General features: G+C 72.5%; 93 protein-coding genes and 3 pseudogenes (2 of these 96 cut by a window edge). 45 read left to right on the forward strand and 51 right to left on the reverse strand.

Annotation, left to right across the window (positions count from 1 at the left end):
- Both R2B67_RS00755 and R2B67_RS00760 read left to right on the forward strand, forming a co-directional pair.
- Positions 1–136, forward strand: the 3' portion of a protein-coding gene (locus R2B67_RS00755; protein WP_317815876.1) for a hypothetical protein. 497 nt of this gene lie to the left of the window's left edge; 136 of the gene's 633 nt are visible here — the last part of the coding sequence; its start codon lies beyond the left edge, outside the window; it ends in the stop codon at positions 134–136.
- 114 nt (positions 137–250) lie between these two features.
- The gene (locus tag R2B67_RS00760) at positions 251–475 is read left to right on the forward strand and encodes a hypothetical protein (RefSeq protein WP_018512798.1); all 225 of its coding nucleotides are present in this window, start codon (positions 251–253) and stop codon (positions 473–475) included.
- On the opposite strand, the gene R2B67_RS35945 is transcribed toward R2B67_RS00760, so the two are convergent.
- The 4 genes and pseudogenes from R2B67_RS35945 to R2B67_RS00775 all read right to left on the reverse strand — a co-directional run bounded on the left by R2B67_RS35945 (position 460) and on the right by R2B67_RS00775 (position 4,236).
- On the reverse strand, positions 460–1,392 hold the full coding sequence (locus R2B67_RS35945) for an ATP-binding cassette domain-containing protein (RefSeq protein ID WP_398869561.1): 933 nt from the start codon (positions 1,390–1,392) through the stop codon (positions 460–462). The genes R2B67_RS00760 and R2B67_RS35945 overlap by 16 nt on opposite strands.
- Positions 1,393–1,527: 135 nt before the next feature.
- Positions 1,528–2,295: pseudogene (locus R2B67_RS35950) on the reverse strand (ATP-binding cassette domain-containing protein); the annotation flags it as partial.
- 141 nt (positions 2,296–2,436) lie between these two features.
- Positions 2,437–3,915 (reverse strand): polyprenol phosphomannose-dependent alpha 1,6 mannosyltransferase MptB, encoded by a 1,479-nt coding sequence (gene mptB / locus R2B67_RS00770; RefSeq protein WP_317815879.1) that lies wholly within the window; start codon positions 3,913–3,915, stop codon positions 2,437–2,439.
- Between the two features lie 51 nt (positions 3,916–3,966).
- Positions 3,967–4,236: an MDR/zinc-dependent alcohol dehydrogenase-like family protein gene (locus R2B67_RS00775; protein ID WP_018512801.1), complete on the reverse strand. Its 270-nt coding sequence runs from the start codon at positions 4,234–4,236 to the stop codon at positions 3,967–3,969.
- Positions 4,237–4,378: 142 nt separating this feature from the next.
- Between R2B67_RS00775 and R2B67_RS00780 the strand changes: the two genes are divergently transcribed.
- The 5 genes from R2B67_RS00780 to R2B67_RS00800 all read left to right on the forward strand — a co-directional run bounded on the left by R2B67_RS00780 (position 4,379) and on the right by R2B67_RS00800 (position 10,588).
- Positions 4,379–5,206 carry a PP2C family protein-serine/threonine phosphatase gene (locus tag R2B67_RS00780; RefSeq protein WP_109980759.1) on the forward strand — a complete coding sequence of 276 codons (828 nt, stop codon included), beginning with the start codon at positions 4,379–4,381 and terminating at the stop codon, positions 5,204–5,206.
- A gap of 66 nt (positions 5,207–5,272) precedes the next feature.
- Positions 5,273–6,268, forward strand: a complete 996-nt coding sequence (locus tag R2B67_RS00785) for an MASE1 domain-containing protein (protein WP_317824750.1) — start codon at positions 5,273–5,275, stop codon at positions 6,266–6,268.
- Between the two features lie 288 nt (positions 6,269–6,556).
- Positions 6,557–6,751 (forward strand): antitoxin, encoded by a 195-nt coding sequence (locus R2B67_RS00790; protein ID WP_317815880.1) that lies wholly within the window; start codon positions 6,557–6,559, stop codon positions 6,749–6,751.
- 172 nt (positions 6,752–6,923) lie between these two features.
- Positions 6,924–8,540, forward strand: a complete 1,617-nt coding sequence (locus R2B67_RS00795) for a sigma-70 family RNA polymerase sigma factor (protein WP_317815881.1) — start codon at positions 6,924–6,926, stop codon at positions 8,538–8,540.
- Between the two features lie 308 nt (positions 8,541–8,848).
- Positions 8,849–10,588 (forward strand): FUSC family protein, encoded by a 1,740-nt coding sequence (locus tag R2B67_RS00800; RefSeq protein WP_317824751.1) that lies wholly within the window; start codon positions 8,849–8,851, stop codon positions 10,586–10,588.
- A 118-nt stretch (positions 10,589–10,706) separates the two neighbouring features.
- Here R2B67_RS00800 and R2B67_RS00805 read toward each other — a convergent pair whose 3' ends face one another.
- Positions 10,707–11,048: a hypothetical protein gene (locus tag R2B67_RS00805; RefSeq protein WP_018512807.1), complete on the reverse strand. Its 342-nt coding sequence runs from the start codon at positions 11,046–11,048 to the stop codon at positions 10,707–10,709.
- Between the two features lie 49 nt (positions 11,049–11,097).
- The gene (ctaD, locus tag R2B67_RS00810) at positions 11,098–12,828 is read right to left on the reverse strand and encodes an aa3-type cytochrome oxidase subunit I (RefSeq protein ID WP_317815882.1); all 1,731 of its coding nucleotides are present in this window, start codon (positions 12,826–12,828) and stop codon (positions 11,098–11,100) included.
- A gap of 161 nt (positions 12,829–12,989) precedes the next feature.
- Between ctaD and R2B67_RS00815 the strand changes: the two genes are divergently transcribed.
- Positions 12,990–13,703 (forward strand): NADPH-dependent F420 reductase, encoded by a 714-nt coding sequence (locus tag R2B67_RS00815; RefSeq protein ID WP_317815883.1) that lies wholly within the window; start codon positions 12,990–12,992, stop codon positions 13,701–13,703.
- Between the two features lie 157 nt (positions 13,704–13,860).
- Here R2B67_RS00815 and R2B67_RS00820 read toward each other — a convergent pair whose 3' ends face one another.
- Genes R2B67_RS00820 through R2B67_RS00830 form a run of 3 tightly spaced genes read right to left on the reverse strand, consistent with a single transcriptional unit; the run spans position 13,861 to position 15,493 of the window.
- The gene (locus tag R2B67_RS00820; RefSeq protein WP_018512810.1) at positions 13,861–14,208 is read right to left on the reverse strand and encodes an Asp23/Gls24 family envelope stress response protein; all 348 of its coding nucleotides are present in this window, start codon (positions 14,206–14,208) and stop codon (positions 13,861–13,863) included.
- A complete protein-coding gene (locus R2B67_RS00825; protein WP_317815884.1) occupies positions 14,208–14,915 on the reverse strand; it encodes a hypothetical protein in 708 nt (235 codons plus the stop codon). The genes R2B67_RS00820 and R2B67_RS00825 overlap by 1 nt, the downstream gene beginning before the upstream one ends.
- Positions 14,906–15,493 carry an RNA polymerase sigma factor gene (locus tag R2B67_RS00830; RefSeq protein WP_317815885.1) on the reverse strand — a complete coding sequence of 196 codons (588 nt, stop codon included), beginning with the start codon at positions 15,491–15,493 and terminating at the stop codon, positions 14,906–14,908. The genes R2B67_RS00825 and R2B67_RS00830 overlap by 10 nt, the downstream gene beginning before the upstream one ends.
- Positions 15,494–15,740: 247 nt before the next feature.
- Here R2B67_RS00830 and R2B67_RS00835 point away from each other — a divergent pair, with 247 nt between their 5' ends.
- The 7 genes from R2B67_RS00835 to R2B67_RS00865 all read left to right on the forward strand — a co-directional run bounded on the left by R2B67_RS00835 (position 15,741) and on the right by R2B67_RS00865 (position 19,718).
- On the forward strand, positions 15,741–16,265 hold the full coding sequence (locus tag R2B67_RS00835) for an Asp23/Gls24 family envelope stress response protein (RefSeq protein ID WP_018512813.1): 525 nt from the start codon (positions 15,741–15,743) through the stop codon (positions 16,263–16,265).
- A gap of 4 nt (positions 16,266–16,269) precedes the next feature.
- The gene (locus tag R2B67_RS00840) at positions 16,270–16,497 is read left to right on the forward strand and encodes a hypothetical protein (protein WP_317825057.1); all 228 of its coding nucleotides are present in this window, start codon (positions 16,270–16,272) and stop codon (positions 16,495–16,497) included.
- Positions 16,494–17,543: a DUF6286 domain-containing protein gene (locus tag R2B67_RS00845; RefSeq protein ID WP_317815886.1), complete on the forward strand. Its 1,050-nt coding sequence runs from the start codon at positions 16,494–16,496 to the stop codon at positions 17,541–17,543. The genes R2B67_RS00840 and R2B67_RS00845 overlap by 4 nt, the downstream gene beginning before the upstream one ends.
- Positions 17,544–17,565: 22 nt before the next feature.
- The gene (locus R2B67_RS00850) at positions 17,566–18,159 is read left to right on the forward strand and encodes a hypothetical protein (protein WP_317815887.1); all 594 of its coding nucleotides are present in this window, start codon (positions 17,566–17,568) and stop codon (positions 18,157–18,159) included.
- A gap of 140 nt (positions 18,160–18,299) precedes the next feature.
- Positions 18,300–18,815 (forward strand): SRPBCC family protein, encoded by a 516-nt coding sequence (locus tag R2B67_RS00855; RefSeq protein WP_317815888.1) that lies wholly within the window; start codon positions 18,300–18,302, stop codon positions 18,813–18,815.
- Between the two features lie 113 nt (positions 18,816–18,928).
- Entirely contained in the window at positions 18,929–19,417 is a 489-nt protein-coding gene (locus R2B67_RS00860) for a hypothetical protein (RefSeq protein WP_317815889.1), read from the forward strand.
- A gap of 73 nt (positions 19,418–19,490) precedes the next feature.
- Complete coding sequence (locus tag R2B67_RS00865) at positions 19,491–19,718, forward strand: hypothetical protein (RefSeq protein WP_015606445.1); 228 nt, start codon at positions 19,491–19,493, stop codon at positions 19,716–19,718.
- A 42-nt stretch (positions 19,719–19,760) separates the two neighbouring features.
- Here the strand turns inward: R2B67_RS00865 and R2B67_RS00870 are convergent, their stop codons facing one another.
- Positions 19,761–20,861 carry an enoyl-CoA hydratase/isomerase family protein gene (locus R2B67_RS00870; protein WP_317815890.1) on the reverse strand — a complete coding sequence of 367 codons (1,101 nt, stop codon included), beginning with the start codon at positions 20,859–20,861 and terminating at the stop codon, positions 19,761–19,763.
- Between the two features lie 277 nt (positions 20,862–21,138).
- Between R2B67_RS00870 and R2B67_RS00875 the strand changes: the two genes are divergently transcribed.
- A complete protein-coding gene (locus R2B67_RS00875) occupies positions 21,139–23,292 on the forward strand; it encodes a SpoIIE family protein phosphatase (RefSeq protein WP_317815891.1) in 2,154 nt (717 codons plus the stop codon).
- Between the two features lie 126 nt (positions 23,293–23,418).
- Here R2B67_RS00875 and R2B67_RS00880 read toward each other — a convergent pair whose 3' ends face one another.
- From R2B67_RS00880 to R2B67_RS00890, 3 genes are all read right to left on the reverse strand, one after another.
- Complete coding sequence (locus R2B67_RS00880) at positions 23,419–23,907, reverse strand: GNAT family N-acetyltransferase (RefSeq protein ID WP_018512821.1); 489 nt, start codon at positions 23,905–23,907, stop codon at positions 23,419–23,421.
- 40 nt (positions 23,908–23,947) lie between these two features.
- On the reverse strand, positions 23,948–25,033 hold the full coding sequence (locus tag R2B67_RS00885; protein WP_317815892.1) for a DUF6397 family protein: 1,086 nt from the start codon (positions 25,031–25,033) through the stop codon (positions 23,948–23,950).
- 140 nt (positions 25,034–25,173) lie between these two features.
- Positions 25,174–25,587: a roadblock/LC7 domain-containing protein gene (locus tag R2B67_RS00890; RefSeq protein ID WP_317815893.1), complete on the reverse strand. Its 414-nt coding sequence runs from the start codon at positions 25,585–25,587 to the stop codon at positions 25,174–25,176.
- 141 nt (positions 25,588–25,728) lie between these two features.
- Between R2B67_RS00890 and R2B67_RS00895 the strand changes: the two genes are divergently transcribed.
- Positions 25,729–26,157: a PPOX class F420-dependent oxidoreductase gene (locus R2B67_RS00895; protein ID WP_026241632.1), complete on the forward strand. Its 429-nt coding sequence runs from the start codon at positions 25,729–25,731 to the stop codon at positions 26,155–26,157.
- A gap of 25 nt (positions 26,158–26,182) precedes the next feature.
- Here the strand turns inward: R2B67_RS00895 and R2B67_RS00900 are convergent, their stop codons facing one another.
- A complete protein-coding gene (locus tag R2B67_RS00900) occupies positions 26,183–26,803 on the reverse strand; it encodes a GTP-binding protein (protein ID WP_317815894.1) in 621 nt (206 codons plus the stop codon).
- Between the two features lie 257 nt (positions 26,804–27,060).
- Between R2B67_RS00900 and R2B67_RS00905 the strand changes: the two genes are divergently transcribed.
- From R2B67_RS00905 to R2B67_RS00925, 5 genes are all read left to right on the forward strand, one after another.
- Positions 27,061–27,426: an ArsR/SmtB family transcription factor gene (locus R2B67_RS00905; RefSeq protein WP_018512826.1), complete on the forward strand. Its 366-nt coding sequence runs from the start codon at positions 27,061–27,063 to the stop codon at positions 27,424–27,426.
- On the forward strand, positions 27,419–30,085 hold the full coding sequence (gene mgtA, locus R2B67_RS00910; protein WP_398869563.1) for a magnesium-translocating P-type ATPase: 2,667 nt from the start codon (positions 27,419–27,421) through the stop codon (positions 30,083–30,085). The genes R2B67_RS00905 and mgtA overlap by 8 nt, the downstream gene beginning before the upstream one ends.
- Before the next feature lie 91 nt (positions 30,086–30,176).
- Positions 30,177–30,341 carry a Sec-independent protein translocase subunit TatA gene (gene tatA / locus R2B67_RS00915; protein ID WP_018512828.1) on the forward strand — a complete coding sequence of 55 codons (165 nt, stop codon included), beginning with the start codon at positions 30,177–30,179 and terminating at the stop codon, positions 30,339–30,341.
- Between the two features lie 227 nt (positions 30,342–30,568).
- Complete coding sequence (locus tag R2B67_RS00920; RefSeq protein WP_018512829.1) at positions 30,569–31,144, forward strand: TerD family protein; 576 nt, start codon at positions 30,569–30,571, stop codon at positions 31,142–31,144.
- Positions 31,145–31,185: 41 nt separating this feature from the next.
- Positions 31,186–31,785, forward strand: coding sequence for a class I SAM-dependent methyltransferase (locus tag R2B67_RS00925; protein WP_317815896.1), 600 nt, complete (start codon positions 31,186–31,188; stop codon positions 31,783–31,785).
- On the opposite strand, the pseudogene R2B67_RS00930 reads toward R2B67_RS00925, so the two are convergent.
- Positions 31,776–32,644, reverse strand: a pseudogene (locus R2B67_RS00930) (alpha/beta fold hydrolase). The gene R2B67_RS00925 and the pseudogene R2B67_RS00930 overlap by 10 nt on opposite strands.
- A 132-nt stretch (positions 32,645–32,776) precedes the next feature.
- On the opposite strand from R2B67_RS00930, the gene R2B67_RS00935 reads away from it, so the two are divergent.
- Positions 32,777–33,307 (forward strand): PadR family transcriptional regulator, encoded by a 531-nt coding sequence (locus tag R2B67_RS00935; protein WP_317815897.1) that lies wholly within the window; start codon positions 32,777–32,779, stop codon positions 33,305–33,307.
- Here the strand turns inward: R2B67_RS00935 and R2B67_RS00940 are convergent.
- On the reverse strand, positions 33,287–34,195 hold the full coding sequence (locus R2B67_RS00940; RefSeq protein WP_317815898.1) for an oxygenase MpaB family protein: 909 nt from the start codon (positions 34,193–34,195) through the stop codon (positions 33,287–33,289). The genes R2B67_RS00935 and R2B67_RS00940 overlap by 21 nt on opposite strands.
- Positions 34,196–34,437: 242 nt before the next feature.
- Here R2B67_RS00940 and R2B67_RS00945 point away from each other — a divergent pair, with 242 nt between their 5' ends.
- Entirely contained in the window at positions 34,438–35,301 is an 864-nt protein-coding gene (locus R2B67_RS00945) for a hypothetical protein (protein ID WP_317815899.1), read from the forward strand.
- Positions 35,302–35,367: 66 nt separating this feature from the next.
- Here R2B67_RS00945 and R2B67_RS00950 read toward each other — a convergent pair whose 3' ends face one another.
- On the reverse strand, positions 35,368–35,550 hold the full coding sequence (locus R2B67_RS00950) for a tail-anchor membrane protein (RefSeq protein ID WP_018512835.1): 183 nt from the start codon (positions 35,548–35,550) through the stop codon (positions 35,368–35,370).
- Between the two features lie 125 nt (positions 35,551–35,675).
- Positions 35,676–36,737, reverse strand: coding sequence for a fatty acid desaturase family protein (locus R2B67_RS00955; protein ID WP_317815900.1), 1,062 nt, complete (start codon positions 36,735–36,737; stop codon positions 35,676–35,678).
- Positions 36,738–36,995: 258 nt separating this feature from the next.
- Here R2B67_RS00955 and R2B67_RS00960 point away from each other — a divergent pair, with 258 nt between their 5' ends.
- From R2B67_RS00960 to R2B67_RS00985, 6 genes and pseudogenes are all read left to right on the forward strand, one after another.
- Positions 36,996–39,935, forward strand: coding sequence for an SCO1167/SCO6262 family helicase (locus R2B67_RS00960; RefSeq protein ID WP_317815901.1), 2,940 nt, complete (start codon positions 36,996–36,998; stop codon positions 39,933–39,935).
- A complete protein-coding gene (locus R2B67_RS00965; RefSeq protein WP_317815902.1) occupies positions 39,932–41,248 on the forward strand; it encodes an SWIM zinc finger family protein in 1,317 nt (438 codons plus the stop codon). The genes R2B67_RS00960 and R2B67_RS00965 overlap by 4 nt, the downstream gene beginning before the upstream one ends.
- 151 nt (positions 41,249–41,399) lie before the next feature.
- Positions 41,400–41,981 (forward strand): N-acetylmuramoyl-L-alanine amidase, encoded by a 582-nt coding sequence (locus R2B67_RS00970; protein ID WP_317815903.1) that lies wholly within the window; start codon positions 41,400–41,402, stop codon positions 41,979–41,981.
- 93 nt (positions 41,982–42,074) lie between these two features.
- A complete protein-coding gene (locus R2B67_RS00975; protein WP_317815904.1) occupies positions 42,075–43,331 on the forward strand; it encodes a GAF domain-containing protein in 1,257 nt (418 codons plus the stop codon).
- A 198-nt stretch (positions 43,332–43,529) separates the two neighbouring features.
- A complete protein-coding gene (gene exaC, locus R2B67_RS00980) occupies positions 43,530–45,053 on the forward strand; it encodes an acetaldehyde dehydrogenase ExaC (protein WP_018512841.1) in 1,524 nt (507 codons plus the stop codon).
- 4 nt (positions 45,054–45,057) lie between these two features.
- A pseudogene (locus R2B67_RS00985) lies at positions 45,058–45,192 on the forward strand (transposase); the annotation flags it as partial.
- Between the two features lie 648 nt (positions 45,193–45,840).
- On the opposite strand, the gene R2B67_RS00990 reads toward R2B67_RS00985, so the two are convergent.
- Positions 45,841–45,963: a hypothetical protein gene (locus R2B67_RS00990; RefSeq protein ID WP_317815905.1), complete on the reverse strand. Its 123-nt coding sequence runs from the start codon at positions 45,961–45,963 to the stop codon at positions 45,841–45,843.
- A gap of 75 nt (positions 45,964–46,038) precedes the next feature.
- Positions 46,039–46,188, reverse strand: a complete 150-nt coding sequence (locus R2B67_RS00995; RefSeq protein ID WP_317815906.1) for a hypothetical protein — start codon at positions 46,186–46,188, stop codon at positions 46,039–46,041.
- A 294-nt stretch (positions 46,189–46,482) separates the two neighbouring features.
- Here R2B67_RS00995 and R2B67_RS01000 point away from each other — a divergent pair, with 294 nt between their 5' ends.
- The 3 genes from R2B67_RS01000 (at position 46,483) to R2B67_RS01010 (ending at position 51,310) form a co-directional block, all read left to right on the forward strand.
- Complete coding sequence (locus R2B67_RS01000; protein ID WP_317815907.1) at positions 46,483–48,132, forward strand: SpoIIE family protein phosphatase; 1,650 nt, start codon at positions 46,483–46,485, stop codon at positions 48,130–48,132.
- Between the two features lie 89 nt (positions 48,133–48,221).
- Positions 48,222–49,031, forward strand: a complete 810-nt coding sequence (locus R2B67_RS01005) for an SAM-dependent methyltransferase (protein ID WP_317815908.1) — start codon at positions 48,222–48,224, stop codon at positions 49,029–49,031.
- A gap of 416 nt (positions 49,032–49,447) precedes the next feature.
- Positions 49,448–51,310, forward strand: coding sequence for a SpoIIE family protein phosphatase (locus R2B67_RS01010; RefSeq protein WP_317815909.1), 1,863 nt, complete (start codon positions 49,448–49,450; stop codon positions 51,308–51,310).
- A 223-nt stretch (positions 51,311–51,533) separates the two neighbouring features.
- Here the strand turns inward: R2B67_RS01010 and R2B67_RS01015 are convergent, their stop codons facing one another.
- Positions 51,534–52,022, reverse strand: a complete 489-nt coding sequence (locus R2B67_RS01015) for a MarR family winged helix-turn-helix transcriptional regulator (RefSeq protein WP_317815910.1) — start codon at positions 52,020–52,022, stop codon at positions 51,534–51,536.
- A 142-nt stretch (positions 52,023–52,164) separates the two neighbouring features.
- Between R2B67_RS01015 and R2B67_RS01020 the strand changes: the two genes are divergently transcribed.
- Positions 52,165–52,590 carry a Rid family hydrolase gene (locus tag R2B67_RS01020; RefSeq protein ID WP_237329238.1) on the forward strand — a complete coding sequence of 142 codons (426 nt, stop codon included), beginning with the start codon at positions 52,165–52,167 and terminating at the stop codon, positions 52,588–52,590.
- 500 nt (positions 52,591–53,090) lie between these two features.
- On the opposite strand, the gene R2B67_RS01025 is transcribed toward R2B67_RS01020, so the two are convergent.
- Positions 53,091–53,297, reverse strand: a complete 207-nt coding sequence (locus R2B67_RS01025; protein ID WP_078533158.1) for a hypothetical protein — start codon at positions 53,295–53,297, stop codon at positions 53,091–53,093.
- Positions 53,298–53,747: 450 nt separating this feature from the next.
- Complete coding sequence (locus R2B67_RS01030; protein ID WP_237329236.1) at positions 53,748–54,044, reverse strand: hypothetical protein; 297 nt, start codon at positions 54,042–54,044, stop codon at positions 53,748–53,750.
- Between the two features lie 411 nt (positions 54,045–54,455).
- On the opposite strand from R2B67_RS01030, the gene R2B67_RS01035 reads away from it, so the two are divergent.
- Together R2B67_RS01035 and R2B67_RS01040 are read left to right on the forward strand one after the other, a co-directional pair.
- Positions 54,456–56,126 (forward strand): FG-GAP-like repeat-containing protein, encoded by a 1,671-nt coding sequence (locus R2B67_RS01035; protein WP_317815911.1) that lies wholly within the window; start codon positions 54,456–54,458, stop codon positions 56,124–56,126.
- A 134-nt stretch (positions 56,127–56,260) separates the two neighbouring features.
- Positions 56,261–57,001, forward strand: a complete 741-nt coding sequence (locus R2B67_RS01040; protein ID WP_317815912.1) for a hypothetical protein — start codon at positions 56,261–56,263, stop codon at positions 56,999–57,001.
- Between the two features lie 115 nt (positions 57,002–57,116).
- Here the strand turns inward: R2B67_RS01040 and R2B67_RS01045 are convergent, their stop codons facing one another.
- The 8 genes from R2B67_RS01045 to R2B67_RS01080 all read right to left on the reverse strand — a co-directional run bounded on the left by R2B67_RS01045 (position 57,117) and on the right by R2B67_RS01080 (position 67,635).
- Positions 57,117–58,439, reverse strand: coding sequence for a hypothetical protein (locus R2B67_RS01045; RefSeq protein ID WP_317815913.1), 1,323 nt, complete (start codon positions 58,437–58,439; stop codon positions 57,117–57,119).
- Between the two features lie 201 nt (positions 58,440–58,640).
- Positions 58,641–59,531 carry a S1 family peptidase gene (locus R2B67_RS01050; RefSeq protein ID WP_317815917.1) on the reverse strand — a complete coding sequence of 297 codons (891 nt, stop codon included), beginning with the start codon at positions 59,529–59,531 and terminating at the stop codon, positions 58,641–58,643.
- A gap of 358 nt (positions 59,532–59,889) precedes the next feature.
- On the reverse strand, positions 59,890–61,092 hold the full coding sequence (locus R2B67_RS01055) for a 5'-methylthioadenosine/S-adenosylhomocysteine nucleosidase family protein (protein ID WP_317815918.1): 1,203 nt from the start codon (positions 61,090–61,092) through the stop codon (positions 59,890–59,892).
- On the reverse strand, positions 61,089–61,673 hold the full coding sequence (locus R2B67_RS01060; protein WP_317815919.1) for a hypothetical protein: 585 nt from the start codon (positions 61,671–61,673) through the stop codon (positions 61,089–61,091). The genes R2B67_RS01055 and R2B67_RS01060 overlap by 4 nt, the downstream gene beginning before the upstream one ends.
- Positions 61,670–63,637 (reverse strand): dynamin family protein, encoded by a 1,968-nt coding sequence (locus R2B67_RS01065; RefSeq protein WP_317815920.1) that lies wholly within the window; start codon positions 63,635–63,637, stop codon positions 61,670–61,672. Before R2B67_RS01065 ends, R2B67_RS01060 begins: the two co-directional genes overlap by 4 nt.
- A 7-nt stretch (positions 63,638–63,644) precedes the next feature.
- Positions 63,645–64,247 carry a hypothetical protein gene (locus R2B67_RS01070; RefSeq protein ID WP_317815921.1) on the reverse strand — a complete coding sequence of 201 codons (603 nt, stop codon included), beginning with the start codon at positions 64,245–64,247 and terminating at the stop codon, positions 63,645–63,647.
- On the reverse strand, positions 64,244–65,560 hold the full coding sequence (locus R2B67_RS01075) for a GTPase (RefSeq protein ID WP_317815922.1): 1,317 nt from the start codon (positions 65,558–65,560) through the stop codon (positions 64,244–64,246). Before R2B67_RS01075 ends, R2B67_RS01070 begins: the two co-directional genes overlap by 4 nt.
- Complete coding sequence (locus tag R2B67_RS01080) at positions 65,557–67,635, reverse strand: Hsp70 family protein (RefSeq protein WP_317815923.1); 2,079 nt, start codon at positions 67,633–67,635, stop codon at positions 65,557–65,559. The genes R2B67_RS01075 and R2B67_RS01080 overlap by 4 nt, the downstream gene beginning before the upstream one ends.
- Positions 67,636–67,770: 135 nt before the next feature.
- Here R2B67_RS01080 and R2B67_RS01085 point away from each other — a divergent pair, with 135 nt between their 5' ends.
- From R2B67_RS01085 to R2B67_RS01095, 3 genes are all read left to right on the forward strand, one after another.
- Positions 67,771–68,490 (forward strand): NUDIX hydrolase, encoded by a 720-nt coding sequence (locus tag R2B67_RS01085; RefSeq protein ID WP_317815925.1) that lies wholly within the window; start codon positions 67,771–67,773, stop codon positions 68,488–68,490.
- 136 nt (positions 68,491–68,626) lie between these two features.
- Positions 68,627–69,355, forward strand: coding sequence for a VOC family protein (locus tag R2B67_RS01090; protein ID WP_317815926.1), 729 nt, complete (start codon positions 68,627–68,629; stop codon positions 69,353–69,355).
- A gap of 70 nt (positions 69,356–69,425) precedes the next feature.
- Positions 69,426–70,043, forward strand: a complete 618-nt coding sequence (locus tag R2B67_RS01095; RefSeq protein WP_317815927.1) for a TetR/AcrR family transcriptional regulator — start codon at positions 69,426–69,428, stop codon at positions 70,041–70,043.
- 54 nt (positions 70,044–70,097) lie between these two features.
- Here R2B67_RS01095 and R2B67_RS01100 read toward each other — a convergent pair whose 3' ends face one another.
- A complete protein-coding gene (locus tag R2B67_RS01100; protein WP_317815928.1) occupies positions 70,098–71,159 on the reverse strand; it encodes an SMP-30/gluconolactonase/LRE family protein in 1,062 nt (353 codons plus the stop codon).
- Between the two features lie 188 nt (positions 71,160–71,347).
- On the opposite strand from R2B67_RS01100, the gene R2B67_RS01105 reads away from it, so the two are divergent.
- Positions 71,348–73,195 (forward strand): flavin-containing monooxygenase, encoded by a 1,848-nt coding sequence (locus R2B67_RS01105; RefSeq protein WP_317815929.1) that lies wholly within the window; start codon positions 71,348–71,350, stop codon positions 73,193–73,195.
- On the opposite strand, the gene R2B67_RS01110 is transcribed toward R2B67_RS01105, so the two are convergent.
- Positions 73,180–74,154, reverse strand: a complete 975-nt coding sequence (locus tag R2B67_RS01110; RefSeq protein WP_317815930.1) for a helix-turn-helix domain-containing protein — start codon at positions 74,152–74,154, stop codon at positions 73,180–73,182. The genes R2B67_RS01105 and R2B67_RS01110 overlap by 16 nt on opposite strands.
- Positions 74,155–74,473: 319 nt before the next feature.
- Here R2B67_RS01110 and R2B67_RS01115 point away from each other — a divergent pair, with 319 nt between their 5' ends.
- Positions 74,474–74,890, forward strand: a complete 417-nt coding sequence (locus R2B67_RS01115) for a hypothetical protein (RefSeq protein ID WP_317815931.1) — start codon at positions 74,474–74,476, stop codon at positions 74,888–74,890.
- A gap of 15 nt (positions 74,891–74,905) precedes the next feature.
- On the opposite strand, the gene R2B67_RS01120 is transcribed toward R2B67_RS01115, so the two are convergent.
- From R2B67_RS01120 to R2B67_RS01145, 6 genes are all read right to left on the reverse strand, one after another.
- Positions 74,906–75,586, reverse strand: coding sequence for a DUF5701 family protein (locus tag R2B67_RS01120; RefSeq protein ID WP_317815932.1), 681 nt, complete (start codon positions 75,584–75,586; stop codon positions 74,906–74,908).
- Between the two features lie 165 nt (positions 75,587–75,751).
- Entirely contained in the window at positions 75,752–76,642 is an 891-nt protein-coding gene (locus tag R2B67_RS01125; protein WP_317815933.1) for an LLM class F420-dependent oxidoreductase, read from the reverse strand.
- A 120-nt stretch (positions 76,643–76,762) separates the two neighbouring features.
- On the reverse strand, positions 76,763–77,569 hold the full coding sequence (locus tag R2B67_RS01130; RefSeq protein ID WP_317815934.1) for a TauD/TfdA dioxygenase family protein: 807 nt from the start codon (positions 77,567–77,569) through the stop codon (positions 76,763–76,765).
- A gap of 248 nt (positions 77,570–77,817) precedes the next feature.
- A complete protein-coding gene (locus tag R2B67_RS01135) occupies positions 77,818–79,938 on the reverse strand; it encodes a glycoside hydrolase family 6 protein (RefSeq protein WP_317815935.1) in 2,121 nt (706 codons plus the stop codon).
- Between the two features lie 298 nt (positions 79,939–80,236).
- Positions 80,237–81,697 (reverse strand): WGR domain-containing protein, encoded by a 1,461-nt coding sequence (locus tag R2B67_RS01140; protein WP_317815936.1) that lies wholly within the window; start codon positions 81,695–81,697, stop codon positions 80,237–80,239.
- A gap of 152 nt (positions 81,698–81,849) precedes the next feature.
- Entirely contained in the window at positions 81,850–82,005 is a 156-nt protein-coding gene (locus R2B67_RS01145) for a DUF6131 family protein (protein WP_015613097.1), read from the reverse strand.
- A 148-nt stretch (positions 82,006–82,153) separates the two neighbouring features.
- Between R2B67_RS01145 and R2B67_RS01150 the strand changes: the two genes are divergently transcribed.
- A complete protein-coding gene (locus R2B67_RS01150; protein WP_317815938.1) occupies positions 82,154–82,597 on the forward strand; it encodes an SRPBCC family protein in 444 nt (147 codons plus the stop codon).
- Between the two features lie 107 nt (positions 82,598–82,704).
- Here the strand turns inward: R2B67_RS01150 and R2B67_RS01155 are convergent, their stop codons facing one another.
- Together R2B67_RS01155 and R2B67_RS01160 are read right to left on the reverse strand one after the other, a co-directional pair.
- Complete coding sequence (locus R2B67_RS01155; protein ID WP_317815939.1) at positions 82,705–84,357, reverse strand: FAD-dependent oxidoreductase; 1,653 nt, start codon at positions 84,355–84,357, stop codon at positions 82,705–82,707.
- Positions 84,358–84,412: 55 nt separating this feature from the next.
- A complete protein-coding gene (locus R2B67_RS01160) occupies positions 84,413–85,327 on the reverse strand; it encodes an AurF N-oxygenase family protein (RefSeq protein ID WP_317815940.1) in 915 nt (304 codons plus the stop codon).
- Between the two features lie 271 nt (positions 85,328–85,598).
- Here R2B67_RS01160 and R2B67_RS01165 point away from each other — a divergent pair, with 271 nt between their 5' ends.
- Together R2B67_RS01165 and R2B67_RS01170 are read left to right on the forward strand one after the other, a co-directional pair.
- The gene (locus R2B67_RS01165) at positions 85,599–85,802 is read left to right on the forward strand and encodes a hypothetical protein (protein ID WP_317815941.1); all 204 of its coding nucleotides are present in this window, start codon (positions 85,599–85,601) and stop codon (positions 85,800–85,802) included.
- A 117-nt stretch (positions 85,803–85,919) separates the two neighbouring features.
- Complete coding sequence (locus tag R2B67_RS01170) at positions 85,920–86,561, forward strand: ScbR family autoregulator-binding transcription factor (RefSeq protein WP_317824752.1); 642 nt, start codon at positions 85,920–85,922, stop codon at positions 86,559–86,561.
- 102 nt (positions 86,562–86,663) lie between these two features.
- Here the strand turns inward: R2B67_RS01170 and R2B67_RS01175 are convergent, their stop codons facing one another.
- From R2B67_RS01175 to R2B67_RS01205, 8 genes are all read right to left on the reverse strand, one after another.
- Positions 86,664–87,815 (reverse strand): AI-2E family transporter, encoded by a 1,152-nt coding sequence (locus tag R2B67_RS01175; RefSeq protein WP_317815942.1) that lies wholly within the window; start codon positions 87,813–87,815, stop codon positions 86,664–86,666.
- A gap of 143 nt (positions 87,816–87,958) precedes the next feature.
- Positions 87,959–88,036 (reverse strand): 50S ribosomal protein bL37, encoded by a 78-nt coding sequence (locus R2B67_RS35955; RefSeq protein ID WP_370454205.1) that lies wholly within the window; start codon positions 88,034–88,036, stop codon positions 87,959–87,961.
- 140 nt (positions 88,037–88,176) lie between these two features.
- Complete coding sequence (locus R2B67_RS01180) at positions 88,177–88,602, reverse strand: DUF4190 domain-containing protein (RefSeq protein WP_030565478.1); 426 nt, start codon at positions 88,600–88,602, stop codon at positions 88,177–88,179.
- A gap of 91 nt (positions 88,603–88,693) precedes the next feature.
- The gene (locus R2B67_RS01185) at positions 88,694–89,242 is read right to left on the reverse strand and encodes a nitrobindin family protein (RefSeq protein WP_317815944.1); all 549 of its coding nucleotides are present in this window, start codon (positions 89,240–89,242) and stop codon (positions 88,694–88,696) included.
- Between the two features lie 275 nt (positions 89,243–89,517).
- Entirely contained in the window at positions 89,518–91,233 is a 1,716-nt protein-coding gene (locus R2B67_RS01190) for an ABC transporter ATP-binding protein (RefSeq protein ID WP_317815945.1), read from the reverse strand.
- Positions 91,226–92,956 (reverse strand): ABC transporter ATP-binding protein, encoded by a 1,731-nt coding sequence (locus tag R2B67_RS01195; RefSeq protein WP_317815946.1) that lies wholly within the window; start codon positions 92,954–92,956, stop codon positions 91,226–91,228. Before R2B67_RS01195 ends, R2B67_RS01190 begins: the two co-directional genes overlap by 8 nt.
- Positions 92,953–93,858, reverse strand: a complete 906-nt coding sequence (locus R2B67_RS01200; protein WP_317815947.1) for an alpha/beta fold hydrolase — start codon at positions 93,856–93,858, stop codon at positions 92,953–92,955. Before R2B67_RS01200 ends, R2B67_RS01195 begins: the two co-directional genes overlap by 4 nt.
- 7 nt (positions 93,859–93,865) lie before the next feature.
- Entirely contained in the window at positions 93,866–94,663 is a 798-nt protein-coding gene (locus R2B67_RS01205; protein ID WP_317815948.1) for a siderophore-interacting protein, read from the reverse strand.
- Between the two features lie 139 nt (positions 94,664–94,802).
- Here R2B67_RS01205 and R2B67_RS01210 point away from each other — a divergent pair, with 139 nt between their 5' ends.
- Positions 94,803–95,795, forward strand: coding sequence for an ABC transporter substrate-binding protein (locus R2B67_RS01210; RefSeq protein ID WP_317815949.1), 993 nt, complete (start codon positions 94,803–94,805; stop codon positions 95,793–95,795).
- Between the two features lie 61 nt (positions 95,796–95,856).
- Here R2B67_RS01210 and R2B67_RS01215 read toward each other — a convergent pair whose 3' ends face one another.
- The gene (locus R2B67_RS01215; protein ID WP_317815950.1) at positions 95,857–111,363 is read right to left on the reverse strand and encodes a non-ribosomal peptide synthetase; all 15,507 of its coding nucleotides are present in this window, start codon (positions 111,361–111,363) and stop codon (positions 95,857–95,859) included.
- On the reverse strand, positions 111,360–114,441 hold the 3' end of the coding sequence (locus tag R2B67_RS01220; RefSeq protein ID WP_455679985.1) for a non-ribosomal peptide synthetase. Its footprint extends 12,542 nt past the window's final position; 3,082 of the gene's 15,624 nt are visible here — the last part of the coding sequence; the start codon falls outside the window, past its right edge — the gene reads right to left on this strand; the stop codon is at positions 111,360–111,362. The genes R2B67_RS01215 and R2B67_RS01220 overlap by 4 nt, the downstream gene beginning before the upstream one ends.

Below are 114,441 nucleotides of genomic sequence, written 5' to 3' on the forward strand. Positions count from 1 at the left end.
CGTCCTGGACGGTGTGGACCTGGGCCCGCTCGCCCCGCTCGATCCGCCCGTCGCCTTCGGGTTCGGCTCCGCCCCGCGCACCCCCGCCCTGGTGCGCGTCACCACAACGGTGGAAATCGGGGCCGCCCGGCGGTGAGGGCCTCCCTCCGGGCCCCGGCAGGGCCCGGCCCTCCCCGGCGGGTCCACGGCCCGCTCGCGGAGAGGGCGGGCAGCGGATGCGCGGGGGCAGGGCGCGGCGCAGGGTGGACCCATGGCGAATCCCCCCATCGTCATCCACCGGCCGACCCCCTCGGGCGGCCGCCGGGTGACCGTGCACTACGAAGGCCGGGACGAGATACTCGGGCTGGCCCACAGCGACCACGACGTGATCGTGTTCCTGAGCGAGGCCGGCCTCGAAGAAGCGGACCGGATCCTCGACAACCCGGTCTGGGTGGAATGGCGGGGCGGACGCGCCCACCGCTACGAAGCGGCCTGACGGGAGCCGTCGAAGAGTTCCCGTACCTCCTCGGCGTCGGTCTCCCTCAGCTCGTCGTCCAGCAGGATCCAGCGGGTGATGCCCACGGACTCCAGGAACGGCAGGTCGTGGCTGGCGATGACGAGAGCGCCCTCGTAGGACTCCAGGGCGCTCGTCAGCTGCCGCACGCTGGCCAGGTCGAGGTTGTTCGTCGGCTCGTCCAGCAGGAGCAGCTGCGGGGCGGGGGCGGCGAGCATCGTTGCCGCGAGCGCGGCCCGGAAGCGTTCACCGCCCGAGAGGGTGCCCGCCTGCTGCTCGGCGCGGGCGCCCTTGAAGAGGAACCGGGCGAGCTGGGAGCGGATCTGGTTGTCGGTGGTGCCGGGCGCCGTGCGGGCGACGTTCGCGGCGACGCTCAGGGTGTCGTCGAGGACGTCCAGCCGCTGCGGGAGGAACTTCAGCGGCACCGACGCCACCGCCTCGCCGGAGCTCGGCGCGAGCTCTCCCGTGAGCGTGCGCAGCAGGGTCGTCTTGCCCGCCCCGTTGCGGCCGACCAGGGCGATGCGCTCGGGCCCCTTCACCTGAAGGCTGCCCTCGCGCAGCCGTCCGTAGGTCAGGCTCAGCTCCCGGACGGTCAGGACGGTGCGCCCGGCCGGTACGGCGGTGTGGGGCAGGCTCACCTTGATCTCGGCGTCGCGGCGGACGGCTTCGGCGGCCTCCTCCCGGCGTTCGCGGGCCTCGTCAAGGCGGTCCTCGTGCAGCCCGCGCAGCCGGTCCCCGGACTCCTGGGCGGAGCGCTTGCGCTCCCCGGCGACGATGCGCGGGGCCTTCCGCTGGCCGTCGAGCTTCTTGTCGTGGCGCTGGCGGCGGGCCACCTTGGTGCGGGTCTCCTCCAGCTCGCGCTGCTGGCGCCGTACGTCGGCCTCGGCGGAGCGGAGCATCCGGCCGGCGGCCTCCTGCTGGGTGGCGAGGGCGTCCTGGTAGGCGGACCAGCCGCCTCCGTACCAGTTCACCGCCCCCGATCGCAGCTCGGCGATGCGGTCGACCCGCTCCAGCAGGTCCCGGTCGTGGCTGACGACGATGAGGATGCCGGTGCGCCAGGAGTCGACGGCGTCGTAGAGCCTGCGGCGGGCGAACAGGTCCAGGTTGTTGGTGGGCTCGTCGAGGAGGAGGACGTCGGGTCGCTCGAGCAGGAGGGCGGCCAGGCGCAGCAGGACGGTCTCCCCGCCGGACAGCTGCCCGACGGTGCGGTCCAGTTCCACGGCGCCGAGGCCGAGGGAGCCGAGGGTGGCCAGGGCGCGTTCCTCGACGTCCCAGTCGTCGCCGACCGTCTCGAAGTGTTCCTCCCGTACGTCTCCGGACTCGATGGCGCGCAGGGCGGCCCGCCGCTCGGCGATGCCGAGGGCCCCGTCGACCCGCAGCTCCGTGTCCAGGGTGATGTTCTGCGGCAGGTAGGCGAGGTTTCCGCCCACGGTGACGGATCCCTCCGCGGGGCGCAGCTGCCCGGCGAGCAGGCGCAGCAGGGTCGACTTGCCGGTGCCGTTGGTGCCGACCAGGCCGGTGCGGCCGCGGGGGACGGTGAGGGAGAGCCCGTCGAAGAGGCTGGTGCCGTCGGGCCACCGGAAGGTGAGGTGGGAGACGGCGACGGAGGCGCTGGGCGCGGTGGGATGGCTCATGGTGGCAGCTCGCAGTCGGAAGCGTGGGGAACGGGGGGCTTCGTATGCGAACAGCACGCGGCGACCCGGCTCGGTGGGCCGGAGAGTGGTGGGAGAGAAGTCCTGCGAAGGTGTGGGACGGCTCAGCACCGAGGTCGCATCCACGCGGAAGTCACGGGCGGCAGACATGCCGACAGCGTCGTGACCGGTGTACGGGTCAGGCCGTACCGCGTGATGATCGCGGACCTCAGATGCGCAACGTCCACCTCTATCGGAGACAACAGGACGTGATCAGCGTAGCGGAGGCCCGCGGGGGCGTCGAGGGATTATCTACGCGGTGGCCTGCGGGGCCTCGGTGCTCAGCGGGGCGTCCAGGTCGCCGCCGCGCGGCCCGGGCACGCGTGCGGCTTCCGGGAGGAACGGGGCGCGGCGGATGACGAGGGTGGCGACGAGGGCCGCGATTCCGGCGAGGGCGAATCCGTAGGGCGGGGTGGCCCCGGTGGGGTGGGTCTCGTAGACCAGCGCCGCCGACAGCACGATGAGGACCGCGGGGATGCGGCCGTGCTGCTGGGTGGCGGCCACGACCACGAGCCCCCACAGCAGGTACCACGGTTGCACCATGGGCGAGAGCGCGACCAGTACCAGCAGCCCCAGGCCCAGGGCGTGGACCGGTGGCAGGTGGCCCTTCATGGACCGCCATGCGAGGACGAAGATCAGGACGACCGCCGCCGCCAGGCCGAGGGTCTGCACGGCGGACTTGACCGGTTCGGGGTCGGTGCCCAGGAGCAGGCGGCCCAGCTCGCCCAGGCCCAGGCCGAGGTCGCTGACGACGGAGAGAGCCGTGTGGATGTTGCCGGCGACGCCCTGGGTCCTGAGCCAGCCGAAGCCGGTACCGCTGACCACCGTCGCCGATCCGGCGACGGCACACGCGACGAGGCCGGGCGCGAGGAGTCCCTTGGCCCACCGCCGTAGCTGCGGCCCGGTCGCCGACGCGTGCACCATCACGCCGATGAACAGCAGCGACACGGCCGCCGGGGACTTGACCATCATCGCGAGCCCGACGAGGGCGCTGCCGGCCACCCATCGGCCGCGCAGCGCGAGCGCGAGCCCGGCCAGCATGAGGCCGATCATCAGGCCGTCGTTGTGCATGCCCGCGACGACGTGCATGAGCAGGAGCGGGTTGAGCGCCCCCAGCCACAGGGCGCGGCTCTCGCTGGTGCCGTGCTCCCGGGCCAGCCTGCGCAGGGCCCAGACGACGAGGACGAGTGAGGCCAGCGCGATGAGCCGCATCGCCAGGACCGCGGGGACGATGGTGCCGCCGGTCGTCTTCGCCACGGCGGCGGAGAGCAGGAGGAAGAGCGGGCCGTACGGGGCCGGGGTGTCGCGCCAGTGGTTGCCGACGCTCGCCGCCGCGTCGCCGCCGATTCCGGCGGGATCCAGGCTGGAGGGGCCGACGGTGTAGACGTCGTGGCCTTCGATGACCATGGCGCCCTGGGCGATGTAGCTGTAGACGTCGGCGCTGTAGAGCGGGGGCGTGAGCAGGAACGGCGCGGTCCACCAGGCGAGGGTGGTGAGCGTCTCGCGTACGGAGGGCGCGGTTCTGCCGTACTGCCACCAGGCGACGACGAGCACGGTGAGTCCGGCGTAGGCGAGGACGGCGGCCGCTGTCCGCACGGTGGAGCCGTGGTCGACCCAGAGGCCCCAGGGGTCGTGGGCCGGCAGTTTCCCGGAGAACCAGCCGCCCGCGGCGGTCGCCAGGGCGGCTGCCGCACCCAGCCGACGGTATCCGACAGCGCTCAAAGCCCACATGACCGGAGAACCTATCGGACGCCGTGCGGCCCCCGTCCTCCTCCCCCGCTCCTAGCGGACGTCGCCCCGCCAGTCCCACTGGTGGCCGTCGATCGAGCGGGGCCCGTACTCGGCGCGGCCGCCCGGTCCGTAGGCGCCTATCTCCGTCACCAGTCCGGCCCCCTCACGAAGTGCTGTCTCGCTCCAGCCGGTGACGTCCAGGAGCAGCCCGTCGAGCGGGCCGCCGACCAGCTCCCGGTAGTCGTGGCCCGGCCTGGGGCCGGGGTGCGGATCGTCGTGGTCGGCGCCGTACACCCGTCGCTGCCTCATCAGCTCGTCCATGCAAGGCAGCATCCCACCGGCCACTGACAACGGCCCGGCGTGCGGGGCCATCCGGCCACCGTCGTGCGCCGGTCCCCGGCGGAGTCGCCGCCGCGCGGAGGGCGCCATATGATTCAGGGACTCACGCACCGCGGAGCAGCCCATGAACCGGCGTCGGACTCCCCGCTCGGTAAGCGCCGAGGACCTGCTGACCACGTTGCAGAGCCTCACTGCCCGCGCTCGGCGGGAGGTGGAATTCCACCAGGCCAGAGTGGAACTCGCGCAGGCCCTTCAGCGCGACATGCTTCCGGCGACCCTTCCCGAGCTGCCCGGTCTCCGGTCCGCGGCGCGGTACGCGCCCGCCCGTGACGGCCTGGACATCGGCGGTGACTGGTACGACGGCTTCGCGCTGGCCGACGGTGCCCTGGGGTTCGCCATCGGTGACGTGCAGGGGCACGACGTGGAGGCAGCCGCCTTCATGGGGCAGGTCCGCATCGCGATGCGGGCGATCGCGGGGACGGTCTCCGACCCGGGTGAGGTCATGGGCCGGACCAACGACCTCCTGCTGTCCGTGGACTCCGGTCTCTTCGCGACCTGTACGTTCCTGCGGCTGGACCCGCACACCTGGGAGCTGCACAGTGCGCGGGCCGGGCATGTGGCCAGCGTCTGGGCGACCGTGGACGGGCGGTCGGGCGTCACGGAGGACCCGGGAGGCCTGCCGCTGGGCATCCAGACGGGTGAGAAGTACCCCGTCACCCGGCGGACCCTGGACGCGGACGGCGCGATCGTGCTGCTGACCGACGGTGTGATCGAGGGCCCGTCGCTGCTGATCGAGGACGGCCTCGAACGGGTGCGGCGGCTGGTCGCCGCCCACGCCGGGGAGAGCGCGGACGCGCTGGCCGACGGGGTGCTCGGGGCGGCGGAGCTGACGGGCCACGAGGACGACGCGGCCGTGCTCGTCCTGCGGCACGCCCCGGCCCGGGCGCGCTGACGCCGGGGGTGGCAGGGCGCGTGTCACCGGCTGCCTCCTCCGCGCGGCCGGTGTCTGATGAGTGCTGTGATCCACAGCAAGGAAGCCAGACGTCGGGCCGTTTACGTGGCGCAGATCCTGGGCGTGACCGGCGCCTACTACCTCTCGGGGCGGCTCGGGCTGACACGCCAGGTGGTGGTGGACGGCGCGGTGGTCACCCCGCTCTGGCCGCCCACCGGGATCTCGCTCGCCGCCCTGCTGTACTTCGGCGCCCGGGTCTGGCCGGGCATCGCCCTGGGCGCGTTCTTCACCGTCTCCGCCATCGGTGACGCGTTCACCGTCTCCCGGCTGGGCATCGTGCTGGGCAACACGCTCGCGCCGCTGGCCGCCTACGCGCTGCTGCGCAGGGTGGGATTCCGCAGTGAACTGGCCCGGCTGCGGGACGGGGTCTGCCTGGTCTTCCTCGGCGCGTTCGCCGGGATGCTGATCAGCGCCACGGCCGGCAGCGTGACGCTGATGCTCGACGACAAGGTTCCGCCGGGGCGGTTCTGGCTGGTCTGGTCGTCGTGGTGGGCCGGGGACGCCATGGGGGTCCTCGTGGTCACCCCCGTACTGCTGGTGCTGAGCCGGGCGCGGTGGCCTCGGCTGTCCGACCGGTGGCCGGAGGCGTGCCTGCTCGCGGTCGTCGTGGTGGTGGCGGGGTTCTTCTCCACCCGGAGCTCACTCTCGATGATCTACCTGGTGTTCCCGGTGATCATCTGGGCGGCGCTCCGGTTCCAGCTGCCCGGCAGCGCGCCGTGCGCCCTGGTGGTGTCGGTGCTGGCGATCACCGCGGGCACGGACGGGCTGGGGCCGTTCGCGGGCCATACGCTCATGGAGATCATGGCCAACCTGACCGTGCTCAACGGATGCGTGGCGCTCACGGCGCTGCTGCTCGGGGCGATCGTGGCCGAGCACCAGAACATCCGCCGTGAGACGGAGCACGCGGTGGTGGAGCTGGAGGCGCTGGTGGAACAGCTCGCGCCGCTCCCGGGACGGCCCGCGGCGCGGTACGACGACGATCCGCCGCAGTCCGGTCGGTGACCGCTCGCGCGTACACGCCCGGTCCCGTACGCGCTCAGTAGGGCAGCGGCCGACCGGAAGGGGTCCGCAGGTCGAGCGGGGGCGGCCCGGACGGGGGCGGGGGTCGACGGACAACGATGCGGATGCGGCCCATGGCCACCACCTCCTCCAGGTGACCGGTATCTGCCCAGTCGGCTCGGCTTCACACTTCCCGTCCACCGTGCGGACTCCTCGGGCGCCCGGATGCGGGCCGGGCCGGGTGCGGCGACCCTTGAAGGGTTGGGGGCTCAGAGGCGAGGAGGATCAGGCATGTCCGCGATGGACAAGATCAAGAAGATGCTCAAGGGCCATGAGGACCAGGCGGGCAAGGGCGTCGACAAGGCGGGAGACATGGTCGACGACCGCACCAAGGGCAAGTACAGCGGCCACGTCGACACCGCTCAGGACAAGCTCAGGCAGCAGTTCGGGACGGAGCGCGACCAGGACGGACCGCCGCGCTCCTAACGCCACCGGCCGTGACGGGTCTGTGCCACAGAACGTGTTCTGTGGCACAGACCCGTCACGTGCGGCCGAAGAAATCCGGGGCGATTATCAGATTCTTGTTATTGTCCGGCCCGCACCGCATCTCCCGAGTGTGGGAAGTGACAGCACCGGACCCCGGAAGAGTGAGCACAGCATGGGCAAGGATCACGGGACGGCCTTGATCGCGGCGGCGCGGAACGGCGACCAGGAGGCCAAGGACCGGCTCGTCGCGGCGTATCTGCCGTTGCTGTACAACGTCGTCGGTCGGGCGTTGAACGGGCACGCGGATGTCGACGACGTGGTGCAGGAGACGGTGCTGCGCATGCTGCGCAGCCTGCCGGAGCTCCGCGACCCGGAGAGATTCCGGTCCTGGCTGGTGGCGATCGCCATGAACGAGATACGCCGGCACTGGCGCGAGGGCCAGTCGGGGACGGTCTCCGCCGGCCGGCTGGACGACGCGTTCGACCTGGCCGATCCGCGCGCCGACTTCGTCGAGCTGACCATTCTGCGGCTCGGGCTGACCGGGCAGCGGCGCCAGGTGGCGGAGGCGACGCGGTGGCTGGACGAGGACGACCGCGCGCTGCTGTCGCTGTGGTGGCTGGAGACGGCGGGGCAGCTGTCGCGGGCCGAGGTCGCGGCGGCGCTGGAGCTCTCCGCCCAGCACACGGCCGTACGCGTCCAGCGGATGAAGGCGCAGCTGGAGGCGGCCCGGGTCGTGGTGGGCGCACTGGCGGCCGACCCGCCGTGCGTGCTGCTGGAGGACATCCTGGCCGGCTGGGACGGGGTCCCGTCCGCCCTGTGGCGCAAGCGGCTGGCCCGCCACGCCCGTGAGTGCACCGTCTGCTCGGGCCACGGATCGGGGCTCGTACCGGCGGAGGGGCTGCTGGTCGGTCTCGCGCTGGTCCCGGTGGCCGGGGCCGCGGGAGCGGCGGTGGCGCCGGAGCTGCTGACGACGGCCGCGCACCTCACCGTGGACTCCGCGGCCGGGGCCGGACGGGCCGAGCGCAGGCGCGGTCAGGTACGGCGGCGCCGCCGCAACTCGGCCATCGCCGCCGTGGTCGCCGTCGCGGCGCTGGGGACCGGCGGCGCGGCCGTGCACCTCTACACCGACGGCGAGGAGCGGGACGCGACGACCCTGAGCGCCGGGGTGCCCACCGATGGCGCGACCCTCCCCACGAGCGCCGCCCCCTCCCCCACGAGGACGGCACCGTCGCCGTCGGCCTCGGCGTCGTCCGCCTCGCCCTCGGCCAGTGCCTCGCCGTTGAAGAGCCCTTCGCGCAAGCCGAAGCGCCAGCCCTCGCCGACGAAGAGCACCCGGCCCCCCGCGCCGAGCACGTCCGCCCCGGCCCCGAAGCCCCCGCCGCCGCCCGCCCCCGCGCCCGCACCTCCGGCGTCGGAGGGCGGCCAGGTCCTCCAGATCGTCAACACCGAGCGGGCGAAGGAGGGCTGCGGTCCGGTGACCTCCAACGACCTGCTGGCGACGGCGGCGCAGCGGCACTCCGCCGACATGGCGGCCCAGGACTACTTCTCGCACACCTCGCTGGACGGCCGCGACCCGGGCGACCGGATCACCGCGGCCGGATACCGGTGGAGCACCTACGGCGAGAACATCGCCAAGGGGCAGCGGACCCCGGCCGATGTGATGCGGGCGTGGATGAACAGCCCGGGGCACCGCGCGAACATCCTGAACTGCTCCTTCAAGGAGATGGGCATCGGGAAGGTGGACTCCGGCGGCGGGCCGGTGTGGACGCAGAAGTTCGGCGCACGGTGAGCCCGGCGCGCTGAGCACCGCACGGTGAGCCCTGCGCGCCGAGCACCCTGCGCCGAGCATCGCGCGGTGATCTTTCACCTGGTGGAAATGCGGGCGAAGCACCGCCTCCACCTCGGTGTTCCAGACTGGCAGCAGCGCCCAGGCCGATGGTGTCCGCCGGCGGATCCCCTTCCCCTGCGGACTGGAGCCCGGTCGTGTCACCCGCTTTCCCCCTCGCCGCCCGGCCGTTGCCGCTCTGGCTCGGCCATGTCCTGCGGACCCAGCGCGGGCCTGTCCACGCTGGTGCGGTGGTGCGCGGGGCGCTCGCCATGCTCCCGCTGCTGCTGGCGGTGGCCGCCGACCGGCCGACGGCGGGTGTTCCGGCGGCGCTGGGGGCGATGTTCGCCGGGATCAACGACCGCCCGGGCGGCCGCCGCTCGTCCGTGTCGCGGGTGGGGGTCCCGGCGCTCGCTGGCGCCGCCGGACTGCTGATCGGCTCGCTGCTGCCCGCCGTCGGTCCGCCGGAAGCCGCGATGCTCGTCCTGCCGGTGCTGCTGGGTGTGCTGGGGCTGCTCGCGGGGGCGCTCAGCTCGACGGGCCCGGTCGCCTCGGCGTGCGGTACGCAGTTGCTGGTCGCGGCGGTGATCGGGGCGGGCATGCCGCTGCCGGAGCCCGGCGGGGAGCGGGTGCTGCTGTTCCTGGCGGGGGCGGGGTGGGCGCTGGTGCTGCGGCTGGTGCTGCCGTCGCGGCGCCGGACCTCCGGCGGCCCCTATCGGTACGACGGCGAGCGCGAGGCGGTGGCCTCCGTGTACGGGGCGGTGGCCGGGCTGCTGCGCGCGGCGGGCGGTACCCGGGCTCCGGCCCGCCGGGCGGCGCTCACGGCCGCACTCGACCAGGCGCAGGACGCGCTGTCCGGGCCCCGGCTGCGGCGGTACGCGAGCTCGGCGGCGGAGCGGCGGCTGCACGCCCAGTACGCGGCGGCGCTGCCGCTGGCCGAGGCGGCGACGGCGCTGGCGTGGGCCGGTGAGCCGTTGCCGGACCGGGTCGCGGAGGGGCCGCTGCGGCTGGCGCAGGCGGTGCGTACGGGGAGCGCCTGCGGGCCGCTGCCCGCGCCGGTGCGGTCCGATGCGGGGCTGCGCGCCCTGGACGACGCCCTCCTGGCGGCCGCGGAGGCGTTCGACCACCGGCCCGGACAGTCGCTGCGGACCGTGCGTGGGCGCCCGGGTCTGCTCGCGCTGCTGCGCAGGGCCTTCGGGCCGGCGGGGCGTGAGTACGGGTTCCGGGTGGCGCTGTGCTGCGGGGTCAGTGCGGCGGTGGCGCTCGGCCTGGACCACGAGCACTGGTACTGGATGCCCGCCACGGCGGTGTTCCTGGTGAAGCCGGATCTCGGGCCGCTCGTCTCCCGGGTGCTGAGCCGGGTCGCCGGGACGGTGGTGGGCGCCGCCGTCTTCGCCGGGTTCTTCGCGCTGGTGGCCGGTCCGCTGCCCATGGTCGCGGCCGTCGCGCTGTGCGGGGCGCTGATCCCCGTCGCCACCCGGCACTTCGCGGCCCAGACCGCGGTCGTCACCGTTCTCGTGCTCTCCCTCGTCCTGCTGGCGGGCGAGCCGCAGGCCGCGTGGGGCCGGGTCGTGGAGTCGCTGACGGCCTGCGCGATCGTGCTGCTGGTGGGGCATCTGCCACTGCCCGGGCCTCGGGGCAACCGGGTGCGGGACGCGGTGGACACGGCGGTGGCGGCGGCGCACCGGTATCTGCGCCACGTCCTGGCCCACCCTCAGGACGGTGCGGGGCGCGGGGTGCTGCGCCGCGACGCCTACCGCTCGCTCGCCGTGGCGCGGTCCGCACTGGACCTCTCGGCGGCCGAACTCCCGCCGGTCGCCGGGCGCACGGCCGAGTTCGAGGAGGTGGCCGGTGCTCTGGAGCGTCTGGTGGACACGACGACGGCCTGCGCGGTCCACCTCCACGACCGCGGCGCCACACTGCCCCCGTCGCACGCCGAACGGATCGCGGAGCAGCTGGCCGCTCTCGATGCGGCGCACCGCACGTCCGCGCGTTCCGGGGTACTGGTCTGACGGGTTCCGCCGACCGCCCGCACGGCGGGCGGTCGCACAGCGGGCGCTCACGCGGCGGTCGCTCGCACGGCGGGGACCCGGTGCGGCCGCGGCCGGGCCGCACCGGGTCCCGGCCGGTTCAGCGGAGCAGCAGGGTCAGGGACGTACCGATGCCGGTGACCGCGCCCACCGCCACGACCGAGAGCGCGACACAGCGGGCCCGGAGCCGCTCGTAGCGGGCGGTGTACTCCCCGCGCAGTTCGGCCGCCCGGTCCCGGACGCGGGTGAGCGACTCGCGGGAGACGGCGACCCGGTCGGCGAGGTAGACGCGTTCGACGTCCTCGCGCTGGGCGGTGGTGAGCCAGGGCAGTTCGCCGGTGAACCGGCGCGCCTGTGCTCGCGCCCTCTCGACCTCGGCGTTCCACAGCAGGTAGCCCTCCAGCTGGGCCAGGCCGCGGGCGCTGTCCTTGTCGGGGTTCACACGTCCTCCTCTCGTCGGGCTCTCCGGGGCGGGGCGGGGCGGGCCACGGTCACTCCTGCTTGTCCCCCGGTGCCACGGTGGCGGAGGCGTCGGGCCGGTTGGCGGTCTCGTCGATCGCCCTCAGCGACGGGTGGTGCAGGTCGAACGCCGGGGATTCGGAGCGGATCCGCGGCAGGGTGACGAAGTTGTGGCGCGGCGGCGGGCAGGAGGTCGCCCACTCCAGCGAACGGCCGTAGCCCCACGGGTCGTCCTCCACGATCTGCTTCCCGTACTTGGCGGTCTTCCAGACGTTGTAGAAGAACGGCAGGAGGGAGAGGCCGAGCACGAAGGAGGCAATGGTGGAGATGGTGTTCAGCGCGGTGAAACCGTCGGCGGCGAGATAGTCCGCGTAACGGCGGGGCATTCCCTCGGCACCGAGCCAGTGCTGCACCAAGAATGTGCCGTGGAAGCCGACGAACAGCGTCCAGAACGTGACCTTTCCGAGCTGCTCGTCCAGCATTTTCCCGGTGAACTTCGGCCACCAGAAGTGGAATCCGGCGAACATCGCGAAGACCACGGTGCCGAAGACGACGTAGTGGAAGTGCGCGACGACGAAGTACGAGTCGGAGACGTGGAAGTCCATCGGAGGCGAGGCGAGAATGATGCCGGTCAGACCGCCGAAGAGGAAGGTGACCAGGAATCCGATCGACCAGAGCATCGGCGTTTCGAGGGAGATCGACCCCTTCCACATCGTGCCGATCCAGTTGAAGAATTTCACCCCGGTCGGCACGGCGATGAGGAACGTCATGAAGGAGAAGAACGGCAGCAGGACCGCGCCGGTGACGAACATGTGGTGCGCCCAGACCGTCGCGGAGAGGCCCGCGATGGCGATGGTGGCGGCGACCAGACCGATGTAGCCGAAAACCGGTTTACGGCTGAAGACCGGGAAGATCTCGGTGACGATGCCGAAGAACGGCAACGCGATGATGTAGACCTCGGGATGGCCGAAGAACCAGAAGAGGTGCTGCCACAGCAGCGCTCCCCCGTTGGCCGGGTCGAAGACATGGGCGCCGAACTTGCGGTCCGCCTCCAGGGCCAGCAGGGCGGCGGCCAGGACCGGGAAGGCGAGCAGGACGAGCACACCGGTCAGCAGGACGTTCCAGGTGAAGATCGGCATGCGGAACATCGTCATGCCGGGGGCGCGCATGCAGATGATCGTGGTGATGAAGTTGACCGAGCCGAGGATCGTGCCGAAGCCGGAGAAGGCCAGACCCATGATCCACATGTCGGCGCCGATGCCCGGCGAGCGGACCGCGTCGTTCAGCGGCGCGTAGGCGAACCAGCCGAAGTCGGCGGCCCCTTGCGGCGTGAGGAAGCCGGCCACCGCGATGAGCGAGCCGAAGAGGTACAGCCAGTACGAGAACATGTTCAGCCGCGGGAACGCCACATCGGGCGCGCCGATCTGGAGCGGCATGATCCAGTTGGCGAATCCGACGAACAGCGGTGTCGCGAACATCAGCAGCATGATCGTGCCGTGCATCGTGAACGCCTGATTAAATTGTTCGTTCGAAATCAGCTGGGTTCCGGGCCGCGCCAGTTCGGCGCGCATCACCAGGGCCAGCAGCCCTCCCACGCAGAAGAAGGCGAAGGAGGTGGTGAGATAGAGCGTCCCGATCGTCTTGTGGTCCGTGGTGGTCATCCACTTGATGACGACGTTGCCCGGCTCCTTGAGCCGTACCGGCAGTTCGTCCCCCTCTGCGGCATCGGTCTCCACCGGTTGCGAGATGCCCCTCGTCGTCACTGCGACGCTCCTTCGGTCAACGGCCCGTATGGACTCGGCGACCAGGATGGACCCGCGGTGATCGGTCCGGTGGGACATACCTCCCCGTCCCGCGCGAGCGCCCGGCAAGGACACTCAAATGGCCCACACGGCCCGGAATAGCTCGCCGGGCAGCGGAGTTGGTGAAGCGGCAGAACCACTTCTTCCCACACGGCAGGAATCGGAAGGTCGGATCCATGAAGATCGGCATTATCGGAGCGGGCAACATCGGCGGCAATCTCACCAGGCGGCTGACCGCACTCGGACATGAGGTATCGGTCGCCAACTCCCGTGGCCCCGAGACCCTCAGCGCCCTGGCCGAGGAGACGGGAGCCACTCCGGTGGCCGCCGCCGAGGCAGCGCGGGGCGCCCGTATCGTCGTCGTGACCGTCCCGTTGAAGGCGGTCCCCGACCTGCCCGCGGGATTCCTGGACGGGGCGGCGGAGAACGTCGCGGTCATCGACACCGGGAACTACTACCCGCAGCAGCGCGACGGCCGGATCGCCGCCATCGAGGACGGGCTGACGGAGAGCCGGTGGACCGAGCAGCAGATCGGCCACCCGGTGATCAAGGCGTTCAACGGGACGTACGCGCAGGACATCCTGGACCGGGGCGCTCCACAGGGCAGCCCCGGGCGGCAGGCGCTGCCGGTGGCCGGGGACGACCCGGCGGCCAAGCAGGCCGTCCGCGACCTGATCGACGAGCTCGGCTTCGACACGGTCGACGCCGGCGGCCTGGACGAGTCGTGGCGCCAGCAGCCCGGGACGCCGGTGTACGGCAACCAGGGCGACGCGGACGCCATCGTGAAGGCGCTGGCGGAGGCGTCGCCGGAGCGCACGGCGGAGTGGCGCGCCTGATCGGTGCGGTGGCGGAGACCGGGATCGGTGCCGTGGCGGAGGGCGCGCCTGATCGGTGCCGTGGCGGAGGGCGGGCCGCCCGGGGCGTGAATCCGGGCGGCCCGGCCGCTGTCCTGCCCCGGCACGCGGTCTCTCTCCCCCGCCGGCGGCCCGCCGCTCAGACCACCCCCGTCACCGTCACCCGCACCGAGACCGACGGCTCGTCCCGGACCGCGGCCAGCGTGGCGGTCTGTACGGCCCGGGTGACGTCGAGGGCGCGGTGGCCCCGGTGCAGGACGAGGCGGATGTCGATGTGCCAGGCACCGGTGGCCTCGTCCCGGCTCACCCGCACCCCCTGCGCCCGCGCCCCGGGCCCCGCCGCGAGACGCGGGGCCCGGTCGGCGACCCGCGTCCGCAGCAGGTCGACGACGCCGGGGCGCAGGAAGGCAACGCCGGGGACGTCCTGAGCGGCCCCGGCCGCCGCTTCGGCGAGCCGGTCCCGGAGCCGGGGTGTGTCGGCGGCCATCACGCTGCTCCTCCTGTGCCGTGGCGCCTGTACTCGTCGCCGTCCTCGTCGTCTGCTTCTTGGTCGTCTTCCTCGTCGTCGTCGACGATGTCCACGACCAGGACGTCGGCCGCGCCGAGGCGGATGCCGATGTCCTGGTCGGTGACCTCGGCGATCCGTGCGCGTACGGCGTCGGCCAGATCCGGCAGTGACCGGTCCAGGCTCGCCACGACCTCGACGCGTACGTGGACGGGCCCCGTCGGATCGGCCGGGTCGAGCGGGGCGATCCGGCAGCTCCCGGCCCGTACCCCGGGCAGCGCGTCGACCGCCGCCCGCAGCAGCCGCGCGGCGGCCGCCTCGACGATCCAGTGGTCCTCCTCCGGTTCCCCCAGGGGAAGCGAGCGCCCGGGGCCCAGTTCGAGCCGGACGAGGTCCATCACGCGGGCCGTGACCGCGGCCGCGGCCGCCTCGGGCACTCCGGGCTCCTCGGCGCAGGTACGGCGTACGGCGTCGCCCAGGCCGGTGAGTTCGGCCAGGGCCGCCGAGCAGTGCGGGCAAGCCGTCAGGTGCGGGTCGTCGGCCGTCCGGCCGGCGTCCCACGCGTCCCAGACGTCGCTCAGCAGGCGCCCGCAGGCGAGCCGCTCCTCCTCTTCGTACCGGCTCTCTTCCGGCTGAATCTCCTGCGACCGGCTCTCTTCCGGCCGGTCGGGGTTGGCGCTCATCGCCATGCGCTCATCGCCTCCGTCAGGTAGCGGCGGGCCCGGAAGACCCGGCCGCGGACCGCCTGCAGACTGATTCCGACCGTGTCCGCGATGCTCTCGTACGACAGCCCCTGCATCTCGCGGAGCACCCAGCAGACACGTTGTTCGGGCGACAGGCCCGCCATCGCCGCCGCCAGTGCGTCGGCCGCGGCCCGCGACTCGACGGCGCGGGCGGGGGACGCCTGGTGCTCCGGGGCGGCCTGTTCGGGCACCGAGTCGAGGTCCGCCGCCGGTCTGCGGGACCGGAGCCGGTTGAGGCAGCGGTTGGTGACGATGCGGTGGAGCCATGTGTGGAAGGAGGCGTCCCGGCGGAACTCGGGAAGCTTGCGCCAGGCGCTGACGAACGCGTCCTGAACGGCGTCCTCCGCGTCCGCCCGGTCTCCAAGGAACCGCATCGCGAGTTGCAGCATGGCGGGGCTGTGCCGCCGTACGAGCACCTCGAACGCCTCCTCGTCGCCCTCCCCGGCCCGTACGACCAGCAGCCCCTCGTCGGCCCGGACGCCCTCCGGCGCCCGTTCCGTCATCTGATTCCCGTTGCCGGGCACGGACCAGCCCCTCCCTCAGTCGGTTGCACGACACCCTCTCGGTCTGCTCGCTTCTTCCCGTTGGACACCTGGATCGGGAGAACGTCACGCACGGGTGTGCTGCGGACCGCGCTGCCCGATCTGGGGTCGGCCAGGGATCGGCCAGGGATCGGCGAAAAGTTTCCGGGAACCCGCGTGACGAATCGGCGGACAGCGTGTCCAACGAGATGTCAGGCGATACGAGCCGAGCGATACGCGAGGAGTTTCCATGACCACCACCCAGACAACCGCAGCCGTTCCCGCCACGGGCACGGGACCGGGCGTAGGCGGACCGAAGCAGAGCGGCGCGGCCGGCGGTACGACGACCGTGGGGCGGGGCGCCACCGGCGCGTCCGAGCCCGCGGCGACGCGGGGCCGTACCTCGATCGCGGACACCGTCGTCGTGAAGATCGCGGGGATGGCGGCTCGGGAGATCCCGGGCGTGTACGACATGGGCGGCGGCCTCTCCCGGACGCTCGGCGCGGTGCGCGACCGGGTGCCGGGCGGCCGGCCGAACGTCGGACGGGGCGTCAAGGTCGAGGTGGGCGAGCGTCAGACGGCCATCGACCTGGATCTCGTCGTCGAGTACGGCGTCGCGATCACCGATGTGGCGCGTGACGTGCGCGAGAACGTCATCGCGGCGGTGGAGCGGACGACGGGTCTGGAGGTCGTCGAGGTCAACGTGACCGTCAACGACGTGCACCTGCCCGAGGACGACGACGAGGCCGCCGTCACCGAGACCCGCGTGGCGTGACGGCGTGACACGGAGGGCGGACGGGCCCGGCCCGGCGGAGGGTGTGCCGGGCCGGGGCGTGATCGGGGCGGCGGCGGGCATGGCGCTGGGGTTCGCGGGCTGGTTCGGCGGGTTCGGGGCGTTCCTCGTGGTGGCCGCGCTCGGCGCGCTGGGATGGTTCGCCGGTCACCTCGTGGACCGGGGCGTCGGGTTGCGCGAGTTCCTCGACTCGTTGGCGGGGAGGCGGCCGTGACGGTCCAGGCCGGTGAGCGCGGTACGACGACGGTGGCGCCGCGGGCGGTCCGGCGGATCGCCGAGCGGGCCGCCGCCGAGGCGCTGCCCGACGGCGGGTCGGTGCTCCGGGGTTCGGCCGGGGTGCGCGGGACCTCCGCGCGGATCTCGGTCGGCGTACGGCTGCCCTATCCGGTGCGGGCCGACGAGGCCGCGCGGCGGATCAGGGAGCGGGCGGCGGCCCGGACGGCGGCCCTGACGGGGCTGTCCGTACCTCGCGCCGAGGTACGGGTCGACACGCTGTCGGTGGGCCCTGCGCCGGTGGTTCCGGAGGCCGTGGAGGCGGCTCCGGGCCTGGACGGTGGCCGTCCTGGCCCCCGGATCAGGGCGGAGCGGCGTGTTCCGGCGGCGGTCCTGGCGGCCGTGGGAGCCGTGGTGTGCGGGCTGGTGCTGGCCGATGTGGTCGCGGTCCGGTTCGGCGACGCCCCCGCCGGCTGGCGTACGGCGGTGCTCGACTGGGCGGCGACCCATGGTCCGGCGGACTGCGCGGTACGGATCGGTGGGGCGGCCGCGGCGCTCGCGGGCGCCTGGCTGCTGGGGTGCGCGCTCCTGCCGGGGCTGCGGCGACGGCTGCGGATGGCGGCGCCCGGCCCGGGGGTACGGGCGGCGCTGGACCGCGAGGCGGCGGCCCGGATCCTGCGGGAGCGGGCCCTCGGCGTCCCCGGGGTCGTCCGGGTGCGGGTGACCGTGCGTCGGCGGCGGGCGGCAGTGCGGGCCGGTGTGGGGTACGGCGATCCGGCGGAGGTACGCGCCGAGGCGGTCCGGGTGCTGGACGCGGCCCTGCTGGAACTGGGCCTGGCCCGTCCGCCCGCGCTGCGGGTCCGGGTACGGCGCGAGGCGGGGATGCCGCCACCTGTACCGGAGGAATCGGTGGTGGCGGTGGAACGGCCGGATGCGGCGGGGCGGTCGGATGCGCCGACGGGGTCAGACGTAGTGGGCCGGCCGGACAGGGCCGTGGACGGCACACCGGGTGCTCGGGGCGGTCTTCGGGACGGCGGAGAAGCATGAGTGAAGTGAGGATGTGGCGAGCGTGGCGGTGATCGGGCGTGGCGCGGTGAACCGGGTGCTGCTCGGGACGGTCGGCCTCGCCCTGCTGGGCGGCGGGTCTCTGCTGGCCGTCGGGGACGGTTCGGGGCTGGGCCGGGTGGGGCGCGAGGTACCGGCGTGGTGGTCCGGGCGCGCGGCCGACGGGGTGCTGCTGGACCGCGACGGACTGGCCCGGGTGCGGGAGACCGGCTGGTGGACCCCTGCCGTGATCGCGGGGCTCGTCCTCGTACTGGCGCTGCTCCTCCGGTGGTTCGCCGGGCAGGTGTCGGCGTCCCGGCCCCGGTGGGTCGGCCTGATGGGCGCCGGTCTGACGCTGCGGCGGCGGGCGTGGGAGCGGGCGATGACCGCGCAGGCGGCTGCGGTCGACGGGGTGGCGCACGCCCGGGTGCGCGTAGCGGGCCGCCCGCTGCGGGCGGCGGTGACGCTGGTCGTCGAGCCGGAGGCCCGGCCCGCGGAGGTGGTGCGCCGGGTCGCCGCCGGGGTGGTGGCGGACGCGCGCCGTTGCGCGGGCGTACGCGGCCTGCCGACCGACGTTCGGGTGAGGGTGGCGAACCGGCGGGAGCGGCGCACGCGCTGAACCGTGGCCCGGTTCCCGACCGCGCCCGCCACTCAACACGGCGCCTACTCGCGAGTAAGGTGTGGGCCCGGGATGCGGCGCCACGGTCCGTCCGGTCCCGGGACCCGGCCCGACGACGACCGTGGACAAGGAGTTGCGTCATGCCCCGCACCATGTCCGTGGCGGACAGCATCGTCATCGACGCCCCGCCGGCACACGTGTACGAACAGCTCAGCGACCCGACCGCGATGGGCCGTTGGAGCCCGGAGAACCGCGGGGCGACCGTCAAGGGAGAGCCGCGCGGCGCGTACGTCGGCATGGTCTTCGAGGGCCGCAACAAGCGCGGCGCGGTGAGCTGGACGACCCGGTGCACCGTGACGGCGGCCGATCCGGGCGAGCGTTTCGCCTTCCGGGTCCACGCCATCGGCGTCCGGCGCCCGCGCCTTCCCGGACCCATCGCGACCTGGGAGTACCGCTTCGAAGCGGTGGACGGCGGGACCCGGGTGACCGAGACCTGGACCGACGACCGGCGCTCCTGGCCGGACTTCCTGGCCAACGGTTTCGATCGCGTCGCAACGCGCGGGAAGACCTTCGGGCAGTTCCAGCGCGGCAACATCCGGACGACCCTGGAGCGCCTCAAGGCCGTCGTGGAGGAGGACCTCCGAAAGGCCTCCTGAGCCTGTCGAGCCGCTCGACACCGTCCGGTCCGGGCGACGGGCGATGTCAGTGCCCCGGTGCACACTGGATCACGTACGCGCGGGGTCCGGGCTCAGGGCACGTAGGGGGACGTATGGGCAGCGAGGAGGGCGCCGGCTTCGAGCCCGCGACCGGGGACGGGCCGCTGCCCACCGAGGCCGCCGAGGTGCGCGCCGCCTCGGTGCGGACCGCCTTCGAGGGGCTGCTGCAGATCCGCCGGCTGACCGGTGACGGACGGGCCGGCTCTCCGGAGGCCGCTCCGGCGCCGTGGGAGCTTCACCGGCCGGTACGGGCCGTCGCGTTGGCCCTGGAGAGTTCCGGAGCCACTCCGTCCGCCGTCGACGCGTCGGGGCACCGGGTGTCGGCCGGGTACCGGGTGCGTGCGGGCGAGCAGACCGGGTCGGTGCGGGTCGAGTGGGCCGGGCCGCCGGGCAGCGGCGCCGCGCACCACGAGGAGGAGGCGCTGGCCGAGTGCGCCGAGGTCCTGCGACGGCTCGGCTGGACCGTGCTGCTCTACCGGGGTCCTCGCAGGCGGCGGTATCTGGAGGTTGAGCCACCGGCGGGAGTTGCCGGGGTGCGGTAGCGGCTCGGAGGGGCGTTGTCAGACCCGTGCGAGATGCTTGACGGTCCGACACCTTCGACCAGGAGACGCTGAGATGGACAAAGACGAGCTCGCCGCGGCGCAGGCGTATGTCCGCCTGCTGGAGGCCACCCGGGCCGCGCTCTCGGACCCGGAAGACGCGCCCCTGTACCTGCCGTTGCTCACCTCACCGATGCGGGAGGCCGACCGCGCCCTGCGCGGCGCGGGGCTGACGGGGAACGAGGACCGGCTGTTCGCTCTGGTACGGGAGTTGCAGCCGAGCCTGTCCGGCAGCGACAGGTAACAGGGGAGGCCGGCAGGAGGAACACCGGCTGGGGGCCCGGTCTCAGCTCGTACCGTCGACGGTGGCATGGGCGGTGGGAGCCTCGAGGGCGAGACCGAGCTCCTGCTCATCCGGTCCGAGAGGGGCGAAGAAGCGGGCGACCGCACTGTCGTCGACCTCGGCGAGGGTCGCCGGTTTCCACTGCGGGCTGCCGTCCTTGTCGATGATCCGGGCGCGTACGCCCTCCACGAAGTCCGGTTCCTCACGGATCCGGCCGGAGACGCGGAACTCCTGGTCGAGGACGGCTTCCAGACTGCCGAGCCGGGCGGCCCTCCGTACGGCGGCGAGCGTGACCTTGAGCGCCAGGGGCGACCTTCCCGCGAGTTCCGCCGCCGCGTCGGCCGCCGCGGGGGCGGAGCACGCCCGAAGCCGTCGGACGATCTCCTCGACGGTGTCCGCGGCGTAGCAGGCGTCGATCCAGTCGCGCTGCGCGGCGAGCTCACCGGCAGGCGGCTCCTCGGCGAACTCCTGCACCGTCAGTGCCACCTCGTCGGCGCTCCCCGCCCCGGCCAGTGCCTCGGTGAGCTCCGGCAGCCGCCGCGTGGGTACGTGGTGGTCGGCGAGGCCGCAGAGCAGGGCGTCGGCCGCCCCGACGGAACGCCCGGTGAGCGCCAGGTGGGTGCCCAGCTCGCCCGGGGCTGCGGCCAGCAGGTGGGTGCCGCCGACATCGGGCACGAATCCGATTCCGGTCTCGGGCATCGCCGCGCGGGTGCGCTCCGTGACGATCCGGAGTGAGCCGTGGGCCGAGACCCCGATCCCCCCGCCCATCACGATGCCGTCCATCAGCGCGACGTACGGCTTGGGGAACCGGGCGATGCGGGCGTTCAGACGGTACTCGTCGCGCCAGAAGTCCAACGACGCACGGCCTCCCGCCCGGGTGTCGTCGTGGAGCGCCCGGATGTCACCGCCCGCGCACAGGCCGCGGTCGCCCGCTCCCGCCAGGACGACCGAGGTGACCGCCTCGTCCTGCTCGGCACCGGCGAGCGCCTCGTCGAGGAGCCGCACCATGGTGGGGGTGAGGGCGTTGATGGCGCGGGGCCGGTTGAGGGTGATGTGGAGGGAGCGCCCTCGGGTCTCCAGCAGGACGGGCCGGTCGTCGATCATTTGTGCACTCCGCTCACTGGACACGGTGGAGACCTGGTGGGGCCGTCCGTCGCCGCCGGACGGTCCTCTCCCGCCCATTCTGCGACGCCGTGCGCCGCCCTCCGGACCGGGGGTCGGGCCGGCGGTTCCGACGTGGGGTCCGGGCCTGGGGTCCGGGCCTGGGTGCGGGAGAAAGTTCGGTGGTGCTCCGCTGTGGCACTCCGGTGCGAGCGGCTCGACAATTGAGGCCTACGGGGCGCGTCGCCGCGCGCCCCGCCGGACGACCTCCGGAGCATGCATGACCGACCACGAACGGCGGCAGGACACCGAAGCCGCTCCGCTCCGCCGGATCGACCGGAGGACCAACGGTGAGATCGGGCCGACGGAACGCCTCGCCATGAACCGGACCGGCAGCTTCGACTGGGATCTCGACGCGCGGACCCTGGACATCGACGAGGCGGGGCTCGCGGTCTTCGGCGTGGACCCGGCGACGTACGACTCGCGTCCCGGCGCCCTGGTGGAGCGGCTGGAGCCGGCGGAACGGGCTCGGCTGGACGTCACGATCGACGAGGCCATCACGGGCGGCAGCAACTCCTACAACGTCCACTTCCGGGTTCCGCTGGACGACGGGACGAGCCAGTGGACCCATGTCCAGGCCCGCATCCTGCGGTCGAAGGACGGGAAGGCCCACCGGATCGTGGGGGTGGTCCGCGACGCGACGGCGGAAGTCACCCATTCGGCCTTCGTCCTCGATCTGGAAAAGCGCCGGCAGCGGCAGACCAACATCGTCGAGCGCACGACCAGCGCGATGTCACGCGCGGTGACCGTGGACGATGTGACGGCCGCGCTCACCGGTCCGGGCGGACTGGCGAGGCTGGGGGCGGACGGGCTGGCCCTGGGGCTGGTGGAGAACTCCGCGCTGAACATCGTGGCGCTGAGCGGCGAGTCGCTGGAGGCGCTCGACGGGCTCGGCTCGGGCGACCTGGAGCGCAACCTTCCGCTGGCCGACGCCATCCGCAGCGGGCGGCCCCGGTTCATCACGTCCCTGGCGGCACTGGCCCGGCGCTATCCGGTGCTGGAGCCGCATCTGGGCAGGCTCCGGTTCCGGGCCGCCGCCTATCTGCCCCTGGTCGCCCAGGCGAGGTCGCTCGGCGGGCTCGCCCTGTTCTACCGGGAGCGCACCGTCTTCAACGCCGACGAGCGGATCCTGTGCCTGGGCCTCGCGGCCATCGTGGCGCAGTCGCTCCAGCGGGCGATGCTCTTCGACGAGGAGCGGGAGTTCGCCACCCAGCTCCAGTCCGCGATGCTCCCTCCGCGCATACAGGACATCGAGGGCGGCGAGATCGCGGTGCGGTACCACGCCGCGTGGAGCGGACGGCAGGTCGGCGGCGACTGGTACGACGTGATCGCCCTGCCCAAGAACCGTTACGGGCTCGTCGTCGGTGATGTGCAGGGGCACGACACCCATGCCGCCGCGATCATGGGCCAGTTGCGCATCGCCCTGCGTGCGTACGCCGCCGAGGGGCACCCTCCGGCGACCGTGCTGGCCCGGGCCTCGCGCTTCCTCTCCGAACTGGACACCGACCGCTTCGCGACCTGCACCTACGCGCAGGTCGACCTGGCGACGGGGGCGGCTCGGGTGGTCCGGGCCGGGCACCTCGGGCCGCTGATCCGGCATGCGGACGGGCGGGTCGGCAGTCCGCAGGTGCGCGGTGGTCTGCCGCTGGGCATCTCCACGGAGTTCGAGGACGAGGAGTACCCGGAGACCCGGCTCGATCTGGTGCCCGGGGAGACGTTCGTGCTGTACACGGACGGCCTGGTGGAGGAGCCGGGCGCCGACCTGGACGCGGGGGTGGAAGCACTGCGGAACGAGGTGAGCGCGGGCCCCGCCGGGGCCGAGGCGCTGGCCGACCATCTCTCGGACCGGCTCTGGGAGCGGTGGGGGTCGGGGGACGACGTGGCGCTCCTGGTCCTGCGGCGCAGCCCCGATGTGGGGTCCTCGCACGCGCCCCGGCTGCACCAGTACATCCACCAGGCGGACCCGGAGGGGCTGTCGGACGCCCGGGCGATCGTGCGCCAGGCGCTCGCCGACTGGGACATGGCCGAGTTCGCCGACGACGCCGAACTGGTCACGGGTGAGCTGCTGGTGAACGTTCTGCTGCACACGGAGGGCGGGGCGGTCCTGACCCTGGAGGTGCTGCCCGAGCCGGTGCGGCGGATCCGGCTCTCGGTGCAGGACCGGTCGAGCGCCTGGCCCCGGCGGCGTACCCCGGGCGAGACCTCGACGTCGGGCCGGGGACTGCTCCTGCTCGACGCGGTCGCCACCCGCTGGGGGATCGAACCCCGCGGCGAGGGCAAGGCCGTCTGGTGCGAGATCGGTCCCGCTCCCCCTCCTGCCACCGCCCCTCCCCCGGGTGCGGTGGAGCAGGCCCCGCCCGCCGGGCGGCGATGACGGGCGAGCCCGGCACCTCGCGCGACCCGGCGGCTTCACCGCCTCATGAGACAAGGTGGACATCGGCTTCAGGCCATCGTCCGCCGACGAGGACCGGCCGGTGGCCGAAGCGGCGACCCGGCGGTGTCAGAGGGCCTTGTGCATGATGTGCAGGCCCACATAGCCCTCGGCCGGGTGGTTGAACCCCTCGGGAAGGGTGCCGATCACCTCGAAGCCGAGGGACTCGTACAGCTTGACCGCGCGGGTGTTCGTCTCGACCACCGCGTTGAACTGCATCGCCCGGAAACCCGACGTGCGGGCCCACTCGACCGAGTACGTGCACAGGGCGCGCCCCACTCCCTTGCCGGAGTGGGCGGGGTCGACCATGTACGTGGCACTGGCCACGTGGGAGCCGTTACCCATGTGGTTCCGGTTCATCTTCGCGGTGCCGAGGACCGCTCCGGCCTCGTCGACGGCGACTACCACGCGGTTCGGAGCGGCGACGTACCACCACCCCTGTGCGTCCTCCTTTCCGAGGTCCAGCGGGTAGGTGAGGGTCTCGCCCGCGGCGATGATTTCGTGGAAGAACGGCCAGATGGCGGGCCAGTCCTCGGTGGTTGCTTCCCTGATCAACATGCGGACATGATGCAGGACTCGAACGCCCGTCCGCGAACGGCTATCCGTCGCTCCGCCGGCGCCATCCCAGCCGGGCCAGCAGCCGTTTTCCGCCAGGCTCCCGCAGACCGGAGGGCGTTTCCCCGGCAGGAGGCGACAGGGGCGCCGCCGTCTCCGCGACGGGCTGCGCCTGTGGTGGAGCCACGCGGGAGGTGGGTTCCGGGGCCGGTGTCATCCGGGCCCCGGGGTCGTCACCCGGATGTGGAGCCGGCCGTTCCTCGCGGGCCAGGTCCAGACCGAGCGTCAGGTTGATCCGCCGCCAGAGGATCTCGTCGGGATCGTCCGCCAGCATCAGCTCCCCCATGGTCTCCCTGGCCGCCACGGACCCCGGCCGCCCGAAGACGGGCTCCGGCCTGACCCGGGCGAGATAGGCGCGCTCGTACGGGTCCTCCACCACCTCCGCCAGATGCGCGGAGTCCAGTGCGGACGCCTCGACCGCCGCCCGCGCCCAGGGGTCGACGGTGCGCTTCAGCAGTCGGTCGATGCGCTGACTGCGCCAGTTCCGCGCCCGCCGGTCGCCGCCCGCCTCCAGCATCGTGCGCATCCCGAGGGGCGTACGGTTGGCGAGCAGCTCGGGTTCCCGCACGGCGAACGAGGCGAGCTCGTCCGCGAGGTAGAGCCACACCACCGCGCGGTAGCGGTTCAGGTAGAACGTGACCGGCGAGACGCAGCCCGCCCGGGCCAGCCGGGTGAACCGGGCGGGGGCGATACCGAGCAGCGCGGCACCCTCCGCGGTGCCGACGGTGCGGACGCGCTCGGCCAGCCCGTCGGGAAACCCCGGGTCTTCGCGCAGCCGCGCGATCTCCCGCTCGTGCACCCGCGGCCGCCCGCTACCCGGACCGGCGGTGACGGCGATCAGCCCCAGGTGCACGGCCAGCTCGAATTCGCTGCGCCTGAGCCCCAGTTCCTGCGCCGCACGGCCGGCGGCCACCGTGGCCGGTGTGGCTGGCGTGTCCGCCGTGGCCGGGGTGGCCGTGGCCGCCGATGTGCCGGGCGGGGTGTGCTCGCCCTCGTCCCGGCTTTCGTCGCCGCCCCGGACTTCGTACGCGCTCCCGGTCCGCGCGCGGACCGCTTCCTTGACCGTCATGGCCGTCCTCCCCGTGAGCTCGAATACTCTCCGTGATCACGGTAGCCCGGCGGGGTCACTTCCGGTCCGGCCTGTGGATAACTCTCCTCGGCCGGAGAAAAGGCCAGGTCAGAGCAGGCCGGAAGGGGTCAGAGGGGTTTTCAGAGGGGTTTTACGTCCTCCGGGCCGCTCTGGCGGACGGATACACCGAGGTGCTCACCGACCCGGTTGACGAGCAGGGTCATCTCATAGGCCACCTGCCCGACATCGGCTTCCGCGGCGGTCAGCACACACAGGCAGCTGCCGTCGCCCGCGGCGGTCACGAAGAGCAGCGCCTCGTCGAACTCGACCATGGTCTGGCGGGCCCGCCCCGCCCGGAAGTGCCGCCCCGAACCGCGCGCCAGGCTGTGCAGACCGGACGAGACCGCGGCCAGGTGTTCGGCGTCCTCGCGGGCCAGTCCCGTACTGGCCCCGGTGACCAGGCCGTCGTTCGACAGCACCAAGGCGTGCCGTATGTACCGCACCCTGCTGGTGAGATCGTCAAGGAGCCAGTCAAGTCCCCGGTCAAGCGCCATCTGCTCGTCCTCCCCGTGCCTTCGTTCCCCGTGCCCCCGCTACGCGCGTAAGCCTTGCGCACCGCCTCCGTACGGGCAAGCGCCCCCCGCCTGCCGGGGCGCCGCTTCGCGCCACGCGGGCGGCGGGCCCAGGATGGGTCCATGGCACATCACATGACCGATGAAGAGTGGCGGGCCTTCCTTTCCGAAGGCACCCGCACCGCGAAGGTTTCGACCGTGCGGGCCGACGGCAGTCCGCACATCGCGCCCGTCTGGTTCCTGCTCGACGGCGACTCGCTGGTCTTCAACACCGGCACGAAGAGTGTGAAAGGCCGCAACCTGGAGCGCGACGCACGGGTCTCCCTGTGTGTCGACGACGAACGGCCGCCGTATGCGTTCGCCGTGGTGCAGGGGCATGCGGAGCTGAGCGAGGACCCCGGGGAACTGCTGCGGTGGGCGACACGGATCGCCGAGCGCTACGTGGGACCGGAGGCTGCCGAGGAGTTCGGCCGGCGCAACGGTGTGGCCGGTGAACTGGTGGTGCGTGTGCGGATCGACAAGGTCATCGCCCTGGCCGGCCTGGCCGACTGAACGGCCGCTCGCCGTCGGCGGGCGGTCAGCCGACGGCGTCGAGGAGCCGGGCGGTGTGCACCCGCCCGGCGTACTCGACCGTACGGATCAGGACGTCTTTCCCGGAGTCCCGGTCGCGCGCGTCGCACAGCACGACGGGGGTGCCCCGGTCCAGGTCGAGGGCGTGCGACACGTCGTGCGCGGCGTAGGTGCGCGCCCCGGGGAAGCAGTTGACGGCGACGACGAACGGTATGCGCCGGCGCTCGAAGTAGTCGACGGCCGCGAAGCAGTCCTCCAGACGCCGGGTGTCGGCGAGGACGACCGCCGCCAGCGCACCTTCGGACAGCTCGTCCCAGAGGAACCAGAAGCGGTCCTGCCCCGGTGTGCCGAACAGGTACAGAGACAGACCGGCGTGGATGGTAATACGGCCGAAATCCATCGCTACGGTCGAGGCGGTCTTCCGCGTCACCCCATCGGTGTCGTCCACCCCGCGCCCGGCCGCGCTGAGGGGTTCCTCGGTCCGCAGCGGCCGGATGTCGCTGACTGCGCCGACCAGGGTCGTCTTCCCGGCTCCGAATCCGCCCGCCACCAGGATCTTCAGAGCCATCGCGTCGTCCCCATGGGCGCCGTGCGTACTGTGCGCGTTCCCGACGTGCTCAAAGGACATCGATCACTTCTCCTGCGAGAGATTCTCCTGGGAACGAGCCGCACACCTCCGGCGAAGCCCGGTCCGGTCGTTCGGACATCGCGTCCGATCGTTCGGGCCTCGCCGTCGGGACAGCATGGCAACCGTCTGTACGGTCCGAGAGGGTTGATCGTTCTTGATCGATGCGGACCTCGCCTGCCCACTCCTGCCGCATCTCGTCGCTGTACGGCGCGGCCTCTACACTGGTTTCTTTCGGTCGCGGCAAGGAGAGAGCAAGCGTGTCGACAGGTACCGGCGGCGGTTTCCAGGATCCGCCCGCCGAGGTGCTCGCCGAGGCCGCCGCCGCGTTCGGGCTCCTGGCGACACCGGCGAGGCTGCACATCGTGTGGGCGCTGGCCCAGGGCGAGAGCGATGTGACGGGCCTCGCCGAGCGGGTGGGCGGCACCCTCCCCTCGGTCAGCCAGCACCTGACCAAGCTCAAGCTGGCCGGTCTCGTGCGTTCGCGGCGTGAGGGTCGCCGGCAGGTCTACCTGGTCGACGACCCCGACGTGGTGACGGTCGTACGGCTCATGGTCGGCCAGCTCGCCGAGCGCGCCGGCCACCCGGCCCAGGAGCCCGTCCGCCTGCGTGAACTCGGTGCCTGAGAGCAGCGCAGCCGCGGGATCCGGCCGGGCCGCCCCCGGTACACCGGCCCCGGTGACACCGTTCCCGGCCGTCGGTACGTCCGTGCCGGGGTCCGTGGGAACGTCCCTCCAGATACTGCGCTCGCTGGACAGCGGACCGCGTGGCCTGGTGGAGGCGCATGCCGAGGAGCGGCTCGCCCGGTTCGGCGAGAACGTGCTGCCCGCCTGGCGGCCGGTTCCCTGGCCCCGGCGTTTCGTCCGCAGTCTCCGGGACCCCTTCACCTCCGTACTCCTCTGCCTGGGGCTGGTCTCCGCCGTCGTGTCCGCCTGGGGCACGGCCTGCGTGATCCTGGCCCTGGTCGCGGTCAGCTGCCTGCTGCGCTCGACCGAGGAGCACCGGGCCGACCGTTCGACGGCGGCGCTCAGGGAGCTGGTGGCCACCACGGCGACCGTCGTACGCCGGACCTCGGCGGACGCGCCGTCCCGGGAGCGGGAAGTTCCGGTCGCCGACCTCGTGCCCGGCGATGTGATCCGGCTGGGGCCGGGCGATCTCGTACCGGCGGATGCGCAGGTGCTGCGGGCCGGCGGGCTCACGGTGCACCAGTCGGCCCTGACCGGGGAGTCGGCGCCGGTGGAGAAGCATCCCCTCGACGCACCGGACCCCGCGCTCGCCGGGGCCGGGCCGTTCGCGCAGCCGCAGCTGTGTTTCCAGGGCAGCAGCGTGACGTCCGGCAGCGGTACGGCGGTGATCACGGCCACCGGAGGGGCGACGCGGTTCGCCGCCGCGCACGACGGCCGGGCCCGGCAGCGGGGTGGCAGCGCCTTCGACCGGTCGGTGCAGGGCATCTCCTGGACGCTGATCCGGTTCATGCTGCTGACCCCGCCGCTGGTGCTGATGGCCAACGCGGCGCTGCGGGGCCGGGGACTGGAGACACTGCCGTTCGCCGTCGCCGTGGCGGTGGGGCTCACGCCCGAGATGCTGCCCGTCATCGTCACGACGGCGCTCGCACGGGGTGCGGCCCGCCTCGCCCGTACCAGCGGAGTCATCGTCAAACGGCTGCCCGCCCTGCACGACCTGGGCGCCGTCGACGTGCTGTGCCTGGACAAGACCGGAACGCTGACCGAGGACCGGCCCGTCGTCGAGGCGGCGGTCGACGGTTCGGACCTGCCCGATCCCGGTGTTCTGCGGTGGGCGGCGCTCAGCGCGCTGTGGACGCTCCAGCTGGCGGAGCTGCCGGCGCCGGACGCCCTCGATGAGGCGGTGCTGGACGCCGCGGAAGACGCGGAGCTCCTGGGGGCTTCGGCGTACGAGGGGGTGGCCGCGCTGCCCTTCGATCCGGTGCGACGGGTGGCGACCGCTGTGCTCCGGCGGCCGGGCCGGCTCGGCGTCCACACGCTGGTGACGAAGGGGGCCGTGGAGGCGGTTCTCGAACGGTGCGCGCTGGACGGGGACGAGCGGGAGCGGCTGCTCGCCCTCGCCGCCCGGAAGGCGGAGTCGGGACTGCGCCTGCTGGCCGTGGCCCGTGCCGACCGGCCCGCCCGGCACGGTGCGTACAGCCCGGCGGACGAGCGCGGTCTGACTTTCGTGGGCCTGGTCGCGCTGCGGGACGTGCCCGCGCCGAGCGCAGCCGACGCCCTGGACGTGCTCGCCCGGCGGGGCGTGACCGTGAAAGTGCTGACCGGCGACCACCCGGGTACGGCCGCCCGCGCCTGCGAGGACCTGGGCCTGCGCACGGACGCGGCGGGCGGGTACGGCGAGGTGGTGACGGCCGAGCTGGTGGACACGCTGTCGGACGCCGAGCTGGCGCGGGTCGCGGACCGGGCGACCGTGTTCGCGCGCTGCACCCCTGAGCACAAGGCCCGGATCGTCTCGGCGCTGCGGGCCGCCGGGCACACCACCGGGTTCCTGGGTGACGGCGTCAACGATCTGCCCGCCCTGCATGCGGCCGATGTCGGCATCTGTCCGCGCAACGCGGTCGATGTGGCGCGCGAGGCGGCCGACGTCGTACTGGCGGAGAAGGATCTCACCGCGATCGACCGGGCGGTGCTGGCGGGGCGGCACAGCAGCGGGAACATCGCCACCTATCTGCGCATCACCCTCTCCTCCAACCTGGGCAACGTCATCGCCATGCTGACGGCCGGGCTGATGCTGCCCTTCCTCCCCATGCTCCCGGCGCAGGTGCTGGTGCAGAACCTCTGCTTCGACGCCGCGCAGCTCGCCTTCGCGTTCGACCGCCCGGGCGCGTCCGCCCTGCGTCGGCCCGCGGTCCTGCGCTCACGTGACTTCCTGCGCTTCATCACCGGCTTCGGACTGCTCAATGCCGCCGCCGACCTCGCCACCTTCGGGGTGCTGGCCCTCGCGCTCCACAACGCGGCCGGGACCGACGGCGAGGCGGCCTTCCACGCCGGGTGGTTCACCGAGAACCTGCTGACCCAGGCCCTCGTCATGGTCCTGCTCCGGACCGGTCGCAGCGCCGCCGAACGGCGGGCCGGAGGCCCTCTGCGGGCGGCGGCGGCCGGACTCGCGGCGGTCGGCGTCCTGCTCCCCCTCACCCCGCTGGGCCCCCTGCTGGGGATGAGCGCCCTGCCGCCTCTCTACTACCTGCTGCTCGGCTCGGTGCTGGGCCTGTACGCGGTGGGGCTCACAGCGGCACGGAGGCGTTACGAGCGGCGCCGCTGAGGGGGTGGCCGTCCGGCCTTCGATCGACAGTTGTACAGTTGCGCAATGCGGCAACTGTTGTCGCGCGGACGGAGAGAAGGGCGGGACCAGAATGTTGCGCAACGGCCTGGAGCCCTGGCACCTGTTGATCCTGGCCGTCGTGGTGATCGTGCTCTTCGGCTCGAAGAAGCTGCCCGACACCGCCCGCGCCCTGGGGAAGTCGGTGCGCATCCTCAAGAGCGAGGCGAAGGCCATGAAGGACGACGAAGCCCGCTGACCCCGCCTCGGGGCCCGGGCCCGGCGACCCGGACCGGGTGCTCGGCGGCGGATCGTTTCACGGCCGCCGCCTCATTTCAGGGCTTGCGCAATCCGGGAACCTCGAAGGCCGCGTGGGGCGTTCGTACCAGTAGCGGCCATATGTAGTGACAACGAAGCAGCACGGATCGCAGGATCAAGGGATCGACCGATCAGACGTGCGGACCGACGGAACACTGGAGGACATTCATGGGTGTGAGCCTGGCGAAGGGCGGCAACGTCTCCCTGTCGAAGGAGGCCCCCGGCCTGACGGCCGTGACGGTAGGCCTCGGCTGGGACGTACGGACCACGACCGGGGCCGATCACGACCTGGATGCCAGTGCGCTGCTGTGCTCGGCCGCGGGCAAGGTCCTCTCCGACGCCCACTTCGTCTTCTACAACAACCTCAACAGCCCCGACGGTTCCGTCCGCCACACCGGTGACAACCTGACGGGCGAGGGCGAGGGGGACGACGAGTCGGTCGAGGTCGACCTGGCCTCGGTCCCCGCCGAGATCGCGAAGATCGTGTTCCCGGTCTCCATCCATGACGCCCAGAGCCGGGGCCAGAGCTTCGGCCAGGTGCGGAACGCGTTCATCCGCGTGGTGAACCGGGCCAACGGGGTCGAGCTGGCCCGCTACGACCTCAGCGAGGACGCCTCCACCGAGACCGCGATGGTCTTCGGTGAGCTGTACCGGCATGGCGCGGAGTGGAAGTTCCGCGCCGTCGGCCAGGGGTACGCCTCGGGGCTCGCCGGCATCGCGTCCGACTACGGCGTCAACGTCTGAGCAGCGTTCCGGCCGGGCGCCGACCGCGCGATCATGTCCGCATGACCGATGACCGCACCCACGTCCTGGACTTCTTCACCCCGCGCGCGGCCGACTGGGACAGCCGGTTTCCCGACGACGGCCCGGCCTATGCCGCCGCGGCCGGTCTCCTCGGGCTGCGGCCAGGGGACGCTGTGCTCGACGCGGGCTGCGGTACCGGCCGGGCACTCCCCGCCCTGCGTGCGGTGGTCGGTCCGCGCGGCACCGTGCTGGGCGCCGACCTGACGCCCGCCATGCTGGAAGCGGCCGTGCGGGCGGGGCGAGCGGAGAGCGGCACGCTGCTCCGGGCCGATGTCGCGCGGCTGCCGCTGGGTGACGGGGTGTTGGACGCGGTGTTCGGGGCCGGGCTGATCTCGCATCTGGCCCGCCCCGAGGCCGATACGGCGGAGCTGGCGCGGGTGGTGCGGCCCGGCGGGGTGCTGGCCCTGTTCCACCCGATCGGCCGTGCCGCCCTCGCCGCGCGGCACGGGCGCACCGTCACCGATGACGATCTGCGGGCGGAGCCCAGGCTGCGGGCTCTGCTGGCCGGTTCGGGGTGGCGGCTGGACTCCTACACCGACGAGGACGACCGCTTCCTCGCTCTCGCCGTACGTCAACCCTGACGGACCACGGCAACGGACCCGGGCCCGTTGCCGTACGCAAGCTCCGGCAGCGGTACGGGGCCCAGCGCCCCGCAGCCTCGGACGGTGCCACCCGCGACGGCGGCCGCCAGCACGTCGGGGCGGTCGAACATGACGTTGTGCCCGGCGCCGGGCGCCTGGATCACGCGGACCCCCGAGGCCACCAGCTCGGCGGCGCCGGGCAGTTCGCCGCTCAGCGTCCCCTGGAGAAAGCTCCGCTCGGCCGGTGACTCCATCAGCATCCGCCGGACGGTCGGGGCGGTACCCCGCACCAGTCCGGTGGCCGAGCGGTGCAGGGCCAGGGGGTCCGCCAGGCGCATGGTCGCCGCCCAGGTGGATCCGAACCGCCCCAGAACCTCGGCGAAGCCGCCGCCCCGGACGAACTGCTCCTCCGGGTACGCGGCGATGGAGCTGCTGGCGGCGGCCGGCGGCGGGGCCGGGTCGAGGTTCGCCTCCGTGAGGACCAGGCCCGAGACGAGATCGGGGCGCCGATGGGCGAGGACGACGGACACCGAGCCGCCATGCTGTGGCCGACGACGCGGGCACCGCGGACGCCCGCCGCGTCGAGGGCCGCGGCGAGCGCGTCGGCGTGATCCTCCAGCGCGTAGCCGAAGCCGGTGGGACGGTCGCTGATGCCGTGGCCGGGGAGGTCGACGAAGAGCGAGCGGCGGCCGGACAGCGCCGGGTGGGCCGCCACATGGGCGTGGTGGTCCGCCGACATCGCGCCGAGCCCGTGCACATAGACGGTGGCCGCCCCCTCGCCCCCGCCGTCTCCGCCGCTCCCGGCCGCCTCGGTCCATCTGATCCGGCTGCCCTGCCCGTCGAACTCAGCCTCGTACACCGCGCTCCCCCCCTCTTTCTCGCCCGCTAGCGGCCGCCCTGTGCGGCACCGGCCCGGCTCCACCGTCGAGCCGCGAACATACCTCGACACCGAGGTACTACGTCAACGACGTATCGGCGATAGGATGCGGGCATGCTGGAGCTCGCCATCCTCGGATTCCTCTGTGACACCCCCTTGCACGGCTATGAGCTGCGCAAACGCCTCACGGCACTGATCGGGCACGTACGCCCCGTCCCGGAGAGCACGCTCTATCCGGCGATCAAACGGCTGGAGAAGGCAGGGCTGCTGGCCCGGGAGACGCAACCGGGCGCCACAGCGGCGCCACGGCAGGTACTGACGCTCACGGGGGCGGGCCGGGCGGAGCTGCGCGACCGGCTGGCCTCCGCGGAACGGGCGGACATCACCGACGAGAACCGGTGGTTCGTCCTGCTGGCCTTCCTCCGGCACCTTCCGGAGCCCTCGGCGCAGGCGGAGGTGCTCCGGCGGCGGCTGGTGTTCCTGGAGGAACCGGCGAGCTTCTTCTACGACGGCGACCGGGCGCTGCGCGCCGAGGAGTTGGAGGACCCCTTCCGCAGAGGCGTCCTCCTCATCGCGCGGGCGACCGGCGAAGCGGAACTCCGATGGCTGCGGACCACCCTGCAGTCACTCGGCGGGCAGCTCTGACGGCGGCCGGTGGCCGGGAACCGGGCAGCCACGGACTCCCGGCGTGGGGAACGTGCCGAGCGCGGCGACCTCGTAGCCGTCCGGGTAGCCCTTGATCTCGGGGTTCTGGCGCGCGTAGTGCGGCGTGCGCCGGGGTGGCAGGAGGCGGACGGCGCGGGCCCGCAGCCGCAGGGCACCCCGGGTCAGCCCACGGGCCACGGCGCCCGGGTGCTCGTAACGGAACGCCCGCAGCAGTGAGTCGTCGAGGAGCGCGAGGCTGGCGCCCCGGACCAGCGGGGCGAGCGGCGCCGGGTACCAGGAGCCCATGAGTGCCAGGGTCGCGTCGGAGACCCGGCGGGCTCCCGCGTCCCAGCCGAAGTGCTCGTGCTCGTAGGTGTCGAGGGTGCGCTCGAAGTCCTCGTAGCTCTGCGGGAGGTCCTTGATCCCCATGCGGGCGCCCAGCGTGCGGTAGTAGGCGGCGAAGGCCCGCAGTTCGTGGTCGGAGAGCCGGCGCCAGCCGTAGTCGTCCAGCCAGCGCTTCGGCGTGACGACGAAGGTGCACAGGACGTATCGCATGTCGTCGTTGCTGATGTCGTAGCTGCGGTGCATCTGGTTGATCCGGCGGACGGCCGTGCGCCCCTCCTCGGTGTCGAATCCGTGCTCCACCACGGTGTCGAGGAGCAGGGCGGTGTCGTCGTACCGCTTCTGCGAACGCTCCGTCAGCTCAGCTGTCTCGTCGAGGAGTCGGCCGATGCTGGGCACGGCATAGGTGCGGTAGAGGGCCAGTTCGAGGGCGCGGGTGATGTCCCAGGGGAACTCGTAGGTGACGGTGAGGCGGTAGATCTCCAGGAAGTCCCGCTCCGGGTCGAGTCGCTGAATCTCCTTCAGCCGGTCGTACCGCTGAACCATGCTCTTCCCCTCGTTCGCCTCATTCGTCCGAACCTCCGATGCTACGGGGATCGCCCCGTACATCTCGGCGCTTCCCGACCATGACGCGACTCGGTCGAGGGACCGGCGGATCGGGTTCGGCGGTGTCTGCCGGGGCCTCGACGGCGGGGTTACCGAGTAGTTAAGGTGCGCCGACGGACGACGCGAGGCGGACCCGGGGGCGACGGGTGGCCGAGCGGGGGATCGGGGACGAGGAGGACACTGTGGCCGGTGTGGACGCCGACGACGACGCGCTGCTGGTGCTGACCGCGGTGCTGCTCACGCCTGCCCGGTTCCCGAGCGTGCTGGGCGACGACTACGTGGCGGCGTGCGGCGCGCTCGCCCTCGAACCGTACGAGGAGGGCTACGGTCTCGTGCTCGGGCAGGACGGCGACGGCGCCCGCTGGACCGTGGTCGTCGAGGATGTCTCGCTGGTGGCCGTGGCCATCGCCGCGTGGGACTGCGGCATGGAGTACGACCTCTCCCCCGACGACCGCTCCGTGGTGTGTGCGCTGCCCGGCTGGCCGCTGGCCCTGGCTGTCGCCGCGCCCGGTGTGCCCGCCCCGCACGACCCGGAGACGGGCGGGGTGGGCCCCGCGCCGTTGTCTCCGCCGGACACGGGGTCCTGGGGTCCCGCGCAGCGGCGGCTCGGGGCCGATGAGATCGCGGAGCGGTGGGCGCTGTGGCGGGAGCAGATCGACGATGCGCAGTTCGTCCGGCCGGGCGGCGAGCCGACCGGACAAGCCGGGAACGGTGAGCAGGGGGACGAGGACACCGCCGCCGAGGGGGACGCGGAACCCGGTGGCGCTGTGACCGGTCAGCACCCCGGCGTACGACGGGCCCTGGCGGAGGCCCTCGCCTACACGAAGACTCCGCCACCGCCCGGCCGGATCCGCTCCGGCTTCGCCTCGGCCGACGCACGCACCCTGCGGGTCGACGGCCCGGGGTGGTCGATGGTCGCCAGGACCGACGACATAGCGCTGATCCTGCTGGACGAGGAGCCGGGTGAGGTGCTGCCCGTCGGCCGCGGGCCCGCACTGCCCGGTCTCCTGAAGGCCTTGGACGCGCTGGCTCCGCATCCGGCGTGACCGGGATGCGGAGCCTGGCCTCCGCTGCTGGTGGGTCTCGGACTCGGCTGCCGCGGAATCCCGGGCTCAGCGGCCGATCTGCTTGCGGTTGATCCTGCGGAGCCTGCTTCGCTGGGACGGGTCCAGCAGCAGATAGCCCGCGACGGGGACACCGATCACGACCAGCAGGGCCCACCAGAATCCGAGCAGGGCCCACAGGGCGACCCCGGCCACCACCCCCGCGACAGCGACCTTCGCACCGTTCGACATGGTCCACGCCTCCTTCGCGGCCGGCGCTGCTTCTGTCCTGTCAACGCATCCGTGCGTCCTTACGTTCCCCCGCACGCCCTCCCCCTGTCCTCCGTGACCGCCCGCCCTGTCCCCCGTGGCGCCGGTCATCGCAGCGGCTCACCGACCTCGTGCATATGGGCCAGCGCCTGCCGGTAGGACTCGACGAGTCCGGTCTCCGCGTACGGCATGCCGATGCTCCTGCAGTGCTCCTTGACCAGGGGCTGGGCCAGCCGCAGGTGCGGCCGGGGCATGCTCGGGAACAGATGGTGCTCGATCTGGTAGTTCAGGCCGCCGAGGAACCAGTCGGTGAGGACCGCGCCGCGCACATTGCGTGAGGTCAGGACCTGGCGCTGCAGGTGGCTCCAGCGGTCCCCGTCCGGGTCGGGCATCTCCATGCCCTTGTGGTTCGGGGCGAAGGCCATGCCCAGGTGGAGACCGAACAGGGCGTGCAGCAGCAGGGCGAAGACGAGGGCCTTGCCCGGTGACAGGACGGTCAGCAGCAGGGTCGTGTACAGCGCGAGGTGCGCGGTCATCAGCAGGGCCGACACCGCACGCTCCCGGGCCGGCTGGTGGCGCAGGAACTGGAACCCGTAGATCTTCAGGGCTATGCCCTCCAGCAGCAGCATCGGGAAGAACAGCCGGGCCTGGTTGCGGGTCAGCCAGCGGGCGAATCCTTCGCGTTGCGCCGCCTGCTTCTGGGTCCAGACCAGGGCGCCGACGCCGACATCGGGGTCCTTGTCGACGTGGTTGGGGTTGGCGTGGTGGCGTACGTGCTTGTCGTTCCACCAAGCCTCGTTCATGCCGAGGAGCAGGTTGGCGTGGAACAGGCCGATCAGCCTGCTCGCCTTGCGGTCACCGGATATCTGGGAATGGCCCGCGTCATGGGCGACGAAGGCCGTACGGGTCCACAGCACCGCCAGCGGAAGGGCGAGGAACAGGCTCAACCAGGTGTCGCCCAGCAGAACGAAGGCGGCGATCACCCCGCCCAGGGCCACCAGGTTGGCCGCGATGCTGATCACGTACCGCCCGGTGCGTCGTTCGAGGAGGCCCTGCCCCTTCACAGCACGCAGCAGAGGGGCGAAATCACTGCCGGCAGCCGGGAGGCCGGTTCGTTCCGAACTGCTGTCGCCGGCGGGATCCGCAGCGGTTGCTGTTGCCTGGGACATGAGGTCTCCGGTCTCTCAAACATAAGCGCTGACCTCGTTAAACGTACGGATCGGAGGCTAACGGCAGCCATGGCGCCACCACCCCGATCGTCCTGGGGCAGACCCCCGTGCCCCGTGGTGGTGCCAGCTCCACCACCCGCTCACGAGAGCATCAATGAGTGAGGCAGATCACGGCCGGTAGCCGCACGTCGCGGCATTGAGTGGAGTATCCTCGGCGACCCCGACCCACTAGTCAAATTTGAGGAATCTGACATCGCTGTGCACCGGCACCCCGCGGCAACGCCTTCCGAGATTTCAGAGCTGTCCCGCTGCTCCGCGGTCTTCATCCCCGCGGATCCGTCCCGTACCAGCCTGATGGCCTTCTGGAACCCGGACGGTAGCCCCCCTCCCGACGCGCCCGGGATCCTGTCGGAGCTCACCGTGGCCGAGGCCGACCTCCGGCGCCGTAGCGTGCCCGGCCTGCACCTTCCCGTACGTGAGGCCCTGCCGGTGCTGACCCGGGCGCGGGCCGACGGCCAGGCCTCCCCCGCGACCGCCTTCTGGGGCGCCGCCGCACTGCTCGGCCTGCAGTTCGTCGCCCGCGGCCTCCTGCTGCCGGGCCTGAGCCCCACCGACCAGGACGCCTGGCGGGTCGGGCCGTTGGGCGCCGGGGACCTGGAGCGGATCCGGGAGCTCGCGGCGTCGATGCCGCCCACCGCTCACGCGACCCCGCTGGAGACCGGCGCGACGGTGGACGGGCCGCTGCTGCTGCCCGAACCGGAGCGGCTGCTGCGGGCGTTCCTGGACGCGGTGGCGGACGGGCTGCCCCGGACACCCGCCGCCGGATTCGCCACCGCGGGCCCCGCGTTCGCCGCCCGGGAACCGCAGCATCTGCCCCAAGGGCGGTCCTGGGCCGCTGATGTGGCGGCCGGTCACGACGCGGGGGTACGGCTCTCGCTGCGTATCGAGATCACGGGAACGGCCACACCGGCCTCAGCGTCCTCACTGGCCTCACCGGCCTCCCCCGCTGACGCCCCTCTTGTTGACGACGCGGCGCCTTCCTTCCGTGCCGTCCTGCAGATCCACAGCGTCAGCGACCCTTCCCTGGTCGCCGACGCGGCCGAGGTCTGGGCGGGCGGCACCCGGAGCGCGGCAGCGTTCGGGCCGCGGGCCCGGATGGACGCCCTCCTCGCCCTGCGCCGGGCCGCCCGCGCCTGGCCACCCCTGGCGCCGCTGCTGTCCGCCGCCGTACCGGACGCGGTGGAGCCGGCCGACGAGGAGATCGCCGAACTGCTGGGGCCCGCCTCACGCGCCCTGGCCGCCACGGGCGTGCAGGTGCACTGGCCCAAGGAGCTGGCGAGGAAGCTGACCGCCCGCGCGGTGATCGGCCCGACCGGTGGACAGGACGACAGCGGCGAAGAGGGTGACGGCAGGCGGCGGACCGTCGCGGACACTCCGTCGTTCCTCTCCGCCGACGCCCTGCTCGCGTTCGACTGGCGGTTCGCGCTGGGCGACCGCCAGCTGAGCCGGGCGGAGCTGGACCGGCTCGCGGAGTCCAGCAGACCGATCGTGCGGCTGCGCGACCAATGGGTGCTCATCGACCCGGAGGAGGCGCGCCGGGCCCGGGAGACCCAGGACCGAAAGGTCACCCCCATCGACGCGCTGGGCGCGGCGCTGACCGGCTCCACCGAGGTGGACGGGCGCCGGGTGGAGGTGGCCGCGACGGGCTGGCTGGAGGGGTTGCGCAAGCGGCTGGCCGATCCGGAGTCCGCAGCTCAGCAGACGATCGGGCAGCCCGAAGCGTTGACCGCGACCCTGCGCGACTACCAGCTGCGCGGTCTGAACTGGCTCAACACCATGACCTCGCTCGGGCTCGGCGCCTGCCTCGCCGACGACATGGGTCTGGGCAAAACGATCACGCTCATCGCCCTGCATCTGCACCGCCAGAGCGACCGGGAGGCGGCCGGGCCGACGCTGGTGGTCTGTCCGACGTCGTTGATGGGCAACTGGCAGCGGGAGATCGAGAAGTTCGCCCCGGGCACCCCTGTACGCCGTTTCCACGGCGCGTCGCGCTCCCTGGAAGGGCTGGTGGACGGCGAGTTCGTCCTGACGACGTACGGCACGATGCGTCTGGACGCGCCCCGGCTGGCGGCCGCCTCCTGGGGCATGGTCGTCACCGACGAGGCGCAGCACGTGAAGAACCCGCACTCGGCGACGGCCAAGCAGCTGCGCACCATCGGCGGCCGGTCCCGCGTCGCCCTCACCGGCACTCCGGTGGAGAACAACCTCTCCGAGCTGTGGGCGATCCTGGACTGGACGACGCCCGGGCTGCTGGGCCGGCTCGGAACCTTCCGTACCCGGTACGCCGCCGCCGTCGAGGGCGGCACGGACCCGGCGGCCGCCGAGCGGCTCGCGGCCCTGGTGCGCCCGTTCCTGCTGCGCCGCCGCAAGTCCGACCCGGGGATCGCGCCGGAGCTGCCGCCGAAGACGGAGACCGACCGGGCCGTCTCGCTGACGGCCGAACAGACCGGGCTGTACGAGGCGGTGGTCCGCGAGACCCTCGCCGAGATCGCCGGCGCCGACGGGTTCGAGCGGCGGGGGCTCGTGATGAAGCTGCTGACGGCGCTGAAGCAGATCTGTAATCACCCGGCGCAGTACCTGAAGGAGGACCGGCCGCGGATCGCGGACCGGTCGGGGAAGGTCGAGCTGCTGGACGAACTCCTGGACACGATCCTGGCCGAACAGGGTTCCGTACTGGTGTTCACGCAGTACGTACAGATGGCGCGGCTGCTGGAGGAGCACCTCGCGGAGCGGGGGGTGCGTACGCAGTTCCTGCACGGCGGTACGCCGGTGGCGCGGCGCGAGGAGATGGTGGGCCGCTTCCAGGCGGGCGAGGCCCCGGTGTTCCTGCTGTCCCTCAAGGCGGCGGGGACCGGGCTCAACCTCACCCGGGCCGGCCATGTCGTGCACTTCGACCGCTGGTGGAATCCGGCGGTGGAGGCGCAGGCGACGGACCGGGCGTACCGGATCGGGCAGACGCAGCCCGTCCAGGTGCACCGGCTGATCGCCGAGGGCACGATCGAGGACCGGATCGCGGAGATGCTCGCCCGCAAGCAGGGGCTCGCGGACGCGGTGCTCGGCTCGGGGGAGGCCGCGCTGACCGAACTGACCGATGCGGAACTGGCCGATCTGGTCGAGCTGCGAGGGGGCGCACGATGAGCGAGGACGACGAGTACGGGACGGGCGCGGTGGATTCCGGCGGTGGGGCGGAGCGTACGTTCGCGCCGCTGCCTCCCCCGCCGGGCAGGGGTTTCGCCACGTCCTGGTGGGGCCGCGCCTGGCTCCAGGCGCTGGAGGACACCGCCCTGGACGGTCAGCAGCTCAAGAAGGGGCGCAAGCTGGCCAGGGAGGGCGGCGTGGGGGCGGTCTCCGTACGCCCCGGCCGGATCACGGCCGTCGTACGGGACCGGGACGGCACGGGTCACCGGAGCGATGTGCTGCTCCAGGAGCTCGGCGACGAGGCGTGGGACCGCTTCCTGGACATGGCGGTGGAGCGGGCCGGGCACATCGCGGCGCTGCTCGACCGGGAGATGGAGCCGCATCTGGTGGAGGACGCGGCGGGTGCCGGGGTGGACCTGCTGCCCGGCATCGGTGACCTGGAGCCGGAGTGCACCTGCGGCACCTGGGACCACTGCCCCCACTCGGGCGCCCTGTGCTATCAGGTGGCGCGGCTGCTGGACGAGGACCCGTTCGTCCTCCTGCTGCTGCGGGGGCGCGGGGAGCGGCGGCTGCTGGACGAGCTCCAGGTGCGCAGCGCCGCCCGTGCGGTGCGCGGTGCGGAGGGCGACGGGCCGGAGGAGGCGGCCGGGGAGGGGTACGGCGTCCCGGCCGACGAGGCGTTCGCCGCGGGCTCCATCCTGCCGCCGCTCCCCATGCCGCCGTCGGTGCCCGAGGAGCCGGGGCTGCCGCCGTCGCTGGACACGGAGGCGGGCCCGCCGTCCGGCATCGACCCGGCGGCGCTGGAGGTGCTGGCCGCCGACAGCGCCGTACGGGCCCACCGGATGCTGCTGGAGGCGCTGGCTCCGGGGCACGGACGGCAGCCGGTTCCGGCGGAGCTGACGCCGGAGCAGGACGCGGTGCGGATGGCCGCCGATGCCCGCCCCGAGCCGTGGATCGCGAAGCGGCTGGCCGAGGGGAGCGGCCGGCCGCGGGCCGAGCTGGGGGCGGCGGTGAGCGCCTGGCGCTACGGCGGTGCTGCCGCGCTGGCGGTGCTCGACGAGGAGTGGGACCCGGACCCGGACTCCCTCGCCCGGGCTCGCGCGCGGCTCGCGGCGGCCTGGGAGGAGGGTGAGCGGCCCCAGTGGCGGGCGGCGCGGGCCCGCTGGACGGTGGCGGGCGCCGATGTCCAGCTCCGGTACGACCGCGACGGCCGGTGGTGGCCGTACCGCAAGGAGCGCGGCCGCTGGGTGCCCGCGGGGCCTGCGGACGACGACCCGGCGAGTGCGCTGGCGGGGGCGTCGGCCGGGGACTGAGCTCCGCCGACGGGCGTGGGGAACCGGAGCCCTCTTCCGTACGTCATCAGCGGAAGACGGCTTCGGCCTCCCCCTTTTTCTTTACGCGTCACCCTTACAGCTATCCGTTACGCGTCACCCTTACAGCGCCCCCGGCCCCCATAGGAGTGCGATGCACCGCAGAAGGCTCCTTCAGGGGGCCGCCGTCACCGCGGCGGCCGCGCTCGTTCCGGCGTCGGCACGGGCCGTGTCACCTACGACCGCCGTCGCGGACCACCCGGCGGCTCTCTGGGCACCGGCCCACGGGGCGAACTACACCGTCCCCGCGCGCCCTTCGGAGCGCCGCGTCGACCGTGTCGTCATCCACGTGGCCCAGCAGTTGTTCACCCCGACGATCGGCATCTTCCGCGATCCGGCCAAGCAGGTCTCCGCCCACTACGTGGTGCGCTCCGGTGACGGTCATGTCGCGCAGTGCGTACGGGAGAGCGACATCGCCTGGCACGCGGGCAACTGGGACGTCAACGTCCGCAGCATCGGCATCGAGCACGAGGGATGGGTGGACCGGCCGGAGTTCTTCACCGACGTGATGTACCGGCGCTCGGCCCTGCTCACCGCGGCGATCTGCGAGCGGCACGGCATACCCAAGGACCGGGCGCACATCATCGGCCACCACGAGGTGCCGGGCAGCGACCACACCGACCCCGGCGTGCTCTGGGACTGGGAGCGCTACCTCCGTCTCGTCGCGCGCCCCTGAGCCCGCGCCCCCATCACCCGCCGCAGCCGGGTTGTCGCGGAGGCCGGGGGCGACGACGATGGGGAGGCAGGACGGCCCCGGACGGAGGGCGAGTTGACGGACCCCTGGGTGGCCCTGGCCGCTGACACGGACCCCGGTGAGCGGATGGGCGCGCTGCGCCGCGCGCACGAGGTGTTCACCTCGGCGGGACGGCTGGAACGGCCGGTACGTACGGTGGTCGGCGAGTCGTGGCTCCGCTCGGCCCGGGCCCGTGTAAGCCCGGACGGCGCCCCGGTGGTGGAGTTCGGCGCGGATGAGCTGGGCCCGTACCGTGAGGCGCATCCGCTGGCCCGGGCGATGCCCGTGATCCGTGAACTCATGGGCGCGTACGCGACGGACGGGGAGCATCTGCTGGCCGTCTGCGACGCCCACGGCAGGCTGCTGTGGGTGGAGGGCCACGCGGCGGCCCGCCGCCGGGCGGGGGCGATGAACTTCGTGGAGGGCGCCCGCTGGGCGGAGAGCGTGGCCGGGACCAACGCGCCGGGCACGGCCATCGCGGTCGACCGGCCGGTACAGGTCTTCGCGGCCGAGCACTTCCTGCGCCCGGTGCAGCAGTGGACGTGCGCGGCGGCCCCGCTCCACGACCCGCACACCGGCCGGGTGCTGGGGGCGGTGGACATCACGGGCGGCGACCGGCTGGCGCACCCGCACAGTCTGGCCTTCGTCCAGGCGGTGGCGCGGGCCGCCGAATCGCAACTCGCGCTGCTGGCACCGGCGGTGGCGGACGTCGGTTCGGTGCGGCTGAGCGCGCTGGGCCGGGACGAGGCGCTGCTCGTGGCCGGGGACCGCAGGATCCGGCTCAGCAGACGGCACAGCGAGATCCTCGTCGCCCTGGCCCGCCGCCCGGAGGGGCTGAGCGGGGACGAGCTGCTGATCGAGCTGTACGAGGACGAGTCGGTGCCCCCCGTGACGCTGCGGGCCGAACTCTCCCGGCTCAGAAGGCTGCTGGGCCCGGAGCTGCTGCACTCACGCCCGTACCGGCTCGGCGTGCCGGTGGACGCCGACTTCGACACGGTGGCGCGCAGGCTGGGGTCGGGGGCGGTGGCGGCGGCGCTGGGCGCCTACGCGGGCCCGCTGCTGCCAGGTTCGCGCGCCCCCGCCGTCGTACGGCTGCGCCACCGCATCGCGGACGAGTTGCGGGCGGCGCTGATCGCCCGGGGTGATCCGGGGCTGCTGGCCGACTGGGCGTACAGCCCGTGGGGCGAGGACGACCTGGCGGTGTGGCGGGCGCTGGCGGGGGCGGCCCCGGCGGAGCGGCGGGCGGCGCTGCTCGCGAGGGTGCGGGGGCTGGACGCGGAACAGGGGGGCTGAGGGGCGTTCGGGCATGGGGCAGGTGGCGGCTCCGCGCGGACGCCCCCGTACCGCAGAGGCGTGTCGCGCCGAAGCCCCCGCACCGGCGTCTCCGCGCAAACGCCCCCGTACCGCAACGGCGTTGCAACGTCCGGCCTCCTAGCCTCGCGCCGAGGGCCGTCCAACGGCGGGCGGCACCGGATCCGGGAGGCCACAGAGATGACCCGTTACGCCGCACCAGGCACCGAGGGCGCGATCGTCACGTACGCGTCCCGCTACGACCACTGGATCGGCGGCGCGTACGTCCCGCCGGTCCGGGGCGGGTACTTCGAGAACCCCAGTCCCGTCAACGGCCGCCCCTTCACCGAGATCGCCCGCGGCACCGCCGAGGACGTCGAACTCGCCCTGGACGCGGCGCACTCCGCCGCGCCCGCGTGGGGAGCGACGCCGGCCGGTGACCGGGCGGCCGTCCTGAACCGGATCGCGGACCGTATGGAGGCGCATCTGGAGGAGCTGGCGGTCGCGGAGAGCTGGGAGAACGGAAAGCCGGTGCGCGAGACGCTGGCCGCCGACATCCCGCTGGCCATCGACCACTTCCGCTACTTCGCGGGCGTCCTGCGCGCCCAGGAGGGCTCGCTCAGCGAGCTGGACGAGGACACCGTCGCGTACCACTTCCACGAGCCGCTGGGCGTGGTCGGCCAGATCATCCCGTGGAACTTCCCCATCCTGATGGCCACCTGGAAGCTCGCCCCGGCGCTGGCCGCGGGCAACGCGGTGGTCCTCAAGCCGGCCGAGCAGACTCCGGCCTCCATCCACTTCTGGATGAGCCTGGTGGCCGATCTGCTGCCGCCCGGGATCGTCAACATCGTCAACGGCTTCGGCGAGGAGGCCGGCAAGCCGCTGGCCTCCAGCCCGCGCGTCGCGAAGATCGCGTTCACCGGGGAGACCACGACGGGGCGGCTGATCATGCGGTACGCCTCCGAGAACCTCAAGCCGGTGACGCTGGAGCTGGGCGGCAAGTCGCCGAACATCTTCTTCGACGACGTGTCCCGCAGCGACGACGACTTCCTCGACAAGGCCCTCGAAGGGTTCACCATGTTCGCCCTCAACCAGGGCGAGGTGTGCACGTGTCCCTCGCGCGCCCTGATCCAGCGGGGGCACTACGGCGCCTTCCTGGAGGCCGGGATCGCCCGTACGGAGAAGATCCTGCCGGGCAACCCCCTCGACACCGACACGATGATCGGCGCGCAGGCGTCCGACACCCAGCTCCAGAAGATCCTCTCCTACCTGGAGATCGGCCGGCAGGAGGGCGCGAAGATCCTCACGGGCGGTGAGCGCATCGAGCACGGCGGCGAACTGGCGGGCGGCTACTACGTCCAGCCGACCGTCTTCGAGGGCGACAACCGGATGCGGGTCTTCCAGGAGGAGATCTTCGGCCCGGTCGTGGCGGTGGCCTCCTTCACCGACTTCGACGACGCCATCACGACGGCCAACGACACCCTGTACGGGCTCGGCGCCGGTGTATGGACCCGCGACACCAACACCGCGTACCGGGCGGGCCGCGCGATCAAGGCGGGCCGGGTCTGGACGAACTGCTACCACGCGTATCCGGCCCACGCTGCGTTCGGAGGCTACAAGGAGTCGGGCATCGGCCGGGAGAACCACAAGATGATGCTGGAGCACTACCAGCAGACGAAGAACCTTCTGGTGTCGTACTCGGCGCAGAAGCTGGGCTTCTTCTAGAGCCTGGCGGGACCTGCCTCGCTGCTTCGCCAACTGGAAGACGGTTCACGATCGTCATCGCAGGTGGTCGGCGGACGGCACGTGGGAGAGAATTCCGCGGGCCGTCCAAGCCGACGCCGATGCCGATGCCGATGCCGATGCCGAGAGTGGATCGACCGGAGCATGGCCGGAGCATGGTCAGCGTCGATTCCAGGACCTGCTGGGGAAAGTGGGTGCCGCCCGCTCGGGATTGCGGGCGCCCTGGTCGACCGGGACGGCGTTTTGGTTCACCGTGCACGCCGCACCACCCCGGCGCGAGAATCCGCTGACGCACTCCTCGGTGCGGTTCACGAAGTATGCGGTAGGCCACCTCGTGGGGCTGCTCGACGATTGAGCGCAGACCGCGCTGCTCCTGGCACGGGGAGCACGCGTACAGGCCCGCGCCGGGCCCGGAACTCCGCTCGATAGCGTCGACCATGGCGGCGGAACCGGACGGGCCTTTGCGCCAGTGGCACCAGCCGAAGGAGGCGGGCGCTTCGGTGGTCGATGGTGTGGTGCGGATTGCTCAGGTCGGCGCCATCAGATGACGGGCCAGGGAGCCGCCGTTCCGGAGGAACGTCGCGGTGACGGTCGTTCGGAACGGTCGCGCGTCGGGAATGGGCGATTCTCCGGGAAGGCCGGTCGCGGTGACGCTCTGGTTCCTCCAGGCCGGCCCCCCTACCAGTTCGGCCCTCCTGCACACCCCCGGCAAGAGCATGCCAACATCGCGCGGCAGGATTCCCACCAGGCTCCACCGGTTGCCGCACTGTCAAGCCGTCAGTGCCTGGATCTCCGTCGTCATCGCCTGGGCCGCCGCGGTGAGCCTGGCGCGTCCAGCGGGGCCGCGCTCCCGGAAGGCGACGTCGGCCCCCAGGACCGCTGCCGCCAGCACCTCGAACCGGTCCAGCTGGGCGAGCAGGTCGGTGCGGGCGTGTTCGCCAAGGCCAGCGGCGGCGACCAGCGCACGTCACTGGAAGCCGTTGAGCTTCTTCTCGACGTTGTACGTGTCGACGGACCCGCCGTCCCTGAGAACGCGGGAGGCCTGGAGGGCGCGGCAGCCGTCCACCCCCCGGCCGGCGAGTTCCCCTTCGGGACTGTCGAGGTCGCGGTCCACCACGCAAGGCGACGTGGCCCCACTTCGATCGAGTGGTTCCGGTGGCCCGGGGGGGGCGGGGGCTCGCGGTAGCTTGGGAGCCTCGGTCAGCTCTCGTCAGCGTGCCCGATGGCCGGGCGGAACGCCTGGGCGTGCTGATGTCCCGGATGCGGGGGATCATCGAGGCATGAGTGGTGATGGTCCCCTGCCGTCGTCCGGAGAGTGGGGCGGGCGGAGGCGATCAGCGTCGGCGGCAGACGATGCTCTGCCGCCGGCCTGTATCTCGGGCTCGTCGGCCCAATGGCGAAGGGCACGGCCGTGAACGAGGAGCGGCTCCTCCGCCGGTACCGGGCACTCATGGGGGCCGTACCGCAGTCGGTGTGGGTGATGTCGCCCAGCGGTGACGTCTCCGTATTGTCCCGAGGCGGGATCGCCGAGACGCTGTGGACTCCCGGCACCGATACCTCGTGGATGGACGCCGTGCATCCCAAGGACCGGGACTGGTTCCAGCGTGCATGGCGCAGGGCTACGCGCGAGCGGTCCTCGCTCGATGCGATCGTCAGGGTGCGGCTCGACGGAGCCGCCGACCGCTTCCGCCACGTCAAGATCATTGCTGCGCCCACCATCGACGAGAACGGGGAAGTGGAGTTTGTCGGAACTGCCACCGACGCCGAGGAGCACTGGCGTGCCCGTATGCGGGAGAAGTTGCTGGCGCGTATGGCGGCGGTGCCCGCGGCCCGCGATCTTTCGGAGGCTTTCCTGACGACGGCCGCGGCCGTCGTGCCCGAGCTCGCTGACGCGGTGGCCATCTTCCGCGTAGTGGACGGCGTCGAAGCGGGTGCGCGGCCTTCCCGCGCATCCACCCCAACGCCGCCGGAGCGTGTGGGGCTTGCCCCCGGTCTGCCTTCCCTGCCCCCTCTGGACGCCGACTTCATGCTGGGGCAGGTCGCCCAGCGGGCCATCAAGAGCCAGGAGGCTCGGCTTCTGGTCTTCCCGCCCGACGGACCTCCCGACGAAGGGCTCTCAAACGTTTCCGTACGGTGGCTGCGCAAGGCCGGAGCGACTGGCATGGCGTTGGTGCCCCTGGTGGTGGACGGCCGGACCGTCGCGCTGGCGACGATCGCGACCTGCCGGGGCAACCCGCCCCCGGACGAGGCCGACCTCTCGCTGCTGCGGGACGTATTCCAGCAGATGAGCGGGCCGCTGCGGCGGACGATGGAGCTGCAGAGCATCCGCGGCAAGGCACTCGCGCTACAGCAGTCGTTCCTCGCGGCCCCGCCGGCCATCGACGGTCTCACGATCACCGCGCTCTACCATCCGGCCGACTCGGCGGCGGAGGTAGGCGGGGACTGGTACGACGCCGTCCGGCTCTCCCCCGATGCCCTCGCCCTCTCCATCGGCGATATCGCGGGGCACGACCTCGACGCGGCCATGGCGATGGGACGCGTCAACAGCATCCTTCGGGGACTCGCCTACGACTGCGGCCCGGCCGCCGATCCGGCGTCCACGCTGGGGCGTCTCGACCGCATCGTGCAGGCGCTCGACAGTCCGTCGATGGTCACGGCGGTGCACGCGGTCCTGCACCGCCGGACGCGCGGCAGCTGGCACATCGCCCTGTCCAACGCCGGGCATCCGCCGCCCCTGGTCATCCCAGCGGACGCCCCATCGCAGTATCTGCACGACCTGACAGCCCCGGACCCGCCCTTGTGCGTCACCGACTCCCTCGCCCGCACCACCCTCGACGCGGACCTGCACGCAGGGGACATCCTGGTGCTCTACACCGACGGGCTGGTGGAGACGCGAGAGACGGACATCGGTGACAACCTCCAGCGGTTGCGTGAACGATCCGACGTGCTGGCCCGCCAAGGCTTGCCTCTGTCTTCCATGATCCGCAGCCTTCTGCCACCTCTGCACCACCGCCGGGACGACATCGCCATGATCGCCCTGCAAGCCCGGCCGGACTCATGACCGCGCCTCTCGCGAATCTCACCGTTTGCACCCGGAAGAGTGTCTCCATACCGTCGAGAAAGCCCGTCCTCGGATGAGAGAGGCACCGCATGAACGCGCCGAACGACCATCAGGGCAAGCTCGCGACCTCACGCGCCCACTCCGCCCGGGTGTACGACTACATCCTGGGCGGCAAAGACCACTACCCCGTGGATGAGGTAGCGGGCGACGCCATGTGCCGACACTGGCCCGCCCTGCCTGTGCACATGATGGAAAACCGCCGGTTCATGCACCGCGCGGCGCGCTTCCTGGCAGAGGAGCGAGGCATCCGCCAGTTCCTCGACATCGGAACCGGTCTTCCGACGTCCCCGAACCTGCACGAGATCGCGCAGGAAGTGGCCCCTGAATCGCACGTGGTCTACGTCGACAACGACCCCATCGTCCTCGCTCACGCCCGCGCCCTGCTGCAGAGTTCACCCGAGGGCGCAACCGCCTACGTGGACGCGAACATGCACGACCCCGGCACCATCCTGGACAGTCCCGAGTTCCGCGAGCTCATCGACCTGAACCGGCCCGTCGGCCTCATGGTCATCGGCATCATGCACTTCATCCTGCCCCCCGACGACCGGCATCTGGTCCAGGACCTGCTGAACCCACTGCCGTCCGGCAGCTACCTGGCGATGACCATCGGCACCGCGGACTTCGCGCCCGAGGAAGTGAACCGGGTCGCCCAGGAGTACCGTGAGCAAGGTATGCCCTTTGTCCTGCGAGATCTACGAACCGCCACCTCGTTCTTCGACGGCCTGGAACTGCAGGATCCCGAGGTCACCCAGGTGCACGCCTGGCGCCCCGGCCCGGAGCAGAACGGCATCGACGGCCGCGACATCGCCATGTACGGAGCGGTCGCCAGGAAACCCTGAAGTAAGGCGGGACACGAGATGACCGGGTGCGCTTTACTCGCGATCACTACTCGCGGCACAGCAATTCAGCTCTCGCCGAGGACAAGTCTGATGGCAGTTCGCTGACTGACCGAGCACGGCTTCGCCCCGTTCGCACCGGGCTGCGAGGTCCCCGTGTCGAGAACGCTTGCTGCCTGCCGGGCCGGTCGTGCTGATCAAGGTGACGCCGTGGGGATGCTCCGAGCAGGGAACGGGGTAGGTGGCAGGAGCGATCCGGGCCGGGCCGACCCGCGAGCCAAACCAGCAGGACTGGGAACGGGCGCCGGAGCACCGTCGGTGAACAGGCCATCCAACGAGGGTCACCCGGAGGTGCCGCCGCTGTTTCCGGTGCACACTGGGCACCAAGAGGCGTCGAGTCCTGCTTGGGAGGCAGAAGAGTGAACGCCGGCAGTGGTAAACGGCGCCTGTCCTACCGAGGCTCCGCCGGACGGCGCTCGGTCGGCGCGAACGTGCGGTTCCGCCGGAGCAAGGGCGTCCTGCCACCCGACCGGTTCACCACCCGTAGCCGACTTGCCTGGCTGAATTCCGCCAGCTCCCGCATCGGCACGACTCTGGATTTGGAGCGCACCGCTCTGGAACTCGCCGAGTTCACGGTGCCCAGTTTCGCCGACGGAGCGGCTGTGGACATCCTCGAGAGTGTCCTGCGAGGTGACGAAGGCTCCCGGAAGTCCGGACCCGGCATCCCACAGATGCGAGCCATGGCGCTGTGCGCCATCGAGGAGCTCTCCAACCTGGAGCCGACCCCGGTGGGCGAGACCTTCGTGCACGCCAAGGAGCCGCACGAGACGCTGCTCCACCGGTACGTCCTCCGGCAAGGCAAACCCGTGCTGCTGAGCAGGGTGCGCGACGACGATTTCATCCGCGTCGCGCCCACCGCGAGCGCCGCCGCACAGCTGCGCGCCGCCGGCGTGCACAGCTACCTGGCCGTGCCCCTGATCGCCCGTGGGCTGCTGCTCGGCAGCGCCGACTTCGTGCGCGGCCGTGGAACTCCACCGTTCTCCACGACCGACGTGGCGCTGGCGGAGCAGCTCGCTTCCAAGGCGGCGGTCTTCATCGACAACGCGCGACTGTACGGGCGGGAGCGTGAGCATGTCGTCTCGTTGCAGCGCTCCTTGTTGCCGCGCGTTACTCCGGCGACGCCGGGCCTGCTGGTGCACTCCGAGTACGCGCCCGCGGCGGCACATCAAGGCGTAGGCGGGGACTGGTACGACGTGATGGCCCTGCCCGGCGGACGGACGGCCCTGATGGTGGGCGATGTTATGGGGCACGGGTTGCCGGCCGCCGCGACCATGGGGCGCCTGCGGACGGTGGCCCGCGCACTGATGACTCTGGACATGGCCCCTGAGCGGATCCTCGCGCGGCTCGACCTGGCCACCCGCGACCTGGAGGACGAGCAGGTCTCCACCTGCCTGTGCGCGGTCTACGACCCCGCCGACTCCTCCTACACGCTGGCGAGCGCCGGGCACCTGCCACCGCTGCTCCTCGACGGGCACGGCGCCGCCGACCTCGTCCCGGTGCCGATCGGCGCGCCGCTGGGGGCGGGCGTGATCCCGTACGACCCCTTGCGGCTGCGCGTCCCTGACGGTGCCCATCTGGTCATGTACACGGACGGCCTGATCAAGTCCCGGGACGCCGACGTGGACGCCCAGTTGGACCGGCTGCGTACGGCAGCGCTAGGCCTTCCGCCCGGATCGCTTGAGAAGGGGGGTCTGGTGGAGCGCGCCCCGGCCGCCGCCCCCCGGTTCGATGAGGCCGTGCTCCTCGTCACCACGAGCGCCGCACTGCCGGCGGGGGAGCTGAGGGTGTGGGAGCTGCCGCAGGACGGCCGGGCCGCCTCGGCCGCCCGTGGTCTCGTCATCGGCCAGCTCGCGTCATGGGGCCTCGAGGAGCTCGCCGACGTCTCCGAGCTCGTCGTCTCCGAACTGGTCGGCAACGCACTGCGCTACGGGAACGGCCCCGGCACACTACGGCTGCTGCGCGGGGAACGCCTCGTCGTGGAGGTGTCGGACACCGGCCCCGACCTGCCCCAGATCCAGCACGCGGGCCTGAGCGACGAGGGTGGACGGGGCCTTCAACTCATCAACATGCTGTGCCGCCGCTGGGGTTCATCCCGCACGGCCACAGGCAAGATCGTCTGGGCGGAACAGAACATGCCGTCATGGGTCTTGGCTGCGCACCAGGCGCAGTCAGGTGCGGACGCTCAGCGGAACGTGCCGAACTCGGGGCATTCTCAGCGGTAGTAGCAGGACGTGCGACCGGTAGCTGAGTAGCTCGACTCCGCGAGCCTGAGCTGACCCTTCCGTACACCTTGGAGCCGGAACCGCAGTCCCGCTCCCCCGCCGGCTGCTGGACACCAAGCCCTGGGCCGCCGACCTCGACCAGCCCGGGATTCCGGCGGTCGCACTCGAGACGACCCTCCGAGCGCCGGCCGCACCGGAACTTGAGGCCGGGTCTGGACGGGCCTCAGGCGAAGTCGTCGGGGACGATGTGCATCTTCTCCGCGATCCGGGTGAGGGCCTTCTGGTCGGCGGTGCTGAGGGAATCCAGGACGAGACCGCGTACGGCGCGTAGATGGGTGGGAGCTGCCTGGCCCACGATGTCGAAGCCTGCGTCGGTCAGTTCGGCGAGGGTGTAACGCCCGTCGGCCGGATCAGGGCTGCGGACGACCCAGCCGCGTTGTTCACACCGTTTGATGACGTTGGACAGCCGAGAGAGGGATCCGCTGGCGAGGAAGGCGAGCTCACCCATCCGCAGCTGGCGTCGTGTGGCTTCGGAAAGATGGCTGAGCACGAGGTACTCGAACAAGGTGATGCCGTGCTCTTCCCGCAGCGGCGATTCCAGCTTGCCCGGCAGCAGCAGGACCAGGGAGATCAACCCCGTCCAGGCCGCCTTCTCCTGGCTGTTGAGCCAGCGCGGTTCCTCGTCACTCCCACGTTCGCCGCTGTCGCTCACAAACCCTCCTCCTGGGGTCGCCCGATCCTCGGGAAAACCTCTTCTTTACTTTGCGCTTGAAGTCATCCCTTGCTATGTTGACTTTACGCGTGAAGTCACATCAGGGCAACGCGCGGCCCTGGAGAGAGGGAGATGGAGCACCATGGACACAGTCACTTTCGGCATCGTTCCGGGCTATGGCGAGAAGCTTCACGATGCCCTGGGCTACAGCAGCGCCGTCCGCGTCGGGGACCGGGTCGAGATTTCCGGCCAGGCAGGTGTGGACGACGACCTGAACATCCCCGACTCGCTGGAGGAGGAGATCGTCCAGGCCTTCGAGAACGTGGAGCGCGCGCTCGCCACGGTCGGCGCGACCTGGCATGACGTCATCCACGTCAACTCGTACCACAAAGTCGCCCCCGGGGAGAAGGTCATCAGCGAGGACGTCAACCGCATCATGGCCCAACAATTCCGCCTCCGCCTGGATGGCCGCGCGCCGATCTGGACCGAAACCGGCGTCACCGTCCTCGGCCTTGCCGCCATGCGCGTGGAGATCCGTGTCACCGCAATCGCCGGCTCCGGCAATTGACACCTCACCCAGTCACCCTTCGCTCACTCATCAGGATTCGTCGTTCAAAGCGGCCCCCACCGCGGGGCCGCTCCGCTGATGAGAGACTGGACGTTGACCGTATTGAACCGCCCACCAGCACCTACGGCGAAGGTCAGGCCCTACCCTGCCTTGCCCGCCGCAGGGCCGGCGTCCTGTTCGCAACGCTCGCGACGGAACCTTCCGCTACTCGCCGACGGCCACCCAGATGCCATGCCGACAAGGCCGGAAGTCCACGAGAACCACCCGCCGTCCGTCAATGGCCGGGTCCTCGACACACGACACGACGCTTTCCGGGCCCTCGTCACAGATCGGACATGACACGAGCGCGGGATAGTCGGGTCGCTGAAGGACTCCGAGGAGCACCTCCTCTTCCCTGCACAGCAGAGCTGCCCTGAGGCCAGCCAGCCAGGCACCTGTCACGCGAAAGCGATCCATGTCTTTCTCCTCCGAGGCTGCCACACTGCCGGGCGGATGCGGGGTCACGGGGTACGGGCCGGCTGGTCGTCCTGCCATACCCAGCGGCCCTGGATGTCCGGTGCATAGATGCTGCTGCCACCAGGGTAGGTACAGCCGTCGTTGGGAAGCCCAACCCAGGGGTCCTCATCCGTGAGGGTCACGGGGGTGGTTTGCCCATCCAGCGGTCCGCCGTGCAGTTCGACTGTGATCGAGATGCCGTTGTCGCTCATGCAGCTCTTCTACCCCGACAGGTACAGACCAATTGCGGTGGCCAGTCAGCCGCGATCTGCCCCGCCGAACACTCGCCTCGTCAGGATGGGCCCCTAGCAGGGAGGTTGAGCGCAGCACAGGTGAGAGGGACTCGGACGGCCGTTGCGCTCGTTCGCGCAGCGAGCACCGGTATGCGCACGCGGGTCGGCAGACCGTCAAGGAAGGGGTGCGCTCCGTGCCGACCAAGATCCGGGCCATACGCGGACCACGCCCTACAGCTTGGCCGTACATTGGCCGTTTCCGCTGGTCAAGGGCCCCCGATCAGGCGCCCTTCTGCTGTGCCTAGAAGAAGCCCGGCTTCTGCGGCGGGACGTCCGGGCGATACGGGCCATGGGCCACTTTCCATACCCGTTTCCACAGGTGGGCGATGGGCGGAACGTTCGACCGGATGCTCCGGGCGGCCCATCGCGTCACGTCGTGGGGCGGCGGCGGGCTCGTAGCAGGTGGAGACCCTTCACGGCGTACACGCCGACCATCAGCACGAAACCGGTGGCCAACAGCCAGACCCAGGATTCCGCCACCGCAAGACTCAGCAGCAGACCACCCATCAGCATCACGCCCGCGACCGTGTCCAGCAGATCCAGGCCCGCCCCGGAACGCTCCCCGGGGCCGGACCGGCGCCACCGACGGATGGAAGGCACCAGGCCCAGGGCCTGCACGACGAACAGCGCCAGAGCGACCCAGATCAACCAGCCAGGTATGTCCACAGCGTCACTGTAGCCCCGGCCCACGCCCTCCTCCCACAACACCGGCCATCACGAGAACGCCCCACAGTGCAAGCCTCGTTCAGCATGCTGCAGGAGGCGCGGACCGCTTGCGGGTTGGCGGGCGCAGCACCGCCTGGCCGTCGGTGTCGCGCGGGTACAGCGTCCGCTCCGGTAGGGGCGGCCGCGCAGGGCGTATCTGAACTGGCCAGACCTCACCTGGTCTCTTCGCGCTTGAGATGATCTGCGGGCGTCCGGGTCGCGTCGGACCTGGACCTCAGGGGAGGAACAACGTTGAAGAGAGTGACAACGGCAGCGCTGGTACTGGCCGTCGTCAGCGGCTTGCTGCTCGGCGTGCCGGTACAGGCGGCGCCGGCGCCGGTCGAAACGACCGCGGCAGCCCGGACGGCATCGATGACCCCGCCATACCCGGGGGAGACGCGGGTCATCACCTGGAACATCTGCGGAGAGGCCGGCAGCCCGCGCGGCACGGCGGGCTACTGCGCCTTCCGTAACGAGCCCGACCGCAAGGCGGAGCAAGTCGCCCAACTGGTCACCGAGCACCAGGCGAATGTGGTGATGCTCCAGGAGGTCTGCGGCTACGACGAGGCCACACCCGACACCGGGCGCCGTGCCAACTGGCGCAAGAGCCACATGGCACTCCTGAAGGAACGTCTCGGCCCCGGATGGTCCTTCGCGCACGCGCCCGGCAACCGCGAATCGGACCTGGACAGCCGCTGCCGCGGTGAAGCGCTCGGTGGCGACCTGGGCGTCCTGCTCGCTGTCAAGGGCACGTTCGACGGCCCCGTCGAGCGGGTCGAGACGGTGCCGGCCGATCTGTCCCCGCGCAAGCTGCCGATGGTGTGCGCCCGCATCACCGGCCTGCCCGACAAGTTCTGCAGCGTGCACCTGATCCCCGGCGAGTCGGCGATCGCCAAGCGCCAGTCCCAGGCCATCGCCGCTCACCTTCAGGACGACATCCCGGTCGGTGTGGTGATCGGCGGCGACTTCAACCGCAACGCCGCGTCCGCCGATCTGGCCCCGGTCACCTCGAAGCTGGACCGCTGCCTCAACGGCGACCACACCTATCAGTACTGGGCGTCCACCGCGGCCGCACCCAGCCGCCACTGGCTCGACCATCTGTTCACCACCCTGCGCGCCGACGGCCCCCGCTTCGTCGCCTGCACCGTCGACCAGTCCCGTATGGACCGGACCCGGAACACCGGCGCCGAGGCGACCGACCCGCCGAACGGCTACTCCGACCACGCCCCCGTCATCGCCTACCTCCGCGACGCGCCCGTCCCCGGCGACATGACCGGTGACGGTAAGCCGGACCTCCTGGCCGTCGACGACCTGGGCAAGCTGCGCCTCTACCACGGCGCGGGGACCGGAGGTGTGCCCGGCGCCCACGACATCATCGGTACCGGTGGCTGGAGGGGCGCCTCCGTGACCCACCGCGGCGACTGGACAGGAGACGGCGCGGAGGACGTCGTCGCCCGGGTGGGCGGCGACCTACGCATCTACGCCAACCGCGGGGACGGCTCGCTGGCCGCCCCCGTCACGGTCGCCGTCGGCCTGCCCACGGACGCGAGGGTCGTCAGTCCCGGCGATGTCACCCGGGACGGCCACCCCGACACGGTTCTCTCCTACGGCGACAAGCTCTGGCTCTACGCGGGTGTACGCGGCGCCGTCCCGGCCGTGGCCGCCCCCGTCCTCATCGGCAACAGCGGCTGGGACGTGATGACCCTCACGGCCCCCGGCGACGCCGACCGGGACGGCCGCCCCGACCTTCTGGCCCGCAACACGGCCAACGGTGACCTTTGGCTCTACCGGGGGCGCGACGGCGGAGGCTTCGACGCCCGCACCCTCTACGGCCACGGTTACGGCCTCGTCAACCGTCCCTTGATCGCAGGGGCAGCCGACGCCGACGGCAACGGCGTCGCCGACATGTGGACCACGACGAACGAGGGCACCGGCACCCTGATGTTCTACGCCGGCGCAACCGGTGCGGCGGGCCACCCGGTGGACGGCGAGCGCACGACGGTCGGCGCGAGCAGCTGGAGCACCATCCGGTCCGTCAGCTGACCCCGCCCCGGGCCACGGGCAGCGCGGGCCCGGCCATCGGCCGGACAGCGGTACGTGTCAGCATGATCCACCCGGTTCGGCCGACGGGCCGGCCATGACAGTGGAGTGCCATGCGACGAAGACCACTCTGGTCGGTGGCCGCGGCCGCCGTCGCCCTGACGATGCTGGGGGCGCCGTCGGCCCGGGCTGAGGGCCGCGGCGACATCCGGACCATCAAGAGGGTCGTGGACGGCGGAACGAACGTCATCGTGGGCGTCTCGAAGCCCGTGACGTTTCCGATCAGGATGACCGTCAAGGACAACTCCGGGGTCAGGGGTGTCGACCGCGTCAGCACCTTCAGCACGCACAACCGCGGCGGCCCGGTGGAGTGGATCGATACGAGCTGTGTGAAGAAGTCGAAGACAACGTCCGACTGCACGGCGACCATGTATGTCGACCCGAAGGCGATGCCGCACGTCAGTGACAGGGATCCCGACAAAATCGCCGGGCAGTGGCAGGTCAACGCGAATGACAAGGACTACTGGATCTCCGACCGCATCGCGCTGTATCAGTTCAAGCGCGCCGCGACCCTGACGACGGACGCCGCGCCCGAACCCGGCAGCAACGGGAAGAAGCTCACCGTCAAAGGCAAGCTCTCCCGGTCCAGTTGGAAAGACCTCGAGTACCACGGTTTCGGTGGGCAGAAGGTGACTCTGCAGTTCCGCAAGGCGGGGGCCACCTCGTACAAGAACGTCGCAACGGTGAAGAGCAGCGCTTCCGGCAACCTCAGGGCCGCCGTGACAGCCTCAGCGGCGGGCACCTGGCGCTGGTACTTCGCCGGCACCGGCACCACGATGAAGGTCATCTCAGCGGGCGACAGCGTCAAGCTCGGCTGACCGGAGTCCGTCCCCCGGGCATCCGAGGTTTGCATGCCGTACCGGTGGACACCTCTCACCGGTACGGCTTCGCACTGCGCTCCGCCCGGTTCCGGGGTGACCTGGGTATCCCTCCTCAGCTGCCGCTTCCGGCGGCACGGCTCGCCGCTGGGTCGCGGTCCCGTCGGCGCTTCAGAGGTGGGCGCTGCGCCCCTTCTCCTCCCGTCGACGGCGTCGGCTCCCGGTCCAGCAGCAGCGGAACGGCCAGAACCGGGAGCAGCCAGACGAACACGATGAGGCGGTGGCCGAGCAGCTGGTCCAGGTTCGGGTGGCCCGCCTGGTTGAGGATGCCTGCGGACGCCGCCGCCAGGGCGATCGGCAGGACCGCCGAGCGCCGTCTCAGCAGCGCCCAGGCCGAGAGCGCGAGCAGGACAGGGAGTACGGGATAGGTGGCCTGGCGCTGGAGCCACGCCGTCCAGAAGATCCGTTCCTGGACGAGGAACTCCGGCCAGGGGTTGGGCAGATCGGGATGCCGGTAGTGGTCGGTCAGCAAGTCCTGGGCGCTGTCCTGGCCCGTGGGCCAGGACAGGAGGTGCGCGCCCGCGTAGACGGCCACGGCCAGGGCCCCGCACAGGACGGCCGACTGCCCCGTCCGCTGCGACGGCCGCCGGCGGCGGCGCAGCCACACCCACCGGAGTGCGAATCCGGCCGCGAGGGCGACCGCCAGGAGCAGCGCCTGCGAGTAGCGCACCGGGAACATCAGGGCCAGGCCGCCCGCGACGAGCGCCGCTCCCGTACGAGGGCGGTCCAGGGCGAGCAGCGTGCACCCGAGGACGACCGCCGTGCCCAGAGCCAGCGAGAGCCCGTCGCTCAGCGGGTTCATGGCGACCGTTCCGGTAGGCAGAGCGAGGTACAGCGCCTGACCCGCCAGGCCGGCGCGGCGGGAGGCGCCCGCGCACCGCAGGGTGAGCAGGACGCAGACGCTTCCGGCCAGCGCGACGACGAGGCCCGCGAGCCAGAGACCCCACATCGCGCCGAAGACGGTGACGAAGGGGACCAGGAAGAGGGGATACCCCGGGCGGGCCTCGAAGATGGCCATGAAGCGATGGTTCGCGAAGGGCGCGATCATCCCCGAGGTGTTGCCGTTGCGGGACCAGTGGGCGACCGAGTCGTTCAGCCGGCGCACGCACTGCTCCTCCGACTCCCCCGCGACCTTCCTGCTGGTCCAGGGGATGGAGTCCAGGGGACCGTGCTGCTGGCTGGCACAGGAGTAGTCGATGGCCCGGCGGCCCGCCTCGGCCCGGCTCTCGCCGCTGAGGGACAGGGCGTAGGAGAGGTAGTTCTTCGTGTCGGGCGAGGCCCTTCCGGTGACGGCTGTCAGCTGGAGCCCGGCGAAGGCCACGGCGATCAGCAGCATCCCGATGAGGCCGAGGTGCTTGGTACTGCGGATGCTTCGCATCGGAGGGACGCTCCCCAGAGGTACGGCGGTTACCTCACCAACGAGTGCGCCGCCTCGGGGTGGCGTTCACCTCACCGACGAGGGCGGACGGCGGCGCGGCTCGGTGGCGTGGTTCCGCCGGAACGAGCGCTGTCCCCGCCGGTGGAGCAGGCGGGGACAGTGCTCAGGGCCGATGGTGGGAAGCCTTGGGTGGTACGGGGATCAGATGATGCTCACCCCGTAGGCGCCGAGCGCCTCGGTGACGGGCTGGTAGAACGTGGTGCCGCCGGAGGAGCAGTTGCCGCTGCCGCCGGAGGTGAGGCCGAGCGCGGTGGTTCCGGAGAAGAGCGCGCCGCCGCTGTCGCCGGGCTCGGCGCAGACGTTGGTCTGGATCAGACCGGAGACGATGCCGTCCGCACCGTAGTTGACGGTGGCGTTGAGGCCGGTGACCGAGCCGCCGTGCAGGCCGGTGGTGCTGCCGCTGCGCTGGACGGACTGGCCGACCGAGGGGTCACCGGCGCCGGTGATCTCCTGGTAGCCGCCGTTGTAGAGGTAGACCCGGCCGTCGGCCGCGCCGGGGTCGGAGTGGCGGATGATGCCGTAGTCGTTGCCGGGGAAGCTGGATCCGGTGGTGGTGCCGATGGACCACGAGCTGCCGATGTTGGTGCAATGACCGGCAGTCAGGGCGAACTTGGTGCCCGCGCCGTCCTGCACGTTGAAGCCCAGGGAACACCGGGCTCCGCCGGTGGTGATGGCCTCGCCGCCCGCGATGAGCTTGGAGAACGTACCGGTGGTGCGCTTGACCTCGAGAGCGTCGGCGTTCGCGCCGGCCTCGTTCTCGATCTTGGCGATCTCGGCCTTGCTGACGGTGCTGTCGACGGTGACGACGACCTTGCCCGACGCGGCATCGACGTACCAGGCGGTGCCGCCGATGTCGGCGGTGCGCACGGAGTCGGCCGTCACGTTGAGCTCGGTGGCGCTGAACGTCTTCGGGGCGGGCTGGGCGGACGCGGTGGCGGCGGGGACGGCGAACGCCGCGACAGCGGCGAGGCCGGTTGCTCCGGCGATGAGTCGTGCTCGTCTCGAAAGGCTGTGGGGGTGAGAGAGTCGCACTGTAGTCCTCCAGATCGTGGGGGGAACTCGGGGCGTTGGGTGGACGCCCATGGCGCGTTTCCAGGAACACGATCAATCCGACGTGTCCCTGACAACGTTGTTCCATGCTGGGTAGGCCGGTACACCCACCACAAGACCCCTGGGACGGGCCTGGCCGAAAATGAGTTGCCCCGACCAGGTCCATACGCCATCAAATCGGTGGATCGGTGCCTATGCGAGAGGGTGGATGACGGAAAACGATCGATGAGGACGCGAGGTGAAATCCCGGCGCCGAATCTTCGTCACTCCTCCACCCGCCCCTCTCACCCGCTGGTCCTTTCGGGCGCCTCCCGCTCACCTCACGCCGGGCCGGTCCGGGTCAGGGGTGGAGGTCGGCGGACGGATGCGAGCCTCCGTCGGATCCGTCGGAACAGTCGGCCGACTCGGTTCGGGCCGTATGGCTCCCGGCGTCCGGCGCCGGAGGCGTGGAGGCGGCCGCAAGGGCCTCCTCGATGTCCCGGCGCCGATGCAGGAGGGACTCGACGGCCAGCGTCGTGGCGGCTCCGCTCGTGACCGCGGCCACCGTACGGCCGTCGAGCCACCCCTTCCCGGAGCGGCGGCCGTCGGCACTCCTCCCGTCCACGGCGGGCCCCGATTCCGCTCCGTCGCCCAGGGAAGGGCCCGACTCGGGGCGACGGAGCGGGGCCGGGTTCACGGGACTGCGGGCCGGGCTCGTCGCGCGCCAAGGGAAGTCGGGGGCGGCAAGGAGCTTCAGCAGGATCCGGGTGGCATTGGTGGCGGCGTAGCGGCGCCAGGCGTTGGGCCTGCCGTCGACGTCCGGGGTCAGGTCCGTCGCCGTCTTGTCCTTCGCGGCGTGGTCGGAGATGCCCCGGACGACGAGAACGTCGGCGGTGTCGGAGTGGTACGTGGAGAGTGCGGCACCGCCCGCTTCCATCTCCACGGCGGCGAGGGTGCGGTTCTTGTTTCGGATCACCTCCTTGAACGCGTCCGAACCGACCACCACGTCCCCCGTGGCGACCGGCGCGACGTGGAGTCCGGGCCCCGCGGCCGGACGGAGGCCGACGGGCAGGGGACAGCGTGCCAGCGCGTCCCGCGACCAGGCGGTGACGAGACCCCGGCTGGCCTTGCGCAGCGGGAAGTTGCGGACGAGGTCGAGCAGGGGGGCGGACGGCTTCCAGCTCGTCCCGGCCAGCGCCAGGCCCGGCCCTCCCGGGTGTTCGGCGTCCCCCACCGCCTTCGCCCGGTACAGATAGGCATCGATCTCCGAGGCCACCACCACGTCCCCCAGCGCGACCTCCGACGAGAGCGCCGCACCAGTTCCGATCAGGGCCACCAGCGGGACGCCGAAGACGCGGATGAGGTCCTGGGCGGCGATGGCGGCATTCGACTGCCCCATGTCGTGCAGGACGGTCAGCAGCCCGGTGATCTCCGTCCCCGGAATGAGGAAGGAGTGGTAGACCCGGCCCTCCTCCCGGAAGTCACCGAGGAGGTCGACGACGGAGCTGACGTAGCCGAACTCCTCGGGCAGAGGCACGATGAGGCCGACGCGGAGTTCTGTCACGGCGTTCTCCTTTCTGAGGCGAAGTCGGCCGCCAGCACGATGCGGACGGCCAGGACGGCAGCCGCGGCGAGCTCGGCCGCCGCGACGAGGGACAGGCCGCGTCCAGGGATGGCCTCCATCCAGTGAAGCACCACCGCCACCACGGTGGGGACGACGAACATGACCAGGTCGACGGCGAGTTGCAGGATCTTCGCCGCGATCCGGCCCGGCTCGCCGCGGTGGGCCCACTCCCAGCCCAGCACCTCACCGGGGCGGGTGCCGGTGAGGTCGGCGAGGCGGGGCGCGAGTTCGTCGCGCAGGTAGCGCCCGGCGGCGGAGATCTTCAGGTCGTTGACGAGATACGTCCAGCCCAGCACCAGGCAGACGGGCGGCAGGAGGAGCACCGTCCCCGCCGGCGCCTCCGCCGTGAAGACGACGACCAGGACCGAAACGAGACCGGCGAGCGTGGCGTACATGAGGTGGTCACGGGCGATGATCCGGGCCTTCTGCTCGGCCTTGAGCACCTCGTACTCCAGGAGCAGCACCTCCCGCCGCGCCGCCCTGCGCTCCTGGTCGTCCACGGCGTCCGGGACCCCGCTCACAGGTCCCACCGTTCCCGTACGACGGCCAGCCGACCCGCCAGTGCGTCCAGCTCCCGGAGGGACAGCGTCGTGGCCGCCAGCCGTTCGGCACGCTCGGCAGGGCTCAGCTCCAGCACCAGCCGGAGGTCGTGCCGGTCCCGGTCGACCTCTTCCCGCTGCTCCACGAGGAGGTCCTCGATCACCGTCGTGACGGACGCGCACCCCTGCTCGGCCTCCTTCCGAGCGACGGTCAGGACCTCCCCGGTGACGGCCTTGACCACCCGGTCGAAGAGGGTCGTCAGATCCTCACGCCGGGCCGCCCGGCGCGCGAAGAGTTCCTTGACCGTCCCCACGGTCAGCGAGGTGAACACGGCCAGCGCCGTCGACCGGGAATCCGCCTCGGTGGGCTGACTCTGCCCGGCGTCGTCCTTGTCCCTTCGCTGGGCCTGGGACCGGAAGAAGGCCGCCTTGGCCATGACGAAGGCGTTCGCCATCTGCTCCATGGCGGAGTCACTGATCTTCTTCGGCTCCGGGATCCGCACGGAGACCGTCGCCGAATCGCCGAGCCGCCGCAGGTGTGCGGCGATCACGTCCTTGTCGTCCCGCTCGGTGATGACGCGCACCGCCTCCGTCAGGCGTTCCCGCACCGTCGTGACCATCTCGTCCAGCGCTGTCTGGGGTTGCAGGGGCAGCGTCTTCAGAGCGTCCTTGCGCTCCGCCCGGTCCATCTCGTCGAACCGGTCCTGGTAGTCGGCGCGCAGGATCTCCACGCGGGCCGCCGCCTGCGTGGGAAGGTCCTCAGCGAGGGAGGTGAGGGCACCGTTGATGTGCTTGCGCCAGGAGTCCCCGTCGGTCCGTTCCCACTCGGCGATGCGCCGTTCCCGCTCGTCGATGGCGAGCTGGGCCTTCTCGTCGCCTCGCAGGACCTCGTGCAGCTCCTCGAGCCGGCGCCGTACGGCACGGGCCGTCGACTCCGTCAGCCGCACCATGTCGCGGCGGTGGATCTCCTCCACCCGCTGGACGACGCGGGTGCGCAACCACTCCTCCAGCTCCGACAGACCGCTCAGCGCCAAGTCCTCCTCCCGCTGCGGGCCCGGAGCGGCGCCCTGGGCGCCGAGCGCGAGCCGCGCGGAGACGGACAGCCCCTCGACACCGCTCATCAGCCGGGCGATCCGGTCCGCGTCCTCCTCGTCGTCGGTCACCGCGGCCCAGGTGCTCGGGGTGCGCAGGCGTGCCACATCGTCGTCCAGTTTGCTTCCGGCCTCATGGACGAGATCGCTGTGCGTCTGGACGACGGCGACCGAGTCCACACGCTGCGCCGCCTGGAGGAGGAAGTCCTGCTCGGAGGCGCTGAGCGGTTCTCCGGACCGCACCACGAACAGCACCGCGTCGGCGTCGGACAACGCTGCCAGGGTCAGTCTGCGGTGGGCCGGGTTCGCGCCGCCCACGCCGGGGGTGTCCACCAGGCGCAGCCCTCCGGCCAGCACCTCGGCCGGGATCTGGATCGTGGCGCTCAGCACTTGGGCACCCCGCCCGTGGCGGTCGGTGACGGTCCGTTCCCCCGCCTCCGTCAGGTAGACCTTGATCTCCTCCTTCCCGGCGAGGTCGCGCTCGACGATCTCGCCGCGGCCGGCGTCGTACAGCGTCACCGTGCCCCGGATCTCGGGGCCGTACCGCAGCTCCACGGGTACGGAGGACAGCGCCGGCACGGCCGTGGGCAGCAGCGGCTCCTTCAGCAGGGCGTTGATCAGCGTGGACTTGCCGACGGACACCTCGCCGAGCACGGCCACCCGGGCGAAGGGTTCCCGCCAGCGGCCGGCCAGGGACCGCAGAGGCAGGGACACGCTGCTGGCTATGGGCTGTTCGTCCACGAGGGCGAGCAGTCCGGCGACGGTGTCGTCCATCAGCTGCTCGGGCGTTCCGGCGGGGCCGGGGCCGCCCTCGGGCTCGGGGGCCGTCGCGTCGTCTTCTCGGTGCAGGGCCATGGCGTCCTCACTTCACTTCGGTCGCGTACACAGCGACTCTCGCGGTCCGGATCAGTTCGTTCCGGGGCCCGGAGAAGCCGGGGGCCAGCAGGGCCGCCACCGTCTCCTCCCGGGCGGGGTCGTCCGTGGGCCGGGTCTCGTCCCACTGGTGCTGCGCCGGCTCGAAGGCGTCGCCGGGCGCCGGGCGGAGCGCCCGGACGCCCGGGAGCCGGCCCACCGCGTCGAAGAGCCGGCGGGCCAGCTCCTCGTTGCGCAACCGGTCGGCGACCGCCAGCACGTCCCGGGCGACGGCGACGCAGTCCGGCGGTGTGACCGGCGGGGCGGCCGGGGAGGCGGCAGGCGGGCCGGCCGGGGAGGGTGCGCCCTCCGGGGACGGCACGGGGAGCGCTGCGGCAGGACCGGGGGCGTCCGGGCCGGCGGCGCCCGGCTCCCCCGGCCCGCGTACCGAGCCGCCCGCATACCCGTCGCGCCCGGCCGCCCGGTCCAGCCGGTCCGCGAGCCGCCGCAGCCCATCGGCCGTACGACCCGCCGCCCGGGAGACCCGTTGGTTCCCCCGCCACCGGGTGTGCCCGCGGGCCCGTGCGTCGCTGCCGGGTGTCCGTGTGGTCATCGTGCGGCTCCCCTCTGCCGTAGCGGTGTGTCCGCCCGGCGGGCCAGATCGGCGATCAGCTCGGCCACCGCGCGGCTCCGGGTGGGCCGCAACGGGTGGGCGGCGTAGGAGGCCCAGCGGGCGGCGAGGGCGGGCGGGTCGTGGCACGTGCCCGAACGCAACAGCTCACAGGCCGCCTCCCGGTCCTCCTCGGCGAGCTCGGCGGCCACCTGGCCGTGCCGCACCAGGCGTGCGGCGGCCCGGGCGCGCAGCCGGTCGAAGGCGGCCGTGTTCTGGAGCGCCCGCAGCCCTTCCCGGACGGATGCGCCGCCCCCGGACCCGGGACGCGCTGCCCAGTGCCGCAGCCGCAGCACGGCGGCGGTGGCCGTGAACAGGTCCTCGTCGTCGGCCATGTCGGCTAGGACCGCTTCCAGCACGGGTATCCGGGACATCTCCTCCACCACCCGCAGGACGTCCTGTGCCGTGGCCGACTCCGCCGTCCGGCGGATCAGCTCCGGCAGCCAGGCGGGCGAACCCAGCGCGGCGGTGAGCCCCGCCAGCTGTGCTTCCGACAGGTGGCCGGTGAGGTGCGGCCAGCTCAGGGTCGGCCGGGCCACCAGTTCGGGCTTCGTCCGGATCGACGCCAGGGCCGACAGGAACGGGGCCGACACCTCCGCGACGCGGGCGGCGACGGCCATCTTCTGGTGGACGGCGACGGCCCGGATCGGCACCCGTGCCTCGCGAGGCACGCGTTCCTCGATCTCCGCCTGGTCCGAACCCACCTCGTCCGCCTTGCCCGCCACCGCGACGACGTTCCCGACCAGGTCGAAGGGCCCGGCGGTCATCGCCGTCAGATTCCCCAGAGCCTCCGCCTCGCCGTCGGCCCTTCCGCGCAGCAGGAGGAAGGCATAGGCCGCCGCGGCCCCGGCCAGGTCCCCGCCGGGCAGCATCCGCAGGGTGTGGCGCGGGTTCTCCGACTTCGTGTTGAGCCCCGGCGCATCGGCGATCATCAACCGCCTGGCCAGCGGGAAGTCCACCCGGACGCCGCGGTGCGTGGGGTCGGGCAGCCGCACGGCCTGCGGCCCAAGGCCGTGGAACCACGTCACCGTCGATGTCGTCTCCCGGTGGGCCGTCCGAGCGTGGTGGCCCGCGAGCAGGGCGTTCAGCAGCGTGGACTTGCCCGCGGAGACGTCACCGACCAGGAGCACGCGTAACGGCTGACGGCACTGGGCGGCGATGTCCCCGAGCACCGGATCGTCGCGGTGGCGGGGGTCGCTCAGCAGCTCCCCGCAGAACCCGGCCACGACGCCGCGCGCGTCGAGCGCGCCGTTCACGGCTTCACCGGAGCCAGGTGGAGCAGGTCGAGCACCGCGCCGCCGGCCGTCCTCCGGCGGGCGTAGACGACCCCGGGGTCGGCACCGGGCAGCAGCGCCTCGGGGGTGGGGAGACGCCAGGCGTCCCGCAGCGCGACCTGGCGCCCACTCTCCCCGTCCAGCGCCCGGTACACCTCCGCGTCCGCGTCGTACGCGACGACCAGGCGCTCGCCCGCCCCACCGGTCAACGCCACGGCGCCCCCGGTGCGCAGGGCCCGCCGCCAGAGCTGCTCCAAGCCCTCGGCGGTGACCGCCCAGCCCGTCAGCTCGTCGTCGGAGAGCGTGCAGCACAGGCCGGCCGGGCCGACGAGGAGGGGTACGGAGTCGGGCAGGGGCGTCTCGCCGGTCGGGTGGCCGGTGCGGACGTCGAGGTGCACGATCCGTCCGGCGACCCGGGCCAGCAGCGTACGGTCGTCGGCGAAGGCCAGCTCCCGTACCGGTTCGCGCAGGGGCAGCGGCCGCCAGCCGTTCCCTCCGCCCCCGACGAGGGTGGAGCCGCGGCGGCCGGTCTGGCTCCAGGCGAACAGCTCTCCCCGCCGGGCCAGGGCCGTGACGGTGCCCTCCGGGCGCGTCGGCAGCGCCGCGAACGAGCCCAGGACGCTGCCGAGCCGCAGTCCCCCGGACGCGTCCGTCGTGGTGCAGGCGAAGGCGGGTGACGGGTAGGCGAGGACGACGCGGCCGGTCGTCACGTCGGCGGCGATCCGCGTCACGGCGGGGCGGTCCTCGGGGACGGGCGGACCGTCTCCGTCGTGGCCGCCCCTCCCGCCGTTCTCGCCGTTCCCTGTGGGCAGGACGCGTATTCGATGGTCCGGGCCGCGTTCCAGTACGCCGCCGGGGAGCGCGACCACCTCGCTGCCGGGGTCGCCGAGCAGGATCGCGGCGGAGGTGAGGGTGAAGGGCCGGGCCGGCTGCGGCGGCTTCCCCGTACTCCGCATCCGGCGGTGGACGCCGAGCGCGACCGCGCTCCCCTCGATGTCGTCGGTGAGGTCCACCAGGGCCACCTCCCCGGACTCGCCGCCGTCCTTCCGGAGGCGGGAGAGCACGCGCACGAGCTCCTCCACCTGCTCGCGCACCACCGGGGTCCGGGCCCCGCCGCCGCTGAGCACGAGGGTGCCGGGTATGTCCTCGGGGAAGGAGGTGATCGCCGCCCGCGCCGTGGCGACGCAGGCGAGGACGAGGTCGTCGACGGCTTCGGCGAAGTCCTCCCGGTAGATGGTCACCGGGGGTGCGTCGTCGGCGACGGCGAAGTTCACCTCGTCGTCGGTGCTGAGACGCCGCTTGAGCAACTCGGCCTCGGACTTGAGCAGTTCGGGATCGTCCAGCACAAGCCTCTCCAGCAGCCGCCGGGTCGCGTCGTCCGCGCTGTCCCGTACGACGTCCAGCACCCGCACGTCGAAGTCGTCCCCGCCGACGTGCCGCCCGGTGGAGTACATGACGTCGGGTAAGCCGTCGGGGACGGCGCGCATGAGGGCGAAGTCGAAGGTGGAGGCCCCGAGGTCGAACACGGCGAAGGTCCCCTCGCCGAGCTGCTCGGCACGTCGCCGCGCCGCGAACATCCCCACCGCGGCGGCCTCCCCGACCAGCGAGGCCGACCGGCAGCCCGCCGCCACCGCGGCCTCCGCGAGGACGGCCCGCTGCTGCTCGGACCACATCACCGGGTGGCTGAGGATCACGTGCCGGGGCTCCCCGTACCGTTCACGCGCGGCGTCGAGCACATGGCTGATCACGGCGGCGAAGCCCCGTACCAGGGGCCGGGACTCGCCCGAGGGGAACAGCAGCTCCCGGTGCACGGGCTCGATGCCGCCCACCAGATTGACCTGCTGTTTGAGGCCGGTCAGGTAACGGCCCCGGAACCGGGGGGCCTTACGGGTGTTCTCAGCCTGCTGACCGGTGGTCAAGGCGCCGTCCGGGTGCAGCAGAAGCCCGGTGGGCCACTCGGGCCGGCCCTGTTCCTCGATGGGGACGACACCCTCGTCACCGTCGAGCAGGACGGCCGCCTTGGTCGACGAGGCGCCGACATCGATGGAGAGCAGCACGAGACCCCCTGTGTGAAGGGCCCCGCTCCGCCGCCCGGCCGTACGCCGGGGCGGTCGCTCCGCACCCTTCTTGTCATAAAGACTCTATGAATCCCGAGGTTCCTGTCAATCGAACAATTAAGTAGTCTTCGCCGAATGACACACGTGTACCGTGAACGGTTGTTGCTGCATGTGACGACGGATCTCGTCATCCTGACCATCCGTCACCACACGTTGCACGTCCTGCTCGTGGAGCGGGGAACAGAGCCCTTCCGCGGCCGCCTTGCCCTGCCCGGCGGCTTCATGCGGGGCGACGAGACCGTCGAGGAGACCGCGGCCAGAGAGCTGGGCGAGGAAACCCGGCTCGACGCCGACGCCCTCCACCTGGAACAGCTCGGCGTCTACTCCGCCCCCGGCCGCGACCCGAGGGACCGGCGCGTCGTGACCTGCGCCTTCCTGGCGATCGCCCCCCGCCTGCCCGCCCCCACCGCGGGCTCCGACGCACGGAACGCCCTCCTGTGCCCGGTGGCCCCGCTTCTCACCGACACCGGGGCCTTGGCCTTCGACCACGGCCAGATCCTGCGCGACGCCGTCGAACGGGCCCGGAACGCCCTCCAGTTCACGACCGTGGCCACCAGCTTCTGCGACCCGGAGTTCACGATCAGCGAGCTGCGCGGCGTGTACGAGACGGTGTGGGACGTCCGGCTCGACCCCCCGAACTTCCACCGCAAGGTGACCGAGGCCGACGGCTTCCTCACCCCCACCGGACGCCGGGGAGCCGCGCAGGGCGGCCGGCCCGCGACGCTCTACCGGGCGGGGCCCGCCACGAGGCTGACGCCTCCCATGATGCGCCCCAGAGCCCGCCCCTCCTGCTGAGCCGGCCGGCGGCGCGCGCCGCTTCCGTACGCTCCGCGACGGAAACTCGGATGCGGGTGCGCCGCGGCGCCCCTAGGCTGCGCGTCGCGTGGCAAGCGGCCGGACCGGCCGTCACCGGATCGGAGATGCACGGGGTATGACCAGTCAACTGTTCGCGATCTGTTTCCGGACGACCCGGCCGTCGGACCTGGCCGACTTCTGGTCCGGGGTCCTGGGCTGGGAGGTGGCCGGAGGTCCCGACGAGGACGCCGCCGCGATCCTGCCCCCGGACGGCTCCGGGTTCCGGATCCGTTTCCTGCCCGGGCAGGAGCCGAAGACCGGCCAGAACCGGGCGCACTTCGATCTGACGAGCGCCTCCCCGGAGGACCAGCGGCGGACGGTCGCCAGGGCCCTGGAGCACGGCGGGCGCCACATCGACGTGGGCCAGTTGCCGGAGGAGGGGCATGTGGTGCTCGCCGATCCGGACGGCAACGAGTTCTGCGTCATCGAGCCGGGCAACAAGTTCCTCGCCGACACCGGCTTCATCGGGGCGCTGGCCTGCGACGGTACGCAGGAGGTCGGGTACTTCTGGAGCGAGGCCTTGCGCTGGCCCCTGGTCTGGGACCAGGACGAGGAGACCGCGATCCAGTCGCCGGACGGCGGTACGAAGATCACCTGGGGTGGCCCTCCGGTGGCGCCGAAGACGGGCGCGAACAGGCTCTCCTTCGAGCTGGCCCTCCCCTCCGGCACCGACTGGCAGGCGGAGGTGGGGCGCCTCGTCTCTCTCGGCGCGACTCGCTCCGAGGCGGATGAGGGCGAGGGCGAAGGAGGCCGCGTGCTGATGTTCGACCCCGACGGCAACGAGTTCTTCGTGCAGAGGCCCTGACGGCGGCCCGGCACCCGTTCGTCCGGAGGCCCCGGCAGGGGCGGCGGCACCCGGCCGTTACGCTTCCGACGTGACGCAGCACCCCACGGCGGAGGAGCGACGGCCCGCGAACGACGGGCCCAAGGCCGCCGCACGCAACCGGGCGGCCCTGATCGCCGCCGCCCGCGAGGTCTACGCGGAGCACGGCCTGGACGCCCCGCTCTCCGGGATCGCCCGCCGGGCCGGGGTCGGGCAGGGCGTGCTGTACCGGCACTTCCCCGACCGGGCCGCCCTGGCGGACGCCGTTCTGGAGGAGAACGTACGGGAGGTGGAGCAGGCGGCCGTGGCCGCGGGCGCGACCCTGGCCGGTGTGCTCGGTGTGCTGACCTGGCATCTGACGGAGTCGGCGGCTTTCATCGGCCTTCTGCACGCCGACCGGACCGGCGGCCGGACCGAGGACCGCACCGAGGACCGGGCCGACGGCGTCCATGCGCACGCCTCGGCCCTGTCCGAGCGGGTCGCGCGCAGCCTGCGAGGGCACCTGACGGACGGTCACCGGCTGGGCGGGGCGGACGACCTCATGCTCGCGGTGGCCATGGTCTCGGGCGCCGTGACCGGCCCCACGCGTGCGGAGCGGGAGCGCCGGGCGCTGGCGGCGTGGCGGCTGCTCGGCGTCGAGGTGGGAGCGGTACGGCCCTTCGCCGGGTGACCGCCCGCGCGCCGTCAGCGACCGTTGGACTGCCGGGTGGCCGCCCACGCGGCGTCAGCCGCCGTTGGACTGGCGGGTGCCCTTCCCCAGGGCGTCGAAGGTGTAGAGGTATCCCCCGCCGGGGCCGCTGACGGTCATGTACGCCTTGGTTCCGCCGGGGGTGATCGCCACGTTCGTCGCCGATTCGAGTCCTTCGGCACGGGCGGGAACCTCGACCGTCGCCAGGCGCTCGCCGTGCCGGTCGTACACGACGATCGCGGGCCTGCCGTGGAGGCCCTGGTAGAGGTTGCCGTCCGCGTCCACGGCGATCGAGTCGGTCTGGGCGATCCCTCCGTCGACACGGATCGCGGTGTGCCGGGACGCCGCCTCGCCGCCTTCACCGAGGCGGAGGTAGGAGATCCGGTTCTCCGTCAGCTCGCTGATCCAGAGCCCGCGATAGGCCTGGTCGAACGAGATGCCGTTCGTCGCGGCCAGGCCGTCGGCCAGGACGGTCGCCTTCCCGCCCTCGCGGTCGATGCGCACGACGCGCCCGTGCGCGGCGCCCTCCGACAGGCCCCGGGAGTCACTGACGTACAGGTGGCCCTTCTCGTCGAAGGCGATGTCGTCCGGATTCATCCGTGCTCCGCCTACCTCGCCGGCGAAGAAGGTCCGCAGGTCGCCGCCGTCCGGCGCGAGGCTCACGATCTCGCCGTGGGCGTAGTCGGTGAGGTAGAGCCGCCCGTCGTACGGGCTGAACTGGGCGGAGGTGTAGGCGCCCCGGCCGTCGGTGTGGACTGCCCGCACCGTCTTGCGCCGCACGTCGACGCGCAGGACCTTGGGCTTGCCCGGGGGTGCGGTGACGTCGACGACGAACAGGCCGCCGTCCGGGTGGAAGGCCGGGCCCTCCAGCAGGGTCATGCCGGTCTCCTCGTGGGTCCGGGTCAGCTGCATGACCTTCTGGGCCCGGATGGTGCCGGTGGTGGCGGTGGTGGCGGTGGTGGTGGCGGGCGCAGACAGGCCGCCGGAGGCGCCTGATTCCGTACCGCATCCGGCGATGGCAAAAGCGAAGGCGAAGGCGATGGCCAGCAGCCCGGCCTTGGCGCGCGCGGCGCGAGGTCGGGGCGGGAGTCGACGCATGGAGGATCACTCTTCCTGTCCGCTGTGTGCGGGTGCCGCCGGCCGGGCAGCTCACTTGCACGCGCAGTGGCCGGATGCCGTGCCGGACCGGACCCGCGTTCCAACCGGACACCTCTGTCCGGTTGTTGTTACCGTAGCCGATGACCGTCCACCCCGGGGCGGTGCGACCGGCAGGAACGAGGTGTTAGATGACGGATCGTCACATACCGGATACCGCCGTACCCGATCCCGGCATACCGGATCCCGAAGAGCTGGAGGCGCTCCGGGAGCGCTACCGCCACGAACGTGAACGGCGCGTACGCCCCGACGGTGTCCGCCAGTACCGCCCGACCGACGCCGAGTTCGGGTACTACGCCGCCGATCCGTACACCGAGCCGGCCGAGCGTGAGCCGGTGCACGACACGGTCGACGTCGCCGTGGTCGGCGGCGGGTTCGGCGGCATCCTGGCGGGGGCCCGGTTACGGCAGCGGGGCGTGGAGCGCATCCGGATCGTCGAGCAGGGCGGTGACTTCGGGGGCACCTGGTACTGGAACCGCTACCCGGGCATCCACTGCGACATCGAGTCGCACGTCTACCTGCCGATGCTCGACGAGACCGGCCATGTGCCGGAGTGGAAGTACTCCCCCGGCGAGGAGATACGCCGCCACGCGGTGCGGATCGCGCAGAAGTTCGTTCTCCGCCCGGACGCCCTCTTCTCCACCACGGTCACCTCCCTGGCCTGGGACGAGGCGGCGGAGGCGTGGCTCGTGACCACCGACCGCGGGGACGCGTTCCGGGCCACGTACGTCGTCACCGCCACCGGCACCCTCTCCGAGCCGAAACTCCCCGGGATACCGGGGATCGAGGACTTCACCGGCCATACGTTCCACACCTCGCGGTGGGACTACGCCTACACCGGCGGCACCCCGGAGGGCGGCATGACCGGCCTCGCGGGGAAGCGCGTGGGCGTCGTCGGCACCGGCGCCACCGGCATCCAGGTCATTCCGATGCTGGCCGAGGACGCCGGGCACGTCCATGTCTTCCAGCGCACCCCCTCCACCGTCGACGTACGCGCCAACCGCCGCACCACGGCCGAGGACGTCGGAGCGGACCGCGAGGGCTGGGCGCGCGAACGCCGCGAGAACTACCTGCGGATCGTCTCCGGCGAACCGGAGGAGCGGGATCTCGTGGCCGACGGCTGGACCCGCTCGGCGGTCCTCCTGGAGAAGCTGCTGCCGAGCTTCCGCCGGGGAGGCGACCGGAAGGCCTTCGAGGCCGCGTACGAGGTCGCCGACGCCGCCAAGATGAACGAGCTGCGCGCCCGTGTCGAGCGGTCCGTCACCGACCCCGGCACGGCGGAGAGGCTCAAGCCCTGGTACCGGTACGCCTGCAAGCGCCCGGCCTTCTCGGACGCGTACTACCAGGCGTTCAACCGCTCCGACGTCACCCTGGTCGACACCGCGGACACCCACGGCATCGAACGTGTCACCGCGCACGGCGTCGTGGTGGGCGGCACCACGTACGAACTGGACTGCCTGATCTTCGCCACGGGCTTCTCCGTCGGCACCTCCGGCATCCTCTCCGGAAAGCTGCCCGTCCACGGCCGGGGCGGGCGGCAACTGCTGCACAGGTGGGGGCAGGAAGGTCCGCGTACGCTCCACGGCTTCACCAGCAACGGGTTCCCGAACCTGGTCCAGATGGGCACCCTCCAGAACGCCAGCAGCGTCAACTTCACCCACATCCTGGACGAGCAGGCGGTCCACGCCGCCGCCCTGATCGCGGCCGCCGAGGCCGGGGGCGCGGTCATCGAACCGTCCCGCGAGGACGAGGACGCGTGGATCGCCGCGCTCGCCGAGGACGCCCCCGACCACGAGTGGTTCCACGCCGAGTGCACCCCCGGGTACTACAACCGGGAAGGACGCGGGCGGCCGAACGGTCCCTTCACCTACCCGCACGGCGCGGTCGCCTTCCACGAGCTGCTGGGACGGTGGCGCGAGGAGTCCATGGCGGCGATCCTCCGGCCGAGGGCGGCCGGTGGGCGTCAGCCCCACTGCTGACGGCTCGTTCCGGTGCACGGCAGCGCACGAAGGCCCGGGGCGGCGCTGTCGTCCAGGCATGCCCCGGTGGCCACGCTCCTGACCTCGACCGAGTCGTCGGGCCAGGTGGTGAACGACCACTTCTGCGGGGCGGATGCGGAACAGTCCACGGCCGTCAGCCCCTTCTCCCCATGGCTCAGGCAGGCCCCGGTGGCGTGGTTGCGCAGCTGGTGGGTGCCGTCCGGCAGCTTGTGCACGGTCCACCGCTGGTAGCTCAGCCCGTTGCACGCGTACGTACGGAGCTTCTGGTCGAGGCTGTGGTCGAGGCAGGCGCCGGTGGCACGGCTGACGAAGATCCTGGCCGAGCGGGACGGTCCGGGGCCGCCCGCCACGGCCGTTCCGTCGCTCACCGTCTCCGCGCCCCCGATGGGGCCGGCCGCCGGGGCATCGGGCGGAAGCAGCACGGACCAGGTGAGCAAGGAGCCCAGCACCGCCCCGGCCACACCCCCGGCCGCTGTGAAGGTCCAGCGGTCGCGCGCTCCCGGGCCGGTGACGCGGTGCCATGGCCGGGTGCGGTTCCGGGGTGACCGGCCGGACCGGTCATCGGTGCCGGCAAGAGGTTGCGGCTGCACGTCGGGGCGGGGCTGGGGGATCGGCTCCGCCACGGGGTTCGGTTCCGGCTGCATCACCGGCACCGACACCGGCACCGGCTGCGGCTGCGACTGCGACTGGTTCCGCTCGGCGGCTTCCCACAGTGACCGGTACGCCGTCGGATCGGCGCCCAGCGCACGGCACAGGTCCCGGACCGTGGCCCAGGGCGGAACGGTGGTGCCGCGGAAGTACCGGGACAGCGACGAGTCACTGATCCGTACGCGGGTCTCCAGATCGCGCAAGGTGCGTCCGGAGCGCTGCTGGAGCGCCCGCAGCTCCGCACCCAGTCTGCGGGCGGCCTCGTCGTCGGGCGCTGCGCCTGCCCCCATGGCGGCTTCCTTCCGTCCCGGCCGTGACTGCCGCCCCAGCCGCCTGTCCCTCGTCCCGGGACGGGCACGTCCCAGCAGGTCAGCACCCTAGGGATCCCGACATCTCGGAAACAACCGGGACAAGCTTGCGAAGGCTGACGCACCGCCACAAACTCTGAATCCCCGGCCTGCCGGCGCCCCGCAACGGCGCTCGTTCCGCGGCCGGGACCCTCACCGCTCCGCCCACTCGATGGGATGACGAGCACACCCGTACGTGGACGTCCTGGACCACCCTGCGTGGTCACGGACCACCCCACGGAACCAAGGATCCGGAGAGAACATGAAGAAGCCGACGCACCGCATCGCATGGGCCTGCGCCATCGTGGCGCAGGCACTGGCGCTGACCCTGAGCGCACCCGCCCCGGCCGGAGCGGAGCCCGTACCGGCCGGAGCGAAGCCCGTAGTCGCCGGAGCGGAGCCCTCCGCCGTCGAGGCGGATCGGGCCACCGCCCCGGCCGTCGGCCGCGTCACGGTCAGGTCCGGCTGGGAGCTGGCGCGCATCAGGGAGTACGCGCGGGGCGACTCGGAGATCAAGGGCGAGATCAAGCCCGGCGAGTCCTGGCCCTGCTCCGGCGGGTGCGGAACCGTGGCGGGAGGTCACGTCCACGCCTGCGGCGTCTCCAGCGACCGGTGGTACGCGATCAGCTACTACGGATACGTCCGGTACGTCTCCGCCACCTGCGGTACCACCGTCTGACCGTACGCCCGCACCTCAGCTCCGGCGTCCGGTCGCGGAGGCGAAGCCCAGCCAGGTGTGCCGGTTGCCCGCCCAGCACCAGCCCACCTTCGGGGCGTTCCGCCGCTCGCCGCCGTCCCGTCCGGTGCCGTTGCTGATCCAGATCGCCGGGGTGCGGGCGTCCAGGGCGCCGTTGGCCTTGCGGAGCCGCGAACCGATGGTCATGAAGCAGTGGTTCCGCTCCAGGGCGGCCGGCTGCTGGAGCACCCAGTGGATGCCCTCGGTCAGCACCAGCGGCGTGCGCCCTTGTTCGCCGATGGCGGGCAGGGCCTCGTTCGGGCTCCAGTTGGCCATCTGATCACCGCGGTCGATGCCGGTGAGGAGGTAGAGAGGCGCATCCGGCAGGGCGAGGTCTTCCAGCGGTGTGAAGAGATCGACATCGGGCATGTCGGTGACGACGAAGCCCGGCTTCTCCTGGCGGCGGAGCAGCGGGGCGAGCGCGGAGGCGGGGGCCCGGTCGGGGTGGACGGCGAGCAGGGTGCGCTCGCCGTCCACGCTGTCGTCGGTGCCCCCGGCGTCCCGGGCGAAGGCGCGCAGCTCGGTCGCGGTCAATCCGGCCAGCTCATGGACCCCCAGCTCGATCAGCCGCTCGGCCTGCGCGGGCAGGGCCGGCAGTTCCGGGCGGACGGTGGAGGTGACAGGCACGGTCTCGGGCACGATGCTCCCAGGGGTGGCGGCGTGAAGGGGACCCAGCTTGGACAAGGCCGCCGGCCGAATTATTCCCGCCGCTTCTCTACAGCTCGTCTTCTCTACGGCTCGTCTTCTCTACGGCTCGTCGCCTTCTCTACGGCTCGTCGCCTTCGCCACGGCTCGTCGCCTGCTCTACAGCTCGTCGCCGAACGCCTCGGCCAGCTCCCGCCATTGGGCCCTCGGCAGTCCGGCGCCGTCCTCGTCCGCGGTGAGCACCTGGAGCGCCACATGGTCGGCGCCCGCGTCGAGGTACGCCCGGGTCCGGGACTTCACGTGCTCGGCGTCGCCCAGCGCGAAGAGGGCGTCGAGGAGGCGGACGCTGCCGCCGCCCTCGAAGTCGCTCTCCGCGAACCCCAGCCGCAGCAGGTTGGCGGTGTAGTTGGGGAGCTGGAGGTACATCTCCAACATGTTCCGCGCGGTGGTGCGGGCCCGGTCCGGGTCGGTGTCGAGCACGACCGTCAGCTCGGGGGCGAGCAGGGCGTCGGGGCCGAGCGCCTCGCGGGCCTCGGCCGTGTGCTCGGTGGTGACGAGATACGGGTGTGCGCCCAGCGCCCGGTCGGCCGCGAGCTTCAGCATCTTCGGGCCGAGCGCCGCCAGGACCCGCTCCCCCGGCTCCACGGAAGGGTTCGCCGCGTCCAGCGCGTCGAGGTAGGCGACCATCGCGCTGTACGGCTTCGCGTACTGCGGCACCAGCGGACCGTGGCTGACGCCCAGGCCGAGGACGAACCGCCCGCGCGCGGCCTCCTCGACGGTGGCGATCCGGGCGGCCACCTCCTCGGCGGTGTGGCTCCAGATGTTCAGGATGCCGGTGGCCACCGTCACCGTACGGGTGGCGTCGACGACGGCGGCTGCGTCGTCCGGTGAGGGGCTGCCGCCGATCCAGAGGGTGCCGTACCCCAGCTCTTCGAGTTCGGCGGCCGCCTCCGCGATCGCCTTCCTGCCCGTGTCGTCCGTCCGCGACCCGTGCAGGGCGCCGCTCCAGATGCCGACCCGGCCGAATGCCTCGTGCGTCAAGGAAGTCATGGGGTGATCAACCGTCACGCGGCCCCGATATTCCCGGCGGGCGACCCGCTCACCCGTACGGCGCACCACAGCGGTGCCTACGTACGAATGAGCGGGTCGCGGACGGCATCAGGCGGCGGCCTAGGCCTGCGGGCGCTCCACACCGATCACCTTGCGGTACACGCGGGCGCCGTCGCCGTAGTCGTCCACGGCGTAGTGCCAGGTCGCCTGGTTGTCCCAGAGCACGAAGTCGCCGGGGTTCCAGCCGAAGCGGATGGTGTAGTCCGGCGACGAGGCGTGCCGGAGGAGGTGGTCGAGAAGTACCTTGCCCTCCTCAGGGGTGACCCCGGTGAGCCGGAGCGCCGAGGTGCTGATGAACAGCCCCTTCCGCCCGGTGACGGGGTGTTCGAGGACGACCGGGTGCTCGACGGTCTCCCCGACGGCGGTCCGCTTCTTCCCCTGGGCGTAGTTCTGCGGGTCGGCGTCGTAGGCGGCGCTCACCGAGGCCAGCAGCACCTTGAAGGGCTCCGACAGATCGTCGTACGCGGCCTGGAGGTCGGCCCACAGGGTGTGCCCGCCGAGCTCGGGCACCTCCTCGTAGGTGAGCGACTCGATGGCGAAGACGGGGCTGCGCCAGAGCCCGCCGATGTGCCACTGGCTGGCCTTCCCCGTCTGGCGGACGTTGTACGGGTAGACCAGCGGGTTGGCGGCGTCCTTGACGGCGGTGGGGTGGTCGAACGGCTCCGCGAAGATGCGTACGGCCTCGACGTGCTGGTCGGGCGTCAGGTGCTGGTTGCGGAACACCAGCACCTTGTGCTCCTCGAAGGCCTCGCGCAGCCGGTCGGCGGTCGTCTCGCCGACGGGTCGCGTGAGGTCGGCGCCGATCACCTCGGCGCCGATCCTGGGTCCGACGCGGCGTATCTCCAGTGCGGTGGTGGCGGTGGTCATGCCCATCTGCTCCCTGTGCTCGCGGCTGTTGTCGTACGGGGACCGGAGGCGGGTTCGTCAACAGAGGGACGCGCACGTGCGCGCCAGGTCCACGTGCAGTCGGCGGTAGAGCGCGGGGAGAGTCACCCGTCCACGGTAGGCGCGCTCCCCGGCCCGGGACAGGCGCGCGGCGTTGCACTCGCATGAACAAAACCGGCTGCCCCTCCCCCACCGTGCTGCGGGAGAAGGGCAGTTGCTCGCGCGTCCGGTCAGGGGGCGGTGCCCCAGGTGAGGGTGGAGCCGACGTAGACGCCGATTCTCGGGGCGTCGGCGAAGGCGGTGTTGGTGGCACGGCTGTAGTCGTCGGCCTCCTGGAAGGACGACCAGTCGCTCTTGTTGATCCGTAGCTGGATCTCGCCGGTCGAGGCTCCCGCCGCCAGCGTGCCGCTGCCGAAGCCGGCCTCCAGGTAGTGGCTGGCGCCGGGGGCCGGTGCGCTCGCCGTACGTACGCCGTGCGTCACGTTGCCGCAGCCCAGGACCGCCCAGTCGCAGGAGGTGGCGAAGGTGCTCGCTCCGGCGTCAGGGGTGAACCAGTAGCGGGCCGTCACCGTGGACAGGTTGACCGCGCTCGTCCCGGTGTTGACGACCTGGAGGGACATGCGGATCTGGTTGTCGGTCGGGGAGGAGTCGGTGTTGCGGTACTGGACCTTGAGGGCGCCCGTGCCGGTGGAGCCGCCCGCCTCGGTGGTGACCGGGAGGGCTGCCGACGCCGCCGATATGTTGCCCGCCGCGTCCTTGGCCCGGACCGTGTATCTGTAGGTGGTCGACGCGCTCAGGCCGGTGTCGGTGAAGGTGGTCGATGCGGTGGAGCCTACGACCGCGCCGCCGCGCAGGATGTCGTACCCGGTGACCGCCCGGTTGTCCGTGGACGCCGTCCAGGCCAGCGTGACGCTGCTGCTGGACTTGGCCGTGGCCCGCAGGGCCGTGGGTGCCGTCGGCGCCTGGGTGTCCTGCTCTCCGCCGTTGCCGCCGTCGAGCGGCGGGTTGGCGTTGCGCAGGAGCTCCTGGAACTGGCTGGAGAACCAGTGCCCGGCGACCGGGGAGTCGGGCAGGGCGCCCGTGAGGTTGAAGCCGTTGCGGCCGTTGCCGGTGTACGTCGGGTCGCACATCCGGTCGAAGCCCTTGCCCTCGTCATTGTCGACGGGCTTGCTGCTGCCGTCGGACTCGCCCGGCGGCTTGGCCCAGACGTAGGCGTCGATCCCGGGCTCGGGGGCGGTCGTGGGCCGCTCGCCGACGCCGGCGCCGCTCTGGTTGCACCAGTTGCCCGCGTGGATGCGGCGGTCGGTGCGGCCGCCGTCGACATAGGCGTTGACGCTGGTCGTCGGGCCGGGGCCGGTGGGCCGGGACGGGCCGCCCCAGCCGTTGCGGGCGGTGTCGATGAGCATGCCGATGCCGGGGGCGAAGCCCTGGCGGACCAGCTCGGTGCGCAGGGCCTGGGCGAACGTCAGCTCGTCCACGTAGTAGTTCCAGTCGACCCAGGAGGACTGGCGCACCGTGGTCCCGTTCACGGAGTCCGTCACCTTGAAGTGGGGTTCCTTGAGGGCCGAGTAGTTGGCCGTGTTCACGATGAAGCCGTGGACGTCGGCGACGGAGGCGCCTTCGACGGTGGCGGCCTTCTTGAACTGCTCGGCGGCGGGGACGAAGTTGGAGTCCCAGCCGAGCCAGCCGTGGTGGGCCGCGTCGACGTAGTTGTAGACGTTGGGGAGGGCGCCGAGTGTGTGGAGGGCGTACCCGATGCCCTTCTCGTAGTTCCCGTTTGCCTTCATCGTGGCGCACTCGGGGGTCGACCCCGCGGTGCCGCCCGCATTGGTGACCAGGTTGGGCAGCGAGTCGGGTTCGATGAGGGTGACGATGCGCAGGCTCGCGTAGGCGGGGTCGCCGAGGATGGCGGCGATCGGGTCGATGTAGTCGCTCTTGTAGCGGCCGAGCTCGGCGGGGCCGAGTTCGCCGTTGGAGGCGAGGGCGGCGCAGTCCCGGCCGGGGAGGTTGTAGATGACGACCTGGAAGAGGTCGGCGCCCTGGCTCACGGCCGTGTCGAGGTGGGCGCGCAGGCCGCGCGCGCCGGGGGTGCCGCCGATGGCGGCGATGCGGTCCATCCAGACGAACGACGGCTCGTCCGCGATGGCGCCGCCGCCCGGTTCGGCGGCGGCCCTGGCGGACCAGTCGGGGTTCACATAGACGGTGGCGCCGACGTAGGGGTTGTCGGCGCGGGCGGCGGCCGTTGCCTGGCCGGGTAAGGCGATCGCCAGGGACGCGCCCATGACCAGGGCGGACAGTGCGGCGACCGCTCGTCTGCGCGGTGCGTGCGGGGTGGTGCCTCTGCTTCTCATTTGCGGCTCCGTGCTCCTCTCGTACGTCCGCCACGGCCTGACGTGGCGGACGGGCTCAGGGCGTCTTGGTGCTCAGGAGGTGAGGCGTGCGAGGTGGTGCGGCATGCGGTGCGGCAACAAACTGTGGGAGCGCTCCCAAGGTGGCGTGACGGCAAGTACATGTCAAGCGTCCCGACTCAATCACCTTGTACTGAAGGAGATTTGACGTAATGGAAGCGCTCCCATCCAGCGGTCGAAAAGCTCTCCGCCAAGCCGTCCGACGGTGGGCCGGGCCTGTCGGCCCACCGTCGGGCGGGGCTCACTGCAGTCGTCGGATGTCACCCCGGACCCGGTAGAAGCCGCCGGCCGCCGCGTGCAGGGAGTCCACGACGTACCGCGCGCCGGGCTCTCGTATCGCGCGGGGGAACTGCACGTTCCAGGAGGTGTCGTAGCCCCCGGAGACCACATGCACCCGGATGCGGCCGCCGGTGTCCTGGACGCACTCCACGACGACCGATCCGGCGGGGGCGTGGGTGACGGTGGTCACCGCGGCGACGGCCGTGGCGGGCGCGTAGGTCGGCAGCGCCGCCGCCAGCTTCACGTCACGGGGCGCGGGCACCGTGCCCTGCTGGGCCGCGGAGATGGCCGCCTCGCTGGCGTCCACGCAGACCAGCGAGCCGTCCGTCGTCACCAGGTAGAGCCGCCCGTCGCGGTACTGCATGGACAGCGCCGACCCGCCGCCCGTACCGAGCTTCCACAGGCGCGTGCCGTCCTGGTCGAAGCAGTACACGGAGGACGAGGCGTCGCCCGCGAAGACGAACCGCCCGCCGGGCGAGGTGGCGCACGAGTAGACCGCGCTGTCGCAGGCGTACGTGGCCTCGATCGCGCCGGTCGACTTCGCCAGCCGCTGGACCACCCGGTGCGCCGTCCCCGCGTACACCGCGTCGTCCTCCTGCCAGCCGAACAGGACGCCGCCGCGGGTGGGCGTGTGCCACAACTCGCCGCCGCCGTCCGGGGCGTAGGCGGTGACACCGCGGTGGTGGCCGTGGTAGACCGCCCGGTCGTCGGCGCGGACCATCCAGGCGTGCTCGCCCTGGCTGCGGCGCGACCACTGGTGCTCGTCCTCGTGGTCGATGACGGTCAGCCGGCCGTCCCGGTCCGAGACGTTCAGCAGGCCCTCGTGGATGTCCAGCCAGAAGATGTCGACGTCCGCCGCGATGTCGTACGCCGCGAACGGCAGCTTGGAGGAGAGGTCGTAGACCCGGCCGTCGTCACAGCCCGCGTAGATCCAGAAGTCGTCGGCGACCAGGCACTTCACGCCGTCGGGGAGGCTGAAGCGGGCGAGGACGGCGCCGTCGTGGTCCAGGGTGTAGACATCGCCCGCCTGGTTGCCGACCCAGCACCGCTCGTCGTCGACGTGGATACCGAACGCGGAGGAGCCGGTACGGAAGCGCCACAGCACGGGGGCGACGGAGCGCGCCGTGGAGGGGGCCGAGGTCACCTGGCGACGGGTCACGGCCCGAGGCGCGCGTTGCCCCTGAATGGCCGGGGCGTAGCCCTTACGGACCTTCTCCCCCACCTTCTTCGCGGCCGCCGCCTGCGCCTTGGCGACCGTGGCGAACGTCGATGTCTGGACCTGTCCGGCGGCACCGATCCGCCCGTAGCGCACGGTCACCACAAGGCCGTCGACGGTCACCTCGTAGAACTTGTGCGCACCGGCGCCTTCCTGTGACAGCTCCAGATACGTCGTCGTCGGCACGGTGGTGGACGCGGCAGACATGGCAGACCCCTCCCCAGGGCGGACCCGCGGCCGTTCCGGCGGGTCTCACTGCTCACACCGTAGGAGAAGGCACTGACAACGCCCGTCGCCGCCCTCCCCGTACGGGAGCGGCGGCGACGGTGTTGTGGGTGCACGGGCTCCTCCCCGGCGGGCTACCAGTAGTGGCGCCTTCCGCCCACCGCGCGGCCCGTCGCGCCCAGGACCCAGAGGACCAGACCGATGGCCACGAGAATGATGCCGATGGTCCAGAGGATGGAAATGCCGGCGATCAGACCGATCACCAGCAGAATGACACCGAGGACAATCATGGAGCCCTCCAAACACTGCCGACTACCTTCGAGTATGCGCCTCATAAAGGTTTTCCGTCGGTTTCCGTCGGCCGGCTTCGCGTGGACCTTCCGGATGCGGGTAACAGAGAGCCCAAGCCGTACCCGAGGGAAAGCAAGGTGGTCGTGCATGTCCTCCTCCATCGTCGAGACCGTCGACATCCAGGCGCCGGTCGCCGTCACCTGGGCGCTGTGGAGCGATGTCACCCAGTGGCCGAAGTTCCTGAGCCATGTGCAGCGGGTGGACCCGCTGGACGAGCGGCGTTTCGCCTGGCAGCTGTCGCTGCCCGGCGCGGACAAGGGGTTCGTCGCGGAGCTGACCGAGGTGGTGCCCGAGAACCGCATCGCCTGGAAGACGACCGAAGGCGTCCATCACGCCGGGGTGGTCACCTTCCACCGGCTCGACGACCGCTCCAGCCGGGTCGCGCTCCAGATCGAATACGATCCCCAGGGATTCGTGGAACACCTCGGGGCCCTCACCAACCTCGATTCGGCGCTCGCCAACTACGATCTCGGGGAATTCCAGAAACTGGCCGAGCTGACGGCGTCCGGCGGCAGTCCGGAAACCCCCTGACCCGAGTTCACGCGGGCTCTCCCCCGCTGCCTGCACGAATCGCCGAGGCCCCACCGGTTCACCTGCCGGTGGGGCCTCGGCTCTGCTCACGGTCGGCTCAGCTCGGATCAGCCGGGCGTCTTCCAGCGGCGACGGCCTTTGGCCGCCGCGACCAGGGCGGGAACCGTGCCGAGCTTGACGCGCGGGCGGCCGTGCTCCCGGCCCCGGGCCGTCTCCGCCCGGTCGATGGCGGCCAGCCCCCGGGCGTCGACGACGTCACCGCCACGGCTGCGGACGAGGCGGCGGAACGCCGTGGACGGGCGGGCCGGGGCGGGCAGCGCGCCGGCCACGGCGTCGGCCAGCAGTGTTCCGACGGTCTCGGCGGCGCAGGTGCGGTTGGCGCCGATACCGCCCGAAGGGCCGCGCTTGATCCAGCCGACGACGTACGTGCCGGCCATACCGCTCACCCGTCCCCCCTCGTGCGGTACGGTCCCGGACGCCTCGTCGAAGGGCAGGCCCGGCACGGCCACCCCCCGGTAGCCGACCGCCCGCAGCAGCAGGCCCGCCGGGATGTCCCGCTCGCCCGGCCCCGACGTCACGCGCACGGCCGTGACGTGGTCCTCGCCCAGCGCCTCCATCGGGGCGGAGTGGAAGCGGAAGACGATGCGCCGGCCCGGTTCCGGCGGCCGCGACCAGTCCACCTCCCGGCGCTCCACGTCCCGCAGCAGCGCCGCCTTCCCGCCCGGGGCCGCCGCGTCGATCGCGGCGCCGGTCCTGGGGTCGTGATCGTCGACGACCAGGCCGACACCCGGCAGGTGCTTCAGGGCGAGCAGCTCGGAGGCGGTGCAGGCCGCGTCCTCGGGGCCGCGCCGCCCCAGCAGCACCACCTCACGGACCTTCGACCCCCGCAACGCCGCGAGCGCGTGGTCGGCGATGTCGGTGGCGGCCAGCGCTTCCGGGTCCGCGACCAGGATGCGCGCCACGTCGAGGGCGACGTTGCCGTTGCCTACGACGACCACGCGTTCCGCGTTCAGACGGACGGATTCGGGCGCCACCTCCGGGTGGGCGTTGTACCAGGAGACGAACGAAGTGGCCGAGGCGCTGCCGGGCAGGTCCTCCCCCGGGATACCGAGCCGGCGGTCGGTGGAGGCGCCGACCGCGTAGATCACCGCGTCGTGGTGGGCGGCGAGCTCCTGGGCCGTGATGTCCTTGCCGGCCTCGACTCCCAGGTGCATCCGTACCCGGGGATGGGAGTGGAACCGGGCGAAGGTCTCGCCGACCTTCTTCGTCGCCGGGTGGTCGGGCGCCACGCCGTAACGGATGAGGCCGCCCGCCACCGGCAGCCGGTCGACCAGGGTCACCTCGGCGTCGGTGTGCAGGAGCAGGTCCTCGGCGGCGTACATGCCGGCCGGCCCGGTGCCGACGACCGCCACCCGGATCGGGGCGAAGTCGGCGGGCAGGCTGCGCTCGAAGGTGGGCTCGCCCCAGACGTGGAAGTTCGGTCCGGCGGGGGCGGGTTCGGGCTCCCGGTCGGTGAAGTAGGCCGCGTTGATGGCGGCGTACTCCTTCTGCGCCCCGAAGAGGCTGTCCACCGGGAAGATCGCGTCGACCGGGCAGGCGTCGGCGCAGGCCCCGCAGTCGATGCAGGTCTGCGGGTCGACGTAGAGCATCTCCGTGCTGCCGAACTCCCGCTCCTCGGGGGTCGGATGGATGCAGTTGACGGGGCAGACGGCGACACAGGTGGCGTCGGAGCAACAGGTCTGGGTGATCGCGTAGGTCATCTCGTCGTCTCGGGTCGTGGTGAGGGAGCGGATCGCCGGTGTCCTGCGGCCCGGATCAGATCAGCGAGGCGCGCTTGTAGAAGAACAGCGCGGGCTTCGTCAGCAGCCGGGCGGAGGCGAGGAACTCCATCAGCCCCGAACAGCTGGAGCGCATCAGCGACTTGTGGTGCTCGTTGACCTTCGCCTCGGCCCGGGCCCGCCGCGCGTCCAGACCGGCGTTGGTGTACACGTCGCGGTTCACCATGCTGGTGACGATGTAGTACGAGGCGATCGCCACCACGACCGCGTTGAGCTGACGGCGTACCACGCCCGCGTCCCGGAGCCGTTTGCGGGTCTCGTCGCGGGCGAACTTCATGTGCCGCGACTCCTCCACGACATGGATGTTGTTGATGGTGCGGACGAAGGGCGCGACCCGCTCGTCCCGCATCCAGTCACGCTGCATCACGTCGAGGACTTCCTCGGCCACGAGTATCGCCGCGTAGGCGGCCTCGCCGAAGGCCAGGGTCTTGAAGGCGCGGCCCAGCTCCACCACGGGGCGGCGCGGCCGGTAGGCCGGTGCGCCCAGCTTCGCGGCGCCGCGGGCGAACATGATCGAGTGGCGGCACTCGTCGGCGACCTCGGTGAGCGCCCACTGGAACCGGGGGTCGGTCGGGTCCTTGGCGTACATGTCACGGAGCACCATCTGCTGGAGGATCATCTCGAACCAGATGCCCGTGCTGGCGACGGACGCCGCTTCCTGGCGGGTGAGCGCCTTGCGCTGGGCGTCGGTCAACTCGTTCCAGTACGCGGTGCCGTAGAGCGTGGACCACTCGGGGCTCGCGCCGTGGTGGTCCGGGTCGAGCGGGGTCTCCCAATCCACTTCGGTGGCCGGGTCGTACGAGAGTTTGGCGGACGAGTCGAGCAGGCGTCGGGCGACGTCCTGCTCGGCGAGCCGGTCCTGGTCCTCCGGCCGAACGGTGCTGCTTGACATGGTGCGGCTCCTTGACTCGCGAGATCGGCCCGGCGCCGCCCGGCCTGTCCCCCATCGCGTTCCCGCCCGATGAGTTCGATGGCCGCCGAGCGCCGCCCGCTTGTTAGACGCGGCGTCTAGCAAGCTTATTAGACGCAAGGTATAGCAAGAGGGGAGTGCGGGCCTAGACCCGTGCGGGGAATCTGTACGAGCTCTCCACCATCCGGCGCGGAGCGGCGGCCTGAGTACGGCTACTCATGCCCGGTTCGCGCCCGCGGCCTACCGTCGCGGGATGACTGCACACCCGACAGGACGGTCACACCCCTACGGCAGAAGGCGGCTCTCCTGCTGCCTGTTCTTCGCGGTTCTGCCGGTGGCCTGGTTCGCCGCCGCGCCCATGATGCCGGAGCAGGTCTTCTGGTTCCCCTTCTGGCTGGGGGCCGCGGTCTGGAACGGAACGGACGGCCAGGGCGGGATAAGTCACCTGTTCAACTGACGGGAGCGAGCGGACAGGGTTCCCGGAGTACGCCGATGTCCGGCACCCGGCCCCGCAGCGGGGGCGTGCCGCGCAGGCTCCGGGTAGCGTCGGTGGCGGGCCCAGGGAGGCGTGACGATGCAGGACCGCGGGGATCAGACCGTTCAGCGGATCATCGAGGCCGCCGGGGTGATCATCGCCCGGGACGGCTACACAGGCGCGACGACTCCCGAGATCCAGCGCCTCGCCCAGGTCTCACGCGGCGGCTTCTACCACCACTTCGACTCCAAGGAACAGGTCGGCGACGCGATCCTGGCCCACCAGAACACGTACTTCCAGCGGGTCGCCGAGCAGACGGCGTCGGGCCCGGTTCCCGAGTTCTGGCTCCAGGCCCTGATCGACATCAGCCACCACTACACCGCCGGCCTCCTGGAGGACCCCGTCCTGCGGGCCGCCGTACGCCTCAGCATCGAACCGGGCCCCTACCAGACCGCCGAGAGCTACGCGGGCCCGCTGGGAGCCGTCACCGCCGTCCTCGAATCCGCCCGTGAGGCCGGTGAACTCCAGGACCACGTGGAACCTGTGGAGGCCTCCCGGACCATCGTGGGCTGCTACAGCGGGGTGCAGATGCTCTCCCTCGCCCTGGCCGAGCGGGACGGCCTCCACCAGCAGGTCAGCGCCATGTGGTCCCTCACCATGCCCGGTCTCGCCCGCGCGGCCGTCCTCGCCCGGCTGCGCCTGGGCGCGCCACGCCCGTCAGGTGCGGCCCGGCGGCGCTGAGACCCGGGCCGAGCGCCCCGGTGGGGAGGGGAGTTACGCCACCGGGGCGGGCCGAACGTCGTCACGCAAGGGAGATGCGCCTTCGGGCCCGGCCGGACCTCGTTACGCGGGGACCGGGGCGTCGGCGTCGGGGCCGCCGTCCGGGGCAGGTGCCGGCTCCGGTTCCCGGTCCCCCTGCCCCGGCCCTTCCTGCGGATCGCTGAGCTGTTCGCGCAGGTAGTTCCAGATCACGGCGATCAGCGCGGCCACCGGGACCGCGAGCAGGCTCCCCACGACACCGGCCAGACTGCCGCCGAGCGTCACCGCCAGCAGGACCACCGCGGCGTGCAGGCCGAGTCCACGGCTCTGGATCATGGGCTGGAAGACGTTGCCCTCCAACTGCTGCACCGCGATGATGATCGCCAGCACGATCAGCGCGTCGGTCAGGCCGTTGGAGACCAGCGCGATGAGCACCGCGACGAAACCGGCGAAGACCGCGCCGACGATCGGCACGAACGCGGAGACGAACGTCAGCACCGCCAGCGGGAGCACCAGAGGAACGCCCAGGATCCACAGGCCGATGCCGATGAAGACGGCGTCGAGCAGGCCCACGAAGGCCTGGGACCGCACGAACGAACCGAGCGTGTCCCAGCAGCGCTCGGCCACGACCGGGACATCGGTGGCGAGCCGGCCGGGCAGCTGGCGGGAGAGCCACGGCAGGAAGCGCGGGCCGTCCTTGAGGAAGAAGAACATCAGGAAGAGGGCCAGCACAGCGGTGATCAGACCGCTGAAGACGGTGCTCACCCCGGTGACCGCCGTGGTGACGACGCTGCCCGCGCTGTTCTCGATGCGGTCGACGGCGGCGTCGAAGGCGCCCGTGATCTGGTCGTCGCTGATGTTCAGCGGCGGTCCGGCGGCCCACTCGCGCAGCCTGCCGATGCCTTCGACGACACCGTCGGCGAGCTGGCCGGACTGGGAGGCCACGGGGATCGCGATCAGGGCCGCGATGCCGGTGCCGACCAGGAGGAACAGCACGGTCACCAGCGCCGCGGCCGGTGCGGGACGCCATCCGTGGCGGCGCAGGAAGCGGGCGAACGGCCAGGTCAGGGTGGTGAGGAGCAGACCCACTATGAGAGGCCACACCACCGGCCAGGTCCGGCCCAGAAGCCACAGGGCGACGGCGGCCATCAACAGGACCAGCAGCAGTTCGAGCGAGACGCGTGCCGATCTGCGGAGCGCGGCCGCGGTCTTTTCTGAGCTCAACGAGGCAGACATGGGAGCCACCTTATGAGTGCTCCGACCTCTCCCCCGCATCGGCGTCCGGCCGGGGTGCCGGGCACGCCCCCCACGGCGCCTGCCCGGAACAGGTCCGAGGGGCAGCACCGTGCGGTGCTGCCCCTCGGACCCCCGGGCCGGCCTCAGCTCTGCGGGCGCTTGCCGTGGTTGGCGCCGTTCTTGCGGCGGGCCTTCTTCTTACGACGTCGCTTCGAGGACATTCGAACCCTCCTCTTCCTCTGCTCGGTTGGGCACACATGGTCCGCCGGACCGTCGGGTCCGGCGGTGAGGAAGACCGCTCCTCGCCCCTACCGTCACAAACTCGGGCCGCGGCCGCAAACCGCCGCCCCGCCGTTCGAGGTCACTTGAACAGGCTCTCGCCGAAGTCCTCGGCGCAGCGGTCCTCTTCGGCCGAGCTGTTCGCGCTCTGCATGCAGTCCTCGAAGTCCTGGAACGACCCGGAGTTCACCACGGATATGCCGATGATGAGGACGATGGCCGAGCCGATCAGCCCGAGTGCGCCGAGGACGGCACCGGCGATCGCCATGCCCTTGCGCGGGGCCCTCCCCTGGCGGGCACGGAGCGCACCGAGGATGCCGAACACCAGCGCGAGCAGGCCGAGAAGAAGTCCGCCGACGACCGTCCAGAAGAAGAGGCAGGCGAGCAGACCCAGGACAAGAGCGGTGACCGCGAAGCCGTTGCTCCTCGCGGGTTCCGGAGCGCCGTACTGCGCGCCGTACTGCGCTTGGTCCGCGTTCGGCTGCTGAGGGTAACTGGGCATGGACATCGGATACGAACTCCTTACCAAAAGTTGTCCTGTCCATATGCCCCAGAAGACCCTCCATATGCAAATCCGATCTATCCTCGCCGGTTCCGGATCAGCTCGTCGAACACCGCCGGAACTCCGCCGCCAGGTGGTGCTGCAACGGCTGCCCGACCGCCGCGAGGTCGTGGACGAAGGAGAGGGTGTCCTCGCCGGTCAGGGCGTAGCGGCGGCGGGTGGCGTCGACCTGCTTGGCGGTGGGGGCGAGCGCCACTTCGTGGGTGGCGAGGTCGACGGTGCCGTCACCGGCCCGGCCGACCGCGATCTCCGCGATGCCGGTGGGCTGGGTGATCAGCGCTTCCACCCGCCCTTCCGGCTGGAGCCGCCACCAGCCGCTCTCCCGGGCCGAGGGCCGCAGCGGATGCCCCTCCGCGTCGACCAGCCAGGCGCGCGACGCGTAGTGGAGGAAGGGGCGTCCGTCATGGCTGAAGGTGATCTCCTGCGTGTAGGCGAACTCCTCGTCGAGCGTCGGGTATCCGCCCCGCCCGCTCCCCGCCCAGGTGCCGAGCAGCCCGAGCACCGGGGTGAGGAGCGGATGCGGTGCCGGTGTTCCGTCGGGCCGGAAGGCGTCGGGGTACGGGTGGCGCGGGGCGGGGTCGGACATGGGGCGTGCTCCTGGGTCGCTGCCGGTACGGATGCCGGTGGCAGCCTAGGGGGTGTCTTGCCGATCAGGCCGGATCAGGGAGCGGGGGCTGGTGCCGTGCATCGCAAGGCGGAGGAGGGAGTCGACGCGGAGCGTCGGCGAGGGACGACAACGCCGCGAGGTGCGGCACCAGCCCCCGCGAGCCCGGCATGATCGGCAAGACACCCCCTAGGGGGTGTCCGGCGCTGATCCGCCGGACACCCCGTAGCCGTACCGCCACTCCCTCGGGCCCGAGGTCAGTCCTGGGGGAGCAGCGCGTTGCCGTCCAGGCGGATGATCCGCGGCAGCCGCTTAATGGTGGCCTCGCGGTGGGCGATGACGATCAGGGTCCGGTCGGCCCGCAGGGTGTCGATCGCGGTCTCCAGGGTGTGTGCCGTCTCCGGGTCGATGTCGGCGGTGGCCTCGTCGAGGACGAGGACGGCCGGGTCGAGGAGGGCGGCGCGCACCAGGCCGATCAGCTGGAGTTCACCGGCGGAGAGCCGGCCGGCGCCCCGGCCGAGGTCGGTGTGGAGTCCGTCGTCGAGCGACTCGGTCCAGCCGGTGAGGCCGAGGTGTTCGACGGCCCGGGCGATGGTCTTCTCGTCGGGATCGCCGGGGACGAGCCGGAGGTTGTCCAGCAGAGTGCCCTCGATCATGTGGACGCGCTGCGGGACCAGGACGATCCTGCGGCGCAGTTCGGCGGGCGGGAGGCTCGCCAGGTCGTGGCCGTCGTAGCGGACGGTGCCGCTGTCGGGGGTGTAGAGGCCGGTCAGGAGTTTGGCGAGGGTGGTCTTGCCCGCACCGGTGGGGCCGACGAGCCCGACGCGTTCGCCGGGTTCCACGCGTACGGAGAGTCCGCGCAGGACCTCCCTTCCCGGTACGTAGGAGTAGTGGAGGTTCTCGATGTCGAGCGGGCCGCGCTCCCGGGTGACCGGGCGCGGTCCGTCGTCGGGGGCGGGGCGGGGCGGGGCGAGTGCGGGGCGGGGCTCGGTGGTGGTGAGCAGGTCGAGCAGGCGGGCCAGTCCGACGAGGGAGACCTGCACCTGGCCGACCAGGTTCGACGCCTGGCTGGCTGAGTCGAAGAGCTGGCGGGTGGCGAGGATGAAGACGACGACCGTGCCGACGCTGATGGAGCCCCGGGCGGCGAGCCAGCCGCCGACAAGGAGGAGCACGGCGGTCGTCACGCTCTGGACGACGCGGGAGAGGCTGATGAGGAACAGGGCACGCTGGCTGCGCCGGGCCGCCCGGTAACGCCGCTGGTGGTCGGCGAGGAAGCGCTCGCGCCAGAAGGCGATGCCGCCGCCGGTGAGGAGCATCTCACGGGACTGGACCAGCTCGCGGTAGGTGGTCGCGACCGTTCCGGCGGCGGCCGCTTCGGCGGCGAAGGCCGGGCCCGCGGCCCTCTTGAAGAGTTTCAGCACACCGACGATGGCGGGCACGAACGCGAGGGCCAGGGCCAGGGTGAGCAGGGGCGAGTAGGTGAGCAGCAGGACGGTGGTGAGGACGAGGTAGCCGGCGACGGTGAGGACGTCGGGGAGCTGGGCGCGGACGAAGTTCGCGAGGTCGGCGATCTCGGTGGTGCTGCGGCGCAGCAGGTCGCCGGAGGGGTGGGCTTCGAGGAAGCGCAGGGGTGCCCGGGAGAGCCGGGTGACGGCCAGTTCGCGCAGGGCGCGGACGACACGCTCGCCGACGGTGGTGAGCAGCAGTTCCGACGTGCGGAACAGGACGAGTCGCAGCAGCGCCAGTACGGTGAGCGCGGCGACGGCGGTGAACAGACCCGTACGGTCCCGTTCCAGGAGCTGGTCGACGCCCGCGCCGATGACGGCGGGGACGGCGACGGTGGTGGCGGTCGCGGCGGCGCTCACAGCCAGGGCGAGGGCGATGCCGCGGCGCTCGGGGCGCAGATGGGGCCAGGCGCGGCGCAGGACGCGGCGCTGGTCGGGGGTCTCGGTCAGGCGCTGGTGTTCAGCCACCGGTGCTCACCCGTGCTTCCGTTACGTCGGCGGCGGCGGCCGGACGGGCCGGTGCCAGGGCGAGGGTGCGGTCGGCCGCGTCGATGAAGGTGGGGCGGTGGGTGGCGCAGACGATCGCGGTCGTTCCGGACCAGGCGAGGAGCCGTTCCAGCAGGGCGCGTTCGGTGGCGGTGTCGATGGCCGAGGTGATGTCGTCGAGGAGGAGGACGGCCGGCCTGCGCAGGACGGCCCTGGCGAGGGCGAGGCGTTGGAGCTGGCCGCCGGAGAGGGTGTTGCCGCGTTCACCGACGAGGGTGTCGAGGCCGTCGGGGGCCGAGGCGAGGTAGTCGTCGAGTGCCGCGGTGCGGCAGGCCTCGCGGAGTTCGTCGTCGGTGTAGGGGGCGCCGAGGCGGAGGTTGTCGGCGAGGGTGCCGCTGAGGGTGACGGGGCGTTGGGGTACGTAGCCGAGTCTGGCGTGGAGTTCGGCGGGGCCGGCCGCTTCGAGGGGGACGCCGCCGAAGCGGACGGTGCCGGTGGTGGGCGGCTGGAGCCCGGCGAGGATCCTCAGGAGGGTGGTCTTGCCGGAGCCGGTGGGTCCGGTCACGCTGATGAGTTCGCCGGGGCGCACGGTGAGGTCGGCCGGGGCGAGGACCGGGTGTCCGTCGACGGTGTGGCCGACGCCCTCGGCGGTGAGGTCGCCGGTGGCGGGCAGGGGGCGGGTGCCCTCGGCGCGGTCGGTGGGCCGGGGCAGCAGGACGTCCTGGAGGCGGCGGGCGGCGGTGGTGGCCTGGCTGAGCTGGCTGACCCGCAGGGTGATGACGCCGACCCACAGGACGAGCATGCTCATCCAGCTGGTGAAGGCGACGATGCCGCCGACGGACATGGTGCCCCGCAGCACGGCGAGGCCGCCGAGGCCGAGACCGGCGCCGATGGCGAGGGCCGGTACGAAGGGCGAGAGCGCGGCCCAGTCGGCGGAGACCCGTCCGGTGGCGAGGGTGTGCTCGGTGACCGTGGCGCTGCGCTCGTGGTGCCGTCGTACGAGGGCGGGTTCGCCGCCGAGTCCGCGGACGGCGGCGCTGGCGGAGAGCAGTTCCTCGACGGCGTCGGCGCGGCTTCCGTGGGCGGCGGAGAGCCGGGTGTTGGCGGCGCCGAACCGCCGGGGGAACCAGTAGGTGTTGATCCAGACCAGGGGCGGGACGCAGAGCACGCAGACCACGGCGAGCAGCGGGTCGAGCCGCATGATGGCGACGATCATGATGATGAACCCGGCGACCCCGGTGACGAACGAGGCCACGCCGGAGAGCCAGGTGCGGACGAGGTCCACGTCCCGGGTGCCGCGCATCCCGAGGTCGCCCTCGCCGAAGCGGGCGAGCGCACGGCTGTCGAGGTGGGATATCCGGTCGGCGACGGCGATGTAGAGGCGGTTGCCCTGGGTGGTGGCTAGCAGGGTGGAGTACCAGCCGAGGACCATCTCGGCGAGGGCGGCGAGGACGCCGGCCCCGGCGATGACGAGGGCCCAGTGGCGCAGGGCGGAGCTGTCGCCGTCCACGATGCCCTGGTCGACGGCGCGTTCCACCAGCCAGGGCAGGGCGATGAGCGCGAGCTGGTAGACGAGACCGCCGAGGACGGCGAGGACGACCAGGGCGGGGCGGTCCCGGAGGCATCCCGTCAGGAGCCGCAGCCCGTCCTTGGTGGTGGGGGCGGCGGGCTCGGAAGCCGTTCCGCCGGTGCTACGGGGGGTCATGCGGCACCTCGCCCTGCGTCGGTGGGGTGGGCGCGCCGGGCGGACGCGCCGGGCAGCGCTGTGCCGGGGTGTGCGCGTCCGGTGGACCGGCCGGGCGCCTCCGCGAAGAAGCCGAGCAGCGCCGCGTTGACCTCGGCCGGGCGTTCCAGGTGGCCGAAGTGGCCGGCGCGTTCGATCTCGGTGTAGCGGGCGCCCGGAACCGTATCGGCGATCTCCCGCGTCGCCGTCGGCGGGACCATGACGTCGTCGGCGAAGCCGATGCACAGGAGCGGGACGTCGATCGTGGCGAACCGGGGCAGCCGGTCGGCGTCGCCCATGGCGTCGTACTGGGCTCGGACGCCCGGTCCGTTCGCCCCCGGTGCGCAGGTGAAGACGTCGATCCAGTCGCGCGCCGCCGCGGGGTCGCGCAGGGTGTGCGGCGAGAGGTAGCACAGCGCGGAGAAGACGGCCCGGTGCGAGGCGGGGACGTCCATCCCGCTGTCGTACAGGTCGCGGCGGGCCGTGTTGAGGGCGGAGCCGAACGTGTCGGGGCGGGCCCGTCCGGCCATCAGGACCGCCTGGCTGACGAGTTCGCGCCGGGCCAGAAGGAGTTCACCGACGACGACGGCGCCCAGGGAAAAGCCGATGATCCGGCAGGGGGCGAGGCCGAGGTGGTCGATGAGGGCGGCCACATCGGCGGCCATGGCCTCCGGCGTGATGCCGCCGGGAGGTAATTCGTTCGGCGGGAGGCCCCGGTTGTCGGGGGCGACCACCCGGTAGCCCGCGTCGACGAGGGCGGAGGTCTGGTGGGCACGCCAGGTGGCGCGGCTCGCGGCGGTGCCGTTGACGAGCACCACGGGCTCTCCGTCGCCGCCTGTGTCGTCGTGGACGAGGTCGATGCCGTTGAGGAATGCGGAGGGCATGGTGGGGTCAGACCTCGCTGTCCTGGGTTTCGCCCTGGGTCCAGTAGGCGGTGAGGTGGGTGTCGGCGCGGTCGAGGCCGAGCGTGTCGACGAAGTGGTGCCGCAGGTCCCGCATCACCTGGCGTTCCGCGCCGCCCCACACGCGCCCGTCGCCCTCGGGGAGCCGGAGGCCGGTGGCGTGTTCGCGCAGGAGGTCTCCGTATCCCCGGTCGTGGCGGTGGAGCCAGGTGACGGTGGCGTCGGCCCGGGTGGGCAGCGGCTGCTCCTCGGCCGGGTCGGCGACCTCGATCGCGGCCAGGACCCGGTGTCCGGGCGGGAGTTCGGCGAGGATCGCGGCGATGGCGGGCAGTGCCGTCTCGTCTCCGAGCAGGAGGGTCCAGTCGGTGAGCGGTGTGAGCGGATAGGCCGGGCTGGGACCGAACCAGATCACCTCGTCCCCCGGCCGGACCCGCTCGGCCCAGCCCGAGGCGAGCTGGTCGGGCCCGTGCAGGACGAAGTCCATGTCCACTTCGGCGAGTTCGGGGCGGTGCTCCCGGATCGTGTAGCGGCGCAGGCGTGGTTGGGCGGTGGGCAGCAGCGCCCGCGCCGCCTCGGTCGTGAACGGCCGGGGCAGTTCGACACCGGGCTGGTAGAAGTACAGGGCGACATGCTGGTCGCTTCCGTTGCTGCTGAAAGCTGACAGATCGTCACCACCCAGAGTGAGGCGGACCATTCGGGGGGTCACCCGCCGCGTTCTGCGCACGGTGGTCACATGAATGCGCCCCGGCCTGCGGGTTCGGCGCTCATCGGTCGTGGCCCTGCTCATGCTGTCCGGACTCCTCGCTGCTCTTGCGGTGATCGACTCCCGGAATCCCGCCCGGAGACGATAGGTTAGGCACACCTTACTTCCGGCCGCGCTCCGATGCGGCTGGAAGATCTTCCTGTTCCTGAACTAAGGAGTGAACATGGCACGTTCACGTGTCCTGTCCGGCGCGGTGGAGCGCAGGCGCTTCCTCGGCGGACTCACGGGTGCGGCGGCGGCCTTAGGGCTGACGGCCTGTGGCGTGAGCGAGTCCGACGGCAAGGGGTCGGAGGGGAGCGGTTCAAAGGAGCCGTCCGCTGCGGCGACCCGCAGCCTGGAGACGGACAACGGGACGGTACAGGTCCCCCAGGAGCCCAAGCGGGTGGTGGTTCTGGAGAACTACGACGCCCTGATGCTCCTCGATCTCGGACTGGTCCCGGTCGGCATCCCGGACGGGGCGGCCAACCCGCAACTGCTGCCGAAGGACGTGTACGAGCAGCTCAAGGACGTCGCCACGATCGGCGCCTCGGGAACGCCCAACTCCCAGGCGATCGCCGCTCTCAAGCCGGACCTGATCATCGATCAGTTCTACAAGGAGAAGTCGGCGCCGCTCAAGACCATCGCTCCGGTGGCCTTCTTCGACTGGCACACCAGCGGGGCGTTCTGGAACGAGCAGATCGCCAAACTGGCGAAGGCGGTCAACCGCGAGAGCCAGCTCGGCGAGAAGAAGAAGGAGTACGAGGGCCGCCTCGCCGAGGTGAAGAAGGCGTACCGCAAGCAGATCGAGACCACCACCTGGGCGCCCCTGAGCGGCGGTCCGAACGGCAAGTTCTTCCTCGGTACACCTCTGGTCACGGTGATGCGCGACGTCGGTCTGCGGATCGGCGCCGGGCTGCCCGAGAAGGAGGCGGGCTTCGTACCGAAGAGCTACGAGGAGATGGACGTCCTCAAGGACTGCGATGCGCTGATCTACTCGGTGCAGGCCGACGGCAAGGCGACGCCCACCACCCAGCAGCTGCTGGACCACAAACTGTGGAAGGGCGTGCCCGCGGTCAAGGCCGGACGGGCCTTCCCCTCGAAGCACTTCGTGATGGCGAACTACAGCTTCGCGATCGCCGCGGTCGGTGAGATCGAGGAGATGCTCAAGAAGATGTAGTGGGGCGTGCCGGAGGGGGACCCGGCCGGTGCCGGGTCCCCCTCCGACGCAGCACACCGGCTCAGGCACCCGCACCCGTTTCCGGGGCGGTGTCCGGGCCGTTGTCCGTTCCGGCGCCCCCGGCAGCCGCCGGAGCGCGCTCCGGGCGCACCGGGTCGCCGCCCCGACGGCGGAGCCCCGCCGCCAGGGCGGCCGCCGTGCGGCGCTGGAAGACCTCCTTCGGCGAGACCTCCCAGCCCTCCGAGCGCAGGGCCCCCGCCAGCCGTACGGTGACGATGCTGTCCCCGCCGAGGGCGAAGAAGTCGTCGTCCGCCCCGATCCGGGGCAGCGAAAGCACCCGGGCCATGGCGGCGCACACGGCGCTCTCCGCCTCCCCCACCGGTTCCCGGCCCCGCGCGGCGGCGCCGAAGTCGGGGGCGGGCAGCCGGTCCCGGTCCAGCTTCGCGTTGGCGGTCATCGGCAGGGCGTCCAGCAGGACGACCGCCGCCGGCACGAGGTGTCCGGGCAGCCGCCCGGCGAGCCAGGCCCGTACCTCGACCGGGTCGGGAGCGGTTCCCGGCCGGGGCACGGCGTACGCGACGAGGCGCCGTACCCCGCCGTCCTCCCGGGCGGTGACGACCGCTCGGGCCAGGTCAGGGTGAGCGGCGGCGGCGGTCTCGATCTCGCCCGGCTCGATCCGGAAGCCCCGGATCTTCACCTGGTCGTCGACCCGGCCGAGGAACTCCACCGCCCCGTCCTCCGTCCAGCGCGCCAGGTCCCCGGTCCGGTAGAGCCGGCTGCCGTCGGCGGCGAACGGGTCCGCGACGAAGCGCTCGGCGGTGAGCGCGGACCGGCCCCGGTAGCCACGGGCAAGACCGGCGCCCGCGAGGTACATCTCCCCCGCCACCCCGGGCGGTACGGGCCGCAGCCCCGCGTCCAGCAGGTGGACGCGCGCGTTGTCCACCGGCCGGCCGATCAACTGGCTCTCGCTGTCGCGGACATGGGCGACCAGCGCGTCGACCGTGCCCTCGGTGGGCCCGTACAGGTTGACCACATCGGTGCCGGGCAGCTCCCGCAGCCGGGCCCACTGGCTGTCGGGGACGGCCTCTCCGCCGACGCCGAGCAGCGGCAGCGGGCAGCTCCCGCCCTCGGTCAGCCCGGCCTGTTCCAGTTGGGCGAGCACCGACGGGGCGACCTCGATGAAGTCGATGGCGTGGTCCCGGAGATAGCCGTGCAGTTGCTCGGGGTCGCGCTGGATGTCCTCGGCCAGGACGTGGACGCAGTGGCCGTGGTACATCCACAGCTGCGGCTGCCAGGAGGCGTCGAACGAGAACGACCAGGCGTGCCCCACGTGCAGCCGGGACCGGCCGGTCCGCTCGACGACGGGCTCGTACAGCGCGCGGCGGTGGCTGTGGAAGAGGTTGGCCACACCACGGTGGGTGATGACGACGCCCTTGGGGGTGCCGGTGGAACCGGAGGTGTAGATGAGGTACGCCGGGTTCTCCGGCCGCAGCGGACGCCACCGGTCGGCGTCGGTGGGCGGCCGGCAGGACCGGCCGGCAATCGCCGCCGCGATCCCGGGATCGTCCAGCGCCATGGTCACCGGGTGCCGCTCGTCCTGCGGCGCTGTGGCCGGGGACCCGGTCCGTCCGGCGAGTGCGGTGGTGGTGAGCAGGAGGGCGGGCGAGGCGTCCTCCAGCATGAACGCCAGCCGGGCGGCCGGGTAGTCGGGGTCCAGCGGCAGATAGGCGGCTCCGGCCTGGTGGACGGCCAGAATGCTGATGAGCATCTCCTCGGTGCGCGGCAGCATGAGCGCCACCAGGTCCTCGGCGCCCACGCCCCGGTCGATCAGTTCGTGGGCGAGCCGGGCGGCGCGGGCGGTCACCTCGCCGAAGCTCAGGGTCCGCTCGCCGCAGACGACGGCCGGGGCTTCGGGGTCGCGGGCGGCCGCCTCGGCGAAGAGCTGGGGCAGGGTCTGCTCCGGGTGGGGCCGGGGTACGGGATTCCAGTCGGTGAGGACCTGGTGCCGCTCGTCGGGCGCGAGGGCCTGGAGGCGGTGGACGGGTGTGTCCGGCCGGTTGCCCAGCTCGGTCAGGAGGTGAGTGAGGCGCCCCACCAGGGCGGCCGCCTGTTCGGGCCCGAACAGGTCGGGCCGGTACTCCAGGATGAGGTGCCCGCCGGGTACGACGACGAGGGTCAGCGGGTAGTGGGTGGCGTCGGTCTGGTCGCTTCCGGTGACGGCCAGTTCGCCGGAGCGCTCGGCGCGGCGCAGCCCTTCTCCGTCGATGAAGTAGTTCTCGAACACCATCAGGGTGTCGAAGAGTTCGCCGGCTCCGGCGAGCCGCTGGACGTCGGCCAGCCCGAGGTGCTGATGGGCGGAGAGCCTCGCCTGCTCCTGCTGGAGCCGGGCCAGCGCCTGGCGTACGGTGCCGCCGGCGCGCAGGTCGACACGGACGGGCAGGGTGTTGATGAAGAGTCCCGTCATGCTCTCCACGCCGTCGATCTCCGGCGGACGGCCGGACACGGTGGCGCCGAACACGACGTCGTCGCGGCCGGTGTGCCGGGCCAGCAGCAGAGCCCAGGCGAACTGCACGACGGTGTTGATGGTGACGTCGGCGCCCCGCGCCAGTGCCTGGAGGCGCTCGCGCAGGTCCGCGTCCAGTTGGTAGGGGATCCGGTCGGAGAGGACGGGCCTGCGGTCGGGGTCGGCGGGTGCCAGCAGGGTCGGTTCGGTGACCCCGGACAGTGCCTCGCGCCAGGCGTCCTCGGCGCCTCGCACGTCCTGGGCCGCGTGCCAGGCCAGGAAGTCCTTGAACGCGCGGCGCGGCGTCGGCGGTTCGGCGGACCCGATCGACGACGCGTACAGGGCCAGCAGTTCCTGCAGCAGGACGGGTACCGACCAGCCGTCGAGGATCGCGTGGTGGTTGGTGACCATGAGGGCGTGTTCCCGCTCCCCCAGCCGTACCAGTCGCAGCCGCAGGAGCGGGGGCGCGGTGAGGTCGAAGGGGCGCAGGCGCTCCGTGACGGCGAGCGTCCTCAGGGCCTCCTCCCGCTCGTCGGCGGGCGTGGACCGGAGGTCGGTCTCGGCCCAGTCGGGGGTGACACCGTCCAGGACGACCTGTACGGGGCGGCCGCCCGTACCGACGAAGGCGGTCCGCAGCCCGGGGTTGCGCTCCAGCAGAGCGGCGGCGGCGCCGCGCAGGGCGGCCGGGTCCAGTTCGCCGCTGAGCCGCAGGGTGAGCTGGACGGTGTAGACGTCGATGTCGTCGCCCGACAGCTGGGTGAGGGCGTAGAACCCTTCCTGGAGCGGGGTCAGCGGCCAGATGTCCCGCAGCGCGGGGAACCGCGCCTGGAGGGCGTCCGTCTGCCCCTGGTCGAGCGGGACGAGGGGGAAGTCGGACGGTGTGTGGACCGGGTCGGCCGGTACGGCGGCGAGGGTGTCCAGCGCCTCGCCCCACAGGGTGAGCAGCCGTTCGGCGTCCGCGCCGTCCAGGACGCCGGTGGCGTAGGTCCAGCGGGTCGTCAGCCGGGGCCCGTCCGGGCCGTCGGCCGTCGAGACGGCGATCTCCAGCGGGAACAGGGCGGAGGCGGAGGAGGGCAGGGGCGGGAGCCCTTCGGGGGCGGTCGGCCATGCTCCGGACCCCGGTGCGGAGGCGGGGTCGCGGTGGACGAGGACGACCTCCGGGGTGCGGGACGGGCCGGCCGGGCCGTCGACGTGGTGCAGCAGCCCGTGGCCGATGCCGGCGTCGGGCGTCTCGCGCAGGTGCTCCTTGATCGTCATCAGGGCCCGGCGTGCGTCGGCCCCCTGCGCTCCGGGCGGTACGGGGAGGTCCAGGGCTACGGGGTGCCAGGTGGTGAACCGGCCTACGGTGGCCGCGAGTTCGGATCCGGGTACGACGCTCTCCTCGCGGCCGTGGCCCGCCACCGCGATCACGTCCCGGCCCACCGGCTCACCGCGCTCCTCGCGCCAGCGGGCGAACGCCAGCGCGGTCGCGGCCACGAGGACGTCGTGGGCGGTGCCGTGCACGGCGGCGGGGGCACGGGTGGTCAGCGCCCGGGTGAGGTCCGGGTCCAGGGTGCGTTCGAGGTGGGCGGTGGTCTCCAGGGCGTCCAGGGCCGGATCGAGGGGGCGGGCCCCGAGGGCGAGTGCCTCCCGTTCCTCGCGGGCGCGCCAGACGGGGGCCTCGGCGCGGCGGCCGGGGCTCGTGGCGGCGTCGGCGAGGCCCAGGGCCCACTGCCGGAAGGAGGTGCCGTCGCCGGGCGGGGCGGGCGGGTTCCCGGCCAGCACGTCGTCGTGGGCGGCGGCGAGGTCGGCGGTGATGAGGGGCCAGGACGCGCTGTCGACCACGAGGTGGTGGATGAGGAGGGCGAGCCGGCCACTGCGGCCGGGGCCCCGGTCACTCCAGATGCCCCGGATCATCTTGCCTGCCTGCGGGGCGAGTTGGTTGGCCGCCTCGGCGACGGCCTCACGAAGGCCCTCCGTACCGTCCACAGGGAGCAGCACCGCCTCCGCGGACCGTTCCGAGGGCTCGGGAATGTGCAGGGCCTGCCGTCCCGGCTCCCCCACCAGCGCTGCGCCCAGAATCGGGTGACGGGCCATCAGTCGGCTGAGTGCGGCCGTCAGGGTGGCGCGGGTGGCCTCGGGCGGGGTGACGAGGTGGACGTACTCGTACCGCCCCTCGGCCGGCCCGTGGCCGAGCACCCACCGCTGGTACGGGGTGAGCGGGGTCAGCCCGGTGGGTGCCAGGCGCGGTACGGCGGTGGGCGCGGCGGCCGCGGCGGTGCGGGCGAGCGCGGCGGGGGTCTTCTGCTCGAAGACGTCCCGGGGGGTGAGGGTCATTCCGGCCTTGCGGGCGCGGGCGACCAGTTGGATGGAGAGGATGCTGTCGCCGCCGAGGGCGAAGAAGCTGTCCTCGGCCCCGGCCGTCTCCACGCCGAGCAGCTCGGCGAAGAGGGTGGTGAGGACCGCCTCCCGGATGCCGCGCGGGGCGATCGCGGTGGCTGTGGCGGCGAGGTCGGGGGCGGGCAGGGCCGCCCGGTCGAGCTTGCCGCTGGCGGTCAGCGGCAGGGTGTCCAGGGTGATCAGGGCGGTGGGCACCATGTGGTCGGGCAGCCGCCGCGCGATGCTTTCGGTGATCTCCGCGCTGTCGGGCGAGGCGCCGGGAGCGGGGACGAGGTAGCCGGTGAGCACCGGCCGCCCGGGGGCGTCCTCGCGCAGCAGCACGGCCGAGGCGGCGACCTGCGGGTCCTCGGCGATGACGGCCTCGATCTCGCCGAGTTCGACGCGCAGTCCGCGTAGCTTGATCTGGCCGTCGGTGCGGCCCACGTAGACGAGTGCGCCGTCCTCCCGCCGCCGTACGAGGTCGCCGGTGCGGTAGAGGCGCTCGCCAGGTGAGCCGAAGGGGTGGGCGACGAAGCGGTCGGCGGTGAGGGCGGGCCGGCCGTGGTAGCCGCGGGCGAGTTGCGGACCGCTCAGATACAGCTCGCCGGTGACGCCGTCGGGGGCGGGCCGCAGCCAGGCGTCGAGGACGTACGTGCCGGTGTTGTGGACGGGACGGCCGATGGGCACGCCGCCGCCCGGCTCCCCGGGTACGGCCTCCCAGGACGTGACGTCGATGGCCGCCTCCGTGGGCCCGTACAGGTTGTGCAGGCTCGTGGCGGGCAGGACGGTCCGTACGGAGGTGGCGAGGGCCGTGGTCAGCGCCTCGCCGCTGGCGATGATCCGGCGCAGTGCGGTGCAGTCGGCGGCCCGGGGCTCGGCGGCGAAGGCGGCCAGCATGGAGGGGACGAAGTGGACGGTGGTGACGCCGTGCCGGATGACCGCCGAGGCGACCTCGGCCGGGTCGCGGTGGAGTCCGTCGGGCAGCACCACGAGGGTCGACCCGGTGAGCATCGGCAGGAAGAACTCCCATACGGAGACGTCGAATCCGGCCGGGGTCTTCTGCAGGACCCGGTCCTCGGGGCCGAACGGGAAGTGGCCGGCCATCCACCGGAGCCGGTTGACCAGGGCCCGGTGGGTGACGACGACGGCCTTGGGTCGGCCGGTGGAGCCGGAGGTGTAGAGGACGTAGGCGGCGTGGTCTCCGCGCAGGCCGGGGTGGGCGCCCGCCGGGGTGGCCGCTTCCTGTGCGGCGCGTACGTCGGGGGCGTCGAGCGCGAGCGCGGTCAGGCCGTCGGGGACGGGCAGCCGGTCCCGTAGCCCGGTCAGGGTGAGCAGGAGGTGCGGGGCGGCGTCGGTGAGCATGTGGGTGACGCGGTCCTGAGGGTGGTCGGGGTCCACGGGCAGGTAGGCCCCGCCCGCGCGCTGCACGGCGTGCAGGGCCACGACCAGGTCGGTGCTCCGGGGCAGCGCCACGGCGACGCGCACCTCGGGACCGACGCCCAAGTCCCGCAGCAGGGCGGCCAGTCGGCCCACCCGCCGGTCGAACTCCTCGTACGACAGGGTGCTGTCCCCGTCGATCAGGGCCGGTACGGAGACCTCCTCGGCGTACCGCTCGGCGAGGAGGTCCGGCAGGGTGGCCTCCGGCAGCGGGCGGCTCTCCCCGGTGGCCGCCGCGAGCACCCGGGCCCGGTCCTGGCCGCTGAGCAAGGGGGCGCGGTGCACGGGCAGTTCGGGGCGGGCGACCAGGGCGGTGAGGAGGCTGACGTAGCGGTCGGCCAGCGCCTGGGCGGTCGTGGGGTCGAACAGGCTGGTCTGGTAGATCAGCATGCCGGTGATCCCGGCCCCGTCGGGCCGCTCCGCCAGGGTGAACTGGAGGTCCAGCTTGGCGACTCCGGGGTCCGCGCTGACCGGGGTGACATCGAGGCCGGGCAGGGTGAAGGTGTCCTCGGAGACCTGCTGGAAGACCAGCAGGACCTGGAAGAGCGGGTTGCGGGCGAGGGTGCGCTCGGGGGCGACGATGTCGACGAGCTGCTCGAACGGCAGATCGGCGTGGTCGAACGCGGCCAGGTCGGTGTCGCGGACCCGGGCGAGCAGCTCGTGGAAGGTGGGGCGGCCGCTCAGGTCGGTGCGCAGGACGAGGGTGTTGACGAAGAAGCCGATGAGGTCGTCGAACTTCTCGTCGGTGCGTCCGGCGACCGGCGTGCCGATGGGGATGTCGGTGCCGGCGCCGTGGGCGGAGAGGAGGACCGCGAGGGCCGCCTGCACCGCCATGAAGACGCTGGTGCCGTTGCGGGCGGCGAGGCTCCGCAGGTCGGCGTGGACGGCCGGGTCGACGGAGAAGGTGACGGTGGCGCCTTCGTGGGTCTCCTCGGCGGGGCGCGGCCGGTCGTAGGGCAGGGCGAGCTCGTCGGGGGAACCGGCGAGGGTCTCCTTCCAGAAGGCGGCCTGCCGGGCCACCTGGCTGTCGGGGTCGCTCTCCTCGCCGAGGACGTCACGCTGCCAGAGCGCGTAGTCCGCGTAGTCGACGGGCAGGGGCTCCCAGTCGGGCGCGGTGCCGGTGACGCGCGCGGTGTAGGCGGTGCGCAGGTCGTCGACGAGGGGGCGCATCGACCATTCGTCGCCCGCGATGTGATGGAGCGTCAGGGTGAGGACGTGGTCCCGCTCCGTGCGCAGCAGCCGGGCCCGGAGCGGGATCTCCCCGATGATGTCGATGGGCTGGGTCACCCGTGCCCGCAGCGCCGCCTCCAGGTCGGCCTCGGCCACCTCGGTGACGGCCGCGAGGTCGCAGGCGGCGCGGGCGCTCTCCTCGTCGAGGATGTGCTGGTGCGGCAGCCCGTCGGCGTCCGGGTAGACGGTCCGCAGGCTCTCGTGGCGTACGACGACGTCGCCGACCGCCAGGCGCAGCGCCTCCCGGTCCAGCTCCCCGCCCAGACGGACCACGATGAACAGGTTGTAGGTGGCGCTGGGCCCGTCCAGCCGGTGCAGGAACCACAGCCGGCTCTGCGCGAAGGAGAGCGGGATCACCTGGCCGGCCCGGCGTTCGCGCCGTACGGGGGCGGTGCGGGCGATCGGGCGCGGCAGCACGGTCCGGGCGAGGGCGGCCGGGGTGGGGTGCTCGAAGATGTCCCGCAGGGCGACCTCGACACCGAGGGTGGAGCGGAGCCGGTTGGCGAGCTGCATGGCGAGCAGCGAGTGGCCGCCGAGGTGGAAGAAGTCGTCGTCGGGACCGGCGTGGGCGAGGCCGAGGACATCGGCGAACAGCTCCCCGAGGACGGCCTCGCGGGCGTCCCGGGGCGCCCGCGCCCGCTCCCCGCCGGAGGCCTGGGGTGCGGGCAGGGCGGCCCGGTCGACCTTGCCGTTGGGGGTGAGGGGAAGGGCGGCCAGCTCCATGATCACGGAGGGGACCAGGTGCTCGGGCAGCCGTTCGGCGAGGTAGGGGCGGAGTCCGGTGGCCGTGCCGGTGACGTACGCGACCAGGCGCACCGACCCGCTGGGGTCGGGGAGGCCGAGGACGACGGTGTCGGTGACGTCGGGGTGGGTGCGCAGGACCGTCTCGATCTCGCCGGGCTCGACGCGGTGGCCGCGTACCTTCAACTGGTGGTCGGTGCGGCCCAGCACCCGCAGGGTGCCGTCGTCGAGGACCTGGGCCAGGTCGCCGGTGCGGTACATCCGGCTGCCGGGCTCGCCGAACGGGTCGGCGGTGAACCGGGAGGCGGTCAGGGCGCTCCGGCCGAGGTAGCCCCGGGCCAGCCCGGCGCCGCCGATGTACAGCTCCCCGGGTACGCCGGTCGGCACGGGCCGCAGCCAGGTGTCCAGGACGCGCAGGGTGGTGTTGTTCAGGGCGTGTCCGACGTGCGGCGGGTTGGCGCCGGGGGTGAGGTCGGCGACGGTGGACCAGATGGTGGTCTCGGTGGGCCCGTACAGGTTCAGCAGCCGCTCTCCCCCGGTGGCGAGGCGGTCGGCGAGGTCGGCGGGGAGCGGTTCGCCGCCGCTCAGGACGCAGAGGCCGCCGAGGAGTCCGGGGGCGGCGTCGGTGATGCCGCGCCAGAGGGAGGGGGTGGCCTGGAGGTGGGTGGCGCCGGTGCGCTCGGCCAGGCCGCTCAGGAGCAGCGGGTCGAGCACTTCCTCCCGCTGGGCGAGGACGACGGCGGCCCCGGTGACGAGCGGGACGAAGAGTTCCAGCGCGGCGATGTCGAAGCTGACCGTGGTGACGGCGAGGAGGCGGTGGCCCGGGCCGGATGCGAGGGTCTCCGCGACCGCGTCGAGCAGGTTGGCGAGGGCGCGGTGGGTGACGACGACGCCCTTGGGGTTACCGGTGGAGCCGGAGGTGTGGATGACGTACGCGGTCGCCTCGGGTTGGGGGGCGAGACCGGGCAGCTCCGGCAGGTCGGACACGGTGCCTTCGTACGGCCCCGGGGCGAGGAGCGGCGAGCCGGGGCGTACGACGAGCAGCGGGGCGGAATCCTCCAGCAGGTAGGCGACGCGGTCGGCCGGGAAGTCCGGGTCGACGGGCACGTACGCGGCTCCGGTGGCGGAGACGGCGAGGAGGACCGCCACGAGGTCGGCGCTCCGGGGCAGGGCGACCGCGATCAGCCGCTCGGGCCGGGCGCCGAGGTCGCGCAGCCGGGCCGCGATGACCGTGACCCGCTCTGCGAGGGTGGCGTAGCTCCACTCCTCGTCGCCCGCGATCAGCGCGGTCGCGTCCGGGGTCGCGGCTGCCTGGCGCAGGAAGCGTCCGGCGAGGCCGAGCGGGGTGACGGGCCGGGTCGGGCCGTCGAGCCGGGTCCGGTCCACCGCCCCGGTGTCGAGGGCGGCGGTGGTGGAGTCGGGCCGGTCGACGAGCTGCTCCAGGACGGCGACCAACTGGGCGCCGATCTCGGTGACCCTCTCGGCGGTGAGCAGCTCGGGCCGGTGGTCCAGGGCGAGCGCGAGGCGGTCGCGGCCGGGCAGGGCGACCAGCACCAGCGGGTAGTGGGTGGCGTCGTGACCACGCGCCCCGGTCACCAGCAGTCCGGCGCGCTCCTCGGTGCGGCGCAGCTGCTCCGCGTCGACCGGGAAGTTCTCGAACAGGACGAGGGTGTCGAAGAGTTCGCGGTGTCCGGCGAGGCGTTGCAGCTCGGCGAGCGGCTCGTACTGGTGGTCCATCAGCGCCGCCTGCCGCTCGCCCAGCTGCGTCACGAGACCGGCGAGGCTCTGGTCGTGGCACAGGGTGACCCGGGTGGGCACGGTGTTGATGAAGAGGCCGATCATGTCGTGCGAGCCGTCGAGGTCGGCGGGGCGGCCGGAGACGGTGACGCCGAACGTCACGTCGGTACGGCCGGTGAGCCGGCCCAGCAGCAGCCCCCACGCGCCCTGGAGCACGGTGCTGACGGTGAGGTCGCGGGCCCGGGCGAAGGCGTGGACGCGGGCCACCAGGTCGTCGGGGAGCGGGATCTCGACGCGTTCGGGCACGCCTGCGGGCATCGCCGCGGCTTCGGGGACGAGCCGGGTCGGGCCGTCGATCCCGGCGAGCGCCTCCCGCCAGAGGCGGTGGGTGGTGGCGCGGTCCCGGCCGTTCAGCCAGAGGAGGAAGTCCCGGTAGGGGCGGGGGGCCGGTCCTGGCGCGCCCCGGTAGAGGGCCAGCAGGTCCCGCACGAGCAGCGGGCCCGACCAGCCGTCGAGCAGGATGTGGTGGGAGGTGAGGGCGAGCACCTGTCGGCGCTCGGCGAGCCGGACCAGGGTGAACCGCAGGAGCGGGGGCGCGGTCAGGTCGAAGCCCTGGCGCCGGTCGGCCGTGAGGATGTTCTGCGCCCGCCCCTGCCGCTGCCCCTCGGTCAGGCCGGACGAGGTGAGGTCGTACACGTACAGGGGGATCTCGGCCTGCGCGGGGACGACCTGGAGCGGGTCGGCTCCGCGGCGGCCGTGGAATCCGGCCCGGAGGTTGGGGTGGCGGGCCAGGAGGGCCCGTCCGGCGCGGCGGAGCCGTTCGGTGTCGAGGTCGCCCTCGATGTCGAGGGCGGTCTGGGTGGTGTAGACGTCGGGGCCTTCGCCCTCGGCGCCGAAGCCGGTGAGGAAGTACAGCCCGGACTGGAGCGGCGAGAGCGGCAGCAGGTCGGCCAGCGGGGCGCGGGCCTCCAGGGCGTCGATCTCCGCCTGGTCCACGGCGACGAGCGGGAAGTCGCTGGGCGTGTGCCCGCCGGCCGCCGGCCGGCCCGCCAGCCCGGCCAGGCCGCGTAGGGCCTCGGTCCACAGGCGGGCCAGGCGCTCGACGTCGGCCGGGTCCAGGAGGCGTTCCGGGAAGCTGAAGCCGGCCTGGAGGAGGGGCCCTTCGGGTCCGTCCACGACGGAGGCGTTGAGGGTGAGGGTGTGCGAGGCGGGCAGCGCGTCGTCCGCTCCCCCGCCGAGGGACCCGGTGAGGACCGGACTCCAGGGGGCGGGCGGGCCGGAGACGTCCGCCGTACGGGAACCCCCGAAGCGCCCCAGGTAGTTGTACGCGATCCGTGGTTCGGGGAGCGCGGCGAGGGTCTCCCGCAGCTCGGGGTTGAGGTGGCGCAGGAGACCGTGGCCGAGGCCGCTGTCGGGGGCGGCCCGCAGCTGTTCCTTGACCCGCTTCACCGCTGCGGCCAGCTCGTCGCCGGTGCGGGAGGCGGAGCCGCCGAGGTCCAGGCGTACCGGGTGGACGGCGGTGAACCAGCCGACCGTGCGGGAGAGTCCGGCGCCGGGCACCAGGTGCTCGGCGCGCCCGTGGCCCTCGATGTCGACGACGACCGGTCCGGACTCGTCCCGCCAGGTGGCGAGCGCCAGGGCGAGCGCGGTGACCAGGAATTCGTCGGGGCCCGCGTGGAAGCGTTCAGGCAGGCCGGTGAGGAGGGGCCGGGTGTGTTCGGGCGTGAGGTCGACGGAGATCGTGCGGACGGTGGAGAGGGTGTCGAGGGCCGGGTCCGGGGCGGGCAGCGGGGCCGCTCCCTCGTCGCCGAGGACGGCGGCCCAGTGCGCGGCCTCCGCGACGCGCCCGGGGGCGAGCGCGGCCTGCTCCAGACCCTGCGCCCAGTCGGCGAACGGCGTTTCCACGGGCTGGAGTTCGGCGGTGTGGCCGTGCCGTTCGGCTTCCAGGGCGGTGGCCAGGTCCTGGGTGAGGATGCGCCAGGAGACACCGTCGACGACGGCGTGGTGGATGAGGAGCGCGAGCAGTCCGCCCCGGTCGGGGCCGGCGTCCAGCCAGAGCGCCCGGACCATGCACCCGGCGTACGGGTCGAGCGACCGGGCCGCCTCGCGGGCCTCGGCGCGCAGGGTGGGCAGCAGCTCCTCGTCGGCCGTCTCGACGGCGTCGATCCGGAGCAGCGGGGTGGGCCCGGGGTGGCTGCCGGGGGCGGGGATCTCCAGGGTGCGGTCGGTGAGCCGGGCCCGCAGGACGTCGTGGTGGTCGAGGATCCGGAGCAGTCCGGCGGTGATCCGGTCGGCGGTGGCGCCGGGCGGGGTGTGCAGGACGGTGGACTGGTGGTAGCCGGTGACCGGGCCGCCGCGCTCGACGAGCCGGCGCAGGATGGGGGTGAGGGGCGCGCTGCGGGCGGTGCGCTCGACCGGGGTGGCCGTCTCGTCCACCGTGCGGGCCAGGGCGGCGAGTTGCTCGACCGTACGCCGCTCGAAGACGTCCCGGGGGCTGAACCGGAGCCCTCGGCGGCGGGCCGCGCCGACGAGCTGGATGGCGGAGATGCTGTCGCCGCCGAGGGCGAAGAAGCTTTCCTCGACGCCGACTTCGGGGAGGTGGAGGAGTTCGGCGAAGAGGGCCGCGAGTTCCTTCTCCCGGTCGGTACGGGGGGCGGTGCCGCCGCCGGTGGCGGTGAAGTCAGGTGCGGGCAGGGCGGATCGGTCGGTCTTGTTCGCCGAGGTGAGCGGGAGGGCGTCGAGGAGGACCACGGCCGCGGGGACCATGTGGTCGGGCAGGCTTTCGGCGGCCCAGGCGATGACGTCCGCCGGGCGGGGGGCGGAGCCCGGGGCGGGGACGGCGTGGGCGACGAGGCGGCGGACGCCCCGGTGGTCGGTGTGGCCGGTGACGACGGCCTGGGCGATGGCGGGGTGTGCGGTGAGCCGGGCCTCGACCTCGCCGGGCTCGACGCGGAAGCCGCGGATCTTGAGCTGGTGGTCGGTGCGGCCGGCGTACTCCAGCTCGCCCTTCCCGTTCCAGCGGGCCAGGTCCCCGGTCCGGTACATCCGGGTCCCGGGCTCACCGAACGGGTCGGCGACGAAGCGGTCGGCGGTGATGAGGGGGCGGCCGAGGTAGCCGCGGGCGAGGCCGGGGCCGGCGATGTAGAGCTCGCCGAGGATGCCCGGGGCGACCGGGCGCAGGGCGCTGTCGAGGACGTAGGCGCGCTTGTTGACGTCGGGGGGCCCGATCGGGACGGGGCCGTCGGTCCACCCGGCCGGGACCTCCCAGGTGGCGGAGTTCACGACGGCTTCGGTGGGCCCGTAGGCGTTGAAGAGGCGGTGGCGGCGGGCCCAGGTGCGGACGGTCTCTGGGGGCAGCGCCTCGGTGCCGACGATCAGGGTCATGCCCTCCGGGAGCGGGGTGTCCGGCGGGAGGGAGGCGACGACGGTCGGCGGGATCACGGCGAGGGTGACGGCCGCCCGGTTCAGGAAGTCCGCGAGCGGCGCCCCGGCGCGCTCCTCCTCGGGGACGACCACCAGGGTCGCCCCGGAGAAGAGGGAGTTGGCGAGTTCGCAGAAGGTGACGTCGAAGCTGGGGGACGCGAACTGGGTGACGCGGTCGCCGGGCCCGGTGGCGAAGCAGGCGTGGGCCCAGGCGATCAGGTCGACGAGCGGGCGGTGCTCGACGAGGACGCCCTTGGGCCGGCCGGTGGAGCCGGAGGTGTAGATGAGGTAGGCGCCGTTGTGCAGCCTGAGCGGGGCCCTGCGGTCGGCGTCGGTGGGGTTGTGGCCGGGCAGTCCCTCGGGCAGCCGGTCGGTGGCGATGACGGTGGCGTCGCCGGACCAGGCGGTGTGGTCGGTGCCGGAGTGGGCGAGCACGACGGCGGCCCGGCTGTCGGTGATCAGACCGGCGAGGCGTTCGGCGGGCTGGTCCGGGTCGAGCGGGGCGAAGACGCCGCCCGCCTTGCCGACGGCGAGCTGGGCGACGTACACGTCGGCGCCCCGGCGCAGAGCGACGCCGACGACGTCCTCGGGGCCGGTGCCCGCCGCGATGAGGGCGTGGGCGAGCCGGTTGGCGCGGGTGTTCAGCTCGGCGTACGTGAGCACGCGCCCGCTGTCGTCGACGGCCGGCTCGTCGGGGTGCGCGGCGGCCTGCTCTTCGAAGAGCGCGGGCAGGGTGGCCGGTTCGACCGCCACGGTGTCCGCGTTGAAGGCGTGCAGGACCTGGTCACGCTCTTCGGGGGTGAGGAGGTCGGTGCGGGGCAGGGGGCGGTGCGGGTCGGCGGTGAACTCCTCGACGGCGCGGCGGAGCCGGGCGGCGACGCGGGCGGCGTCCTGTCCGGTGAGGGCGTCGCCGCGGTAGCGCAGCCGTAGGACCGGCCCGCCGTCGGACCCAGGAGCGGCGACCAGGGTGAGCGGGTAGTGGGTGGCGTCCTGCCCGGTGACGGCCTCGACGCGCACCCCGGCGAACTCCTGGGGATCGGCCGCGTCCTGGGCGGGGGCGCTGTCGACCAGGTAGTTCTCGAACACGCACAGGGTGTCGAAGAGCGGGCCGCCGGAGCCGGTGAGCTTCTGGATCCGGGCGAGCGCGACATGGTGGTGCGGCAGGAGGGCGGCCTGTTCGCCGGCCGTGCGCCGGACGAGCGCGGCGAGCGTCTCGTCGTGGCGGAGCCGGACCCGTACCGGAAGGGTGTTGATGAACAGCCCCACCATGCTTTCGGAACCGGCGAGTTCGGCCGGACGGCCGGACACGGTGGTGCCCGACACCACGTCCTGACGGCCTGTCAGGTCAGCCAGGACCAAGGACCACAGGGTCTGGACGACGACGGGCACGGTGACGTCCAGCGCGCGGGCGGCGGCGACCAGTGCGGCGGCGGAACCGGGGGCGAGTTCCACGTCCAGGGCCGCCGGTTCGGCCTGCGGCTGCCCGTCGAGGCCGGGGGCGATGACGGTCGGACCGTCGAGACCGGCCAGCGCCTCGCTCCAGGCGCGTTCGTCCGCCTCGGTGTCCTGGGAGGCGGCCCAGGCCAGGTAATCGCGGTACGGGCGTACCTCGGGCAGGGCGGTGGGGGTGCCGTCGGCCGCGTACAGGGCGAAGAGCTCCTGGACGACCCGGGCGGTGGACCAGCCGTCGAGCAGCAGGTGGTGGTGGGTGAACAGGAGCCGGTGCCGTTCGGGGGCCAGCCGGATCGTGGTGAAGCGGATCAGGGGCGGCCGCGCGAGGTCGAAGCGGGTGTGCCGGTCCGCGTCGGTGAGCCGGCGTACACGGCGGTCGCGCTCGGCGTCCGCCAGGCCGGAGAGGTCGGTGTCCTGCCAGGGGACGGTCACCGTGTGCGGGATGACGGTGACGGGGTCGCCGTTGCGCCGGGTGCGGAAGGCGGCCTTGAGGTTGGGGTGGCGGGTCAGGAGGGCGTCGGCGGCGCGGCGCAGGCGGTCCGTGTCGAGCGGTCCCGTCAGGTCCAGGCCGAGCTGCACGTTGTACACGTCCAGCGCGCTGTCGTCGTAGGACGACAGGAAGTAGAGCCCCTGTTGGAGCGGGGACAGCGGGAGTATGTCCTGCAGTCCCTGGGGTGCGCCGGTCACGTGGTCCTCCACTCGTCTTCGAACTCGTCGATTTCGTCCTGGCTCAGCGACAGCAGGCCGAGGTCGGACGGGGTGTGCCCGGCCGCCTCGGTGCGAGCCGCGGCCACCAGGGTTTCCAGGGCGGTGCGCCACCAGCGGTCCAGGACCGCGATCTCCTCGTCGCCCACGAGCCGGCTCGCGTGGTGCCAGCTGGCCGAGAGCTCGGTGCCGGAGGGGCGGCGAAGGGCGGTGATGTCGAGGTCCACCGCGGTGTGGACGCCGAGCGCGGGGGCCGGGCGCCACACGGCGGGCGACTCGGGGCTCGGGGTCCAGGGTTCGGGGGCGGGCCCGTCGGCCTCACCGACGTCGTAGCGGCCCAGGTAGTTGAAGCCGGTCAGGGGCTCGGGAAGGGCGCCCAGGGTCTGCGCGGACGCGGGGTCCAGGTGGCGCAGCTGGCCGTAGCCGATGCCGTGGTCCGGGACCGCGCGCAGCTGCTCCTTGATCTGCTTGAGGAGGCGGCCCGCCGCCTGCGGGTCGGCGATGGTGGCGTCGGGCCCGGCGTCCTGGAGTACCCCCCGGAACGGGTACTGGGCGGTGAACCAGCCGACCGTACGGGCGGGGGCGGCGACCTGGGGCAGAGCGGCGTCCCGGCCGTGTCCTTCGAGCAGGACGAGCGTGCTGCCGGCGGACCGCCAGCGGCTGTGGGCGAGGACGAAGGCGGTGAGGAGGACGTCCTGTTCGCCGCAGTGGAAGGCCTCGGTGACCTCGGTGAGGACCGGGTCGGCCAGGGCGGCGGGCACGGTGGTGGTGAAGCGGTGGACGGTGTCGGGGGTGTCGGTGGCGGGGTCGGGTGCCCGGCCGTACGGGGCGGGCCCTGGGTCGCCCAGCACCTCGCTCCAGTACGGGAGTTCGGGGCGGCGGTCGGCGGCCGACGCGGTCAGCGCCCGGGACCAGCTGCGGAAGGAGACCTCGACCGGGGGCAGCGGGCCGTCCTGGCCGGCGCAGAGCTGGGCGAGGTCGGGGAGGAGGATCCGCCAGGACACCGCGTCGACGACGAGGTGGTGGGCGGTCAGCAGCAGCCGGCCGGGGGTCCCGTCGCCGGGGTCGAAGAGGACCGCGCGCAGCATCCGGCCGCGGTGCGGGTCGAGTTCGCCGACGGCCGCACGTGAGGCCTCGGCGATGGTGTCCGCGAGCGGCGCGGTGGCGCCCTCCCCGGTCGTACGGAGGTGGCGCAGCAGGTCGTCGGGGCGGGGCGCCGGATTCTCGGGGACGTGCAGCGTCCAGTCGTCGGGGCCCGCCGCGTCCAGACGGGCGGCGAGGACGGGGTGGTGGGCGACGAGGCGGCCGAGCGCCCGGCGCAGCCGCTCGGGGGTGAGGCCGGGCGGCGTGGTCACCAGGAGGGACTGGTGGTAGGTGCGGTGGTCGCCGCCGCGCCGGCGCAACGCGTGCATGACGGGCGTGAGCGGCACGGTTCCGGCCCCCGGGTCGTGGACCAGGGCCACGGCCTCCTCCCGCCGGGCCACCGCCGCCAGCGCGGCGACCGTGCGCTGCTCGAAGACGTCACGCGGGGTGATCACCAGCCCGCGTCGCCGGGCCGCGCTGACCAGCACGATGGAGGTGATGCTGTCGCCACCGAGGCTGAAGAAGCTGTCGTGCCGTCCGACGGCGGGCAGCTTCAGCAGTTCGGCGACGAGCTCGGCGAGCACCTGCTCGGTGGCGTCCCTCGGCAGCTCCTGGCCCCCGGGCTCCGCGACGACGGGTGCGGGGAGCGCGGCCCGGTCCAGCTTCCCGCTCACGGTCAGCGGGAAGCGGTCCAGCACCACGATGTCGGACGGCACCAGGGCGGCAGGGAGCAGGCGGGCGGTGTGCGTGATGAGGTCGGCGGGGCCGGTCGTCTCCGCCGCCGTGACATAGCCGACGAGGCGCGCGGCGCCGGGCGGGTCGTCGCGGACGAGGACGGCAGCGTCCCGCACGGCGGGGTGGCTCAGCAGTGCGGCCCGGACCTCCTCCGGCTCGATCCGTACGCCGCGCAGCTTCACCTGGTCGTCGGCGCGGCGCAGGTACTCCAGCTCGCCCAGGCGGTTCCAGCGGGCCAGGTCGCCGGTGCGGTAGAGCCGGGTCCCCGGCGGGCCGAACGGGTCGGCGACGAAACGTTCCGCGCTCTGCCCGCTCCGGCCGAGGTAGCCGAGCGCCAACTGAGCACCGCCCAGATAGAGTTCACCACTCACACCGGGCGGCACGGGGCGCAGGCGCGCGTCCAGGACATAGGCGCGGGTTCCGGCGCCGGGGGCGCCGAGCGGGACGAAGGGCGCTTCGCCGGGTACGGCGGTCCGGGCGGTGACGTCGACGGCCGCCTCGGTGGGTCCGTACTGGTTGACGACCGGAGCGGCGAAAACCTCCGCGCAGCGCCGGACGAGGGCGTCGGTGAGGGCTTCGCCGCCACTGAAGATCCACCGCAGCGAGGTGCAGTGCGCGGCCTCCGGCTCCGCCGCGAAGAGCGTGAGCAGGGACGGCACGAAGTGCACGGCGTGGACCTCGTGTTCCCGGATGAGCCGGGCCAGGTGAGCGGGGTCCCGGTGGCCTTCGGGGCTCGCGAGGACGACGGCCGCACCGGCGAGCAGCGGGCCGGTCAGCTCCCAGACCGAGACGTCGAACCCGGGGGCCGCCTTGGCGAGCATCCGGTCGCCCGGGTTGAGGGGGAAGCGCCGCTGGGTCCAGGCGAGCCGGTTGGCCAGCGCACCGTGCGGCACGACGACGGCCTTGGGGCGGCCGGTGGAGCCGGAGGTGTGCAGGATGTACGCGGGCTGCGCCGGGTGGGGGTCGGCGGGCTCGAAGGCACGGACGGCTTCCGGGGCGGGGGCTGCCGCACCCTCGCGGGTCCCCGGACCGGCGGTCCGTGCGTCGTCGAGCAGCAGTACCGGACAGCTCAGCCCGTCCGGCAGCAGGTCCAGGTGGGCGTGGTCCGTCAGCAGCACCAGCGGCGGGTTGTCGGCGAGCATGGCGGCGATGCGCGGTGCGGGGTGGGCCGGGTCCAGGGGCAGATAGGCGCCGCCGGCCTGGAGCACGGCGTGGGCGGCGGTCACCAGCCCCGCCGAGCGC

Origin of the sequence: Streptomyces cyaneofuscatus (assembly GCF_033109485.1) — a bacterium.
In the GTDB taxonomy this organism is placed as follows: domain Bacteria; phylum Actinomycetota; class Actinomycetes; order Streptomycetales; family Streptomycetaceae; genus Streptomyces; species Streptomyces cyaneofuscatus.

Excerpts from the sequence above, each read along its gene's own strand:
- R2B67_RS00790 (WP_317815880.1), top strand. The coding sequence starts at position 6,557 with ATGTCCGCGATGGACAAGATCAAGAAGATGCTCAAGGGCCATGAGGAC.
- R2B67_RS01160 (WP_317815940.1), bottom strand. The coding sequence starts at position 85,327 with ATGTCAAGCAGCACCGTTCGGCCGGAGGACCAGGACCGGCTCGCCGAG.
- R2B67_RS01170 (WP_317824752.1), top strand. The coding sequence starts at position 85,920 with ATGCAGGACCGCGGGGATCAGACCGTTCAGCGGATCATCGAGGCCGCC.
- R2B67_RS01005 (WP_317815908.1), top strand. The coding sequence starts at position 48,222 with ATGAACGCGCCGAACGACCATCAGGGCAAGCTCGCGACCTCACGCGCC.
- R2B67_RS01085 (WP_317815925.1), top strand. The coding sequence starts at position 67,771 with ATGACACACGTGTACCGTGAACGGTTGTTGCTGCATGTGACGACGGAT.
- R2B67_RS01115 (WP_317815931.1), top strand. The coding sequence starts at position 74,474 with ATGAAGAAGCCGACGCACCGCATCGCATGGGCCTGCGCCATCGTGGCG.
- R2B67_RS01135 (WP_317815935.1), bottom strand. The coding sequence starts at position 79,938 with ATGAGAAGCAGAGGCACCACCCCGCACGCACCGCGCAGACGAGCGGTC.
- R2B67_RS01020 (WP_237329238.1), top strand. The coding sequence starts at position 52,165 with ATGGACACAGTCACTTTCGGCATCGTTCCGGGCTATGGCGAGAAGCTT.
- tatA (WP_018512828.1), top strand. The coding sequence starts at position 30,177 with ATGTTGCGCAACGGCCTGGAGCCCTGGCACCTGTTGATCCTGGCCGTC.
- R2B67_RS01155 (WP_317815939.1), bottom strand. The coding sequence starts at position 84,357 with ATGACCTACGCGATCACCCAGACCTGTTGCTCCGACGCCACCTGTGTC.
- R2B67_RS00760 (WP_018512798.1), top strand. The coding sequence starts at position 251 with ATGGCGAATCCCCCCATCGTCATCCACCGGCCGACCCCCTCGGGCGGC.
- R2B67_RS00835 (WP_018512813.1), top strand. The coding sequence starts at position 15,741 with ATGACCACCACCCAGACAACCGCAGCCGTTCCCGCCACGGGCACGGGA.
- R2B67_RS00800 (WP_317824751.1), top strand. The coding sequence starts at position 8,849 with ATGCTCCCGCTGCTGCTGGCGGTGGCCGCCGACCGGCCGACGGCGGGT.
- R2B67_RS00865 (WP_015606445.1), top strand. The coding sequence starts at position 19,491 with ATGGACAAAGACGAGCTCGCCGCGGCGCAGGCGTATGTCCGCCTGCTG.
- R2B67_RS01145 (WP_015613097.1), bottom strand. The coding sequence starts at position 82,005 with ATGATTGTCCTCGGTGTCATTCTGCTGGTGATCGGTCTGATCGCCGGC.
- R2B67_RS00920 (WP_018512829.1), top strand. The coding sequence starts at position 30,569 with ATGGGTGTGAGCCTGGCGAAGGGCGGCAACGTCTCCCTGTCGAAGGAG.
- R2B67_RS00885 (WP_317815892.1), bottom strand. The coding sequence starts at position 25,033 with ATGACGGTCAAGGAAGCGGTCCGCGCGCGGACCGGGAGCGCGTACGAA.
- R2B67_RS00895 (WP_026241632.1), top strand. The coding sequence starts at position 25,729 with ATGGCACATCACATGACCGATGAAGAGTGGCGGGCCTTCCTTTCCGAA.
- R2B67_RS00940 (WP_317815898.1), bottom strand. The coding sequence starts at position 34,195 with ATGGTTCAGCGGTACGACCGGCTGAAGGAGATTCAGCGACTCGACCCG.
- R2B67_RS01140 (WP_317815936.1), bottom strand. The coding sequence starts at position 81,697 with ATGTCTGCCGCGTCCACCACCGTGCCGACGACGACGTATCTGGAGCTG.
- exaC (WP_018512841.1), top strand. The coding sequence starts at position 43,530 with ATGACCCGTTACGCCGCACCAGGCACCGAGGGCGCGATCGTCACGTAC.
- R2B67_RS01025 (WP_078533158.1), bottom strand. The coding sequence starts at position 53,297 with ATGAGCGACAACGGCATCTCGATCACAGTCGAACTGCACGGCGGACCG.
- R2B67_RS00955 (WP_317815900.1), bottom strand. The coding sequence starts at position 36,737 with ATGTCCCAGGCAACAGCAACCGCTGCGGATCCCGCCGGCGACAGCAGT.
- R2B67_RS00935 (WP_317815897.1), top strand. The coding sequence starts at position 32,777 with ATGCTGGAGCTCGCCATCCTCGGATTCCTCTGTGACACCCCCTTGCAC.
- R2B67_RS01035 (WP_317815911.1), top strand. The coding sequence starts at position 54,456 with ATGACCCCGCCATACCCGGGGGAGACGCGGGTCATCACCTGGAACATC.
- R2B67_RS01070 (WP_317815921.1), bottom strand. The coding sequence starts at position 64,247 with ATGACCACACGGACACCCGGCAGCGACGCACGGGCCCGCGGGCACACC.
- R2B67_RS35955 (WP_370454205.1), bottom strand. The coding sequence starts at position 88,036 with ATGTCCTCGAAGCGACGTCGTAAGAAGAAGGCCCGCCGCAAGAACGGC.
- R2B67_RS01175 (WP_317815942.1), bottom strand. The coding sequence starts at position 87,815 with ATGTCTGCCTCGTTGAGCTCAGAAAAGACCGCGGCCGCGCTCCGCAGA.
- R2B67_RS01110 (WP_317815930.1), bottom strand. The coding sequence starts at position 74,154 with ATGGGGGCAGGCGCAGCGCCCGACGACGAGGCCGCCCGCAGACTGGGT.
- R2B67_RS00820 (WP_018512810.1), bottom strand. The coding sequence starts at position 14,208 with ATGGCCGCCGACACACCCCGGCTCCGGGACCGGCTCGCCGAAGCGGCG.
- R2B67_RS01105 (WP_317815929.1), top strand. The coding sequence starts at position 71,348 with ATGACGGATCGTCACATACCGGATACCGCCGTACCCGATCCCGGCATA.
- R2B67_RS00775 (WP_018512801.1), bottom strand. The coding sequence starts at position 4,236 with ATGGACGAGCTGATGAGGCAGCGACGGGTGTACGGCGCCGACCACGAC.
- R2B67_RS01045 (WP_317815913.1), bottom strand. The coding sequence starts at position 58,439 with ATGCGAAGCATCCGCAGTACCAAGCACCTCGGCCTCATCGGGATGCTG.
- R2B67_RS00780 (WP_109980759.1), top strand. The coding sequence starts at position 4,379 with ATGAACCGGCGTCGGACTCCCCGCTCGGTAAGCGCCGAGGACCTGCTG.
- R2B67_RS00795 (WP_317815881.1), top strand. The coding sequence starts at position 6,924 with ATGGGCAAGGATCACGGGACGGCCTTGATCGCGGCGGCGCGGAACGGC.
- R2B67_RS01210 (WP_317815949.1), top strand. The coding sequence starts at position 94,803 with ATGGCACGTTCACGTGTCCTGTCCGGCGCGGTGGAGCGCAGGCGCTTC.
- R2B67_RS01130 (WP_317815934.1), bottom strand. The coding sequence starts at position 77,569 with ATGACCACCGCCACCACCGCACTGGAGATACGCCGCGTCGGACCCAGG.
- R2B67_RS00890 (WP_317815893.1), bottom strand. The coding sequence starts at position 25,587 with ATGGCGCTTGACCGGGGACTTGACTGGCTCCTTGACGATCTCACCAGC.
- R2B67_RS01205 (WP_317815948.1), bottom strand. The coding sequence starts at position 94,663 with ATGAGCAGGGCCACGACCGATGAGCGCCGAACCCGCAGGCCGGGGCGC.
- R2B67_RS01200 (WP_317815947.1), bottom strand. The coding sequence starts at position 93,858 with ATGCCCTCCGCATTCCTCAACGGCATCGACCTCGTCCACGACGACACA.
- R2B67_RS00880 (WP_018512821.1), bottom strand. The coding sequence starts at position 23,907 with ATGTTGATCAGGGAAGCAACCACCGAGGACTGGCCCGCCATCTGGCCG.
- R2B67_RS00970 (WP_317815903.1), top strand. The coding sequence starts at position 41,400 with ATGCACCGCAGAAGGCTCCTTCAGGGGGCCGCCGTCACCGCGGCGGCC.
- R2B67_RS00860 (WP_317815889.1), top strand. The coding sequence starts at position 18,929 with ATGGGCAGCGAGGAGGGCGCCGGCTTCGAGCCCGCGACCGGGGACGGG.
- R2B67_RS00965 (WP_317815902.1), top strand. The coding sequence starts at position 39,932 with ATGAGCGAGGACGACGAGTACGGGACGGGCGCGGTGGATTCCGGCGGT.
- R2B67_RS01100 (WP_317815928.1), bottom strand. The coding sequence starts at position 71,159 with ATGCGTCGACTCCCGCCCCGACCTCGCGCCGCGCGCGCCAAGGCCGGG.
- R2B67_RS00950 (WP_018512835.1), bottom strand. The coding sequence starts at position 35,550 with ATGTCGAACGGTGCGAAGGTCGCTGTCGCGGGGGTGGTGGCCGGGGTC.
- R2B67_RS01065 (WP_317815920.1), bottom strand. The coding sequence starts at position 63,637 with ATGGCCCTGCACCGAGAAGACGACGCGACGGCCCCCGAGCCCGAGGGC.
- R2B67_RS00855 (WP_317815888.1), top strand. The coding sequence starts at position 18,300 with ATGCCCCGCACCATGTCCGTGGCGGACAGCATCGTCATCGACGCCCCG.
- R2B67_RS01090 (WP_317815926.1), top strand. The coding sequence starts at position 68,627 with ATGACCAGTCAACTGTTCGCGATCTGTTTCCGGACGACCCGGCCGTCG.
- R2B67_RS01180 (WP_030565478.1), bottom strand. The coding sequence starts at position 88,602 with ATGTCCATGCCCAGTTACCCTCAGCAGCCGAACGCGGACCAAGCGCAG.
- mptB (WP_317815879.1), bottom strand. The coding sequence starts at position 3,915 with ATGTGGGCTTTGAGCGCTGTCGGATACCGTCGGCTGGGTGCGGCAGCC.
- R2B67_RS01165 (WP_317815941.1), top strand. The coding sequence starts at position 85,599 with ATGACTGCACACCCGACAGGACGGTCACACCCCTACGGCAGAAGGCGG.
- R2B67_RS01150 (WP_317815938.1), top strand. The coding sequence starts at position 82,154 with ATGTCCTCCTCCATCGTCGAGACCGTCGACATCCAGGCGCCGGTCGCC.
- R2B67_RS01125 (WP_317815933.1), bottom strand. The coding sequence starts at position 76,642 with ATGACTTCCTTGACGCACGAGGCATTCGGCCGGGTCGGCATCTGGAGC.
- R2B67_RS00925 (WP_317815896.1), top strand. The coding sequence starts at position 31,186 with ATGACCGATGACCGCACCCACGTCCTGGACTTCTTCACCCCGCGCGCG.
- R2B67_RS01185 (WP_317815944.1), bottom strand. The coding sequence starts at position 89,242 with ATGTCCGACCCCGCCCCGCGCCACCCGTACCCCGACGCCTTCCGGCCC.
- R2B67_RS00825 (WP_317815884.1), bottom strand. The coding sequence starts at position 14,915 with ATGGCGATGAGCGCCAACCCCGACCGGCCGGAAGAGAGCCGGTCGCAG.
- R2B67_RS01195 (WP_317815946.1), bottom strand. The coding sequence starts at position 92,956 with ATGACCCCCCGTAGCACCGGCGGAACGGCTTCCGAGCCCGCCGCCCCC.
- R2B67_RS00875 (WP_317815891.1), top strand. The coding sequence starts at position 21,139 with ATGACCGACCACGAACGGCGGCAGGACACCGAAGCCGCTCCGCTCCGC.
- R2B67_RS00870 (WP_317815890.1), bottom strand. The coding sequence starts at position 20,861 with ATGATCGACGACCGGCCCGTCCTGCTGGAGACCCGAGGGCGCTCCCTC.
- R2B67_RS35945 (WP_398869561.1), bottom strand. The coding sequence starts at position 1,392 with ATGCTCCGCTCCGCCGAGGCCGACGTACGGCGCCAGCAGCGCGAGCTG.
- R2B67_RS00900 (WP_317815894.1), bottom strand. The coding sequence starts at position 26,803 with ATGTCCTTTGAGCACGTCGGGAACGCGCACAGTACGCACGGCGCCCAT.